119 protein-coding genes and 4 pseudogenes (1 of these 123 cut by a window edge) are annotated in these 114,265 nt (G+C 62.4%); 49 read left to right on the top strand and 74 right to left on the bottom strand.

The window, feature by feature from the left end; all coding sequences use genetic code 11:
* The 14 genes from HMI59_RS24525 to HMI59_RS24460 all read left to right on the top strand — a co-directional run.
* Positions 1–319: the 3' end of an MFS transporter gene (locus tag HMI59_RS24525; protein ID WP_193594497.1), read on the top strand. Its footprint begins 998 nt before the window's first position; the window shows 319 of its 1,317 coding nt (coding positions 999–1,317); its start codon lies off the left edge, out of view; it ends in the stop codon at positions 317–319.
* 25 nt (positions 320–344) lie between these two features.
* Positions 345–1,754: an amidohydrolase family protein gene (locus HMI59_RS24520; RefSeq protein WP_193594496.1), complete on the top strand. Its 1,410-nt coding sequence runs from the start codon at positions 345–347 to the stop codon at positions 1,752–1,754.
* Positions 1,755–1,806: 52 nt separating this feature from the next.
* Positions 1,807–2,739: an NAD(P)-dependent oxidoreductase gene (locus HMI59_RS24515; protein ID WP_193594495.1), complete on the top strand. Its 933-nt coding sequence runs from the start codon at positions 1,807–1,809 to the stop codon at positions 2,737–2,739.
* Positions 2,736–3,500 (top strand): SDR family NAD(P)-dependent oxidoreductase, encoded by a 765-nt coding sequence (locus HMI59_RS24510; protein WP_193594494.1) that lies wholly within the window; start codon positions 2,736–2,738, stop codon positions 3,498–3,500. The genes HMI59_RS24515 and HMI59_RS24510 overlap by 4 nt, the downstream gene beginning before the upstream one ends.
* Positions 3,501–3,594: 94 nt before the next feature.
* Positions 3,595–4,134, top strand: a complete 540-nt coding sequence (locus HMI59_RS24505) for a heme-binding protein (RefSeq protein ID WP_193594493.1) — start codon at positions 3,595–3,597, stop codon at positions 4,132–4,134.
* 703 nt (positions 4,135–4,837) lie between these two features.
* Entirely contained in the window at positions 4,838–5,602 is a 765-nt protein-coding gene (locus HMI59_RS24500) for an IclR family transcriptional regulator (RefSeq protein WP_193594492.1), read from the top strand.
* A 13-nt stretch (positions 5,603–5,615) separates the two neighbouring features.
* Positions 5,616–5,843 carry a hypothetical protein gene (locus tag HMI59_RS24495; RefSeq protein WP_193594491.1) on the top strand — a complete coding sequence of 76 codons (228 nt, stop codon included), beginning with the start codon at positions 5,616–5,618 and terminating at the stop codon, positions 5,841–5,843.
* A gap of 180 nt (positions 5,844–6,023) precedes the next feature.
* On the top strand, positions 6,024–7,589 hold the full coding sequence (locus HMI59_RS24490; protein ID WP_193594490.1) for a Re/Si-specific NAD(P)(+) transhydrogenase subunit alpha: 1,566 nt from the start codon (positions 6,024–6,026) through the stop codon (positions 7,587–7,589).
* Position 7,590: 1 nt separating this feature from the next.
* The gene (pntB, locus tag HMI59_RS24485; RefSeq protein ID WP_193594489.1) at positions 7,591–9,000 is read left to right on the top strand and encodes a Re/Si-specific NAD(P)(+) transhydrogenase subunit beta; all 1,410 of its coding nucleotides are present in this window, start codon (positions 7,591–7,593) and stop codon (positions 8,998–9,000) included.
* Positions 9,001–9,041: 41 nt separating this feature from the next.
* Complete coding sequence (locus HMI59_RS24480) at positions 9,042–9,776, top strand: GntR family transcriptional regulator (protein ID WP_193594488.1); 735 nt, start codon at positions 9,042–9,044, stop codon at positions 9,774–9,776.
* Between the two features lie 544 nt (positions 9,777–10,320).
* A complete protein-coding gene (locus HMI59_RS24475) occupies positions 10,321–11,427 on the top strand; it encodes a site-specific integrase (RefSeq protein WP_193591322.1) in 1,107 nt (368 codons plus the stop codon).
* Positions 11,424–11,759, top strand: coding sequence for a helix-turn-helix transcriptional regulator (locus tag HMI59_RS24470; protein ID WP_193593734.1), 336 nt, complete (start codon positions 11,424–11,426; stop codon positions 11,757–11,759). The genes HMI59_RS24475 and HMI59_RS24470 overlap by 4 nt, the downstream gene beginning before the upstream one ends.
* Positions 11,749–13,311 (top strand): recombinase XerD, encoded by a 1,563-nt coding sequence (locus HMI59_RS24465; RefSeq protein WP_193591321.1) that lies wholly within the window; start codon positions 11,749–11,751, stop codon positions 13,309–13,311. Before HMI59_RS24470 ends, HMI59_RS24465 begins: the two co-directional genes overlap by 11 nt.
* Positions 13,304–13,534 carry a hypothetical protein gene (locus HMI59_RS24460; protein WP_193591320.1) on the top strand — a complete coding sequence of 77 codons (231 nt, stop codon included), beginning with the start codon at positions 13,304–13,306 and terminating at the stop codon, positions 13,532–13,534. The genes HMI59_RS24465 and HMI59_RS24460 overlap by 8 nt, the downstream gene beginning before the upstream one ends.
* A gap of 79 nt (positions 13,535–13,613) precedes the next feature.
* Here HMI59_RS24460 and HMI59_RS25875 read toward each other — a convergent pair whose 3' ends face one another.
* Positions 13,614–13,889, bottom strand: a complete 276-nt coding sequence (locus tag HMI59_RS25875; RefSeq protein WP_227471658.1) for a hypothetical protein — start codon at positions 13,887–13,889, stop codon at positions 13,614–13,616.
* Between the two features lie 90 nt (positions 13,890–13,979).
* Positions 13,980–14,222: pseudogene (locus HMI59_RS26165) on the bottom strand (DUF4304 domain-containing protein); the annotation flags it as partial.
* Here HMI59_RS26165 and HMI59_RS24450 point away from each other — a divergent pair.
* A complete protein-coding gene (locus tag HMI59_RS24450) occupies positions 14,214–14,708 on the top strand; it encodes a hypothetical protein (protein ID WP_193591318.1) in 495 nt (164 codons plus the stop codon). The pseudogene HMI59_RS26165 and the gene HMI59_RS24450 sit on opposite strands and share 9 nt — an antisense overlap.
* A gap of 146 nt (positions 14,709–14,854) precedes the next feature.
* Positions 14,855–15,448, top strand: a complete 594-nt coding sequence (locus tag HMI59_RS24445) for a hypothetical protein (RefSeq protein WP_227471738.1) — start codon at positions 14,855–14,857, stop codon at positions 15,446–15,448.
* A gap of 53 nt (positions 15,449–15,501) precedes the next feature.
* On the opposite strand, the gene HMI59_RS24440 is transcribed toward HMI59_RS24445, so the two are convergent.
* The gene (locus HMI59_RS24440; RefSeq protein ID WP_193594487.1) at positions 15,502–16,383 is read right to left on the bottom strand and encodes an ATP cone domain-containing protein; all 882 of its coding nucleotides are present in this window, start codon (positions 16,381–16,383) and stop codon (positions 15,502–15,504) included.
* Between the two features lie 330 nt (positions 16,384–16,713).
* Between HMI59_RS24440 and HMI59_RS24435 the strand changes: the two genes are divergently transcribed.
* Complete coding sequence (locus HMI59_RS24435) at positions 16,714–17,286, top strand: DUF2690 domain-containing protein (protein ID WP_193594486.1); 573 nt, start codon at positions 16,714–16,716, stop codon at positions 17,284–17,286.
* Between the two features lie 67 nt (positions 17,287–17,353).
* Here the strand turns inward: HMI59_RS24435 and HMI59_RS24430 are convergent, their stop codons facing one another.
* The 9 genes from HMI59_RS24430 to HMI59_RS24390 form a co-directional block, all read right to left on the bottom strand.
* Positions 17,354–17,863: a hypothetical protein gene (locus tag HMI59_RS24430; protein WP_193594485.1), complete on the bottom strand. Its 510-nt coding sequence runs from the start codon at positions 17,861–17,863 to the stop codon at positions 17,354–17,356.
* Positions 17,864–17,883: 20 nt separating this feature from the next.
* Entirely contained in the window at positions 17,884–18,309 is a 426-nt protein-coding gene (locus HMI59_RS24425) for a DUF4913 domain-containing protein (protein WP_193594484.1), read from the bottom strand.
* Positions 18,302–20,074, bottom strand: a complete 1,773-nt coding sequence (locus HMI59_RS24420) for a type IV secretory system conjugative DNA transfer family protein (protein WP_193594483.1) — start codon at positions 20,072–20,074, stop codon at positions 18,302–18,304. Before HMI59_RS24420 ends, HMI59_RS24425 begins: the two co-directional genes overlap by 8 nt.
* Positions 20,074–21,669 carry an ATP/GTP-binding protein gene (locus tag HMI59_RS24415; RefSeq protein WP_193594482.1) on the bottom strand — a complete coding sequence of 532 codons (1,596 nt, stop codon included), beginning with the start codon at positions 21,667–21,669 and terminating at the stop codon, positions 20,074–20,076. The genes HMI59_RS24420 and HMI59_RS24415 overlap by 1 nt, the downstream gene beginning before the upstream one ends.
* On the bottom strand, positions 21,669–23,180 hold the full coding sequence (locus HMI59_RS24410) for an SCO6880 family protein (RefSeq protein ID WP_193594481.1): 1,512 nt from the start codon (positions 23,178–23,180) through the stop codon (positions 21,669–21,671). The genes HMI59_RS24415 and HMI59_RS24410 overlap by 1 nt, the downstream gene beginning before the upstream one ends.
* 1 nt (position 23,181) lies before the next feature.
* Positions 23,182–24,468 (bottom strand): hypothetical protein, encoded by a 1,287-nt coding sequence (locus HMI59_RS24405; protein WP_227471737.1) that lies wholly within the window; start codon positions 24,466–24,468, stop codon positions 23,182–23,184.
* 103 nt (positions 24,469–24,571) lie between these two features.
* On the bottom strand, positions 24,572–25,297 hold the full coding sequence (locus HMI59_RS24400; protein WP_193594480.1) for a hypothetical protein: 726 nt from the start codon (positions 25,295–25,297) through the stop codon (positions 24,572–24,574).
* 11 nt (positions 25,298–25,308) lie between these two features.
* Positions 25,309–25,599, bottom strand: coding sequence for a hypothetical protein (locus HMI59_RS24395; RefSeq protein WP_227471736.1), 291 nt, complete (start codon positions 25,597–25,599; stop codon positions 25,309–25,311).
* A gap of 10 nt (positions 25,600–25,609) precedes the next feature.
* The gene (locus HMI59_RS24390; protein ID WP_193594479.1) at positions 25,610–26,224 is read right to left on the bottom strand and encodes a DUF6668 family protein; all 615 of its coding nucleotides are present in this window, start codon (positions 26,222–26,224) and stop codon (positions 25,610–25,612) included.
* A gap of 142 nt (positions 26,225–26,366) precedes the next feature.
* Here HMI59_RS24390 and HMI59_RS24385 point away from each other — a divergent pair, with 142 nt between their 5' ends.
* The 6 genes from HMI59_RS24385 (at position 26,367) to HMI59_RS24360 (ending at position 31,972) form a co-directional block, all read left to right on the top strand.
* Positions 26,367–26,648, top strand: coding sequence for a helix-turn-helix domain-containing protein (locus HMI59_RS24385; RefSeq protein WP_193594478.1), 282 nt, complete (start codon positions 26,367–26,369; stop codon positions 26,646–26,648).
* Between the two features lie 26 nt (positions 26,649–26,674).
* Positions 26,675–27,742 carry a CHAP domain-containing protein gene (locus HMI59_RS24380; RefSeq protein WP_193594477.1) on the top strand — a complete coding sequence of 356 codons (1,068 nt, stop codon included), beginning with the start codon at positions 26,675–26,677 and terminating at the stop codon, positions 27,740–27,742.
* A 13-nt stretch (positions 27,743–27,755) separates the two neighbouring features.
* A complete protein-coding gene (locus HMI59_RS24375) occupies positions 27,756–28,271 on the top strand; it encodes a hypothetical protein (RefSeq protein ID WP_193594476.1) in 516 nt (171 codons plus the stop codon).
* Between the two features lie 9 nt (positions 28,272–28,280).
* A complete protein-coding gene (locus tag HMI59_RS24370; RefSeq protein ID WP_193594475.1) occupies positions 28,281–29,675 on the top strand; it encodes a chromosome partitioning protein ParA in 1,395 nt (464 codons plus the stop codon).
* Between the two features lie 125 nt (positions 29,676–29,800).
* Entirely contained in the window at positions 29,801–29,959 is a 159-nt protein-coding gene (locus HMI59_RS24365; protein WP_193594474.1) for a hypothetical protein, read from the top strand.
* 327 nt (positions 29,960–30,286) lie between these two features.
* Entirely contained in the window at positions 30,287–31,972 is a 1,686-nt protein-coding gene (locus HMI59_RS24360) for a hypothetical protein (RefSeq protein ID WP_227471735.1), read from the top strand.
* Positions 31,973–32,106: 134 nt separating this feature from the next.
* On the opposite strand, the gene HMI59_RS24355 is transcribed toward HMI59_RS24360, so the two are convergent.
* Positions 32,107–32,544 (bottom strand): AsnC family protein, encoded by a 438-nt coding sequence (locus HMI59_RS24355; protein WP_193594472.1) that lies wholly within the window; start codon positions 32,542–32,544, stop codon positions 32,107–32,109.
* A gap of 591 nt (positions 32,545–33,135) precedes the next feature.
* Between HMI59_RS24355 and HMI59_RS24350 the strand changes: the two genes are divergently transcribed.
* The 4 genes from HMI59_RS24350 (at position 33,136) to HMI59_RS24335 (ending at position 36,898) form a co-directional block, all read left to right on the top strand.
* Positions 33,136–33,777: an AAA family ATPase gene (locus HMI59_RS24350; RefSeq protein ID WP_193594471.1), complete on the top strand. Its 642-nt coding sequence runs from the start codon at positions 33,136–33,138 to the stop codon at positions 33,775–33,777.
* Positions 33,778–34,716: 939 nt separating this feature from the next.
* Positions 34,717–35,106 (top strand): cytidine deaminase, encoded by a 390-nt coding sequence (locus tag HMI59_RS24345; protein ID WP_370583603.1) that lies wholly within the window; start codon positions 34,717–34,719, stop codon positions 35,104–35,106.
* 85 nt (positions 35,107–35,191) lie between these two features.
* Positions 35,192–36,442 (top strand): IS256 family transposase, encoded by a 1,251-nt coding sequence (locus HMI59_RS24340; RefSeq protein WP_193591830.1) that lies wholly within the window; start codon positions 35,192–35,194, stop codon positions 36,440–36,442.
* 126 nt (positions 36,443–36,568) lie between these two features.
* Positions 36,569–36,898, top strand: a complete 330-nt coding sequence (locus tag HMI59_RS24335; protein ID WP_193594470.1) for an ASCH domain-containing protein — start codon at positions 36,569–36,571, stop codon at positions 36,896–36,898.
* A 142-nt stretch (positions 36,899–37,040) separates the two neighbouring features.
* Here the strand turns inward: HMI59_RS24335 and HMI59_RS24330 are convergent, their stop codons facing one another.
* Positions 37,041–37,874, bottom strand: a complete 834-nt coding sequence (locus tag HMI59_RS24330) for a hypothetical protein (RefSeq protein ID WP_193594469.1) — start codon at positions 37,872–37,874, stop codon at positions 37,041–37,043.
* Between the two features lie 460 nt (positions 37,875–38,334).
* On the opposite strand from HMI59_RS24330, the gene HMI59_RS26015 reads away from it, so the two are divergent.
* Positions 38,335–38,688, top strand: coding sequence for a recombinase family protein (locus HMI59_RS26015; protein ID WP_255527693.1), 354 nt, complete (start codon positions 38,335–38,337; stop codon positions 38,686–38,688).
* Entirely contained in the window at positions 38,642–38,809 is a 168-nt protein-coding gene (locus HMI59_RS26160; RefSeq protein WP_370583602.1) for a recombinase family protein, read from the top strand. Before HMI59_RS26015 ends, HMI59_RS26160 begins: the two co-directional genes overlap by 47 nt.
* Before the next feature lie 171 nt (positions 38,810–38,980).
* On the opposite strand, the gene HMI59_RS24320 is transcribed toward HMI59_RS26160, so the two are convergent.
* From HMI59_RS24320 to HMI59_RS24260, 13 genes and pseudogenes are all read right to left on the bottom strand, one after another.
* Entirely contained in the window at positions 38,981–39,607 is a 627-nt protein-coding gene (locus HMI59_RS24320; RefSeq protein WP_193594468.1) for a hypothetical protein, read from the bottom strand.
* A gap of 370 nt (positions 39,608–39,977) precedes the next feature.
* Positions 39,978–40,118 (bottom strand): annotated as a pseudogene (locus HMI59_RS24315) (SMR family transporter); the annotation flags it as partial.
* 507 nt (positions 40,119–40,625) lie between these two features.
* The gene (istB, locus tag HMI59_RS24310; RefSeq protein WP_193594466.1) at positions 40,626–41,384 is read right to left on the bottom strand and encodes an IS21-like element helper ATPase IstB; all 759 of its coding nucleotides are present in this window, start codon (positions 41,382–41,384) and stop codon (positions 40,626–40,628) included.
* Positions 41,381–42,616, bottom strand: a complete 1,236-nt coding sequence (istA, locus tag HMI59_RS24305) for an IS21 family transposase (protein WP_193594465.1) — start codon at positions 42,614–42,616, stop codon at positions 41,381–41,383. The genes istB and istA overlap by 4 nt, the downstream gene beginning before the upstream one ends.
* A gap of 651 nt (positions 42,617–43,267) precedes the next feature.
* Entirely contained in the window at positions 43,268–43,732 is a 465-nt protein-coding gene (locus HMI59_RS24300; RefSeq protein ID WP_193594464.1) for a hypothetical protein, read from the bottom strand.
* Positions 43,729–44,145, bottom strand: coding sequence for a TIR domain-containing protein (locus tag HMI59_RS24295; protein ID WP_193594463.1), 417 nt, complete (start codon positions 44,143–44,145; stop codon positions 43,729–43,731). Before HMI59_RS24295 ends, HMI59_RS24300 begins: the two co-directional genes overlap by 4 nt.
* A 343-nt stretch (positions 44,146–44,488) precedes the next feature.
* Positions 44,489–45,217 (bottom strand): DUF6338 family protein, encoded by a 729-nt coding sequence (locus HMI59_RS24290; RefSeq protein WP_193594462.1) that lies wholly within the window; start codon positions 45,215–45,217, stop codon positions 44,489–44,491.
* Positions 45,217–45,387, bottom strand: a complete 171-nt coding sequence (locus HMI59_RS24285) for a hypothetical protein (protein ID WP_193594461.1) — start codon at positions 45,385–45,387, stop codon at positions 45,217–45,219. Before HMI59_RS24285 ends, HMI59_RS24290 begins: the two co-directional genes overlap by 1 nt.
* A gap of 194 nt (positions 45,388–45,581) precedes the next feature.
* Complete coding sequence (locus tag HMI59_RS24280) at positions 45,582–45,866, bottom strand: hypothetical protein (RefSeq protein ID WP_193594460.1); 285 nt, start codon at positions 45,864–45,866, stop codon at positions 45,582–45,584.
* On the bottom strand, positions 45,866–46,852 hold the full coding sequence (locus HMI59_RS24275) for a caspase family protein (RefSeq protein WP_193594459.1): 987 nt from the start codon (positions 46,850–46,852) through the stop codon (positions 45,866–45,868). Before HMI59_RS24275 ends, HMI59_RS24280 begins: the two co-directional genes overlap by 1 nt.
* A 4-nt stretch (positions 46,853–46,856) precedes the next feature.
* Complete coding sequence (locus tag HMI59_RS24270; RefSeq protein ID WP_193594458.1) at positions 46,857–47,228, bottom strand: TIR domain-containing protein; 372 nt, start codon at positions 47,226–47,228, stop codon at positions 46,857–46,859.
* A 115-nt stretch (positions 47,229–47,343) separates the two neighbouring features.
* Complete coding sequence (locus HMI59_RS26155) at positions 47,344–47,592, bottom strand: site-specific integrase (protein ID WP_227471734.1); 249 nt, start codon at positions 47,590–47,592, stop codon at positions 47,344–47,346.
* A 356-nt stretch (positions 47,593–47,948) separates the two neighbouring features.
* Complete coding sequence (locus HMI59_RS24260) at positions 47,949–48,818, bottom strand: ATP-dependent DNA ligase (RefSeq protein ID WP_255527692.1); 870 nt, start codon at positions 48,816–48,818, stop codon at positions 47,949–47,951.
* Between the two features lie 71 nt (positions 48,819–48,889).
* Here HMI59_RS24260 and HMI59_RS24255 point away from each other — a divergent pair, with 71 nt between their 5' ends.
* Both HMI59_RS24255 and HMI59_RS24250 read left to right on the top strand, forming a co-directional pair.
* Positions 48,890–50,053: a tyrosine-type recombinase/integrase gene (locus HMI59_RS24255; protein ID WP_227471732.1), complete on the top strand. Its 1,164-nt coding sequence runs from the start codon at positions 48,890–48,892 to the stop codon at positions 50,051–50,053.
* Positions 50,050–52,521: a site-specific integrase gene (locus HMI59_RS24250; protein ID WP_193594455.1), complete on the top strand. Its 2,472-nt coding sequence runs from the start codon at positions 50,050–50,052 to the stop codon at positions 52,519–52,521. Before HMI59_RS24255 ends, HMI59_RS24250 begins: the two co-directional genes overlap by 4 nt.
* 138 nt (positions 52,522–52,659) lie before the next feature.
* Here the strand turns inward: HMI59_RS24250 and HMI59_RS24245 are convergent, their stop codons facing one another.
* From HMI59_RS24245 to HMI59_RS24215, 7 genes are all read right to left on the bottom strand, one after another.
* Positions 52,660–53,067, bottom strand: coding sequence for a four-helix bundle copper-binding protein (locus HMI59_RS24245; protein ID WP_193594454.1), 408 nt, complete (start codon positions 53,065–53,067; stop codon positions 52,660–52,662).
* Between the two features lie 147 nt (positions 53,068–53,214).
* Positions 53,215–54,093, bottom strand: a complete 879-nt coding sequence (locus tag HMI59_RS24240) for a F510_1955 family glycosylhydrolase (protein ID WP_193594453.1) — start codon at positions 54,091–54,093, stop codon at positions 53,215–53,217.
* Between the two features lie 89 nt (positions 54,094–54,182).
* A complete protein-coding gene (locus HMI59_RS24235) occupies positions 54,183–54,809 on the bottom strand; it encodes a DUF305 domain-containing protein (RefSeq protein WP_193594452.1) in 627 nt (208 codons plus the stop codon).
* Between the two features lie 160 nt (positions 54,810–54,969).
* A complete protein-coding gene (locus HMI59_RS24230; RefSeq protein WP_193594451.1) occupies positions 54,970–55,428 on the bottom strand; it encodes a DUF6153 family protein in 459 nt (152 codons plus the stop codon).
* An 89-nt stretch (positions 55,429–55,517) separates the two neighbouring features.
* Positions 55,518–57,674 carry a copper-translocating P-type ATPase gene (locus HMI59_RS24225; protein WP_193594450.1) on the bottom strand — a complete coding sequence of 719 codons (2,157 nt, stop codon included), beginning with the start codon at positions 57,672–57,674 and terminating at the stop codon, positions 55,518–55,520.
* A gap of 71 nt (positions 57,675–57,745) precedes the next feature.
* Entirely contained in the window at positions 57,746–58,057 is a 312-nt protein-coding gene (locus HMI59_RS24220) for a heavy-metal-associated domain-containing protein (RefSeq protein WP_193594449.1), read from the bottom strand.
* 173 nt (positions 58,058–58,230) lie between these two features.
* Entirely contained in the window at positions 58,231–59,130 is a 900-nt protein-coding gene (locus HMI59_RS24215; protein WP_370583601.1) for a multicopper oxidase family protein, read from the bottom strand.
* Positions 59,131–59,251: 121 nt separating this feature from the next.
* Between HMI59_RS24215 and HMI59_RS24210 the strand changes: the two are divergent.
* Positions 59,252–59,458 (top strand): annotated as a pseudogene (locus tag HMI59_RS24210) (hypothetical protein); the annotation flags it as partial.
* 156 nt (positions 59,459–59,614) lie between these two features.
* Complete coding sequence (locus HMI59_RS24205) at positions 59,615–60,454, top strand: aldo/keto reductase (protein ID WP_193594448.1); 840 nt, start codon at positions 59,615–59,617, stop codon at positions 60,452–60,454.
* Positions 60,455–60,571: 117 nt separating this feature from the next.
* Here HMI59_RS24205 and HMI59_RS24200 read toward each other — a convergent pair whose 3' ends face one another.
* From HMI59_RS24200 to HMI59_RS24185, 4 genes are all read right to left on the bottom strand, one after another.
* Complete coding sequence (locus HMI59_RS24200) at positions 60,572–62,173, bottom strand: APC family permease (RefSeq protein WP_193594447.1); 1,602 nt, start codon at positions 62,171–62,173, stop codon at positions 60,572–60,574.
* Between the two features lie 112 nt (positions 62,174–62,285).
* Positions 62,286–63,938 (bottom strand): GMC family oxidoreductase, encoded by a 1,653-nt coding sequence (locus tag HMI59_RS24195; RefSeq protein ID WP_193594446.1) that lies wholly within the window; start codon positions 63,936–63,938, stop codon positions 62,286–62,288.
* Positions 63,939–65,426, bottom strand: a complete 1,488-nt coding sequence (locus HMI59_RS24190) for an aldehyde dehydrogenase family protein (RefSeq protein WP_193594445.1) — start codon at positions 65,424–65,426, stop codon at positions 63,939–63,941. It abuts the gene before it with no gap.
* Positions 65,427–65,774: 348 nt separating this feature from the next.
* Positions 65,775–66,389, bottom strand: coding sequence for a TetR/AcrR family transcriptional regulator (locus HMI59_RS24185; protein ID WP_193594444.1), 615 nt, complete (start codon positions 66,387–66,389; stop codon positions 65,775–65,777).
* 255 nt (positions 66,390–66,644) lie between these two features.
* On the opposite strand from HMI59_RS24185, the gene HMI59_RS24180 reads away from it, so the two are divergent.
* From HMI59_RS24180 to HMI59_RS24150, 7 genes are all read left to right on the top strand, one after another.
* Positions 66,645–67,349: a FadR/GntR family transcriptional regulator gene (locus HMI59_RS24180; protein WP_193594443.1), complete on the top strand. Its 705-nt coding sequence runs from the start codon at positions 66,645–66,647 to the stop codon at positions 67,347–67,349.
* A complete protein-coding gene (locus HMI59_RS24175) occupies positions 67,346–68,068 on the top strand; it encodes a hypothetical protein (protein ID WP_193594442.1) in 723 nt (240 codons plus the stop codon). Before HMI59_RS24180 ends, HMI59_RS24175 begins: the two co-directional genes overlap by 4 nt.
* A 305-nt stretch (positions 68,069–68,373) precedes the next feature.
* Positions 68,374–69,876: an aminobutyraldehyde dehydrogenase gene (locus tag HMI59_RS24170; RefSeq protein WP_193594441.1), complete on the top strand. Its 1,503-nt coding sequence runs from the start codon at positions 68,374–68,376 to the stop codon at positions 69,874–69,876.
* A gap of 108 nt (positions 69,877–69,984) precedes the next feature.
* Positions 69,985–71,253 carry a D-arabinono-1,4-lactone oxidase gene (locus tag HMI59_RS24165; protein ID WP_193594440.1) on the top strand — a complete coding sequence of 423 codons (1,269 nt, stop codon included), beginning with the start codon at positions 69,985–69,987 and terminating at the stop codon, positions 71,251–71,253.
* Between the two features lie 19 nt (positions 71,254–71,272).
* Positions 71,273–72,844, top strand: coding sequence for an APC family permease (locus tag HMI59_RS24160; protein WP_227471731.1), 1,572 nt, complete (start codon positions 71,273–71,275; stop codon positions 72,842–72,844).
* 81 nt (positions 72,845–72,925) lie between these two features.
* Positions 72,926–73,807: a bifunctional 5,10-methylenetetrahydrofolate dehydrogenase/5,10-methenyltetrahydrofolate cyclohydrolase gene (locus HMI59_RS24155; protein ID WP_193594438.1), complete on the top strand. Its 882-nt coding sequence runs from the start codon at positions 72,926–72,928 to the stop codon at positions 73,805–73,807.
* A gap of 97 nt (positions 73,808–73,904) precedes the next feature.
* Positions 73,905–74,162, top strand: a complete 258-nt coding sequence (locus tag HMI59_RS24150) for a hypothetical protein (protein WP_193594437.1) — start codon at positions 73,905–73,907, stop codon at positions 74,160–74,162.
* A 20-nt stretch (positions 74,163–74,182) separates the two neighbouring features.
* Here the strand turns inward: HMI59_RS24150 and HMI59_RS24145 are convergent, their stop codons facing one another.
* Positions 74,183–75,919 (bottom strand): L-aspartate oxidase, encoded by a 1,737-nt coding sequence (locus tag HMI59_RS24145; RefSeq protein ID WP_193594436.1) that lies wholly within the window; start codon positions 75,917–75,919, stop codon positions 74,183–74,185.
* A 71-nt stretch (positions 75,920–75,990) separates the two neighbouring features.
* Here HMI59_RS24145 and HMI59_RS24140 point away from each other — a divergent pair, with 71 nt between their 5' ends.
* From HMI59_RS24140 to HMI59_RS24125, 4 genes are all read left to right on the top strand, one after another.
* The gene (locus tag HMI59_RS24140) at positions 75,991–76,950 is read left to right on the top strand and encodes a LysR family transcriptional regulator (RefSeq protein ID WP_193594435.1); all 960 of its coding nucleotides are present in this window, start codon (positions 75,991–75,993) and stop codon (positions 76,948–76,950) included.
* A gap of 36 nt (positions 76,951–76,986) precedes the next feature.
* Positions 76,987–77,352: a bleomycin resistance protein gene (locus HMI59_RS24135; RefSeq protein WP_370583605.1), complete on the top strand. Its 366-nt coding sequence runs from the start codon at positions 76,987–76,989 to the stop codon at positions 77,350–77,352.
* Between the two features lie 80 nt (positions 77,353–77,432).
* Positions 77,433–79,097, top strand: coding sequence for an alkaline phosphatase (locus HMI59_RS24130; protein ID WP_193594433.1), 1,665 nt, complete (start codon positions 77,433–77,435; stop codon positions 79,095–79,097).
* A gap of 131 nt (positions 79,098–79,228) precedes the next feature.
* Entirely contained in the window at positions 79,229–80,182 is a 954-nt protein-coding gene (locus HMI59_RS24125) for an Lrp/AsnC family transcriptional regulator (protein WP_193594432.1), read from the top strand.
* Here the strand turns inward: HMI59_RS24125 and HMI59_RS24120 are convergent.
* Complete coding sequence (locus HMI59_RS24120) at positions 80,163–81,611, bottom strand: amidase (protein WP_193594431.1); 1,449 nt, start codon at positions 81,609–81,611, stop codon at positions 80,163–80,165. The two genes, HMI59_RS24125 and HMI59_RS24120, sit on opposite strands and share 20 nt — an antisense overlap.
* 194 nt (positions 81,612–81,805) lie before the next feature.
* On the opposite strand from HMI59_RS24120, the gene HMI59_RS24115 reads away from it, so the two are divergent.
* The 3 genes and pseudogenes from HMI59_RS24115 to HMI59_RS24105 all read left to right on the top strand — a co-directional run bounded on the left by HMI59_RS24115 (position 81,806) and on the right by HMI59_RS24105 (position 85,916).
* Complete coding sequence (locus HMI59_RS24115) at positions 81,806–83,032, top strand: amidohydrolase (RefSeq protein WP_193594430.1); 1,227 nt, start codon at positions 81,806–81,808, stop codon at positions 83,030–83,032.
* A gap of 34 nt (positions 83,033–83,066) precedes the next feature.
* Positions 83,067–84,294 (top strand): annotated as a pseudogene (locus HMI59_RS24110) (CaiB/BaiF CoA transferase family protein).
* A complete protein-coding gene (locus tag HMI59_RS24105) occupies positions 84,291–85,916 on the top strand; it encodes a carboxyl transferase domain-containing protein (protein WP_193594429.1) in 1,626 nt (541 codons plus the stop codon). Before HMI59_RS24110 ends, HMI59_RS24105 begins: the two are co-directional and overlap by 4 nt.
* A 55-nt stretch (positions 85,917–85,971) precedes the next feature.
* Here HMI59_RS24105 and ppk2 read toward each other — a convergent pair whose 3' ends face one another.
* The 3 genes from ppk2 to HMI59_RS24090 form a co-directional block, all read right to left on the bottom strand.
* On the bottom strand, positions 85,972–86,865 hold the full coding sequence (gene ppk2 / locus HMI59_RS24100; RefSeq protein ID WP_193594428.1) for a polyphosphate kinase 2: 894 nt from the start codon (positions 86,863–86,865) through the stop codon (positions 85,972–85,974).
* A gap of 99 nt (positions 86,866–86,964) precedes the next feature.
* Positions 86,965–88,005 (bottom strand): hemolysin family protein, encoded by a 1,041-nt coding sequence (locus HMI59_RS24095; RefSeq protein ID WP_193594427.1) that lies wholly within the window; start codon positions 88,003–88,005, stop codon positions 86,965–86,967.
* Entirely contained in the window at positions 87,998–89,356 is a 1,359-nt protein-coding gene (locus HMI59_RS24090; protein WP_193594426.1) for a hemolysin family protein, read from the bottom strand. The genes HMI59_RS24095 and HMI59_RS24090 overlap by 8 nt, the downstream gene beginning before the upstream one ends.
* 526 nt (positions 89,357–89,882) lie before the next feature.
* Here HMI59_RS24090 and HMI59_RS24085 point away from each other — a divergent pair.
* Both HMI59_RS24085 and HMI59_RS24080 read left to right on the top strand, forming a co-directional pair.
* A complete protein-coding gene (locus HMI59_RS24085; RefSeq protein ID WP_193594425.1) occupies positions 89,883–90,731 on the top strand; it encodes a tyrosine-type recombinase/integrase in 849 nt (282 codons plus the stop codon).
* A gap of 22 nt (positions 90,732–90,753) precedes the next feature.
* The gene (locus HMI59_RS24080) at positions 90,754–91,338 is read left to right on the top strand and encodes a hypothetical protein (RefSeq protein WP_193594424.1); all 585 of its coding nucleotides are present in this window, start codon (positions 90,754–90,756) and stop codon (positions 91,336–91,338) included.
* Positions 91,339–91,410: 72 nt separating this feature from the next.
* Here HMI59_RS24080 and HMI59_RS24075 read toward each other — a convergent pair whose 3' ends face one another.
* The 31 genes from HMI59_RS24075 to HMI59_RS23925 all read right to left on the bottom strand — a co-directional run bounded on the left by HMI59_RS24075 (position 91,411) and on the right by HMI59_RS23925 (position 113,974).
* Positions 91,411–91,782, bottom strand: a complete 372-nt coding sequence (locus HMI59_RS24075; RefSeq protein WP_193594423.1) for a type II toxin-antitoxin system HicB family antitoxin — start codon at positions 91,780–91,782, stop codon at positions 91,411–91,413.
* A complete protein-coding gene (locus HMI59_RS24070) occupies positions 91,779–91,973 on the bottom strand; it encodes a toxin HicA (protein ID WP_193594422.1) in 195 nt (64 codons plus the stop codon). The genes HMI59_RS24075 and HMI59_RS24070 overlap by 4 nt, the downstream gene beginning before the upstream one ends.
* A 54-nt stretch (positions 91,974–92,027) precedes the next feature.
* Complete coding sequence (locus HMI59_RS24065) at positions 92,028–92,369, bottom strand: hypothetical protein (protein ID WP_193594421.1); 342 nt, start codon at positions 92,367–92,369, stop codon at positions 92,028–92,030.
* 2 nt (positions 92,370–92,371) lie between these two features.
* Complete coding sequence (locus tag HMI59_RS24060; RefSeq protein WP_193594420.1) at positions 92,372–92,563, bottom strand: hypothetical protein; 192 nt, start codon at positions 92,561–92,563, stop codon at positions 92,372–92,374.
* On the bottom strand, positions 92,560–93,984 hold the full coding sequence (locus HMI59_RS24055) for a GH25 family lysozyme (protein ID WP_193594419.1): 1,425 nt from the start codon (positions 93,982–93,984) through the stop codon (positions 92,560–92,562). Before HMI59_RS24055 ends, HMI59_RS24060 begins: the two co-directional genes overlap by 4 nt.
* The gene (locus HMI59_RS24050; protein ID WP_193594418.1) at positions 93,981–94,289 is read right to left on the bottom strand and encodes a hypothetical protein; all 309 of its coding nucleotides are present in this window, start codon (positions 94,287–94,289) and stop codon (positions 93,981–93,983) included. Before HMI59_RS24050 ends, HMI59_RS24055 begins: the two co-directional genes overlap by 4 nt.
* The gene (locus HMI59_RS24045) at positions 94,286–94,465 is read right to left on the bottom strand and encodes a hypothetical protein (protein ID WP_193594417.1); all 180 of its coding nucleotides are present in this window, start codon (positions 94,463–94,465) and stop codon (positions 94,286–94,288) included. Before HMI59_RS24045 ends, HMI59_RS24050 begins: the two co-directional genes overlap by 4 nt.
* Positions 94,462–94,887 (bottom strand): hypothetical protein, encoded by a 426-nt coding sequence (locus tag HMI59_RS24040; RefSeq protein WP_193594416.1) that lies wholly within the window; start codon positions 94,885–94,887, stop codon positions 94,462–94,464. Before HMI59_RS24040 ends, HMI59_RS24045 begins: the two co-directional genes overlap by 4 nt.
* 12 nt (positions 94,888–94,899) lie before the next feature.
* Positions 94,900–95,616 (bottom strand): phage tail protein, encoded by a 717-nt coding sequence (locus HMI59_RS24035; protein WP_227471730.1) that lies wholly within the window; start codon positions 95,614–95,616, stop codon positions 94,900–94,902.
* Positions 95,613–97,532 (bottom strand): hypothetical protein, encoded by a 1,920-nt coding sequence (locus HMI59_RS24030; RefSeq protein WP_193594415.1) that lies wholly within the window; start codon positions 97,530–97,532, stop codon positions 95,613–95,615. Before HMI59_RS24030 ends, HMI59_RS24035 begins: the two co-directional genes overlap by 4 nt.
* Before the next feature lie 11 nt (positions 97,533–97,543).
* Complete coding sequence (locus tag HMI59_RS24025; RefSeq protein WP_193594414.1) at positions 97,544–97,795, bottom strand: hypothetical protein; 252 nt, start codon at positions 97,793–97,795, stop codon at positions 97,544–97,546.
* Positions 97,796–97,803: 8 nt separating this feature from the next.
* On the bottom strand, positions 97,804–98,088 hold the full coding sequence (locus tag HMI59_RS24020; protein WP_193594413.1) for a hypothetical protein: 285 nt from the start codon (positions 98,086–98,088) through the stop codon (positions 97,804–97,806).
* A gap of 3 nt (positions 98,089–98,091) precedes the next feature.
* Positions 98,092–99,918, bottom strand: coding sequence for a hypothetical protein (locus HMI59_RS24015; RefSeq protein WP_193594412.1), 1,827 nt, complete (start codon positions 99,916–99,918; stop codon positions 98,092–98,094).
* 1 nt (position 99,919) lies between these two features.
* On the bottom strand, positions 99,920–103,600 hold the full coding sequence (locus HMI59_RS24010) for a peptidoglycan DD-metalloendopeptidase family protein (protein WP_193594411.1): 3,681 nt from the start codon (positions 103,598–103,600) through the stop codon (positions 99,920–99,922).
* 10 nt (positions 103,601–103,610) lie between these two features.
* The gene (locus HMI59_RS24005) at positions 103,611–103,922 is read right to left on the bottom strand and encodes a hypothetical protein (protein WP_193594410.1); all 312 of its coding nucleotides are present in this window, start codon (positions 103,920–103,922) and stop codon (positions 103,611–103,613) included.
* A gap of 71 nt (positions 103,923–103,993) precedes the next feature.
* The gene (locus HMI59_RS24000) at positions 103,994–104,332 is read right to left on the bottom strand and encodes a hypothetical protein (protein WP_193594409.1); all 339 of its coding nucleotides are present in this window, start codon (positions 104,330–104,332) and stop codon (positions 103,994–103,996) included.
* Between the two features lie 97 nt (positions 104,333–104,429).
* Positions 104,430–104,990 carry a hypothetical protein gene (locus HMI59_RS23995; RefSeq protein ID WP_193594408.1) on the bottom strand — a complete coding sequence of 187 codons (561 nt, stop codon included), beginning with the start codon at positions 104,988–104,990 and terminating at the stop codon, positions 104,430–104,432.
* A 5-nt stretch (positions 104,991–104,995) separates the two neighbouring features.
* Positions 104,996–105,262 (bottom strand): hypothetical protein, encoded by a 267-nt coding sequence (locus HMI59_RS23990; protein ID WP_193594407.1) that lies wholly within the window; start codon positions 105,260–105,262, stop codon positions 104,996–104,998.
* A 4-nt stretch (positions 105,263–105,266) separates the two neighbouring features.
* Positions 105,267–105,644, bottom strand: coding sequence for a hypothetical protein (locus tag HMI59_RS23985; RefSeq protein WP_193594406.1), 378 nt, complete (start codon positions 105,642–105,644; stop codon positions 105,267–105,269).
* Entirely contained in the window at positions 105,637–106,020 is a 384-nt protein-coding gene (locus HMI59_RS23980; RefSeq protein ID WP_193594405.1) for a hypothetical protein, read from the bottom strand. The genes HMI59_RS23985 and HMI59_RS23980 overlap by 8 nt, the downstream gene beginning before the upstream one ends.
* Positions 106,017–106,346, bottom strand: a complete 330-nt coding sequence (locus tag HMI59_RS23975; protein ID WP_193594404.1) for a hypothetical protein — start codon at positions 106,344–106,346, stop codon at positions 106,017–106,019. The genes HMI59_RS23980 and HMI59_RS23975 overlap by 4 nt, the downstream gene beginning before the upstream one ends.
* Before the next feature lie 25 nt (positions 106,347–106,371).
* Positions 106,372–106,806: a Gp19/Gp15/Gp42 family protein gene (locus tag HMI59_RS23970; protein ID WP_193594403.1), complete on the bottom strand. Its 435-nt coding sequence runs from the start codon at positions 106,804–106,806 to the stop codon at positions 106,372–106,374.
* A 15-nt stretch (positions 106,807–106,821) separates the two neighbouring features.
* Positions 106,822–107,034, bottom strand: a complete 213-nt coding sequence (locus tag HMI59_RS23965) for a hypothetical protein (protein ID WP_193594402.1) — start codon at positions 107,032–107,034, stop codon at positions 106,822–106,824.
* 2 nt (positions 107,035–107,036) lie between these two features.
* Entirely contained in the window at positions 107,037–108,071 is a 1,035-nt protein-coding gene (locus tag HMI59_RS23960; protein ID WP_193594401.1) for a major capsid protein, read from the bottom strand.
* A gap of 17 nt (positions 108,072–108,088) precedes the next feature.
* Positions 108,089–108,475 carry a potassium transporter gene (locus HMI59_RS23955; RefSeq protein ID WP_193594400.1) on the bottom strand — a complete coding sequence of 129 codons (387 nt, stop codon included), beginning with the start codon at positions 108,473–108,475 and terminating at the stop codon, positions 108,089–108,091.
* A gap of 12 nt (positions 108,476–108,487) precedes the next feature.
* On the bottom strand, positions 108,488–109,030 hold the full coding sequence (locus HMI59_RS23950; RefSeq protein WP_193594399.1) for a hypothetical protein: 543 nt from the start codon (positions 109,028–109,030) through the stop codon (positions 108,488–108,490).
* A gap of 221 nt (positions 109,031–109,251) precedes the next feature.
* Positions 109,252–110,115: an NlpC/P60 family protein gene (locus HMI59_RS23945; RefSeq protein ID WP_193594398.1), complete on the bottom strand. Its 864-nt coding sequence runs from the start codon at positions 110,113–110,115 to the stop codon at positions 109,252–109,254.
* Positions 110,116–110,143: 28 nt separating this feature from the next.
* The gene (locus tag HMI59_RS23940; RefSeq protein WP_193594397.1) at positions 110,144–110,884 is read right to left on the bottom strand and encodes a hypothetical protein; all 741 of its coding nucleotides are present in this window, start codon (positions 110,882–110,884) and stop codon (positions 110,144–110,146) included.
* 3 nt (positions 110,885–110,887) lie between these two features.
* A complete protein-coding gene (locus HMI59_RS23935) occupies positions 110,888–112,285 on the bottom strand; it encodes a phage portal protein (protein ID WP_193594396.1) in 1,398 nt (465 codons plus the stop codon).
* A gap of 110 nt (positions 112,286–112,395) precedes the next feature.
* The gene (locus HMI59_RS23930; protein WP_193594395.1) at positions 112,396–112,734 is read right to left on the bottom strand and encodes a multicopper oxidase domain-containing protein; all 339 of its coding nucleotides are present in this window, start codon (positions 112,732–112,734) and stop codon (positions 112,396–112,398) included.
* A 904-nt stretch (positions 112,735–113,638) separates the two neighbouring features.
* Entirely contained in the window at positions 113,639–113,974 is a 336-nt protein-coding gene (locus tag HMI59_RS23925) for a hypothetical protein (RefSeq protein ID WP_193594394.1), read from the bottom strand.
* Positions 113,975–114,265: the final 291 nt, after the last annotated feature.

Genomic DNA, 114,265 nt, shown 5'->3' with positions numbered 1-114,265 from the left:
CGTCTTCGTTATATACTCCCTGTTCCTGTTCTTCCAGCTCGGCCCGTATGCCGCCCTCCTGTTCTACATGGGCGAGTCCTTCCCGGAAGAAGCCAGGGGCAGCGGAGCAAACCTCGCCCACGCACTTGCCCCGATCGGCAGCATTTTCGGCTCGGGCATCCTGGCCGTTCTGCTCGGCATGGGCGTCTCAATGTCCTGGTCAGCGATCTTCGCTGGATCGATATTCCTTGCGATATCGGCTTTCTGCATGCGATTCGGTGTCGACGATCGCAAACTGCGGGACCGCTCAACAACACAGCCCGTTGCCGCGAAACACTAGTTGAGTCCATCAAAAGGAACCGAAAATGTCACATGAATCCGAACACATCGTGGACCTCATCGTTACAGGCGGAACAGTCGTCAACGCCTCCCACCGTCAAGAGGCGACCATCGTCGTAAACAAGGGCAAGGTCGAAGCCTTGCTGGCGCCGGGCGCATCCGTTCCAACGGCACGGCGCACCCTTGATGTCGACGGACGGCTGCTTCTTCCCGGCGGGGTTGACCCACACTGCCACATCGGTGAAATCGTGGGAGAACACGCTGGCCAGGACGATTACGAAAGTGCCACGATTGCGGCGTTGCATGGAGGGACAACCACAGTCGTCAACTTCGCAATCCCTGAAGCCGAAAATGAGTCCCCGCTCGACTGCGCCCAGCGTCGCCTGGGCGAGGGTGCCACAGCAAGAATCGACCACGCGTTGCACGGCGGTCTTGTGAAATGGGAACCGGGGTTGTCGGACCAGATTGCCGGGCTCGCAGAGCTTGGAATCCGCACCATCAAGATGTTCACTACGTACCGCGGTGAGCGTATGGTCGAACCTGAGACCATACTCGAAGTCCTGAGGAGCCTTCACCGTCAAGGGGGCATGGGGTACGTACATGCTGAGGCCGATCATGTCATCGAGGATGCACTGGCCCTCAGCGCGGAGGCCGGCCGGATCGACGCATCGCATTTACCAGAAACAAGGCCTGCCTTGGCAGAAAACGCTGCCGTCGCACAGGTTCTGGCGACTGCCCGTCATCTCTCAGCGCCGGTGTATTTCGTTCACCAGTCCACCCCCGAGGCGGTGTCGCAGGTGCGGGCAGCGCGACGGGAAGGCCTGCGTGCCTACACCGAAACGTGCCCTCACTACCTCCTCCTTGATGATTCTGTTTACGAAAAACCCGGTGCAGAAGGATTCGTGTGCTGTCCACCGCTGCGTAGCGATGAAACACGCAAGGATTTGGTCACCGCCGCACTTGTAGGTGATGTGGACACCATCGGCTCAGACCACTGCTGCTTTACCCTGGAACAGAAATCGACCTCTCGACATGACGTCAGGCACATGCCGAACGGCCTTCCGGGAGTCGAAACCAGGATTCCCGCCGCCTTCACAGCCTTGGTCGTTAATGCCGGAGTCTCCCTTGAGCGGTTCGTGGCGCTCACTTCAACGAATGCCGCGCGGCTTAACGGTTTGAACGGCAAGGGGTGGATAGGCCCCGGCGCTGATGCCGACTTCTATTCCATCGATCCTGAGGCATGCCGCACCACCGACGCCGCTGAACTGCACATGGCTACTGACTACACCCCATACCAAGGACTGACTCTCTTCGGCTGGCCGGTTGAGGTCGTCTCCGGCGGCCGGGTTGTCATCGATCAAAACGGTTTTCATGATCCCGGTCCGGTTGGGCGCTTCCTTGCAACGCATCCCCTCGACGATGCGTTGCTCACCTGAGCGGTCCTACCCAAGTCCTTCCGCCCAATTTTCGATTTAAGGATCTCCAACATTGAATGCGAACACAGACCCACGCACGGACGCCGTTCTGGTAACCGGAGCATCCGGCCTCCTTGGAAGCGTCGTCGCTGCACGCTTGCGCGAACGGGGAACCAAGGTCATTGCCACCGACGTCACGCCCAAAACTAACGATGTGATTGCCTGCGACGCATCGGATGCAACGGCTGTTGAGACAATAGTTGCCCAGGAAAATGTCACCGATATTATTCATTGCGGCGCGATTTCCGGGCCAATGGTTTCTCGGGACGCACCACGTACCATCGTCGACATCAACATCGGCGGAATCACGAACATCCTGGAAGCAGCCCGGGTTCATCGGCTGCGACGTGTTGTATTTTGCTCATCTTTGACGGTATACGGCAATACGGCTGAAGGCCCGGTGCCCGAAACAACGCAAACTTCGCCTACGAGTGTCTATGCTGCTTCGAAAGTTGCCGGCGAAGCCCTGATAAGCTCCTACGCCGCCCAACATGGCGTCGACGGTATCGCTCTGCGGATTGGTACCGTCTACGGGCCAGGCCGCCGTACGGCTTGCTTCGTCCGGACAATGATCCAGAACGCAGCAGCAGGTCAGCCCACTGTACTGCCGTTCGGTAGGGACTTCCCCAGGCAGTACCTCTACGTCGACGACGCTGCCGAAGCCATCATCTGCGCCTTGGATGCTAAGTCCCCGCAACACCGCGTCTTCAACGTCACGGGCAATTCGTACCTGACGATGGCCGAGGTCGCAGAGGTGGCGGCTACAGTCATTCCCGGTATCGACGTCCATCTGGAAGACGGACCTGACCCGGACGACTCAGACCGACAAGGGCCGCTTAGCCCAGAGCGGGCCAAAGATGAACTTGGGTATGAGGCTAGGTGGTCCTTGGCTGACGGCCTGAAGGCCTACGCCACCAAACTTGCCGAGGACACGGTGTCGGTATGACCAGTCAGCCATTCGATCTGACCGGGAGAACTGCTCTCGTGACGGGAGGAAGTCGAGGGATCGGCGCAGCAATCGTCGAGATCCTTGCCCGGCATGGGGCAACAGTAGCCTTCTGCCACCACGACGACGATCATGCCGCAGCCGCGTTGACGGATTCACTGAGCTTGGAGGGTTACTCCGTCGCCTCGCGGACCTGCGACGTTTCGATCGAGAAGGAGGTTGATGATCTGGCCGAATGGACCAGTCAGACCGTGGGTCACGTAGACATCGTAGTGAATTCGGCCGGGGTGGGCGGAGGCGACCGGCCTTTCTCCGCTGTCGATCCCGTCGAATGGGACCGTGTAATCGGAGTCAACCTACGCGGCAGCTATCTCGTGACGCGGGCCTTCTACGAACCCATGGTGGAGAAGGGTTGGGGCAGAGTTATCAACATTGCCTCACAACTCGCTTACAAGGGTGCTACCGGCCTCGCACACTACTGTGCCTCCAAAGCAGGTGTCGTTGGTTTCACCAAGGCGCTTGCTCTGGAAGGGGCACCGCATGGAGTTTTGGTCAACACGATTGCCCCTGGTCCGGTGGACACCGCTCTTCTGCGTGGACATAGTGAACTCTGGCTGGAAAACAAACGGTCTTCCCTTCCTCTCGGCCGAGTCGGAGAGGTTGATGAAATTGCGCCCACGGCCTTGCTGCTCGCATCCGATGCAGGAAGTTTTTACGTCGGCCAGACTTTGTCCCCCAACGGGGGAGACGTCCTTCTCTGAATTGTCCCCCCTTTAAAACATGACCAAGCTTCGACCCATGCCCGTACTGGAGGGCGGGATGAAGTCATGCCGGCCTTATGAATGGAGTCCCCTGATGAAAACGCATCGCACCGTGCCTGTGGTGACATATGAAACTGCTGCCGAAGCTGTCGCTGTGGGCATCAGGGAAGCCGAACGCCGCGGGGTGAAGGCTGTGGTTACCGTCGTGGATCCAGGCCTTTTGCCACTCGCCTTGGGTAGAGCTGACGGTTCACCGCCACACAGTCTTGAGACCAGCCGACGCAAGGCCATGATCGCAGCGTCCATGCGCAGGCCCACTGCCACGATTCCCCCGGAGCTGATTATTCCGCTCGAACACGGCTCCGGGGGACTCATAACCAGCATTCAGGGTGGCGTGCCGCTTACGTTCGATGGGTCGTGTGTAGCTGGACTTGGCGTTGCAGGAGGAACGCCAGAGCAAGACGCCGGAATCGCACGAGCAATCCTAATCGCCATCGGCGCGGACGACGTCTCCGAATCAACGAACTACGAAGGGGGCACTGTCTCTAAACGGCACATAGCCGACGTGCTGGCCGATCCCACCCATGAGGAGGATGAGGCGGGTGTCTTCGGTTCGACTCGATATAACCGCTGATCTAACGGCGCTTCAAAAGCAGGCTCTGGCCCGGGACATGGGAGAAGTGGTGTCCCGCGTTGCCGGTATCGACGTTTGCAAGGTTACTGTCTCCGTCTTGGTGCACCCCTTAGGATCGTTGTGGCAATGCCAAGCCTGGGAACCCGTGCCGGCAACCCTTCTAACGTGTGCCATCGCAGGCGCAAGAGATCACGCGGTACGAAAAGAATTGGCCGATAGTCTTACCGCGATCATTGCGACCCGAACCCAGCTGCCCAGGGAAGCAATCGCAGTTGAGTTCGGGCAGGCTGACTTGCCCACCCGACGCCCACGACAGTGGACAAAACATTCGCCCAGTGTGAGGAGGGTTGGATCGGGCCCTTCACGCGGATCCGCTTGGGAGGCCTTCGTCGCCAACACTATCGGCAGGCTGTCTACGGCCCTGAGGCTTTCCCGGAGTTCATCCGCGCCCGTTACGACGGACGCAACGGCTTCGGTGGAGTCTCACCCAATGACGCCAGGGCACACCATCACCACAGGGCCGTGGGAAGGCCTGCATCTCAAGAGGAAGCAGTGGGAGCTCTACAGCCCAGAGATCGAGATTAACCCGTCGTAATCCGGCGAACGGGAATCTCGGTCCACCACAGAAGACCACAAAAGCCACCTGTACAGCCTCTGGCAGAGCGGCCCCAACAACTGGAAAGAATTGATCGAGAGGACCGGAATGGGACACGTACAATCCGTCGAACGGGCTTTCCGCATGTTGGAAAGCATCGTCGAGTCAGGCGGAACCGCGACCCTGACCCAAATGGCCGCAGGCCTTGGTATCAGCATGGCGGGAACTCATCGGCTGATACGAACTCTCGTGAAACTCGGCTATGCGCGGCAATTAACGAACCGAAGCTACGGTCTGGGACCCGGTCTCATCAGGCTCGGCGAATCTGCAGTTGAGCAGCAACTCTTAGCCATGCAGCCTGCTTTGGCAGCAGCCGTACATCAGCTCGAGGAGACAGCGACCCTGGCAATCCTTGACGGGGAGTCGGTGGTTCATACCCTTCAAGTTCAATCAAGCCGTGGGCTCCGTTCGACGGTGCAACTTAGCAGTCCCGAGCCGGCTCATTCGTCAGCAGCGGGAAAAGTACTTCTGTCTCAGCTCACTGACGACGAAATCACAAGAGCACTAACGGCAGCCGGAACGGAACCTCAGTCAGAGCACGTCAAGAATGAAACACTCGCCGATATCAGAAACATTCAGCTACTCGGCTACATCGTCGATGACGGGCAAGAACAGGGACTACGGCACTGCGCCGTACCGGTGCCCGGCACAGGAAGGCCACTGGCCATCTCTGTCGCTGGCCCCACTGACCGTCTCGGTGGTGGTTCACGGAGCCATGTCACTGCCGTGCTCAAGCGTGCAGCGCAAGAGATGGCTACGTTGTTCCAGCCAGTTCCCGTCCCGGCTCGATCTACCAAAGCACTCACTGCCTGACGGAGACACGAACATGAAAACCTCAAGCAACTTACGCCTGAGTTCGAATTGGAACGAACTGATAGGGCAAAACGTCGAAGTTTGGCTCGCCGGGCAACAAATCGCTGACGGTATCGTCGACACCGCAGCGCCCGATAGCTCAGTGCTTTGGCTCGCGAGCCGCGCCAACACCAACAGAAAGCTTTATGACAGGGCAACGGGCTACGAAGTCTGGGTGGACTCTGGCGAATCCATGTCGTAGCGGTTGGGCATGTTACATGACCTAGGTAGCTACTTTCAGAACCGCTCGCGGGCGGCTGAATACGGCCGACAACTGTTGGTAAAAGCCGTGATCTGGTATCGGCACGCTCAACCAAGCACACCGGGCTTGGAACGCCAGAACGATAAGCCAATAAGACAAATCTATGGAGAAAGCGCACACATGCATGTAGGAATTCCCGCTGAAACCGCAGCGGGCGAAACAAGGGTTGCGGCGACCCCCACCACTGTAAGGCAACTGATCAGCCTCGGATATGAGGTTCGTATCGAGGCCGGAGCAGGGCGGCTCGCCGATTTCATGGACGACGCGTACACCGACGCCGGCGCGTATGTCGCCGACCCGGGAACGGTGTGGCAATCCGACGTTGTCTTGAAGGTCAACAAACCCAACGCAGACGAGATCGCAAAATTGGAGAAGGGCTCGACCCTGATTGCTCCCCTCTCCCCGGCCTTGGACCCAGAGCTCATCAAGTCCCTGGCGACCGCGCCCCAAGGACCGATCACAGCACTTGCGTTGGATGCCGTCCCCCGGATATCCAGGGCTCAATCCATGGACGTCTTATCGAGCATGGCAAATATCGCCGGCTACCGCGCGGTTATCGAGGCAGCACACGAATTCGGTAGGTTCTTTACCGGACAAGTGACTGCAGCCGGCAAAATCCCACCGGCCAAGGTGCTCGTGGCCGGTGCAGGGGTCGCCGGCCTCGCCGCCATTGGAGCAGCAGGCTCGCTGGGAGCAGTCGTCCGGGCCACCGACCCCCGCCCGGAAGTAGCAGACCAGGTCAAGTCGTTGGGCGGCGAATACCTTCCGGTCGTGGTGCCGACGGAGAAGCGCGAAGTGTCCTCAGACGGGTACGCAAAGGCGACATCGGAAGAATACGACAAGGCAGCGTCCCGCCTTTACGCGGATCAGGCAGCAGAATCCGACATCATCATTACAACAGCACTCATCCCAGGCCGCCCCGCGCCTCGACTACTCACAGCAGATGACGTAGCGTCCATGAAACCGGGTTCGGTCATAGTCGACATGGCCGCTTCGCAGGGCGGAAACGTGGCGGGATCTGTCGCCGGAGAAAAGGTCGTTACGGCCAATGGCGTCACCATCATCGGCTATACCGACCTTCCCGCCCGTCTTCCGGCGCAATCGTCACAGCTGCTGGCCACCAATCTGGTCAACCTGCTTAAACTGCTCACTCCAGCCAAAGATGGGCAGCTGACCCTTGACCTAGAGGACGTCGTCGTACGTTCGATCGCGGTTGTCAACGCTGGCAAAATTATGTGGCCTCCGCCTCCCGTACACGTCTCGGCAGCCGCTGTGAGTCAAACTGCAACGAAGGCAACGAGTGATCACGAACGGGACGCAGCATCGCTGAAGAGCCCTCATCCCATGTCCAAATGGGCGCCCCCAGTGTTAGGGGCCGTAGCCTTACTTGTCCTGACCGCCCTCGCCCCCGCGCCGCTCCCTCAACACCTCACTGTGCTGGCCCTATCGGTCGTAGTCGGGTTCTACATCATCGGAAAAGTCGCCCACGCCCTTCACACTCCGCTCATGTCCGTAACCAATGCCATCTCGGGGATCGTCATCCTGGGGGCCGTGTTGCAGGGCAGCAGCGACAACTTCATCGTGAGGGTTCTCGCGTACGCCGCTGTGCTTCTCGCGTCGATCAATATTTTCGGCGGATTCGCCGTGACGCGCAGGATGCTGCGCATGTTCCGGAAGGGCGCATAAGATGACCACCGCCAACATTGCCACAGGCGCGTACCTTGTCGCGGCGCTCCTTTTCATCCTCAGCCTCGCCGGTCTATCGAAACACGAAAGCGCCCGCAGGGGAGTGGTTTTCGGCATTTTCGGTATGACTATCGCCGTCGCGGCAACACTCTCCTTGACTACACGTTCAGCCACTGATCTTGCTGTGGTCTTCATCATCATCCCGATCGTCATCGGCGCGGGAATCGGCCTTTGGCGCGCCAAGGTTGTTGAGATGACCGGGATGCCCGAACTTATCGCACTTTTGCACTCCTTCGTTGGTCTCGCCGCCGTGCTAGTGGGCTGGAACGGATTCATACAGACCAACGCTCGGCCCGTAGCGCACACAAGCGAAGCCACCACGCTTTTGCAGATTCATCATGCGGAAGTTTTTATCGGTGTCTTCATCGGTGCCGTAACCTTTACCGGCTCGATCGTGGCCTACCTCAAACTCTCCGGCAAGATGAATTCCAAACCCTTGATGCTCCCGGGCAAGAACATTCTGAATTTAAGCGCGTTAGTAGTCTTCGCCGGGCTCACGGCTTGGTTCGTAATCGAACCTCAGATGTGGCTGCTGGTGAGCGTCACCGTCGTTGCCCTGGCCCTGGGGTGGCACTTGGTCGCTTCCATCGGCGGCGGTGACATGCCTGTAGTCGTCTCCATGCTCAACTCGTATTCAGGATGGGCTGCCGCGGCATCAGGCTTCCTTCTCTCCAACGACCTTCTGATTATCACAGGTGCATTGGTTGGTTCCTCTGGCGCATACCTCTCCTACATCATGTGCAAGGCGATGAATCGCTCCTTCATCTCTGTTATTGCCGGGGGATTCGGCGTCACGACAAAGGCCAACACGGACGAGGATCTCGGCGACCATCGCGAGGTTGCTGTACACGATGTAGCCGAACGGCTTACCAACGCTTCGTCGGTAGTCATTACCCCGGGCTACGGCATGGCAGTAGCCCAGGCGCAATACCCGGTAGCTGAGCTTGTTCGGAAACTGCGTGAAAGAAACATCAACGTACGCTTTGGCATCCATCCGGTCGCCGGACGGCTTCCTGGCCACATGAATGTACTGCTGGCAGAGGCCAAAGTACCCTATGACGTTGTTCTGGAAATGGATGAAATCAACGACGACCTGGCTGAGACGGACGTTGTTCTGGTCATTGGGGCCAACGACACGGTCAATCCTGCTGCAGCAGAAGACCCGGCCAGCCCGATTGCTGGCATGCCCGTTCTGCGGGTTTGGGAAGCGAATGAGGTCATTGTCTTCAAACGGTCCATGGCCACAGGATATGCCGGAGTCCAAAACCCGCTGTTCTTCAGGGAAAACTCGAGAATGCTCTTCGGCGACGCCAAAGACAACGTCGTAGAAATCGTGAACTCCCTGAGTTGAGAGACAAGACGACGAGGACGGCGGAGGGTACAGAAGGCAGCGTGCCCTCCGCCTTGCTCGGATCTCTGGGCGGCCAACAACTGCCCGATGACGAGCTGCTAGAACTGTGGAAGCCCCTCAGAGCGGATGAAACGATGGCCAACAGGCAACGTCAGGACACCAGCAAACCAGTGGCGGATCAGATCTACACGACTCTCAGGGACATGATCATCGGCGGTCTACTGGAGCCGGGAATGCGCATCAGACAACGGGAACTGGCAACGAAACTGAATGTTTCACGCATACCCCTACGGGAAGCGCTGCCGCGTCTTGAGGCCGAAGGCCTGATAACAACAACCCCACGTCGGGGCGCGGTCGTGGCCCAGCTGACCGAGCAGGACGCCCGTGAGCTGTTTGAAGTCCGGGCCGCCCTCGACGCGATGGCCGCCCGGCTAGCCGCGGCCAAGTGTGCCACCGAGCAGACCGCACAGAATCTCGAAGATGCCCTGGAAAAAACAGAGGAAGCAACTGACGCCGGTGACGTAGACCGCATAGCCGCCGCCCACATGAACCTTCACGAACAAATCTTGGCCTTGGCGGACAGCACATTGCTGGCAAAGCTGACGGCCCAGATAGCTGGACGCGTGAAGTTGGTATCCCTCGACACTGGGATCGCCGATCCAAAACAACTGCACTACGAGCACATATCCATATGCAATGCAATCCGCCGGGGTCAGGTTGAACTGGCCGGCGCTCTCTTATCTGCCCACGACCCACGCTGCCGGACAAATTCCTAGCGAGTGGAATCGCGCCTCAATAACTCAATCGGCAAGGTTGAGTGTCACGTTCAGTGCGAAGTCGCCATCAAGAATGGTTCGACCGCGGCACTTGGGCTTGGTATCAGGCCCTCTCCTCAAGACATGACGGGAACAGTACAGCCAGCAGACTGGGTTCAGGGACCCTGACAACTTGGATGCGAGAACTGACATGTGGAATGAGAACGCACATTTAGTGCGCGTTTCTCTCGTCTAATGACAGCATCGACCGAACGCCGATAATTGTGATTATGTAAACCAATAGTCTGCGTATCTCATCAGATGAATCAATACGTCCGATCCCCTGTCCCTGCCTGGGCCTGCCGCATCGGCCCGTAGTTCCGCGGAATCTGGGCGCTCAGTTGGCCTTGAACGGAGATTCTTCTGGTGGCCTGGCGTGATGCTTTGCGCGTGGATGACGACACAAGAAGCGCCTCTGACCTGCTGTTTTGCCTTGATGATGCATTTGATGAATCATTGATTCAAGTTTTGAGCATGTTTTCTCGGGCGATTTTGGAGGCGAATAATGGCGGTCGATGGTTCCGGGCGTGTGCTGCAGCTGAGTGCTGTTCGCCTGTTGCATCCAGAGGAGCAGACGCTCGAGGACATGTTCACCGGGTGGCGCAACCAGCAGCTCTCCAGGAACCTGCAGTTCGACACGATCGATAAGGGCATCGCCTGCGTCAAGAGGTTCGTGAACCATGTGAACGAGTTTCCGTGGAACTGGGGGCCGGAGCATGTCGAGGAGTATTTCGGTGACCTGCGCTCGATCTACCAGTTGAAGCAGTCCACTATCCGCGGTTACCAGTCCTCCCTTCGCCGGTTCTGCTCCTACGTCTCCAATCCCGACTACGGCTGGGACCGAGTCTGCGAGGAACGTTTCGGCACCCACCCGTCCCAGGTTTTCTTCGACTGGAACACCGCATCCCACACCCAGGAGTACGAAGGCCGGCCCTCGAAGAGGCCGTTCACCAGGGCTGAGCTGCAACGGCTGTTTGACCACGCGGATGACCAGGTTGAACTCATCGCGGCCTCCGGCAAGAAGGGCTGGCAAGCAGCCTACAGAGACTCCGTGATGCTGAAAGTCACGTACTCCTACGGACTCCGGTTCAACGAGCTCCGCCACCTGCAAACGGTCGATTTCGCGACCAACCCGCAAGCACGAAGGTTCGGGAAAACAGGAATCTGCAAAGTCCGTTTCGGCAAGTCCCTCAAAGGCTCCCCCTACAAATCCCGCAGCGTCCTGACCGTGTTCGACTGGACCTCCGGCATCATCGACGACTGGCTCGCCAACGGCCGCGGAACCCTCGACACCCTCGACCTGTTTCCCAGTGAGCGGGGCGGGGTGATCTGCGAATCGACCCTGCTGCGCCGCCTGCGGCGCTACCTGAAAGAACTGGGCATGCCCATGGACGGCCTGGACCTTCACTCGCTCAGACGCTCCTATGCGACGCACCTGCTCGAGGATGGGTGGGATTCTAGATTCGTGCAATATCAAATGGGCCACGAACACGCCTCCACCACCGGGATCTACCAATTCGTCAGCGACGACTTCCGCAACACCGCCCTCCGGGCAGCCCTGGACGGCACCATGAACGACGTCCTCGGCACGCAGATGCGAGGCCAATGGTGAAACGCGAAGTCGAATACAGATGGCGGCTCGCCGAGCTCATGGCAGCACGGGGACTGCACAACACCACCGACCTCATCCCCCTGCTCGCCGAACGCGGCATCACCTTGTCACGACCCCAGGTCTATCGACTGGTCAACCAGAAACCCGAACGCGTCGCCTTACAAGTCATCGCAGCGATCTGCGACATCTTCTCCTGCGGACCCGAGGACCTCATCACCGTCACAGCCGCGGACATCCGCGCCCGCAAAACAGGCACCAACTCCCCCAACGTCGTCGACCTGAACCGCACCGTCCGCCCACGCCGGGCCCGCATCATCAACGATGACAACTGACCAACCCACGGGCCTGACTGCCCGCAACACCACCCGCGGCAGGCCACGCACCACCGGCACCGCCACCTGCGCCCGCTGCAGCCGCAGCGCCGGACGAACACGCGCCACCTGGCCCGAAGGAAAAATCTGCGGCCCCTGCTTCACCACTGCAACACGCACCCACGGGACCTGCCCCGACTGCGGCCAACACCGGCTCCTGCCCGGCCCACCCGAACCCAACGGCGGCCCACGATGCGCACCCTGCGCCGGAATCACCCACGACTTCCACTGCACCCGCTGCAACCACGAAGGCGAGTTCTACCGAACGGGCATCTGCGCCCGCTGCGCCCTCCGCGACGACCTCACCCAACTACTCCCCACAAACCCCACTGAACCTTCAACAGCAACCCGGCTCATCGAGGTCCTCTGCCAAGCCCAGCGCCCCGAAAGCATCATCACCTGGAAACGCTCCGCCACAGTCCAAGCCCTCCTGAGATCACTCGCCAACGGGACAACACCCCTGACCCACGAAGGCCTCGATACCTACGCCAAAACCGCCGAACGAGCAACAAACCACCTACGCGCCCTGCTCGTCCACCACGAACTGCTCCCCTACCAAGACCCCTACGTGGCCCGGTTCGAAACCTGGATCAAAGCCAAACTCGACCCCCTGCCCGAGGAGGTCGCCAAACCAGTCGAGCACTTCGCGACCTGGCACCACCTCCGACGCATCCGGACCACCACAACACCGGAAAAGAACGCCCGCGGCCCGGTGCACTCGGCCAAACAAGAGATCACCGAAACCACCAAATTCCTCCTCTGGCTCTGGGAAACGCACCAACGAACAGCAGCGACCTGCACCCAGCAAGACATCGACGCCTGGCTCGCCGCCGGACCCACGACCAGAAAACAGATCCGCACGTTCATCATCTTCATCAAGAACACCGGCACCAACCACCGCGTCAACATGGGCTACTACACCGCGAAAACACGACCCACAATCACCCAGGACCAGCGCCTCGCCTGGCTGCGGGAACTCCTCACCGGCACCAGCGAATCCCTGCCCTACCGCGTCGCCGGCGCCCTCTTGCTTCTCTACGCCCAACCGCTCGTGAAAGTCGCCCAACTCCGGACCGACGCCATAGAGACCAACTACACCACCGGCAACATGAGAATCAGCTTGGGCCTGCACCCAGTGCCCGTCCCAACACCCGTAGCAGACCTCATCCAACAGCACCTGGCAGACCGGCCCAACCTCAGAACCGGATCAAACACCCAAAGCCCCTGGCTCTTCCCAGGCACCCGCGCAGGTCAACACCTTCACCCCAATACCATCATGGACAGGCTACGCAGCCTCGGCATCGACCTGCGCGGGGCACGAAACACCGCCCTCGATGAACTCCTCACCATCACACCACCACCGCTGGTCGCCGACGCACTCGGCTACAGCCACCAAGTAGCCTTCATTCACGCCGACAACGCCGGCGACGCATGGACCCGCTACGTCAACCGGCGGACAAACCACACTCCAGAAAAGCTGAAAGACACCAAACGAAAGGACCAGAATGGGTAAGCGTAAACCGGCCGCGTGGGGCATCGTCGTGCGCCTGGACACGGGCGAGACGTTCTATTACTACCTGCATCCCGACCGGCCCGGCGACGAATGGACCCCCAGAGAAAACCAGGCACTACGGTTCAACTCCGAAGAAGAAGCCCAATCCCGATGCCGCACCTTCGTGACAAACAGGAAAGCAAAGGAATACTACGTCGTGCCGCTGCCCCTGCTGAGGGTCTAGGCCTCTGGCACCACGGCTCTCGCCGATAATCGGATTGTGGACGACCACGATTTCTGGTTGCCATGAATCCCGCCGTGTCCTAGCGCTGGGGCAGCTCATATCCTCGGCGGCTAAGTTCTTCCCGCACGGGAACGAAAGCGAACTGGGGCTTGGCAGAAAGCAGCGGAACCAGATCGACCACAGACGGGGTACTGTCCATAAAGTCTGCGACCGGGTTGATGACAACCTCAGTGAGCTGTTTGAGGAACGAATCCTCGGGGATCCGGCTACCCATTTCAGCGTCGAGCAGGATGGTTCCCGGAAGGTCCCGTGCAACCAAGCCATCAGGTCGAGCAAAATCGATCGTCGGAATCACGTCTGTTTCTTCGGCTCGAAGGCTCAGAAGGCAGAAATTTTCTGAACGGAACTCCCCACTAGGGACCGATGAGTCCCAACCCAGGTTCAGATAGAAGTCTCCGCTCCCCCACCGGGACTTTTGAAGATTAACCACCTGATACTCACCGGCCGACGTCGTCCGGAACCAGTTCCGACCCCGCTTACGGAAACCACGCAACTTGAAAGCGCCAGCGAAGGCCGACTCGACCAATTTCGTTCTATCCACACGGGATATTCTCCAGCATGGAGACGTCCGCACTGACGAATGTATCGACGCAGTCGTGCCCTCTGCGAAACTCGTCCTATGACGCATAGAAACGATCTCCGCGTGCTTGCCATCCGGGAAGCCCTTTACGAGGAAATTGTGGGCGCCGACGTGTTGATTGCAACAGCTCTAAACGCTCTGTTGGATGGCGTAGATTCTCCATCGCTGCCGCTCCTAGCTGGCCTTACGCGACGGGAGGAAGGCGACGCGCATGATCTATTCAACGCAGTCGTAAACGAGTTGAACATTGCGCCGCCGACGCCCGCGAAGACGACGCCCGAACGCTGGAACTTGGTCAGATGGCTGTGCCAGGCGCTGGTAGACGGGGAACTAAAGCCCGAGTATGCGGGTCGCCTCATCTGGTGGGAAGGATGGGACGAACTCGGATATCCCGAATCACTCAGACCACTCGTCGGCCAAGTGAGCGAGTGGGACGATTGGACACCATCTTGGACCATTGACCGACACCAAATAGGTCAGCTGATTGTCGACGAAGCAAAGAAGCTCCTCGACGGGCCCTGGCCACCGAAGTAGCCGAACGGTTCACCTCACAACGAGGAATACGTCCACATCCAATCCGCAGGGACGCCACTAAAGTTGTCATTACGATCCATCTTGTAAACTTTGGTTGCGCACTGACATACTGTTCACAGTATCAATGGAAGCCGGCGAAAGGAAGCATGATGGGCTGGTTCACTGAGGGCAGCGACCACGAAGGCTACGTTGTGTGTGTCTTCGCCGACGGCATGTACGGGGCCGGCGGGAAACACATGCAAATCAGCCTCATGACGCCAGGCGGAAAAAGCATCTGGGAAGACGACGCCGACCCGGACAGCGTGGCATGGCGGCCACCGTCGCAGGTCGTCGGCTGGAAGGTCGCCTGCAGCTGCGAACCGCACGGGAAACACGTCATCCTGGACCAACTATGGACCCGGGTCTGGGATCCAGCCGACGAAGACCTCGCCCAGCACCGCCTCTACGCCGGGGACCCCTCCAGCGACGACGCTGCCTACGTCAGCGACCGCGAAGACCTGGAACCCCTGTTCATCGAGCAATGGCACTTGCACATCGCCCCCGACCTGTACCTTCACACCATCAGCGCCTTGGGCGACCAACTCAAGAAGCTCGAAAGCCAGCTCGACGAAGCCGTGGCCGCGGCCCGTGCCGAGGGCCTCTCCTGGGACAAGATCGGCAGGGCGTTTGGGATCACTCGCCAGGGAGCGCGAAAGCGCTGGGACACACGTACGACCGTCGAAGAGAACACCCACTCCTAAAGGGCGCCAAGCCGCATTAAGCCCGGTGGCCCTCGTACCGCTTGATGCCGCCGTCATTTTGCGCGGGCCCAGTGCCGCCAGTCTTTCGTAACGTGCAAGCGTGGGGAGGGTGCGTTGATCAGGTCAGTGGCTTCGTTGGCGAACTCCCGAATTCCCCGGATGTTTTTGACGATCGTTGCCCACCGCAGATAACCGATATCGTCGACTCGGCGCAGGTTTAGGAGAACCGAGTGTGAGATTTGCGTGGACTGGACGATGCGTTGGCCTCGGAGGTCACTGAGCACTAGATGGGCAATCATGAGTGCTTTAGCGTCGGCGTCCGCCCTTCCCCACAGTGCGGCGTGGATTCCTTTGCGGAGCTGCTTGATGGCAAAGGCAGGTCGTCGGCCATCTCGCTTGAGGACAGTTTCGGGTCGCCAGTCCAGTCTTCTCGGCGCGGCGAGCCTCGGCCAGGGTTGATGTGTGAAATGTCCGCGTTGATTCTCCGCGTGGATGTCGGAGTACCGTTCATGCACCCAGGCCATAACGGCGGCAGCGTCAGGCCATCCGGGCCGGTTGTCGTTTCGGCCATGGATTGCCATGGCATAGAGAAGCTCGGCCATGCGGAAGCTGCCACCGCCGCGCTCTGCCAGTTCTGCTTCAACCGCATCGGAGATCACGGTATCCGGAAGGGCGCCGACGATGAGTTTATGCTTGCGGTACTCCTCCTCCGTGAGGTGAGTCCGGGCTTCGGGAAGGTTTCGTTCGATGCGCCGGATCGCAGTGTCTACCACGGCGTCGATCTGGCTGTCGTCAAGGGGGCCCTTTCGCTTGAACAGTATGCCGACGATGTCTTTTCGGAGCGTCGTCCGGCTGAATGGTTCTGGGGCGAGCCTATTGTCACTCGACCGTCGAACGGCAAAGTTGTCCAGGTCAGGTTGTGTGGGCACTTCCACGGTCCGGAACGTGTGGCCGTTGCTGCATATACGCACTCTCCGGACGATCGACGCAGTCAGGTCCGGGCGCGTCTGCGGGATCTCACTCGGAGCACCGCAAACTACACACGGCATCCCTCGTGAATTCCGCGACCGCTGACTACTGGTAGTCGTCATAGGGCCTAATCATCCCTCGTTTCATGCACTAGGGCTACATATAGCAAGGTGGCGCATTTTTGGGCATCCAGGTGCTCTAAGGATGTACTTCGAATCGGAGGCTCGACAGAGTGAATTCAGGAGCATACCAAGGACGGGCTCCTCAATATCGGATCGTCACAGACAGGAGTCATCATGGACACCTTCCGCAAGACAATCTCGGTCGGCGCGATGGCATTAATGCTGGCGCTATCGGTGGTGTTCGCCGCGCCTGGCCATGCCAGCGCGACGAAGGTTCAGGTCAGCGCGTCAACACCTGTGGCAGCGGCGGCGACAGCGCTGAGTACAGAATCCAGCCCAGCCTGCTACGGAGACTACTGCAGCGGGATGGATCCGGTTGCCTCCGGATGCTCGGAGGGGGCTGTCACTCTCGACTCGCATGTGCAGGGTCTTGGCGGAGGCATTGTCGAGCTCCGGTATTCCGCCAAGTGCGGGACAAACTGGGCCCGATGGACCGCGTACCCGACGGGTTGGTGCATGAACTGTGGAATTGTGGGCCTCCGAGCAGTTCAGGACACCGGCTACACCCAGTCAATCGACCTGACCAACACCGAAATTGGGGACGGCGAAAGCGTCTGGTCTCCGATGATTTACAGTCCCGTGAAGAAGGTCAAGGCGGAAATCATCAACATCTGCGGCTCGGCCGGGATGGTGGCATCCGCCTTCGACTGCGCAACGAATGGAGTGGAATCAACACGATCCCTGTAGCCAAACCAGCACGCATGCATCAGCCCCAGCGGCATCCGCTGGGGCTGATGCATGCAATAAGGCAAGCTCACTTTCTTGGGCCGGGGCCGCGGGTCTTTTGCACCTGATGGCGCCATGATTTCGGCCGCTGCGGGGCGCCGCCGAGTTCTTTTTCAACATCTTCAAATGCAGCCACCCAGGTCTTCGCGTGGGCCGCTGATCTGCTGGCTCCGTAGATGTCACCGATGCCTGCCAAGATGAGCACCAGAGCGATGCCGTATACAGCGATGGTCTGTGCATCAACGGGTAATCCCATTGAATCTGCCTGTTTGAACAGCACGGGAACCATCAAGGCAATACCCAGGGCGAGGGCGGGGAAAGTGGCCACTGCGTAGTAGCTCGTCGAGAACCTGGCCGCTTGCAACAGAATGAAGCGTTTTTCACGCGGCAGTGCCCGGTACTCTTCGGCATCCTTTTCAGTGGCCAGACGGCGAGTGAGGTGAGTGTGATCCCATCGACTGGCGGCCTTCTTCCTCTTGGCGAGAAAGTCCGCCAGTTCGCTCAGGGAACGACGGTCGGCTCGTATCCAGCTGCGCATCCAAAGAATGAGGGACCGCATCAGAACAACCCCGCCGGTGGTTCCTCACAGGGCAGAGGGGCGAGTTTGGTGCGGTGGCCGTCGTCGGGGTTGCAGCCTTTGAAGGGGCCGTCGGCTGAGAGGAGCACGGACATGTGGTGGTCTGCGTGGTCTCGCCACCAGACGCTCATGCCGGTGGTGCCGTCGAGGCGGAGGAATTCCCAGGCGCGCCAGAGCGCTTCGAGGCGGCTGATTGCTTCGGCGTGTTTCCACCATTGCGGGCACCAGGTGGTTCCGCCTTGGACGTTGATTTGGCGTCGGTAGGTTGTGGCGACTTTTTCGGTGACGAAGGCGGCGACGTTGGGGTAGAAGAGTTCAGGTTCGGCCACGTCAACTTCTGCTGGCTCCGCGGCGTCAGTGCCGGTGTCGTCTTCTTCGTCGTCCCACTCTCCCATGCCGTTAGTCATCGGGGCCGCCCGCGGTGACCCATCGGTTGGCGCTGTCCGAATCCTGCCGCTGGTTGGCTGGGTCGTGTGCGGTGATGGAAGCCTTTACTGCTTCTGCATGGGGTCCACTCATCCATGGGACTGTTTCCAGGAGTGCTGCCGGGGCGCCGGAGGCGAACATGATGGCGCGGCCGCGTGGAAAGGCGGCGAGCTCGGCGACATCGAGGGTGCGTTCCTTACGGTCCTCGTCGTGGCTGTAGGAGGTGCCTTGTTTGGAGCGGCTTCGGGTGGTGTTGGCATAGCGGTACTCCCCCACGAGCTGGGCAAGCTCATTGAGGAATTCGGCTTCGGCGACACCGCCGCCGTAAACCTTGATGTTGGACGCGGACCAGAGTTTGCGCATACCGTCACGTCCCCAGACTTCCACGCCTTGGGACCAGGATTGGAGGATGGTCATCAGTACGATGCCGCGGGAGCCGTAGTGGCTGTAGAGGTTGGGTAGTTCCCGCCAGCGGCAGACGTTGGCTGCTTCATCCAGGACCCCGATCATGGGGGTGGCCAGCCGGCCGCCGGGTGAGTGGACGGCGAGTTCTTCGGCAGCTTCGACGGTGGCAACGGTCAGTGCAGTGACCAAGGGCCCGGCGGTGCCTTTGCCTTCCTTGGACAGGCTGTACAGGGTGCCCTTGGACCGGATGAACCCGGCGGGGTCGAACTGGGGCCGGGTGTCGTTTTCCCCGTTGGGGGTGACCCAGCGGGCCACTTGCCGGTTGGTCAGGCAGGAGGCCATCTGCAGGGCCGTGCCGTACACGCCGCCGCGCTGTTTTTCGGGGGCGTTGATGACGCCACCGACGGCGTTCGCTGTTTGGGTGAACCCGCCGGCTTTGAGAATATCGACGGGTTCGTCGTCGGCGGGGCGGGTCAGCCAGGTGTGCACCTGGGTGATGGGCCGGTCGTCGAGGGCGGCTGCGAGCAGCAGCCCGGCGAGGAGGTCCTGCCCCGCGGGGTCGAAGTAGGCATCGGTTTTGGCGTCGGGGCCGCGGGAGCCGGCAGCGAAGTGGTCGGCGAGGCGGGCGGCGCGGACTTCGTCGGTGACGTAGGACAGCGGGTTCCACCACCAGGTGGGTTCCTCCAGGGCCACCCCTTGCGGGTCGAACACCCAGACCGGGCCTTCGGCGGCGCGGACCTCGCGGGTGCCGTCGACGATGTCGCGTTTGTTGGAAGTCACCAACGCCGCTCCTGGGGCTGCGAGGATCGCCGGGATGGCCCGGGAGGTGGTCTTGCCGGTGCGGGGTCCCCAGATGTCGATGTGCATGTCTTCCCAGGAACCGTAGACCATCTGCCCGCCCAGCACAGTTTTCCCTACGGGGACACCGGGGGATCCTTTGACGCCGAGGCGTTCGGCGGTGGCGGTGGCACCGCGCAGGCTCAGCGCCCGGAGGTCGCGGCCTTTGGCCATGTACTGCGCCGCGGCGTCCACGCGGGAGCGCTTGGACTTCCGGCGGGCCACGGCCCGGATCACCAGGACCGCGACGGCGAGGATTACCGCGGCGAAGCCGATGAGGACCCAGGTGGCGGCCGGAGGCCAGATGATTTTGTGGGAAATCAGGCTGAAGACGAGCTCGAACGGGTTGGCCGGCAGTTCCTGCCCGTCGCCGGCGATAAGGGATCCGAGATGGACGGCTCCGGTGACTGAGCCGACACCGGCCACCACGAGGGTGATGAAGGTCCAGAGCAGGGTGGTTTCGGCGTCGATTCGGTTCCGTCGGCCGCTGGTGGGTGCGCCCATCAGTTCTCCCCTTCCCCGGTGGTGATTCTCCAGCGCTTGTTTGTATCGTGCAGGTTTTCCTCGACGCTGGTCAGCTTCAGCGCGACGGGGATCCCGGGCCGGCCGCCGACTTTGAAGAGGAACTTCCCCAAACCGGGGCGGACCCGTTTGCGGGATCCTCCGATGTCGGTCCATGACCCGGGGTCGGCCCAGGAGATCAGCCGGGATTGCTCGGCCCGGGAGAGGGTGACGGCTTTGTTCAGCTTCTCCATCTCAGCTCCCGGGAGGGCGCCGCAGACGACCATGCCGGAGCGTTCGACGAAGCCGCGGGCTTTCATCCGTTCGGATTCGGTGGGCAGGGCTTCGAGGTCGCTCATGGTGTGGGTGATCATGGCCTGCCCGACACCTTCGGTACGGTTCAGGCGGGTCAGGGAATCGACGCGGTCGACCATGCCTTCACCCGAACGCAGCGCCCGCCAGAGCTCGTCCATGACGACGAAGTAGTTCCGTCGCGGTTCCAGCCCGGCGTCGGCCAGGGTGTGGGCGACCTGAACGGTCGCGAACCCGGTGGACCAGCACGCCAGCAGGCAGGCGGCCTGGATATCGCGCTGGGTGTCGGATATTCCCGACAGATCGAAGACCACGGGTTTAGTCAGGTCCATGGGCTGGTCGGTGGGTTGGGAGAACATGTCCGCGAACCTGCCGGACCCGTTCAACGAGTACAGGGATTGGCGCAGTTGGTCGGTCGCGTCGAGGTAGCGGGACATGTCGCCACGGTCCAGGGCGATCGCACGCAGCTCATCCGGTGCGTCCTTGATGACCTCGATCAGATCCCCGATCAGCGGGACCCGGTCCAACCGGTCGTCCAGGATGTGCAGGGCACGGTCGATGAGGGATTCCTCGTGGGCGCTGGGTTTGGCGTTGCGCACGATCGTGATCAGCGCCGTGACCATGTTCAGGCGCCGGTTGTGCGAGTCGGCCATCAACTGTTCGGCCAGTTTCTCGGCCTTCACCCCCGCAGCCAGCAACGACGCCGCTGTTGCTTCGTCCGTGGACCGGTCGGCGTTCGCGCGGTGTTCTTCGGCGGAGGCGCGCAGCCGGGCGGACGCGCCTGTCGCTTCGCCGGGGTCCAGGACGTTCAGGTGCCCGCGGCCGGGACCGAGGCTGATGACCTGCCCGCCGAGGGCTTCGATCAGGTCTACATAGTCCGGTTTCAAGTCCCCCAGGATCAGCGGGTTGATTCCCCGGCCGGCCAGGCCGAGGACGATATGGCGGACCAGAGTGGATTTGCCGTAGTGCGGCAGGCCGAGGACGAACATGGAGGGGTTGTTGATCATGCCGTGCATGAACCAGCTGATCGGGTCGGCCCCGAACGGTGCCCCGGTGTCGGTGTGAACACCGATCGGCACGCCCAGGACCGGGGTGCCGGACCCGCCCACGAACGGCCACAGCCCGCAGACCTGCACGGAGGTGCCGCGCCATTCATCCGCGGCGGTGACGTACACGGCTTCGCCCTGCCCGCGGCCGCGCCAACCCCGCAGCCCGGGGCGGCGGGCAACGGCGGCAGCGAGCCCCGTTGAGGGTTTGCGCTGGAGCTTGGTGCGGCGTTGAAACATCACATGGCCTCGCGGATCTCTTCGGGGACCTTCAAGTGCTTCGGCAGCACCAAACCCAGGGGCAGGGACGCGGCAAACGCGGAATCCTGGGAGCCGTAGGCGCGGCGCAGCAGCAACCGGGCGGACGGGCCGAGGTTGCCCTCGACCACGGCCACGGCATCTTCAAGATCACTGGCGGACAACACCGTGGCGGTCACGACCATGCCGAAATTCACCAACCCGGCACCCTTGGCTTCCTCGGCCGCGGCGGCCTGCGCGGCGCGGGCGTCCACGACGGCGCGGGCGGTGGGCCGGTTGGTCGAGGAAGCCCGGGTGAGCGCGCTGGTCTGGTTCGATTCGACGATCGCGGCGGCGCGGCCGGCTTCGATCGGCCGGTACAGCAGCGTGACGCGTTTACGGTCGATTTCTCCGTGCGGGGCCACGAGCCGGGCAAGGGCCGAGGCCAGGATGTGCCCGCGAGGGGCGTCGGTCATGGTCCAGGACACCGAGTGCCCGGAGTCGTGCCGGTAGCCTTCCCATCCCGCTTGGTGGGCCGACGGCCCGACGTCGGACCAGTCCAAGCTGATGGGGGTTCCTTGGTAGTGTGCTTCGTCGATGAGCTTCGACGCTGCAGGGTCGTACGCGACCCTCACGACCTCGCACAGTTCCTGGGCGGTCAACGGTGCGCAGGCCCCGGCACCTGTGGATTCCAGACGCTCGGTCAATCCGGGCAACCTTGAAGCGAGGTCCCGGGCGATCTCCTCGGCGGTGCGGCGCTTGCCTCCTGCCCGGGCAGCGGCACTGAAGGTCAGCGCGACCCAGGCCCGGATCGTGGCCGATCCCTGCGGGTAGGTCTGCAACGCCTCCCGCAGCATGGCCTTGGCAATGTCCGGAGCATCGTCGTGAATATTGGACTCCACTTCACGGCGCAACCTGGCCCCGGAATCCGGTGCGGTCTCGACCGTGACCGATGCTGCCACGACGGCCGGTTCGTTCGACAAGGACGCCAGCCAGCCGCCCCAATTGGCCACCCACGCATCAACCTGCTCGGGGTCCACCAGGGAGGCACCGTCGGGCTGGGTACCGAAAACGACCGCGTAATGGGCCGTCGATGGCAAGTGGATCAGGGCAAACAGCCGGCCGTAGGAGTCCGAGAACTCGTACAGCTTCGATCCTGCGGCGATGCCCGGCAACTGGTACTCACCCCACGGGGTGAGCCCCAACGGGCCGGAGCGGTAGATGTTGGCCTTCCTGCGCCGCGCCGAGCCGAACGCCAGACGGGCGAAGGCCCGCTCCCCCACCGATTTGTTGTGCTTGTCCGTCACCGAGACGACCGACAGTGCAAGCCCCAAAACAAGCAGCGCGATCAGGCCAGCGAGCCAGCCGCCCACGAAGAAGCAGATGACCGTGATGATCAGGCCAATGAACAGGCCGGCGGTTGCCAGGCCTCCGAGGGTGCCGATGCCAGCTTTGCGCGGACGCCACCAATTGCCGTAGGTCGGTTCCCTGTAGGAGTTCTCAATAGCTGCCATCTCAGGCGCCCCCCGTTGATTCTTCGCCTAAGTCTCTGACCGCCCCTGAAGCGGCCTTGCCGGCTTCGAGGCCCTTCTGTGCTGCGAGCACGCCAACCCCGACCGGGCCAGCAGCTGCCGCTCCCCCGGCCACAGCACCACCCCCGGCCGCCGCACCACGTCCGGCGGCCGCGCCGCTGGACGCGGAGCCGCTGCTGCCCGCGGGCGAGCTACCGGCCCCTGCCGACGCCGATGCGCCCGCACCTGGTGTGGCTCCCGTGGCTCCAACGGCCTGGGACCCGGTCTTTCCTGAGGTGCCGCGGCTTCCCGCTGTGCCCGGGTTTCCGGTGCCTGTGGGGCCTTGGGATCCCGGGTTCTGGCCGGAGAGGCTGCTATGTGTTGCCGTGCTGGTGGAGGAACCGCTCCCCCGGCCGGCGCTGCCCATGCTGATGGCCCCCGACGCCAGAGCACCGACTGCTCCTGCCGCCAGAGCGCCGCTGCCACCAGCGACCGCTCCCACCATGGGAGTCACGAAGCGCATGAGGGCCGGCATGGCGAACAACGCGATGACCATCAGCGCCAAGCCGGTGACCGTGGTCAGAAGAGCGGACCCGAAGTCTTTGCCGTCACCGACATTGCCGAAAATCCTGCTGCCACTGAGCTGGAACGCCGTGGCGTAGACGATGGCCGCGGCAGGTTTGTACAGGATGAATGCGATCAACCAGGCCACGCATTTCTGGAACCAGCCTTTACCGGCCTCTGTGTTGGTGAAAGCTGCGGCCGTGGGGAAGATTCCGGTGAGGACAACGAGCAAACCACCTCGGATTATCATGAGTACGATCTGCATCACCGAGGCCAGAATCGCAATCAGCCCCAGCAGAATGATCATGATGGACCCGATTGGGCTGCTGGCCGAGAGCTGCAGCATGGCCGTGATGTTCTCGTTGAACGAGGTGCCACCGGTGGAGTTGGTGATGATCCAGGCCGAGAACTGATCGGCCGCGACCGTCAGCAGACCCACCGCCGCGACGCCTGCCCCGGAAACGACGATCAACGTCGCCAGCGAACGCACCAGATCCCGCAAGGGCGCTCCCCTGCGTTCGATCATCATCTTCGCCGCCCCCACCAGCACAGACAAAACCGCAAGGGCCGCGGTCCAGAAGTAGAGACTGTTCTGCAAGAACAACACCGGATCACTCGCGGTAGAGCCTCCCGGCGCTGCCGTCAGGTTCGGCGTCCCCACATTCACCCAAAACGTCCCCAGCGTCTTTACAACGTTTCCGACGGCGTCTGCGATGGCTTGCGCCATGTTCTTCACTGCATCGTTGGCGCGGTCACTTGCCCAGTCCGAGACGACGCAGCCTACTTCCCAGGGTTGGCATGGCTGTCCATTTTGATCGGCAGGACGCAAGCTAGACCCCCGCCCAGTCAATGAAGCCGCTCAAATCGGTGAGTTGGCGCGTTTCCGGCTGCCCGGTGGCTGGGAGCACCCACTTCCAGTCCCCGTCCTGCCATTGCATGGCGACAGGCACCGAACCTACGCTTCCGTTGGCCGTCTTTATTCCGTACTCAACGACTGCACGATCACCTGTGTAGTCCAAGATCTTGTAACCAACCAGCTGAAATGGAGCAGTGGTCGGAGCACTGGTTTCAGGCGCCGCAAGCATTTTGTCTCGTTGGGGTCCGTCCACCACCAGATGCTGAGCCAGAATGTTTGGTCGCCCAGAGCTTCCAAGGATGATCAGGTTCGCCCCAGCGTAGAGCGCTCCGGTGGGTGAGTGGGCAAAGCATGATCGGAGCCCGTCTGCTGCCGTCTTGCCGGGGCCGTATTGCTTGGGTGCGGTGGGCGCAGCGATTTTTCCGATCAATTCCCACTTGGTGTCCGTCGGTGTGGTAGCCGGTTTGGCCTGGTTCCCGGCGGGAAGGCCACAAATACTGGCAGCCGAAGTGTCGCTTGGTTGGGCACTGGGGGTGTTTGCCGCAGTGGTGCTGGGGTCGGCTGTGGGGCTTCCGCTTCCTTTGGGGATCAGGGCCAGGATGACTCCGAGCGCGATAATGATCGCCACGACAACGGCCGCGATGATGAACTTAGGTTTGGTTAGCGGATTCTGGTCTTCGTTCACGGTCGGTTCAGTCACGGCGGGGCTCCTTAGACGAGGGCGCCTACAACGCCGGCTGCAGAGGCGCCCAGGATGCAACCTCCCATGACCCATGCGAGACGGCCGGCATGCTCGCCGCCTTCACCGCGCCGGTTGTTGATCATCATGGTTGCGGCGCAGATCAGGACGCCGGCGATGGCGATGCCGAAGACGATCCATGCGATCCACTTCAGGATGGTCAGCAGACCATCGGATCCGGGGGGTGCCTCGCCCAAGCCGGGGTTGGGTATCTCGGTGATGGCGAAGTTTGACCATTCCAGGGCCTTGGAGAACAGCATCATTTTCTTCTTTCTACTTGGCCGGAGAGCCGGCGGCAGTTACTGCGATGCGCACCTGATCAAGAACGGTGCGTGCTTCTTTGGGAAGATCCTCAGTGGAGATGTCGTGCCCGTACCGCCAAGGGTCGACCCAGGGGAAGTGCCAGAGGTGGGGCACTCCCCCACCGACGATGCGGGAGTAGTCGCGGATCTCTTTGGGCAGCCGCCCGGGGGCGTCTGCCATCACCACGAGGCCGGAGACGTGGATCCCGGGGACCGAGCCGGAGGCCCATTCTGTGGCCGCGCGCTGGGCAGCACGCAGACCCGGGATGTTGGAACGGGCGACCAGGATGACCGTGGACCCTGCTTCGGTGATTGGCCAGTGGTGTTCGGCCGCCTTGGTGGTCTTGTCCAGTCGTGCCAGCGAGGTCTCGCCCGCGCCGCCGTGCACGCCGAGCCACCAAAAGCCGGGCTCCCGTCCGGTGGTGTTCCACCGGGGCAGCCTGTCGGCTTGGTCCGGCGGCGGAACGCTCGACTGCGGCCGCGATGGCCCTGTGGCGACAAATGCGGGCTGTTCTTCGATGATGGGAGCGGGCTCTTCGGCGGTTTCTGTGCCGGAGGTCACCCAGCGGTTCTTTGAGATCGGCATTTCACATCCCCTGTAATGTCCGCAAAGATCGTATCTGTACCATCTGACTCGAAAGGCCCCCAGTGACTCCCCAACACACCGCTAGTACCTTTCAATCACTCTTAGTACATCACAGTACCAATTTATGGTCTACGATGGCTCTATGCGGTGGGACGGACTGAGCGTGGACCCGAAGTACCTGGAAGCTCTCTTCGCCAAGTACCCGGAGCGTTTGACGCCCCAGGACCTCGAGGAGATCTTCGGGTTGTCCCGCAACACGGTCTACCGCTGGCTTCAGACTGGAGTGATTCCTGCCTACCAAGTCGAGAAGACATGGTTGATCGCCAGAGATCAAGTCAAAGACTGGGTCTGGGAGAACCGGAACACGCTCCGGCAGGGCAAAACGCCCGGAGCGACCGAGGACGAAGCCGACCAAGCCCAGTAAGCGCCGAGCAGATGTGAGGGGGACACATGCAGTCACAAAGGACCGGACCAGTGCTGGTCACCGGTGCTGTGCTCGCCCCGATCGGCCTCGTACTCTCCATCATCCTGTTCGGCGGCGGTTCCCGGGCCGCGGCCGACGTCTGCTCCCCGGCCGGGTCGAGCGTCAGTGTTGACGAAACCCAACTGCCCAAAGTCGCCGTCGCAGGCTACCAGGGTGAGCAGCTGAAAAACGCGGCCCTGGTCATCAACGCCGGCAAGGCCCTTGGCCTCTCCGCCCGCGGGCAAACCATCGGCGTAATGACCGCCATGGGCGAATCCGGGCTGCGCGTCCTGGATTACGGCGACGGTCCCGGCCCTGACTCCCGTGGCCTGTTCCAGCAGCGCGACAACGGCGCGTGGGGCTCCTACCAGGACCGGATGAACCCCACGACCTCGGCCACCAGCTTCTTCTCCGCCCTGGAAAAGGTCGACGGCTGGGAATCCCTCGAACCGACGATGGTCGCGCACCGGGTCCAACGCAACGCCGACCCGTTCCACTACCGCACTTATTGGGCGGCCGCCGTCGACGTCGTCGCCGCACTGTCCGACGTGAGCGCCACCGGCCCCGGCGGTGAAAACACCTGCGGGATCCCCGGCTCCTCCGGCAAGGACGATGACCTGCCCTGGCGCACGGCCAAGATCTATGAGCCATCCCCGCTGGGAATGTTCAACCGCGAATGCGTCGACTTCGCCCTCTGGCGGGTCAACCAGCAGCTCGGCAGCACCACCGCACCCTACAAGGTCCTCAACGGCACCTTCCGGCCTGACGGTGCCGTCCTCGGGTCGGCACTGACCTGGAAAGACGGGTGGGACGCCAAAGGCTGGCCCACCGGCCCAACGCCCCGTGTCGGGGCCGTGGTCTGGTACTCCCCGGGCGCCGGCGGCGCCGATGGCACTTACGGTCACGTCGCCGTCGTCAAAGCCGTCAACGGCGACGGCAGTTTCCTGGAAGAGGGCTACAACGGCAACCCCGCACCGAACGATCACGCCTACTACACCCGCACCGTACAGAACAGCACCCCCAGTGCCTTCCTGTACCTGCCCGGAAGCAACTAACAGGAGGAAAACCATGAAACGCGCCCTGACAGCCCTGGCAGCCGTACTCATGTGCACGGCCTGCTCACCGGCCTCCACCACCACACCCGCCCAGCCGCCGCCCAACGCCACGGCCACAACAACGGCCACCCTCAGCGCAGGCGGCAAATCCCAGGCACCCGGAGGGACCGCCCCGGCAACCATCGGCATCGCCTGGGACGATGCCAGCAAAACCGCAGCCCTCGAGACCGCGACCAAGGCCATGACCCTCTACGCCCGCCCCACCGTCACCGACAAAGTCTGGATACAGGAACTGGGACAACTCCTGACACCCCAAGCAGCCTCCGACTACCAATACGTCGACCCCGCCAACATCCCGGCCACCAGGATCACCGGAACCGGGCAGCTCAAAATCGACGAGAACAACGGCTTCGGCTGCCACGTCGTCTTCGGCACCAACGCGGGAAACTACGACATCCAACTGCTGCGCACCGCCGCCGACAAACCCTGGCAGGTCAACCGCTTCACACCACCGAACGGCACCAAGTAAGGACAGAAGATGGAAACCCAAGCACTCGACTTCCCCAAAATCGACGCTGTCCTGCGCACCAACGGAACCGGCGAGGTCACCATCAACGGAACCTCCCACGCCATCGAAGCCGCCGATGAAGCCGCCGTCCTGAAACAAGCACTGACCCTCATCACCGAGACGGCAGCCCAACTCGGCCGGCCCGTGAAAGTCAGCACCACCGACCCTGACGGGCAAGGCACCATCATCGTCTCCCCCGAAGGAACAGTCAGCGACACCGCACCGGTCAAAACCATCCCCCTCCGGCAGAAAGCCGAACACACCACAGAACTCACCCCCGCTGTCCCGGCCGACACGGACAAGACGCCGGTGCCAACTCCAGCAGAGCCTGCCACGCCCGCACCGGCCACAACACCCAAGACCGAACCATCACGAGCCACCCCGGAACCACCCGCCGCCGCACCGTCTGAGCGTAAAAGCCTCAAAGACACCTCGTTCCTGGTCAGCGCACCGGTGCTGGAACCTGCGACACGCGGCTGGCGCGGCGTCCTCAGCCGCCTGGGGTTCCGGATGGACCCCTCAGCCGAAGAACTCGCCGAACGCGACGACATCCGTACAGTCAGCCAACACTGGCCCGGCCCCCGCACCGTCGCCGTCGTCAACCGCAAAGGCGGAGCGAACAAAACCCCAACCGTCGTCATGCTCAGCGCCATCCTCGCCCGCTACAGCGGAGCCGCGACCGTCGCCTGGGACAACAACGAATCCCAAGGAACACTCGGCTGGCGCACAGAAAAAGGCGCCCACGACAGAAGCGTCCTGGATCTAATCGACTCATCCCAAGCACTGCTCTCCCCCAGCGCACAAGCCGCAGAGATCGCCCGCTACGTCCACCACCAAACCGCGGACAAGTTCGACGTCCTGCGCTCCGACGAAAACGACGAAGGCGACCACGAAGTCACCGCCGAAGAAGTCGACCTCGCCCACCAAGTCCTCACCCGGTACTACAGGCTCATCGTCATGGACTCCGGAAACACCTCCAGGGCAGCCAACTGGCGGCGCATGATCGACTACACCAACCAGCTCGTCGTACCCGTCACCGCCATCGAAGACCGCGCCGAAGCTGCGCGCCTGACACTGCAAACCCTCGAATCCCGCGGCGGCCACCACGCAGAACTCGCGCGCAACGCCGTCGTCATCGTCTCCGAATCCACCGACGCCAAACGCAGCATGAGCGGAGACGCCCTCAAACGCGCCAAAGACGAAGCCCGCCGTATCGCCGAAGGATTCACCCCACACGTCCGAGCCGTCGTCCGCATCCCCTACGACCCAGCCCTCGTCAACGGCCCCATCCGCTACGACGCCCTCCAACCCGCCACCCAACGAGCCTGGCTCGCGGCAGCAGCCGCCGTAGCCAGAGGTTTCTAGGCGACACACCGCGCATGCTCCCCACTCTAAGAAACTGTTACCGCTTGAATAGGGCTATGGCAGGTAGAGGAAATAACGGAGGCGGACGCCGCAGCAAGGGCGAACGCCGACTTGTAGGTACCCGCATGCCCGTCCCCGACGCCGACAAGCTTGCAGCGGTTGCGGAAGCTAAGGGCATGTCCGTAAGTGACTATGTTGCAAAGCTCGTGACGCAGCATCTTAATCAAATTCAACTTGAAACGCTCAGCAATCAGGAGGCATTGCCCATTCCAAGAGCTTCCTAACAAAAGAAGGCCCGCACTACGCGGGCCTTCTCGGAAGTATTAAGTCCAGATCCAGTTCTTGGCGGGACACGATCTGAACTTTTGACAACACCCACGTTGTGGGTGCCATTTGTGTTACCTCGAAAGGAACTACTGCACACCATGGTACCGGAACCGGTATTGGCGTCAACGCATGCCCATGTGAGTGTCGCTGCGTATTCAAGCCCAGAAGAAGCGTGGAGCCTTGCTCCGTTGATCGCTGGTGCGCCGTCGTACCGTTTGGGGCGTTGGATTGGCCAGAAGTTTCAATATCCGCGGCCTAAGAGTGGGCTGAAGATCACACGAGCATTGCCAACACGCCCTGCTGCGGTTGCCGTGCATGGTGCGGATGGCAGTGTTGCCACGCTTTGCCTGGACTTTGACACATCCAAGGCCCTGAAGGGTGTTGTCGATACGGATGCGGCTCGGGTGGGTCGCTTGCTGTCGGCATGCGGGGTGCTCTTTGTTGAGGACTTCTCCCCCAGTGGTGGCCGGCATATCTACGTCCCGCTGCAGGAGCGTTTGGACGCGGCCGAGGCCAGGGACCTGGTCGAGGCCTTGGCGTTGACCGCTTCGAGCCTGGACCCGAGTCCTCATCAGAACGTCACCGACGGTTGCATCCGGGTGCCAGGTTCGGTGCATAAGTCCGGTGGCCACCAAACCCTGATCACGCCCCTGTCCGGGGCGTACGACATCCTGCGCCGCCGCAACCCCTCCGCCGCGGTGGTGGAGTTGCGGACTGCGCTGGCGCCGGAGTTGGCCCGCAAACGCGCTCTGAAGGCTAGGACGGCCAAGACCGTTGCCGCGCAGCGCACCGGCGCCCTGCCGGCCCTTCCTCTGGCTTCGGGCAGCGAAGCGCCGCTGCGCCGGGTGGCCCGGACCGGGTTGTATGACACGGCCCGGTACAAGAGCCCGTCAGAGGCCCGGATGGCCGTGCTGAATCACTTCAGCGCCTGCGGCTGGTCCCTGACCCAGGTCGAGGGTGAACTTGGTGGCCAGTTCCCCGGCCTGGCAGCCCTCTATGGGTCTCCGGAACGTCAGGGACGGTTGTTGCCGTTCGAGTGGGCCAAAGCCGCGGCCTTCACCGCTAGCAACCCGGCTTCGCAGAAACCACTCCCCCGGAAACACGGGGAAAAGAGTGCACTTATTAACAACACAAGCCGAACTTTAATCACAGGGGGGCGGGAAGAACCCAGCAGTGCTGCTGTGCACCAGCTTGTGAACGATCTGGAAAATATCCTCTATGCGGTTCTGGACCACCGGCTGCAGTCCAGGGGGCGGCAAGGTCTGAGTCTTCGCCTGCTGATCCGTGGACTGCTGGGGTATATGAGGGCCAAGGAAACGGACATTCTCGACGTGGGCTGCCGTACCTTGGCCGTTGCCATGGGCAAACACCATGTCACCATTGCCCGGCTCCTGCCGATCCTCGCCAGCGCCTCGGACGGGATCCTAACCAAGATCGCCGACGCTCATTACAAAGCTGCCGACGTGTACCTGATTCAGCTCCCGGAGCAGTACAAGCAACTGGCCCGGGAACTGACTTGGCGCAAAGGAAAAATCCACGCCATCAGGCCGGTATTCCGGGCCTTGGGCGACGCCACAGCACTGGTGTACGAGGCGATCGAACGCGGCCGCCACTCCCCCACCACCGCGGATCTCGTCCGGACCACCGGTGTCAGCCGCAACGCCTGCTCAAACGCCCTGGCCGAAATGGAAACCCTGGGCATGATCCAACGCCACGGAAGGGCATGGAAGACCACCACCGCCAACCTGCGCATGCTCGCAGCCCGACTCGGCGTCCTGGACGACTACCTCGAACACATCGCCCGAAACCGCCGTGAACGCGCCAAATGGCACGCCCACCTCGACCGCTTCCGCGACACCCATATCAATGAAACCGACCTTTACGACGCCGAACGCGACGAATACTGGATTCCACCGGATGATGACCCCGCTGGGTGGCCCTTCCAGAAGGTCCTCTATCGAGCCGCCTAGTTCCGCTGCAGGAAGTACTTTCGTACCTGCGCAATCATTGGTTATAGCGTTGGTCAGCTGGTGGCGGGGCAGGAAACTCAGTCACCTGTGCTTACATCTCCGAAGCCGCACCCAGGGAGATTGCCAGCAGGTGTCTATGTTGAATTTTTCCAGCGTTCATGGGCAGACTGCCGGCTTATCCCTAAAACGTCACCGATGCGACCCCAGGAGACGCCAGCTCTTCGTGCCGCGCCTACTCCGTTTTCAAGTCGGCGCAGGGCTCGTTTCCAGTCCCTTGCAGCGGTGTCAAGTTCTGCGATAGCCGCTGCAGGTGCGGCGTGCTGGTGCCATTCCTGACGTATCCGTTGTTCGACGGTCACCGACGGCAAGGCTCGGCCGAGGAACGGAACGAAGGTTCTGCGTTGGGGCAGGTTTTCCTCGCGCGAGAGATTTGCGCGGGTCCACATCGGACCAATCCAGCCGCAGGCACAGACTGCTCGCCAACCGATGACTTCATCATCAGGAACAATCTCAAACGCACTGGCGTCGGGATGCCGCACATAGTTGCCAGAGACGCCCTCAACCAGAACCACTCCCCGACTAAGGTCAATTGAGATTCGTCCGTCAGGTACAACAGCGCAGAGATTTCCTTCGTGCGCTGCGTCTATGCACCAGGCCATCAAAGTCCTATCACGTGGATTGATTGGGTGTCAGGTAATCCTGACACCCCTCCCCCACCTTACGGTCATTCTGTGAATGTGGTGGCTCACTGCAACTAGGTTGGGTGCGCTACTGTTGCGCAACGAAACTAGTTGCATTTCAGTTCGATTGTGGCTAGTGGGCTCCAGCACTTGCGCTTCCGGGGAGCTATGGAGGGGATGACCCCGGGAGGTGCAGCAGAGTTCGCTCTACAACCAAAGCGCAACCTAACGAGTGCCGTTGCGTACGTGAACTCGTTGCGTTTGTAGTTAGAATGCAACTTGTTTGGTTGCACAAACAAAGTGCAACTAAATAGGTTGCGTTGCTGTTCGCGTTCGACTAGATTTGTATCTAGTTTGCAACCAGATAGGTTTCGCAACGCCACCGGTTCGAAACAAGAATTGAACCTGATTCGGTGCAGACGTGAACTAGTATGCACCAACGGCGTCAGGCGAAAGCTGTCACCCTTGAAAGGTACCGAATCCATGATTCTCACAATCGGATCGCTTAAAGGCGGGTGCTCAAAATCGACACTCACCGTAAACATCGCTGCAGAACTAGCGCGGCAGGGCATGAAGGTCACAGTGGTGGACGCTGACCCCATTGCTAGTACGACGAACTGGATTGCCGACAGGGAAGAGCGAAGCCCAGGTCTCCCCTCAGTTATTGGCGTGCAGAAGAAGGGGAACCTGCGCGCAACGCTCCTGGATCTCGACGCAGGCGCTGACTACGTGATCGTGGACACTGGTGGTTACGATTCCCAGGAACTCCGGACCGCCGCCACGGCTTCTGATGTTCTGGTTGTTCCCATGAAGGCTTCTCCTCTAGATCTGGATACCTTGCCGAAATTCGTCAAAGTCGTAGAAGGCATCATGGACTTCAATGCGGAACTGGCGGTCCGTGGACTATTCGCCCAAGCCTCCACTCACCCGATGGACAAGCGACTGGATGAATCCCGCGACATCTTGGTCGATTACCCAGAGATCCCGCTGCTAGAAACGACGATCTATCAGCGTAGCTCTTACATGGACGTCATGCCCGTAGGTAGGGGAGTAGTTGAGTGGAGTGACAGCAAGGCCAAAGCGGAAGTACAAGTACTCGTGCAGGAGTTGATTAACATTGGCTAATCCCCGCCCTACCCCGAATCGCCGACGTCGCGAAATTAGTCCGGACGAGGAGGCCCGTATCGCGGCCTTTGCAAAGCAGGCCGAGACGCTTCTGCCTGAGAATGCGTCGACCCAACCACCTGCGCCAGAACCGGTCAGTCCAAAGCCTCAACCCGCGGTCCCTGCTGCAAAGGCGGTCAAGACTAAGTCCTATACATTTCGAATGACCGAAGAAACTTTGAACGAGCTCCGGGACACAGCAGCGGAAGAAGATCGGAGCATTCAATGGGTCTTCGACAAGATTCTTCTTCCTGCACTGCGGAACCGAACTGCAACCGACTAAGTTGCGAGCTGCAACCAAAAGGTCGTGACCTGGGCCATCCGAGATTGTTGGTGGTGTCTTGTAAAGGTAATGCTTTCTGAGGCAGTGCTGCAGTTGCGGGCGGCAGGCCAAATACTCAGGATTTCCGCGCGCAAGGGGGTCTCGTATAGTCGTCTTACCGTGAAGCGTCTCAGTGTCGGCGGGGGAGGGAGTTTCCGAGCGAGGGAACGTAAGGGGATCCCCAAACGGACGACTTTGAGTATTGTCCGTTTCCGCGAGGCGCTAAGCATGGTCTGATGAACGGATGAAGAACTGGGTTTGGGGCGTAACAGGAGTAGCTACGTTATGTATGGCTTTAGCGCTGATTGCAGTGGGTTTCCTTCAGCCTGGAGTCACATGCGCTGAAGACGATAGTTCCGCCGGCTGCCCGTCGACGCCTGTTCATGCAGTAATGCTGGGATCGGGAACTGTTCTACTTCCAACGGGTATCTGGTTTTTGATTCGATCAGGGAAGCAAGAACGCCTGGCACCGGATTTGGTAGCTCCGTTCAAGTAGCGGACTGTTCAAGGTCGCCACGAGTGGTACGTAAGGGGATCCATAAATAGGACAACGACAGCGCCTGTTAGCGTGGTCAGTTGTGGAACCACTTATATCGGAGCGCCGTGTCATTGATGCTGCGGAAACCCTGGCGCGAAGCCTCGGCGACAACGACAATCACACCGTTGCAGCAGCGGCGATGGACGTTGATGGACGCATTCACCAAGCAGCGAATGTCTACCACTTCACCGGTGGTCCGTGCGCCGAACTCGTTGCCTTAGGAGTTGCGGCCGCTGCGGGAGCAAAGCAGCTTTTGACTATTGCCGCTGCTGGTGACCGAGGGCGGGGTTTGATTCCTCCATGTGGTCGATGCCGACAAGTTCTCCTCGATCATCATCCGGATATTCTTGTCGCGGTCCCTGCGGAGAAGGGCCCTGTCGTTCGGCCCGTCCGGAAGCTCCTGCCAGTAGTGCCCCGTAGAGTGGTGTAACGATCCCGGCCAGTAAACGTCAGCGTGGCCACCGGGATCTTCCTTCGAGGAAACTCTCACATCCCACTCGAAAGGCGTCACACCGATGACCACTCCCTCTATTGTCGACCCTGCCACCGTCCTCACCAACGCGCTGGGCGACGCATCACCGGATCTGATGCGCACCCTGCTGCAAACCATGATCAACACCCTCCTCTCAGCCGAAGCAGATGCGATCTGCGGCGCCGAGTACGGGAAGCCCTCTGCTGACCGAGTGAATTCCCGCAACGGATACCGCACCCGTGAACTCGATACGCGTGTCGGAACCATAGACGTCGCGATCCCGAAGCTCCGCTCCGGCACGTACTTCCCCGAGTGGCTCCTCGAACGTCGCAAACGCTCAGAAGCGGCGATGATCACCGTCGTCGCTGACGCCTACCTCGCTGGCGTCTCAACGAGGCGGATGGACAAACTCGTGAAGACCCTTGGCATCCATTCCCTGTCGAAGTCGCAGGTCTCCCGAATGGCCGCCGATATGGACGAGCATGTGCGTGAGTTTCGCACGAGGCCGTTAGGTGAGGCCGGCCCGTTCACGTTCGTCGCGTGCGACGCACTCACGATGAAAGTGCGTGAGGGCGGGCGGGTGATCAACACCATGGTGCTCGTCGCGACCGGGGTGAACGCTGACGGGCATCGGGAAGTCCTGGGCATGCAAGTGGCGACCGCGGAGACCACGATGGCGTGGAACGGGTTCTTCGCAGACCTTGTCGCGCGCGGCCTCACCGGGGTGAAACTCATCACCTCTGACGCGCACGCTGGCCTCGTTGAAGCGATGCGCGCGAACTTCCCTGGGACGTCGTGGCAACGGTGTCGCACGCACTACGCTGCGAACCTGATGTCAGTGACCCCGAAGAGCATGTGGCCGGCGGTGAAAGCGATGCTGCATTCCGTGTACGACCAACCCGACCAGAAAAGTGTTGAGGCCCAATTCGACCGGCTCCTGGACTACGTCGAGGACAAACTCCCCGAAGTGCACGACCACCTCGATGCTGCCCGGGCTGACATTCTCGCGTTCACCACGTTCCCGAAAGATGTGTGGCAGCAGATCTGGTCGAATAACCCGAACGAGCGCCTGAACCGTGAGATCCGCCGCAGGACCGATGTGGTGGGGATCTTCCCGAACCGGGCCGCGATCACCCGCCTCGTCGGGGCCGTTCTTGCGGAGCAGTCTGACGAATGGGCCGAGGGTCGTCGTTACCTCGGTCTTGACGTTCTCGCGAGGTGCCGCCTCACGCTCGTGGGTACCGACACTATCGGCCAGCACCATGAGCTCCCCGAGCTCGGGGCCGCAGCATGAGCGCCCCCACTCCTGGGCTGTACTCCGACACCGTGAGTGAGCTCGTCGCGAGCATCTGCAATCACAACGAAAACTAGCCCCCACATCCTTGAAGGATCACGAAACGGTTACACCACTCCACGGGACTTGACCCTCCTGCCCGATACTTACTTCTACCCAGATGCTCAGGGGCGCCGTATCCTCCGCTTCAACAAGCGGTATCACGACGCCGTCATGTCAGGGGAGAAGACCACGACCATTCGCTGGGATGAACCAGTAGAGGCAGGACAGGCGACGTTCGTTTTCGAGGACCATCCCGAATTTGCGCACGTGGAGGGAGAGATCATCTCTGTCGGGCAGACAAGATTGCAGGATCTCGACGATGAGCACGCACGCGGATTGAAAGCTCACTACCCGTTGATGCCCGAAGATGCCGTGCTGTCTCACGTCTCATTTCGCGTCCATGCTGCCCGGTAAAGGATCCTTCACCGCACGTAGGGAGGACGAGCCGGCTGAGTCCCCCCGTTCTCGGCATGAACTGGGTGATGCCATGAAAGCTTCTCCTGAAGTGAAGCCTTGAGATTGAGCCGCTTGACCCGAGGGGTCAATCACCTCAGCCTTATGGTTGCTTTCTTCGGCTTGAGCCCGTGAAGGATTTTTGTGGCTCGCGGGGCGATTTACCGACTCTGTGGTGCAAGGGTCTGGGATGTATCCAGACATTTCTTATTGCGACGTACATCTTGAGGAAAGCCAAGAGCCCAGCCATCACCGTAAACGCACCGCCAAGCAAGACGATACCCATCCACGCCGGCCAGGGGAGGGGGGCGTTTACGTCATGCATGCCTTGTGCTGCTCCGAACAGAACAGCCCAGCCGGACACTCCGATACTGAAGGCGAAGACTTGAAGGTAACCTAGCCCGCCCAAAATCGCTGTGGCCGGCCAGTTACCACCAGCTACACTGAACTCCTCTAACTTGAGGTCCTTGCCCCCGAGATAGGCCTTGTGTAGACGGCTGCGCTCGGCGAACACATTGAGCCACCCACAGATCCCCGCATATGCAAGAAACGGAACCAGGACCAAGAACATAGGTTCGGATCCCTGCTCGAACACGGCCTCCTGAAACTTATCCCAAGAAAAATTGGGAGCCGGGATTCGTCCCGCAGCGTATCCTGCCTGCCATGCCGTAATGAGTGCGATCAAGAAAGCAAACGTGGGAAACAGGAGCCTCCAGGCGGGTACAGCCTGGTACGAAACGATTTTTGCAGTCGCTGCCCTTTCCAGGCTCTCTATCGTTGCCGCGTCCGAACGACGAGGTTTGCTTGTCCGAAGACCGCTCCAAAACAAGATCTGACGGCGGAGCCGAGCAACGGCCGTGATCTGGTCGAGTGCGACCAAAATGCCCACAGTTGACGCCGCAGCAGTTAACAGGGGGACTAGGAAGTCGAAATTCACTTCATCATTATGTCTGCTCTCCGCATTTTGCCTGCTGCAGAAGGTCCAGTAGAGGCTCAAAGCTCGACAGGAGGTGCAAGATGGCACCCGGCACCTATACCCTGACCCGAAACCGATCCTCCAGTGGGCGATTTCTACGGACGCGAGCACGTCCGTTAGCCGGTCCCCCGTCGTGCTTGGATGAGGGTTGTCTGGGACTCCGGCGAATTTCGGCCTCAGCATGTACGCAAGACCCGCACGATGAAATGCACGATGACTTGGGGATAACAGCAACCCTGTCACCCCCTTCACGGTCATCTCATCAATGGATCCTTTGACGGGAACCGCGATCCTCGATCTGGCCGATGATTCTGAGGCGCAAATTTCCGGAGCGTGGCTTGTCCCAACAATGTGTCTCACTAGGGCATTCTCAACATCACCTGTATTTTCCTTTAATAAGACGGAGAAGTGATGGCACGCCTTGGATACACCCGCGTCAGCCTGGCGGACCATAACACCGATTTGCAGATCCGCGAACTGGAAGCAGCCGGGTGCAGCGGATCTACAAGGATCAGGGGATCAGCGGGACCAGGGGAGTCGTCCGGAGCTGGACCGGATGCTGGACCGTCTCGGCCCAGGGGATGAAGTAGTGGTGTGGAAGCTGGACCGGTTGGGACGAAACACTCGCCACCTGATCGAGCTCTTGGATGACTTCAAGGTCCGAGGCATCAAGTTCCGTTCCTTAAGGGAGGGCATCGCCACCGACCCGGCCAGCGAGGTGGGGAGCGATGGCCCAAGCGATGGTCACCATCATTTCCACTTTCGCCCAGCTTGAACGAGACCAACTCTCCGAACGCACGAAGGCCGGTATGGCGGCTGCGGCGGCCAACGGAAGGAGGGCTGGGCGTAGGGAGGCTACTACTGAGCACGCGGGGGTCAAAGGGCACATGAGCTGAAAATTCGAGGGCTTAAGCCGGCGGATATTGGAAGGATCATTGGAGCAAGCCGAGCGACTGTGTGCAGATACCTTGCCATGGACGCCTAAAGCGGCAAGAAAACAGCCACCAACAAGGCTTTCATCTGACATAACGCATGGTCTCTTACTGGACGGCGCAGCCTAAGCAGGCCTACTCTCCTTGGCTGCGTCGAAAATCTTCCTCCTCCGCCCAGCTCATACCTTGGGCGATCCGTTCCACCCTGTCAGCCCATTGCTTATCTCTTTTCTGGAGCAGGGCCGGGCCGTCTGCCCCCTTTTTGAACCATGTGAGGGCGATGTTCAAGGCGGTGCGGGAGGTCTCATCGGCATATTCGCGAACGCTGTTAAGCGTGGTCTCACTGAGAGGTAAGCCGTGGTTGACCGCGTTGCGAACGCGCCGATGCCGGTCACGGAGCAGCTTCGTTTCGTCCTGCATTTCTTCGAGGAGCTCCCGTTCATGGACGGGATCAGTGCAGATCTTCAGGGCATCCTCAAGGTCTGCGCGTTGAAGGTCAGACATGGGAAGTGCGCGGAGCTCGTCGTGATGGGCAGCGGCCTTTGAAACGGAAATCAGGACGCCTCCGCCGCGGCCGTAGTCAGAGATTTCTTGCTCGAGTTCTTTCCTGCCCGGATGGTGTTCCCGGGCGCACGCTCCGTCGAACGGTGCCCTCAGCTGCTTGGCGGTTCGACGGCCAGCTTGGGCGAGGGCCTCCTGAAGCTGGATGGTCTCAGCTAACTTATCGGAGCGAACCCGTAAAACCGATGAGAAGAGCTCCATCGCGTGGTCCTCAAGCGCCGAATGAACCAGAGCCCGCGATCCCGGCTGGAATTCTTGAGCGAATCTTGAGGCTTCCCTCATCCAACCTTGAGCCTGGGTCCTCACCTTGGAAGTGTCTCGCGTAACGACGGGCATGCTGGGTGGGCCGTCATGAAGCCGGCGGACCACCCAGGTAACGCGCACAGGTTGCAGCCGGAAGCCATGCATGGGATTAAGCCAGTGGGCATGTTCCGGGCGGTATCTTCCATGGAAAAGAGGACCGACGGGCTCCGCCCGCTGCGTCAGGGGCTGGTATCCACGGATTCTCCATCAAAAGCGGGCATACGAAACTGGCCAAGGTGAGCGCCGATTTATTATCTGTCTGACCGCGTCAGTGGAGCAGTTTCAGGCCCACGACTCCGCCGACAATCATCGCAAGGAAAAGCACTTTCAACACCGAGACTGTCTCGTCGCCGGTAGCCATCGCGTACACAACCGTCAGCACAGCGCCGATGCCCACCCACACCGCGTAGGTGAAGGATCCTTTACGGGGCACTCAAAGCCCGGTGCACACCTACCGATATGATCTATCTGCCCCCATCAGCTGGTGGAGGCAGGTGCACAGATGGAGTTACTGGATAAATGAGTGTGTTGGACTGGGGGGACGTCCCCACCTGGGTGGGAAGCATCCTAACTTCAGTTTCGCTTCTCTTAGCTTTCATTCTTTTGGCATCCGATCGACGGACCAAAGCCCGGGAACTCGCAGACCAATTTATGACCTGGCCCGAGATCATTCACGACCTGACAAATGAGCGATGGTTGGTCAGGGTGAACTGGACCAACGCTGGCGTTATGCCAGTACTGCGACCATATGTGATGGAAAGACTAGAGGGACGGCTCGTAGTGAGGGGAGATCTGGGAGTTCGGGAGGGAGTTACCACGGTGGTGGCCCCAGGCGTCTCGGACGGAAGGGCCTGTTAACGCCAACCGAAATTAGGGCCAGTTTTGCCAACTGAAAACGGGGCCACGGGTTGCTGTTCTATTGTGCCTGAAGCTGGGTTTTTGTCTTGTTCCGGAGTCGGTAGCTGCTGCCGGTGAGGTTCAGGACTTCTGCGTGGTGAACGATTCGGTCGATCATTGCCGAGGCCACTGTCGCGTCGCTGAAGACTTCGCCCCACCTGCTGAAGGCGAGGTTGCTGGTCAGCACCAGGGAGGCGTGTTCATAGCGGGATGAGACCAGCTGGAAGAACAGGTTGGCCGAGTCTTGGTCGAAGGGGATGTAGCCGACTTCGTCAACGATGAGCAGCTTGTATCGGCGGAGCTTGGCCAGTTCCTGGGGCAGGCGACCGCGGTCGTGGGCTTCGGCCAGCCTCGATACCCACCCGGTCGCGGTGTCGAACAGGACGCGGTGCCCGGCGCGTGCGGCCCGGATCCCGATCCCGACGGCCAGATGGGTCTTGCCGGTGCCGGGCGGGCCGAGCAGGACCACGTTCTTGGCTTCGTCCAGGAACACCCCGGTGCCTAGATGCGCGACGAGGTTCCGGTCCGCGGCAGGCTGGTGGTCGAAGTTGAACTCTTCCAGCAGCTTGTGTCCGGGGAACCTCGCGGCCTTGATCCGCAGGGCTGCCCCGGAGGCCTCTCGTTCGGCGACCTCGCGGGAGAGGACAGCGGCGAGGTATTCCTCGTGTGACCAGCCTGCTTCGCGTGCCCGGTCCCCGAGGGATCGGTAGCCGTCGGCGATCCGCGGCGCGCGAAGCGCACGGGCGTAGTACTCGATGTCCTTCGCTGCCCCGTTCACCGTCCTGCCCCGGACAGCTCGCGGGCATCGTCGGGGATGGCGACCCCAAACAGTTCGTCATAGATCGACAGGTCCCGTTCCTCCACCACCGTGGACCGTCCGGCCTTGACGCTCCGGTGGATCCGTCGGAGGGAGGCGGCTTTGTCCACGTGCGCGGGGTCGGTGAAGATCTGGTGCCTGGCCCACCGCCGCTCGTGCCTGGCCAGCAGCCGGCCGTCTGCGCTCACGGTCACCTTTTCCAGGTCTGCTTCGACGTCCACGATCCGCCCGATCGCGCCCGGGTCCACGGAATAGTCGTTGGAGAAGACCCGCACATAGTAGTCCCGTGGCAGCCGGACGCTGCTGCGGAAGGCAAACGCGGGCGCCACCGGAGTCAACGGCCGCATCGCGTCCCGGTCCCGGACGAAGAGCTCGGCCGGGCGGCCGTGCCGGGTCCGGGAGTAGCGGGCGTTCGCCCGCGGCAGCCAGTCCGCGAGCTGGTCGTTGAAATCCAGCGGGGACGCGAACGTCCGGCCCGGCATGAAGCCCTGGCGGAAGTAACGGTTCATCCGCTCCACCATGCCCTTGGATTCCGGATCCCGTGGCGGCAACTGCCGGATCTCGCAGCCCAGCACGCCCGCGAACGCCGCCGCCGGCTCGGTCAGCCTGCCCTGGCCGATCCCTGATTCGTTGTCCCAGACCAGCTGCTTGGGCACTGCACCGGCCTCCTGCAGCAGCGACCACATCCCGCCCAGCAAATCAAAGGTCGTGCGGGTCGGCAGCATCCTGGCCTGGATGTATCCGGAGAACGCGCACGTCATCACCAACACCGGAGGCTTGCCCTCCTGCCCGTGACCCAGAGGCAGCGGCTCATGGGGAAACCACAAATCGCACTGCATCGCCTGGCCCGGTTCATGAACCAGCCGGTCCACCGGATCCGCCGGCATATACTCGGGCCGGAGTCCACGGACCTTGTCCCGGAACAAGGACGCAGAGCCCGTCCAGCCGACGCGTTCGGCCAGTACCGAGGCCGGCATCGTCGGCGTCTGAACCAACAAGGCCCGCACCCGTGGCGCGTATGCATCAAAGCTCGAACCGGCCGGCTTCCGCTCATACTTCGGCGGCCGCTCCGCCTCCAACGCCCGGTCCACCGTCCCCCGGGAAACCCCGAGCTGCTTAGCCAGCTCCCTCTTGGAAATTTTCTCCGTCGCGTATCGATGGCGTATCTGCGCCCAAACATCCAATGTGATCACCTTCCATAATGGTCAGTGGCCTCATTTTCAGTCGGCGTTTTTGGCCCTATTTTCGGTTGGCGTCAACAGGGCCATGCGATCGTCTAAGCATCAGCCCATGGATCTGTACGTGGAATTTTCGGACGGTCGCGGTCATCTCTGGCGGCGAGACCTGAGCACTGGCCAGTATTTGTCCCCGCGGAAGATGCGGCGATGGATAAGGCGGTCAGAGCGACTAAAACAGCCGGGGGGAGACCGCAACGCCTACAAGACCCTGAAGACACCTGCGGAGTAGGACTTCATCAGCGCGCTCACTTTCAGTACATGACTCGCGCGAAACAGGGCATTCCCGTCGATCAATGACCATTGCGGTGTTTTCGGAGCGCTAAATCACCCCTCGGCTAGCTATGCGAAGAATTGCTTCTAAGTACGGTCTGTCTTGTTCTTGCTGGTCTTCGGAGAGACTTGCAAACGGAATGAGGGCTGCGTGATCAGGCTGCCGTGGAGCCATCCAAGTCGACCAAGCATCATGAACGTCCTATAGCGACGTACGGTCCCCCTTTACCAGGACTAGCAGCGCGTAAAGGCGATAGAGTGCGGCACCATCATCGTCTGGGCGCAATGAAGGTGCAAGTTCATCCCGGACACGGTCGGCAACATCATCTAAGTAGTTCACCACCACACGGTAACTGAGATTACCGCGTTGATTCCGAAAAACAGGATCGGCACGATACGTTCCACTGCTCCGAGCTCGGCATATCGCCCTCTCAGCTTCGGGACAGGGTCCGTTCTTAGAGAATTCCACTCGTCCGTAAATGGAGTCACACTGAAATGTTCTTGTTCGATCTTGTTGATCACCTCGAACTTCGCCCGGTTGAGGTCTCGGTAGCTTCGAAGCTGCAGCCACCAAGTAATGCTTGTCAGTCCGCCCACAATCGCGAGGAGTGTTGCCCTGAGGGGGGCAAGTTCCTCCCCTCCAACTAGCCCAACGAGAGCTGGTACCCCTAGCAGCGTGCTTTCTAGGGTCAGGTAAAACTGATTGGCTTGACCTCGCCGCGCGGAGATTCTGTCCGCCATTTCCACCGACATCTTGTAAAGATCGAGTACCTCCGGTGAGGCGCTGCCAGTACCTGTCATGCTACGTTCCTGCCTTCGCCCATCATCTGAGTGATTGCCGCACCTACTCCGCTCCATGTCCAGGCGATGACTCGATTTCGGGCTAGGCCTGCAGGAAGAGTGCTGTAGGTCGAAGCACCGTCAACATAAATGCCGAAGGTGGGAACGTTAAGCGCTTTCGCCATTGAAATTTCCTTCGCTACGCCCGTAGCAGATCCCATGGACCTTCCAACGAGAACGATGAGCATATGCGTCCGGTTGATCTTGTTTCGAATCTGCTGCTCCCATACGGCCTGCGGCAAGGCAGTTTTACTGGACCAATCTTCAATTGAAAATGGAGTTGGCGATTCCTTGTGAGCTTGCCCTGCGAAGAGGATCTTGGACTGCTGGTTGTGGTCGAAATCGAAACTTAGAAAAGCCCGCGGGTCGGACATCAGTGCTCCATTCGTAGACATATAGGTTGCTCACTTCTTATCACTAACCGCTGACAGTACGAAGCTCGTTAGTCGGTCGTTCACCGGCCGCGCCGGCACGGCACTTTGGCTGCCGAACTTTCGCGCGTTTCCGCCATTCCCGGATTCCCGTATACCCCGCCCGAATTACTGCCCGGTGAGGGGGCCCTATACGCTACAGTCCGCAGTATGCTTATCGGATACGCTCGCTGCTCGACGAACACCCAGGACCTCACCGCCCAGCATCACGAGGTGGAGAGCTGCCGGCAAGGATCCGAGGCATCACGAATTATGAAGTCCGTGGATCAACTATCGGCAAGATCCATCAGTGGTTCCGGTTGGTATTTCCCATAGGGGTAGTAGCCTTGGGAAGGTTTTCGTCCTGGGCGTAAGCCTCGACGGCGATCATTTCAATCTCTGGACCCTTCAGGACCACAGCACGGAGCGTGGTTGCTGAAAAGATTCCCGGACTTTTTGCGTCGCCTTGGAGAATCGGCGTGTGAAGGACTAGTTCGCGGTCTGCGAGTTCATGCTCGGTGCTGAACCCCAGTACAGGCCCAACCCAGATTTCGCCAGATTTCATGCGCACACGGGCTATGGATATATGGTTCTTTGGTGCTCGCGATTGGAGTACTTCAGTCCACAGTGAATGTGACGACGTTACCCCTCCTGAAACCCATTTGAACTTCGCCTTGAGCATGTCAAACAGGCCTTGAAGCCTCATCCAGAGATGTACTACAAGGAAGCTGGCCACGAGGTACACAGCTAGGCTTACGGCCAGCTGTCGCGTATGTGAGCCCAAATACTGAGGGTCCCGCTTGAGGAGCGCGGTAACGTCAGGAGGATCGTCGGGGCTTAGGACAGTGACCCAAAACCAGAATGCCAAGAGCCCAGCAACGATGCCTATGGCGACAGAGGCTACGACGGCTCGGCTTGCCTCATAGAAGGCAGATTCCTTGGTCCGCGTGTAGCGTCGGCCTCGGACAAGCTCAAAGTAGAATCCTGGTGCAACCGCCAGGATGAATATAAGGACGCCAAAGGCGGACGTGGGCACTAGTCTTTGTCAGCGCCCGAGGAGGTGCCGGCATCCGTGTTGCTGGTCAGAGATGCGATGACATCGGCAACAGACTGATTGGTGGGCACCTCTGTATGCGCGGAAATAGTGGAGAAGCCCTTTTCGATGAGGTCGAATGTGGGGGCAGGTCGAGTCTGTTCGTCGGCCACTTGCTTACCTTTCTTGGCGTTGTGGGCTGAATCCGCCCACTGAAATTCTAGTTCTGGAGGCAGCCCAGTTTGGAGACTTGCACCGGCATGTCAGGCCAATCGGGCCCTGCCCCGACCTGGGAAGCAGACGCCGTGGAGACCTAAACCATCCGTCCAGTGCCAGTTCCAGTGCCAGTGCCCCCTGAGTGAGGCTGCTAGGCGCCGGATTCCCGATGGGCTTGAATGAGGGCTGCGAGATACTCCTGTGCCTGGTCTCGATCACTGTTCTTCTCTTGATCAGAAAGATCAGCGTAAGGTGTCGCGATCTGCTGTTCCCATCGCCTCACCAGATGGGACGGAATGACCAAGCTGCCGTCTTCGAGGGCGCTGCATTGCTCGTGCAGATACTTCTGCCAGTGTGCCCATCGGGCGTGCTCGACTGCAGCTGTAATCTCCAAGGCCTCTGATGTGTTCAAAAAGTGCTCTAGCTCTTCGGACATCAGATGCGGCTCTGCTTGACTAGCTTCCAGTAATGCTCCCCGAGAACGGTCAATTCGCACGCTTTGCTCTCCATGGCAGCAAAGTACATGTGCGCTGCACCGACAGGGCGCACAAGATTGACTTTGACGTATCTCTGGAGCACTTCAAACGTAGCATTCTTGACCGGGTCTGGGTCCGGGATGTCCGGATTCTCAAGCTGCTCACGGGAACGATCCGGCTCGTAGGAAGGATCCAAGGGGAGCTGGTAGTCCGCCGATGGAAAGATTTCCGTGAGCTGCTGTAGCTCGCTCAGGGCAATTGGAGGCGCCGTTCGGCGTAGTGAGACGAATGATTTCACGTTCGTCTTGAATACGGGGCGTTGCTGCCAGGGGCCAAGTGACTGGTCTACATGAGCATAGACGCTTCCGGGCGTAATGTCTCCGACCAGGTTGGCGGCAGCGCCGTTGAGCGCATCGACCAGAAGGTTGGTGAACACCCCTGACCCCCCTGAAGCAAGGGCATACTGCTCCGCAGTTGAAGCTGACAGTATGGTTACCCCATCTCTGATGTCGGCCTGCTGGCCACCTACCGCAGTGTTTGCCGCGGCTCCGCTGTGGCAACTGTCAAGGATGATGACCTTATTCGTTGCGGGGGACTGGTTGGCCAGGGTCATAACTTCATTCAGAGATAACCCGTCGTCACCGCTTTGCGCGTCGCTGGCGCATAGGTAACCGCCGGTGTCTTCCAGATATCCGTGCCCGGAGAAGTAGAAAAGTGCAATTTCAGCATCTCCTGTAAAGAGCTCGCGCACGGCGGTCTTCAAAGCAACTCGGTCCACTAGGGAGTCCGGCCCGGTGCCGGTCAGCAGCTTAGGGTTCGCGAAATTCAGGGTGCCGTCTGCATGACGCTCCAAAACGGAATTGACCGCGTAAGCATCATTGACGCAGCCGTGAAGTGGCGTGACATTTTCGTAGTAGTCGATCCCAACGACCAAAGCTTTGCGCACGCTACTAAAGTGAATCGATGAAGTTGCTGATGTTGGCGTCGCTCCAGATGACAGTGCTGACTCCCGGGATCGACGTCCGATCGTCGCTGTAGGCCCAGATTCCCTGGACTGGTTTCCCCTCCTCACGAGCGCAGGCGATCTCCCACTTCTGGCCCGTGGACGTGGAGGAGTTCTTGCTTACGAGCACAATCACTCCATCTGATCGCTTGATGCGAGTGCGAACCTTGTTCTGCCAGTCTGACTCGTAGGCTTCTTTCACCGACATATCAATGAACTCATACGGTGCCCGGGGCGACAGCGACTGTCCTTTGAGGAAGTCGCGCTGCCTTTCATCCTCGATTGCGAACGCGACGAAAACTACTTTATTTCCTGCCAACTTTGCATCTCCTAATAATGATTAGTGCGTTTGAACAATCATAACTAGCTGGTCTGACAGAGTTTCCGGTTGATCGTCACCGGGGCGCAGTGTTCCAGCGCCGCGGGCAATCGGGTCACGCTCCCGACCCGCTCGAGGGGGATTTACGCAACCACCCAACGAAACGTCCCAGGTCTTCAAGGCGCACGGAACGCCACGACACACCCGCCTGATCCAAAAAGGCGAAGTAGTCCCGCAAGTCAAAGGCATACGATCTCACCGTCTCTGGTGAACGATCGATAACACTTAAAATGAGCCAGGAACCGGTCGACGGGAGCGACGACCTCGAAGCGCGGATCAACAACGGTCCACGAACCCGACCCATCCGGTAACACCACCTGCTGAACAGTCCACGGCATACGGTCTCCCTCGCCGATCCGTCACGGATAGGTCAATACCAGCACGCGAAGGAAACAGGCTCATGAACACGTGGACAACACCACAGGTAATCAAATTTGGAAGGCCAGGAGCGGTGCACCACACTCCGGCGGCTACATCGAAGACAGCCCAAAAAGGGCTACAGGAAAACCATGTTCGACTAACCATACTCCCGCGGCCCGACAATATAAGTCGCCCGGGGCGGCGTGGACGGCTTGCGCACAATGGGGACAGCTTTGAGCTGTGCGGAGGGCTCCACCTGCCGGCCAGTGTGCACAACCCGTCCACCGCGGCTGGTAGGAGCTACCTTTCCAGGTGCGGCGGGAGTTCGACGTCGGAGGCGTCCAGCTCGGGCCTTGGCCGAACGTAACTGACACCGTGTCTGAAGGATTTTCCGGTCCAGGCGACGTCGGCCGATATCTCGACCACGATGGGCTCCACCAGTGTCAGGTGAACCGGGCCTTTGTCTTTGGTGAATCTGTTCAGCGAGGTTTCGCTGATCTCTTCCGGCCAGGGATGGCCGGGCAGGGCCGGGCGGAGCTGGCGGCCCAGCTCATGCCCTACCCGGGTGGAAAGGACCGTGGAACGGCCGACGATCCGCAGCTGCCCATCGACGGGCAAGCCGGCGATGATGGCCTGAGGTTGCGTTATCGGGCCGATGACGGCCGCGCAGACCGCATCGAAAGTGCTTTTTGTCTTCAGCTTCAACCAGGAGCGCGAGCCATCATATGGCTGCGCCCCTCCCTTGAAGACCAGCCCTTCCACGCCTGTGGCGGGCAGGTCCTTCCACCAGGTCTTCGCCAGGTCCATGTCCGTGGTGGTGGGGGAGAGGTTCAAAGGAGCGGCCCAGTCCCGGGCCAGTTCCTCGAGCAGCTGCCGGCGGCCTGTGAACGGAACACCCCGGATGTCCTGCCCGGCAACGGCCAGCACGTCGAAGGCCACGAAAGACGCCGGAAGGTGGTGGACCAGTGCCGGCAGATCCGCCCTGGAGCTGATCATGCGGCGCTGCAACGCCTCGAAGTCCAGCCGGTTCCCGTTCCAGATGACCGCCTCACCATCGAGGACCACGCCGGGCGGCACCCGGGCCTGCACAGCTGCGCGGAGCTCAGGAAAGATCCTCGAAAGTTCTTTGCCCTGCCGGCTCCAAAGCGTAACCCCGTCAGAATTGCTCAAAATGATCGTGCGGCATGTTAACTGCACTTTGTGTTGGTTTTTTGGCAATCACCGACAGGGAAACTAGGTGGATGATGGAGAGCTTGGGCAGAGTCGTTTCCTCGAAGGTTGGTCTTCCATACCGGCTGATCTTCCCGGACACCGAGCAGGAGACAGTCTCCTCCTTCCTGCGCGACCTTGCAGCGTCCGACTGTTCTCCATCGACATTGCGCAGTTACGCCTACGATCTGCTCCGATGGTTCCGCTTCCTCTACGGACGTTTCGTTCCGTGGGAACGAGCCGACCGGTTGGACGTCAGGGCTCTGGTGGAGCACATGCGAGCTACCCCGACGGCCAACGCCATCAGACGGCGGAACGAAGGTCCTGCCATCACCAACGTCGTGACCCAGAAACGCGGGCCCGGGGCGACATTCTCAGCGAATTCGATCAATCACCAGCTGACAGTCTTGTCGAGTTTCTATGACTTCGCACTGGAGATGAATCTTGGGCCGTTGATGAACCCTGTGCCACGACAGCGCGGATTCGGTCCGAGGGCATACGCGCACCACAATCCCATGGAACAGTTCCGTCCGCCTCGCCGTGGAACCTACCGGCAACGCGTCCCAAAGCCAGCATGGCGGGGGATCCCGGACAGGGCCGTGGCGTCAATCTTTGACAGCTTGAACAATCATCGCGACCGGGCCTTGATGTCATTTTGGCTCAGCAGCGGTGCACGGGCTGAGGAACTGCTCGGTTTGCGGCACGGCGACTACGACTTTGGCGAACACACGCTCGTAGTGACAAGCAAAGGAACCCGCAACCGCGACATGGTGCCTGCCAGCTCTGACGCTTTCGTGTGGCTGGCGTTGTATATGCGTGAAGGCCAGCCTTCTTCCCCTGGCGATCCGGTTTGGTGGACGCTGCACGCGAAGAACCGCCGCCCGCTTGGCTATTCAGCGGCACGGCAAATGTTCTCCCGCGCCCAGAAACAGCTGGGATCGAATTGGACCCTCCACGACCTGCGCCACACCGCCGCCGAGCGGATGATCGCCGATCCTTCCTTCACGCTCGTGGATGTCCAGACCGTTCTCCGGCACGCGAACGTCACGACCACCACGATCTACACCCAACCGAGAATGGAGGACGTCCTGGAGAAGGTCCTTGAGCACTACGCCCGGCCCAAGCCGGCACCACTAGGCATCGAACCGGAATACGACGACGTGGCCTTACGTGAATTGCTTGGACTCGGCGAATGAACGGTATCAACACGGTTACGGATCCCAGATCCCCTGACCAGGTCGCAGCTGCCCAAACCTACGCGCGGACAAGGGAAATGAAGGTGGCGCCCGACAGCATGGTGGACGCCATCCACAGGGCGCGAGGTCGTCAAGCCTTCGACGCAGGAACCCTGGGACCGCAGGACCCGGAGTGGGAGTTCCGGAATCTTCAGACGCTGGGGCTGGAGGAAGCAACCGCCTGGGTGCAAGGGGTCAATGAGACCTTCACGAGCGGTCCGAAATACCTGGCGATGACCAAGCAGGCCACTCGGGTTGTCCTCGGATGGCTGGCCAAGTTGCCGGGGGACACCTGGGATGAGAGGTGGTTTGCCTCTGGCCTGGACGAGGCACCCCGCGATGGCATGACCCAGCTGAGCGAACGTTTGGGCCGACCAACGAAGATCGTCAGCCTGGGCGTGACGACCCTTGTCCGTTCGCGACTGATCCGTCCCTCCTACGAGTGGATGTTTTCCGCCAGCCAATGGAACTCCCGCGGACGAGCAGTGTCGTTTCTCGAAGTCGCAGAACCCGAGGCACTTGTCCGGTTGAGAGCCCTTCCCCAGTACCGCGCCGCCCACGATCTCATCCGCAACAATGCGGAGAACGCCATTGCCCGGGTCATGGTGCGCACCGGCAAGCGTTTGAGCCAACTAACCGGCGAGGACGTGCTCGCCTATTCGCATCTGGCTAGGATGAACCGGCGTCACGCCAAGGAACACCTGGCGTGGGAGCTGCTTGTCGCACTGGGACCTCTTGCGGGGGAACCGCCGACCCTGCGCGCGGCGTGGCACGCCAACGTGGTGAACCGGCGGCACACGGTCGAAACACTGGTCAGACGGTACGGGATCCCTGCCTCTGAGGTGACGAACATGCTGATTGACTACTTGGAAGAGCTCAAACCGAACATGGACTATAGCTCTCTTGAGGGGCTGGCCTACCGGCTCATCCGTTTGTTTTGGGCAGAAATCCTCGACATTAACCCGGATCAGCAAGATCTCCGCCTGGCGCCCCATGTCGCGGCGCAGTGGCGCGAACGTATCAAAGTCACCCTTTCGGGGTTGCCCCGACGCGAAACAGCTTCGACATACTTCGCTGTCCGTGCCCTCTACCGCGACATAGCCGAGTGGTCACACGAACAACCAGAACGATGGGCGATCTGGGTGGCGCCCATTCCATTGCCACGGGCTGAGTCAAGGGTCCAGTCCAAACAGCGCCGCCAAGTGAAAGCGCGAATGCAGCAACGCACCCGTTCACTCACGCCCCTGTTGCCAGCGTTCATGCGCTCAGCAGAGGAACTGCGTAGCCACGGAAACGCGTTGCTGGAAAGGACCTTGGCCGCCGCCGACGGGGAGACTTACACCGTCGAAGGAGTTACTTACCGGCGGGACCACCCGCCCATGAGGGCTAAGACCAACGCGAGGGTCAGGGTGTGGGCTGAGGTCATGTCCGCGTCAGAGGGGGCCAGGCCGCCGGTCCCTGTGGGGAAGAAGGCTGATGTCACTGCGGTGGAAGCTGAAGGGTTCTGGGGTTGGGCTGTGGCCTCAACCCTCAAAGAGACGGGGGTTCGGATAGAGGAGCTCCTGGAACTGACGCAGTTGTCCCTGCGCCACTACATCGCCCCAACTACGAACACGATCGTGCCCTTGCTGCACATCGTGCCATCGAAGAATGATCAGGAAAGACTGATCCCGATGTCCCCGGAGCTCGTGAAAATTCTGGTGGAAGTCCAACGCCGTGCCCGTGGATCGGGCGATCACGTGCCGCTGTCCATGCGCTACGACACCAACGACAAGACCTTCAGTGAAGCCTTACCCCACCTGTTCGCCAGGCTAGTAGGTCCTACCCAGAACGTCTTGTCGGGCCACTACGTCCGAAAAATGCTCATCAACATCGCCGCCCACGCCGGTCTGAGCGATGGCGGCCTGCCAGTGACGTTCACGCCCCACGACTTCCGCCGGTTGTTCGCTACCGACCTTGTGGGCTCGGGGCTTCCCCTGCATATCGTGTCGACACTTCTGGGCCATCTGAACCTGGAAACCACCCGCGGCTACACCGCGGTGTTCCCGGAGCAGGTCATCCAAGCCCACCACACGTTCATTGAACGACGCAGACAAACCCGCCCGGACTACGAACAGCGGCCGGCCACAGACGCGGAATGGACAGAATTCGAGCAACACTTCCTGCTGCGTCGTGTCGCTCTCGGAACCTGCCACCGCCCCTATGCAACCCCGTGCGTGCACGAACACGCCTGCATCAAATGCCGATTCCTTCAAGTCGACCCAGCCCAAGCCGGCCGCATCGAAGAGATGACCGTCAACGCCGAAGAAAGGCTGGAAGAAGCCCGCACCCACCAATGGCTCGGCGAAGTCCGGGCCCTGGAGGAAAACCTTATCCACCTCCGCAAACGACGGGAGGAAGCGGCGCGGACCAGCAACACCATCCAGTAGACCCGTTCGCTTAGAGACGGAAGATCGCCTACAAAATTCTCGTGTGCTCAGGCAACGATGAGCGTTTGATTGCGGTTGAGATTCCGGGACGCTCTCGTGGCCTGCGACGGCTCCGCTGGCTGTGAGCTGATTGGTGTTCTAGCCCAGGGTGGCCAGGAGTTGGTTGCAGGCTTGTTCGCAGCGGCGGCAGGCTTCGGCGCAGACGGCGCAGTGTTCGTGCATGTCGGCGTGCTGTCCGCACTCGTCGGCGCAGCTCGCGCAGGCGGCCGCGCAGGCCTGCAGGATGGCCTTGGTGATGTTGGCGTCGTAGCCGGTGCGGCGGGAGAGGACGTTGCCGGTGGCGGCGCAAATGTCGGAGCAGTCCAGATTGGTCCTGATGCATTTGGTCAGATCCGCGACCATGTCTTCACCGAGACAGGCGTCAGCGCAGGCTGTGCATGTTTGAGTGCACTCGAAACATGCAGCGATGCATTCGGCGAGTTTTTCTGTGTCGATACCGCCAAGGTCCTTCGGGTAGGTGTCAAGCATGGAGCTGATGTGCGTCATGATGTTCTCGCTTCCATTGAACCGCTTGGTTTTGATGGGGCCCGTAGGGCCCTACTTTGGCATGTACCCGGTCCGGAGGAGCGGCAAACGGGGCCAGCCTGTTATTGGCTGGCTGGCCCCGCTTGGGGCCGTCTCAAGGAAGGGTTGTTACCGTTCGTCGGCGGGACGGAACGCGCCGCCGGCGTCGGTGGAGACCACGATCCCGTCCGTTGTAGCGGCCCAAAACCACGGGCTGCCGGTGGATCCGTTGACTGCAGCGATTGCCTGCACTTTGCCGTCGATGCGTCCCTTCCGGGTCCAGGTAAGCCCCGCGTCGGGGGAATAGTAGGTGTTCCCGTCAGGGGCGGCACCGACGACTTCGTCCGGGTCAGCGAACGCGGTGAACTGGATCACTGGTCCATTGGGTACCAAGTCCCAGGTTTTACCGCCATCGGTTGAACGCTGGATCCCGGCCTCAGTGGTTGCCAGGACGGTGTCAGTGTCAGGATGCCCGGCAAGGACTGCCGGGGCGAAACCGGCAGCCACAGTGTCCCAAGCTTTCCCATCTCTGGTGAAGCGGAGCTGCCCGTCGAAGGCGATGATCCCGGATTTGGTCGCTGCCATGGCGTGGAAGTCCGATTCTCCCTGGCGGGAGAGCTGTTCCCAGGTCTTGCCGCCGTCGGTGGATTTCAGGAGCCCGAGCGGGTTGGGCAACGAAGACCCGGGGCCGGGGTGGCCTGAGGCGTAGAAGACACCATCGGCGCCGGCGGTGAAACCCATCAAGTCATTGGTGTCGCCGATCTTCGTGGAGGGGTTCTTGGTCATGTCGAACAGGCCGTCATGGGTGGCCAGCAGGACCTGACTGGGTTCACCGCTGACGGTGAGTCCGTGCACGTGGCTGCTGGGCAGTGCCTTGTCAGTGCTGTGGTTTGGGGAGGCCGTGGACGCGGCCTGGGTGGTTTGCGAACAGGCAGCCAGGGCAGGAACGAAAGCCAGGGCGGCGGCCAGTGCTGCTGCCCGAAGGAAGCGCGGTTGGGGTGAAGGCATGGAAAAGCTCCAGAAAATGGGCGTAACAAGGGGAGGATGGGATGCGGCAGGTGGCCGGCCCGTTGCCGGGCCAGCCACCTGGCGACTGCTCACAGGGTGGTCAGCAGTTGCTGCATCTCTTTGATCTCAGCTTCCTGGGTGGCCACGATGTCCTTGGCCAGCTGGACGGCGTCGGTGTTCTTGCCGCCGGTGGTCTCGGTCTTGGCCATTGTCAAGGCACCTTGATGGTGGGCGACCATCTGGGTAAGGAAGAGCTTCGCGGCTTCGGTTCCTTGGGCTGCTTCCAGCTTGGCCATGTCATCGGCGCCCATCATGCCTTCCATGCTGTGCCCGCCTGCCATCGCGGTGGGTTCGTTCCACCCGTTGAGCCAGCCGGTCATCTTTTCGATCTCCGGACCTTGGGCGTCCTTGATCCTGGTTGCCAGGGCGGTTACCTCGGCGTGGATGCCCTGCTTCTTGAGGATCATCTCGCTCATCTCCACGGCCTGGGCGTGGTGGGGAATCATCATTTGGGCGAACATTGCATCGGCGGAGTTGTGGTCACCGCCCTGTGCAGCACTGGATGCGGCTGGGCTGGAGCTCATGCCCATGCTGCCGTGGTCCATGCCGGGCATGGATGTCCCGGATGATCCCGGAGTCCCGGTGCCGCACCCGGCCAGGGCCAGGGCTCCGGCGAGGGCTACGGCGGAGAGAGGGAGAAGCTTTTTCGTGTTCATCAACATTTTGTCCTTCACAGAAGCGTCATGGGGTGCGAAGCGCCCATGACTGGATGCAGGGTGCCGCACACCGGAAAGTGCCCGGGCGGGCAAGAAGGCGCTGCCGCGATGGCAGCCATCAAGACATGGCGGTCCCGGGATGACGGGCCGCTGACGAGGTCTATGTTCGGCTGATGGACAGCTCGCCTGGTGAAGGACTTCCGGGGCGATAGGACCACCGAGTGCAGGCTTGCGCCTGCAGGGCGGTAACCGTTGAGGCTGGCGCGGCGGTGGCGTCCGGCAGGGGAGCGGTGAGGCTGCCGGTGGCCAGTGACGGGATGCACGAGCCGGCCATGACGTGCTCGCTGGGGCAGTTCCCCGAGCAGGAACACTGCGCCTGCCCCACGGTGCCGGTCCCGGCCGCAGCTGAGGATATCGGTGCGTGGCTGCCCTGCCCCCCGGGTGTGCCGTGGGCAGCGGATTCCGATAGGGAGGCCCTGGTGATGGACGTTGCGGCCTGCGAGGTGTGACCACCGGTCATGACGATGTGCATGCCCAGGACCCCGGCGATCAGCGCCAGCACGGCGGCCAGGAGACCCGCGTGCAGGAAGGGCCTGGTCAGGGCCGGTTGTGCTCGCATGGTCCTTTCTCCTTCTGCTGCTCCGGGTGGTGATTCCACACTACCGGCCCGGTATGACCGGGCCGGTCGTCGTCCAGTCGTCCATGGGGTCAACGAACCTGGGAGGGGTTCAGTTTCACCCGGCGCAGCAGCTGGGCGTTCAAGGCGACAACGATCGTTGATACTGACATCAGCACCGCTCCGGCCGCAGGCGACAGGATGACCCCTGCGAAAGCCAGGACACCTGCGGCCAGGGGCACGGCGATGATGTTGTAGCCGGTGGCCCAGACGAGGTTCTGCCACATCTTGGTGTAGCTGGCCCTGGACAGGTCAACCATGGACAGCACGGCGCGGGGATCGTTCCCGGCCAGGATCACCCCTGCCGATTCCATGGCCACATCCGTGCCGGCACCAATCGCGATGCCTACTTCCGCCCGGGCCAGGGCCGGGGAATCGTTCACGCCATCACCGACCATCGCGACCTTCAACCCCCGTGCCTGCAGCTCGGCGACTTGCTTGTCCTTATCGGCCGGGAGGACTTCGGCGAAGACCTCGTCTATGCCCAGTTCCGTGCCCACGGCCGTGGCGACCTGCTGCGCGTCACCGGTGACCATTGCGACTTTCACGCCCCTGGCCTGCAGTGCCTTCACCGCATGGCGGGACTCCGGCCGGACCGCGTCTTCGAGACTGACTGCCCCGAGGATCCTGCCTTGGTCAATGACGTGCAACACCGCAGCGCCGCGGCCCTTCCAGGCTTTGGTTGCAATGTGCAGGGCCTCCGGTTCGGTGAGTCCCAGCTCGCGCAGCAGGGCAGGTCCTCCGACTTGGACTGCGCGGCCGTCCACCGTGGCCCGCACGCCGCGGCCGGTCATTGAGGAAAACTTGGACGCTGCCGGCAGATCCAGTGCCTTGGCCTCGGCGGCCCGCACGATCGCCCGCGCGACGGGGTGTTCGCTGTCCGACTCCACAGCCGCGGCAAGGGCCAGCAACTCATCGGGGGTGGTCCCCTCGACGGCGGAGGCGTCCTTCAGTTCGGGCTCGCCCTTGGTCAGGGTGCCGGTCTTGTCGAACAAGACCACATCGATGGTCCGCATCCTCTCCAAAGCCATCCGGTTCTTGATCAGCACCCCGGCCCGGGCTGCCTGTTCGGTGGAGATCGCGATGACCAGCGGGATCGCCAGACCCAAGGCGTGGGGGCAGGCGATCACCAGTACGGTGACGGTGCGGGTTACGGCTTCGGGCAAGCTGCCCAGCAGGATCCAGACGATGAAGGTGATGACACCGGCGATGGCGGCGAAGTAGAACAGGAACGCCGCCGCCCGGTCAGCCAACGCCTGGGCTTTGGAAGAGGACGCCTGCGCTTCGGCGACCAGGCGCTGGATCCCAGCCAAAGCCGTGTCCTCGCCCACTGCCGTGACCTTGACCCGGACGGTGTTATCCGTTGCGACGGTCCCGGCGACGACCTGGTCCCCGACACCGCGGGGCACGGTCTTTGATTCACCGGTGATCATGGACTCGTCGAACTCCGCGACTCCGGCGACGATGGTCCCATCGGCAGGCATCCGGGCACCCGAACGGACCAGCACAATGTCTCCGGAGGCCAGCTCAGCGACGGGCACCGTTTCAACGCCTGTGTCGGTCACGCGCTCAGCTTCGTCAGGCAACAGCGCGGCGAGGGCATCCAAAGCCCCCTGGGCCGAGCCCAGGGCGCGCATCTCGATCCAGTGCCCGAGCAGCATGATGGCGACCAGCAGCGCCAGTTCCCACCAGAAATCCAGGTCGAAGTTCCCGATCCGCAGGCTGGTCGCCCAGGAAGCGAGGAACGCGACGCTGATCGCCATCGCGATCAGCAGCATCATGCCCGGCTTGCGGGACTTCAGCTCGTTGAATCCACCCTTGAGGAAGGGCATGCCCCCGTAGAAGAAGATGACGCTGCCCAGGACCGGGGGGATCCACGCCGAGCCGGGGAACTCCGGAGGCATGTACCCAAGAAGGTGGGCGAACATCGGACTGAAAAACACCACAGGGACCGACAGGGCCAGGGTCAGCCAGAACCTGTCCTTGAACATCGCCGTGCTGTGCCCGGCGTGCTGCCCGTGGCTGTGCACGGCGTGATCATCATCCCGTCCGTGACCATGATGGCCGCCGTGATCCTGCTGCTGCTCGTGACCCTCGTGGCCGGCGGACGCGTGGTGGGGATGTGTTGTATGGTCCGGTTCCGCTTCCTCGACCGGCGAGGGGATGTGGTGGTGGTTGTGCTCTGTCATGACGTGCTCCTCCAGGAACGGCCCGCGCACACCGGCCCATGCGGGGGGCGGGGCTGGCCGTGTTGTGTGCACTAGCGGTTGATGATGCCGTATCCGGCGGCCGTGACGGCCGCGGCGATGATGTCCGATCCGGCGGTGCCGGTGACCAGAAGGCGGGAGACCCCGCCTGGGATGAGCTCGATCGTGGCGGAGTCAACGCCGTCGACGTTTGCCACGGCGCGCTCGACCTTGGTGACGCAGCCGCCGCAGGTCAGGCCTTCAACGCCGTACTCAACATCAGCAACGGGGGAGGGGACCGTGAGGGTTTGGGAAGTGGAGCAGCACGCGCAGCCGGAGGAGGACGCGGACGTCAGCGGCAGTTCGGTGCGGGGAGGGGTTTGCATGTCAGTTATCCATTCCTGGCAAATGTGCGATGGAGTGCTGTGGTTGAACGGTTGTGAAGAGGGCTAAGCCTCCGAGACATACCTGGTTCACTGACAACAGTTACAAGATACCCCCGGGGGGTATCGTTGGCAAGTGCTTTTTGTTACTCTCCGAATGGTCCTGGAAGCGACGTTCAACGGGCTTCGATGGCGCCCATCATGCCGAGGTCTTCGTGATCCAGGATGTGGCAGTGATAGACAGAGCGTCCGCTGAAGTCCTTGAATGCGATTCTGACCGTCATCTGTCCGTTTGCGGGGACGTTCACCACGTCCTGCCAGATGACCTGGTCGTTGTCGTGGCCGTTCTCGTTGATAATTTGCATTGGCCAGATATGGAGGTGGAACGGGTGATCCATGGGGCTGGCGTTGGTCAATGTCCACTCCTCCACGTCCCCGGCCAATACCGTCGTGTCTGTTCGGGTTTGGTCGAATTTCTTGCCGTTAATTGTGAAGCTCATGCTGCCCCCGCTCATAGACATGCCGGTGGCCAGGGCAATCCGCCGGCGAGTAGCTAGGGGCGCTGCCCGTAAGTCTCCGGGCACTTTTTGGAGGGGTACTGACGGGAGGGACGCGACCGGTTCGCCGGTCACGTGAAGAGTGGCCAGCGCGGTACCGTTCGATTGGTCTGCTGGGCTCCGTGGTCCGCGCCCCGGTCTCATCATTGCCTCCATGGTTCCCCGGTCCTGGTACAACGCGCGCAGGACGGAGTCGCCGGTTGCTGTGGTCACGAGAAGGTCTGCCCGGTTTCCGGGCGTGAGAATAAGTTCTGCCAGTGGCTTCGGTGTCGGGAAGCGGCCGGAGTCAACGCCTATGAGCTGCAACTGCTGATCGTCAAGACGTAGCCGGAGGTAGCGGGCTACGCATGCGTTGATGATTCGCCACCTTTCACGCTGTCCAGGGCGGGCACTGAGTTGCGGATTGCTTTGACCGTTGACCAGGATCAGGTCACCCTCCCGGCCCATCGTTCGCTCCATGTCCGGGATCGCAGCGATATTGCCAAGGCTGTCGAGAGTGGTGTCCGAAATGACCAGCACCCGCTCCACACTTGCCTCGATCGGCGCGGGGTCCTCGACGATGATCGCTCCAAAGAGGGCCTGCGAAGATCTGATCGGCGACCGTGCCGTGATGGTGGGGGTGATACCAGTACACGCCCGGAGCGATGGCCTCGACGTGCCAGGTTCCCTTGCCGGCGTGCACCGTGCACTGTCCAAGGCCGGCAATTCGCTGGCCACGACGGCAGAGGCTGCGGCCATGCTGCGGCTGGCCGTTGGTCCGGTCCCGGTGGGCGCGCTGTCCGTACGGCGCCGGGCCGAATCTGTTTTTGAACAGGTCGCCGACGCCGAACGCCTCCTTTCGTACTGACTGAAGGCCAATGGACTGAAGACCGCCCGGATAAGTGTGCAGCGCGTGCAACTACCGGCGTGCGCGCTTATTCCACTGAAGCAATAAGTTAAGCGGATAGCTGATCTGCGTAATATTTGGTGCTTTGAGCAACTTCATGCTGGCAGGATTGCAGACATGACTTCCTCACCAACGCTTACGTTCAACGACGGCAACACCATTCCCCAGCTCGGCTACGGGGTATGGCAGGTTGAAGACGATGTAGCCGAAAAGGTGGTCCGCCAGGCATTCGAGGCCGGCTTCCGCCACATCGATACCGCCAAGATCTACGGCAACGAATCCGGCGTTGGCCGTGCCATTGCCTCCTCCGGCCTCTCCGCCGAGGAAATCTTCATCACCACCAAGCTGTGGAACGCCGACCAGGGCTACGAGGCAACGCTGGAGGCCTTCGAGAAGTCCTTGGACCGCCTCGGCATCGAAACGCTGGACCTGTACCTGATCCACTGGCAGCAGCCCAAGCAGGACAAGTACGTGGACACCTGGAAGGCCCTGATCGAGCTGAAGAAGCGTGGTCGAGTCAAGTCCATTGGTGTCTCCAACTTCACCACCGAGGGCCTGCAGCGCATCATCGATGAGACCGGCGTTGTCCCGGCCATCAACCAGATTGAACTGCACCCCTTCTTCAACCAGTCCGAGCTGCGTGCCTTCAACGCTTCCAAGGGCATCCTCACCCAGGCCTGGTCCCCGCTGGGCCAGGGCGGCGAACTGCTGGAGAACCCCACAGTCGCTGGGATCGCGGCCAAGCACCAGGCCACGCCCGCCCAGGTGGTTATCGCCTGGCACCTGGCCATCGGCAACGTCGTCATCCCCAAGTCCGTCACGGAATCCCGCATCCAGGAGAACTTCGCGGCCCTGTCCGTGAAGCTGGACGATGCCGACGTCGAGGCCATCAACGGTCTGGACCGCGGCACCGAAGGCCGCATCGGCCCGGACCCGGCGGTTTCCGACTTCGCCTAGTCCCGGCACGCGAATGCCCCGCACCCGGTTGGGTGCCGGGGCATTCGTCGTTAAGGCAGCGCTCGTCGTTGAGGTACCGCTCGCGAAGGTACGACGGCGGGTGGCCGGGTGCCGCGGTCAGGCAGCGGTTGCGCCCTCGCCACCTGCGCCGGAGGCAGCCGGCTGTGGTTCCGCGCCCGAGGATGGATGAGCTGCCACGTTCGCGGCGTGCTCAGCCAGGATGCCTGTCTGGTGCCGGATCTTCAGTCGGTAGAGGAGGGCCCCACCCACGGTGACAGCGGCCACGAAGATCACTCCACCCCACTGCAGGTACCACTCGAAAGGCGGCACGGAGTTGTAGATCTCCTGCCGTGGCCAGATGAGGTTGATGGTCATGGCAGCGCCCCACAGCACGGCCAGGAGGTTCACCGGCAGGCCCCACTTCCCCAGGGAGAAACCGGACTCGGAGCCGGGTGCGTCCGCGATCGGCCACTTCTTCAGGAACCGCTTGCGCAGCAGTGGAACCGTGACCAGGAGGTACGACAGGTAGATCAGCACAATGCTGATGCTGGACAGGATGGTGAAGATGGCCGGCTGCATCACGTTGATGAGCAGCGGAATCACGGCCAGCACGCCGATCACGATGGCTGCCACGGTGGGCGTCCGGCGGACCGGGTCCACCTTGCTGAGCTGGCGGCTGAACGGGAGGTTGTTGTCCCGGGCCATGGCGAACATCATGCGGATCGCGGCGGCGTGGACGGCCAGCGTACAGACCACCACGGCGACTACGATGCACACCAGGAACGCCTTGCCGAAAGGCCCGCCGAGGACACCGAGCACAATGTGCTGGAGCCCGCCGTCGGCTGCGCCCACCTTGGGGTCGGTGAGGTCCGGTGCTGCCAGGATGCCGAACAACAGGATCAATCCGCCCAGGAGGAAGGACGCCGTGACCGCCCGGATGATCGCTTTCGGTGCCGTCTTCTTGGGGTCCTTGGTCTCCTCGCCCAAGGAACTGGCGGTGTCGAACCCGTACATGACGTAACCGGAGGCCATGGCACCGATCAGGAAGACGCCGAAGAAGCCGAGGTCGTGGCCTTCACCGAAGCCGGCCGTGTCGAAGAAGACTTCCGGACCTCGGACCACATGCCAGCCGAGCGCCAGGATCAGCAGCACCGCGGCAATCAGCTCCACGAAAACGCCGATGCTGTTGATTCGCGTCATGAGCTTGACGCCGAACGCGTTGATCAGCGTGGAAATGGTGATCATGATCGTCGCCAGAACCACACCGTTCATGGCGAAATCAAAGGGTCCGGTGCCGTCGCCCACAAACTGGAAGCCGGACCAAAGTTGGGGCAGGGTGATCTGCAGCGCCAGTGCTACAGATCCCAAGGCCATGATGGAGGACAACATCAGCAGCCAACCTGCCAGCCAGGACGGGGTCCCGGAAGAAAGCCGTTTGGCCCAGTTGTAGACCGACCCGGCCACCGGATAGCGGCCGGCAAGCTCGGCGAAGCAGAGGGCAACCATGAGTTGGCCTACGAAGACGATGGGCCAGGACCAGGCGTAAGCCGGTCCGGCCATGGAAAAGCCGAAATAGAACAGCTGGAAAACACCGGTAAGGATGGAGATATAGCTGACACCGGCCGCGAAACTGGCGAATTTGCCGATGCTGCGGTCCAGGGTCTGCGTGTAGCCAAATTCGTCCATGCCGCTTGAATCATTACTCTTGATGGGTTCCATGGTGGACTCCTAATCAGGAAAGCAAGATGGGATCGGCCGCCCTGGGGCGCGGCGAATCGAAGATTGCTGTGGTGGTTGTGCCCGGCAGGAACAGCCCCGCCGGGCTTGGCGCTTAGGCATACGAAGGCGAGAAATCCTCCTTTTCCCGTTCGAGGGCTGCGCCGTTGGCGTGAAGACGGCCGGACCGGATCAGATCAGCACACCGTTCGCCGATCATCATGACGGTGATGTTGGGGTTGACAGTGACGTGTTCGGGCATGACGGACGCATCGGCGACCCGGAGGCCGGTGACCCCCTTGACCCGCAACTCGGGATCCAAAGGTGACATGTCGTCGTCGTACGCTCCCATACGGACCGTGCCCACCGGGTGGTACACCGTGTTGTGGGTCTTGCGGATGTAATCCCGCAATTCCTCGTCCGTCTGCGCGTCTATGCCGGGCGAGAGCTCCCTGCCAGTCCATTCAGCCATCGCGGGCTGCGCGGCGATCTCCCGGGCCTTGCGGATGCCCGCAACCATGACGCGCATGTCGTGGCCTTCGGGGTCCGTGAAGTAGCGCGGGTCCACCATCGGCTTGTCGCGGAAGTCCCTGCTGCGCAGGCGAACCGTGCCGCGGGAACGGGCGTGGGTGACGTTCGGGGTGAGGCAGAAGCCGTTCTCCGTGGTGGGGTAGCCGTGGCGCACGGTGTGCATGTCGAACGGGACCGAGCCATAGTGCATCATCAGGTCGGGACGGTCCAGGCCGTCTTCGGTGGGGGTGAAGATGCCGATCTCCCACCACTGGGTGGAGGACTGCACCATGGGCTGCTTTGCCTCGAACTGCACCACGCCCTCGGGGTGGTCCTGCAGGTTTTCGCCCACTCCCGGAGAGTCGACCAAGGCCTCGATTCCGTGCTCCGCGAGATGTGCGGCCGGGCCAATGCCGGAAAGCATAAGCAGCTTGGGGGAGTCGATGGCACCCGTGGAGAGGATCACTTCCTGGCGTGCGGCGAGCCGGTGGGTGCGGCCGAACGCCGAGTCAACAACGTCGACGCCGGTGCAGCGCTTGTCCGCGTCGAACACCAGTGGGCGGGCCCGCAGGCCGGTCAGCAACGTGAAGTTGGGTCGCTCGATGATCGGGTGGATGTAGGACACCGAACTGGAGGACCGGGTGCCGTCCGAGCGGCGGTTGATCTGGAAGAAGTTGGCTCCGTTGACCACCGTGGTGCCCGTGTTGAACTTCGCCCGGGGAATGCCTGCCTGCTCGCAGGCATCCAGCAGTGCGACTCCGGAAGGATCTGCCGGCGGCACGTTCATCAGGTGCACAGGGCCCGAGTCTCCGTGGTGCGGGGAATCAGGACCGGCGTCCTCGTTCGTTTCCAAGCGCTTGTACAGTGGCCACGCGGCGTCGCCATTCCACCCCGTGGCGCCGTACTTCGTTTCCCACTCGTCCAGGTCCTCGCGGGGAGCCCAGAACGCGATACAGGAATTGTGGCTGGAGCAACCGCCCATGACTTTGGCACGGGCGTGCCGCATGAACGAGTTGCCGTTCTCCTGTGGCTCGATGGGGTAGTCCCAGTCGTAGCCGGATTCCAGCAGCTCCATCCAGCGGTCCAGCTGGAGGATTTCGGGCAGGTTCCGGTCGTCCGGGCCAGCCTCGACGAGGGCCACTGACACGTCCGGATCCTCGCTCAGCCTTGCAGCTATGGCGGCGCCCGCTGACCCGCCGCCGATCACGACGTAGTCGAACGCGCGCTCGCCGAGGTTCTCGATGTTGTCGAAGTGCATCTAGTTCTCCTTGCCGTGGTCAGCGAACCAGCCGGTTACCTGGGGGCTGGTGTTCTGGTAGATGTGCTTGGCTTCCTGGTACTCGGCCAGTCCCGTGGGGCCGAGTTCCCGGCCGACTCCGGACTGCCCGAAACCGCCCCATTCGGCCTGGGGGAGGTAGGGGTGGTAGTCGTTGATCCAAACCGTGCCGTGCCGAAGCCGCTTTGCCACGCGTTGTGCCTTGCCTGCATCCTGCGTCCACACGGCACCGGCCAGTCCGTAGATCGTGTCGTTGGCTGTGGCCACGGCCTCGTCCTCCGTCCGGAACGTCTCCACCGTCACTACTGGCCCGAAGGCCTCGTCGGTGACCACGGACATTCCCCGGGTGACGCGGTCCAGGACGGTGGGCTGGTAGTAGAACCCGGCGTCGTACGTCCCGCCTGCAACCGGCGCACCGCCGGTCCTCAACCGCGCGCCCTCTTGGAGGCCCCGCTGGACGTAGGCGTGGACCTTGTTCCGGTGGGCCGCGGAGATCAGCGGTCCGGTCTCGGCTTCATCGTCGAACGGGCCGCCCAGGCGGATGCTTCCGGCGCGGCGGACCAGCTCATTGACGAAGCGCTCGGCGATTGATTCCTCCACCACCAGCCGGGCACCCGCCGAGCAGACCTGCCCGGAGTGGACGAAGGCGCCGTTGAGGGCATTGTCGACGGCGGCGTCGAAGTCCGCGTCAGCGAAGACCACGTTGGGGTTCTTGCCACCCAGTTCCAGTGCTACTTTCTTGACCGTCGCGGCCGCCGCCGCGGCGATCCGCTTGCCGGTTTCCAGGCCGCCGGTGAAGGAGACAAGGTCGACGGCGGGATGTTCCGAAAGCGGTGCACCCGCCTGGGCGCCGGGTCCCGTCACGAGGTTCGCGACGCCGTCGGGCAGTCCCAGGTCCTGGAGGAGCTGCATGGCGAGGATGCTGGTGGAGGGTGTGAGCTCCGACGGCTTGAGCACGAAGGTGCATCCGGCTGCCAGTGCCGGGGCGATCTTCCACGCGGCCTGCAGGAGGGGGTAGTTCCACGGGGTGATGAGGCCGCAGACACCCACCGGCTCGTATTCGATCCGGCTGACGACGTCCGCGTTGCCGGCATCCACCAGTCTGCCCGCCTGTTGACCGGCGATCCTGCCGAAGTACTCGAAGCAGGCGGCGATGTCATCAATGTCGATCCGGCTCTCGATGATCCGCTTGCCGGTGTCCAGCGATTCGGCACGGGCGAACTTTTCCCGATGTTCCCTCAGCCCGGCCGCGACCTTCAGGAGGAAGGCGCCGCGCTCCGGTGCGGGTGTGCCCGGCCAGATCCCGGAATCGAAGGCCGCACGTGCGGCCTCGATGGCGCGTTCGGTGTCCTCCCTGCCGGCCTCGGATACGGTGACGACCAGTTCGCCGTCGGCGGGGTTGCGGATTTCGCGGACGGCGCCGGAGGCAGCTGCCTCCCATGAGCCGTTGATGAAAAGCGTTTTTGGCATGGATCTCCCTAGGAATTGGGCCCGGTGTTCAAATGTGGGCGGGTGTTTCAGGGGTCGGTGTCGAGGTTCCGGCGCGGCGTTTTTGGGTACAGCGCAGCTGCGCCTTGTAAGGCGCGGGGCTGGCGGGTGGCGCGGTGCTGTCCGGTGTGTTGAGTTATGCGGATTGGTTCAGCGTTGACGACTTTGCAAAGGATTGAAACTGGACGGGTGGTTTGCCGGCCCGGAATAGGTGTGTCCTAAGTCATAAAAGAACACTAAACCACTTTGAACGATCGTTCAAGCGTTTTGAGGCGAGATATATCAATACGCGTGTTTGTGACTCTGCCTCGTGAGGAGACTTGTGGCGAGCTACTTGGCGTCGCGCGCCGGGGCGAAGGCGATTTCCTCCGTGCGGGCGATGCTGCGCTGGATAGCGCCCTTGTCTATGCCCAGCAAGGAGGTCAGCCACATGCCGTTTTGGATGACGACGACGTCAGCGGCGCGGTCCCGGCATTCCTCCCGGGAAAGCTCGGGTGTGGCGTTGTTGATCAAGGTCGCGACGCCGTCGAGGTAGCGGTCGAAGGCGGCAGCGTTGATTTCCGCGTAGCCCTCGTCGGCCTGGGCCAGGGCCCAGAGGTGGAGGCGCAGGGAAAGGTAAGGGGTGGTCAGCAGGTCTGGGCCGGCGACGCGGCGCAGGGCCTGGCGGAGTTGATCGGTGGGATCTGCGTCCGGGTTTGTTGCGACGAGGAGGAGGTCGTCCTCATCCACGCGGCGCAGGGCCGCGCGGATGAGGCTCGTTTTGTCGTCGTAGTAGTAGTTCACCAGGCCCAGGGCCACTCCGGCTTCGCGGGACACTGCCCGCATGCTCACTCCGGCGATGCCGTGGCGCGAGAGCAGCTCCATGGCTGCGTCGAGGATGCGGGACTGCTTGTCCAGCTGTTCGCCGTTATTCTGCGCACCGTTGTTCAAGGCATTCTTCCCCATGAGGCCACACTATTGCCTAGGCTGCCGGGCGCGCACTTTGGGTCGGCGTCGAATAAGGCGGGTGGGTGGGAGAGCATCGTCGATGAGGCGTCCGAGTCCCACTTGTAAAACCTGGTAACAACGGCAATAAACTAAACTCTAAATTTTTGGTCCAGTAGGCTGGTGGGTGTGAAGTCCGGACCTAGCGAAGACCTTACGGTATCGCCTTCAGCGATCAGGCTGTTGCTGCTCCTTCGAGGCAGTGAGCCAGATGGCATGGGCCGGACTGAGCAGGTCACTTACATGCTGGAGACCGCCATCGCCATGGGAATCCTTGGTGAGGGCGAGAGATTGCCCCGCGAGTCGGTTTTTTCAGCAGAGCTGGGAATCTCATCTATTACTCTGCGGCAGGCGCTGAACACGCTCCGGATGAAGGGTGTGATCACCACTAGCCGTGGGCGCTCCGGCGGCAGTGTTGTCCAAAAGCCCAAGGAACCGTCGGCGGAGGACATCCGTGAAAAACTCCTCAAGACCAGTACTGAGGACCTGCGGGACATGTGGGATCATTGCGGCGCAGTGGCCGCGGCTTCGGCCAAGCTGGCTGCCCAGCGGGCTGATGACCAGGACATTGAATATTTGGCCGGGCTTGCTGCCCGGTTCGATCGAAGCACTACTGCCCAGGAGCGGCGCCGGGCTGACACGCGCTTCCATGTGACCCTTGGAGTCGCGGCACAATCAAGCCGCCTGACCGCGGCGATGCTGCAGATCCAGGCTGAGTTGTCCAGCTTCTTGTGGATCGAGCAGGACGCTGATTCGGCGGTGGCAGAGGCAACACGTGAACACGCGGACATTCTCCGTTGCATTGCCGAGCATGACCCGGTGGCGGCAGCTGCGGCCGCGGAGCTGCACAGTAACAGCGAGATGGAACGCATCATCAAACAGCACCTTCAGATGCTCATGGTGTCCGAGGAGGATGCATGACGGCCGACTCTTTGAACGAGATCCTGCAGCGCACGGCGCTGGCCGTTGCCACCAGTATCGACAGGGTCTTCGGCGAACTTCAGGTTCTCGAAGCGGAACTGGTCGCCGCAGCCGCGCACATGCCGGACGCTCCTGAAAGTACCCAGTTCTCTTTCCTTCAGCCACTCTTCGAAGAGCTACTGGTCAAGAACAGCCCTCTCATTGAGGGAGGCGGGATCGCGTATGCTCCTGGTTCCTTGGGGGACGCCGAGTATTGGCTGGAATGGTGGCGTATGCAGCCCAACGGCCAGCCGAAATTCATCGGCCACGACCTGAACCCCGGATCCATCCGCTACTACGACTACGCCACCAGGGACTGGTTCAAAGTCCCGGCCGCAGCAGGGCATCCAATCGCCGTTGGCCCGTATATCGACATGGGAGGAATCGACGTCAATACCGTCACCCTCACTGTGCCGGCCCTGACCAGCCATGGAACCCACGTGCTGGGGTGCGACCTTTCGCTGTCGACCCTGGAAGGAATCTTTTTGCGTGCCGTCCGGACCCCGGAGCCTCCCTTGGCCCTGGTGGGCCGAAACGGACGCATCATCGCCTCGAACTCACCACGCCTGGTGATCGGCACCCGCGCCGCCGTCGATGAAGCAACGGAAACTGTGCTCGTAGCGCCAGAGAAGTACGACGTTCTTCCGTGGACCCTGCTGGTCATGGACCAGCAACAGTAGCTTCCCTACCCCCCAACTTTTCCTGACCAAATCAGGGCTCGCCAGGGCGCTCCCGTGTCTCTCAGTGGACCTTGGCATGCCCGCTTGACGGCGTGCCCACCTCGCAACCTCCACGGGCGCGCCGCCGTCGGGCGCTCGACATCTTAGCGTTTCCGCAGGTCAGCGGACTTGTCCAAAAGTTTTTCAAAAAAGTTTCCGTCCAGCTATTGAATTTAAGATGTACTTTATTATCTTTTAAGTGTGACAGTCCCCACAGGGGGTCGTGATCCAAACCATTAGCTGTTCTGCAACGGAGTCTGAAAACTATGAACGCCACGCTTACCACCACAGCCGTACGCCGCGGCAGTGACGCCGAACTCGTCGCGAAGGATGAGTTTCCGCCGCTGCAGCATTTCATCGACGGAGCTTTTGTCGATGGGGAATCCGGTGGCCGGACACCGGTGGTCAACCCAGCCAATGGGCGTCTGATCTGCGACGTGCCCGAGGGAACCGCCGGGGACGTTGACGTGGCCGTGACCGCCGCACGGCGTGCGCAGGGCCCATGGGGTGAGCTGACGCCGGCCGAACGCTCCGCAGTCCTGCTGAGCGTCGCCGAGAGGATCGAAGAGCACGGTGACGTGCTGGCACGGCTGGAGTCCCTGAACACGGGCAAGCCACTGGCAACGTCCCTGGACGATGTCGCCGGTTCCGTGGACACGTTCCGGTTCATGGCCGGCGCTGGACGCGCACTGACCTCGCTGGCCGCGGGCGATTACGCCGCGGACCACACCTCCGTGATTCTCCGCGAGCCCGCGGGTGTCGTGGGCGTCATCACCCCGTGGAACTACCCGCTGCTGATGGCAGCCTGGAAGATCGCCCCGGTCCTGGCCGCCGGCAACAGCCTGGTCCTTAAGCCCTCCGAGCAGACACCACTGACCACCCTGAAGCTCGCCGAGATCATCGCCGACGTCCTGCCTGCCGGTGTCTTCAACATCGTCACCGGCCTGGGCCCGGGCGTGGGGGAGCGGTTGGCAACCCACCCTGACATTGATCTTGTTGCCCTGACCGGAAGCGTCAACAGCGGCAAGGCCGTCGCCGCCGCAGCCGGTGACACCGTCAAGCGGGTGCACCTGGAACTCGGTGGCAAGGCACCCGTTGTGGTCTTCGCCGACGCCGACCTGGCCGCCGTCGCCGAGTCCCTGCGCACGGCAGCGTTCTACAACTCCGGCCAGGAATGCGGTGCCGCGTGCCGGGTCCTGGTCCACGAATCCGTCGCCGAAGAATTCACCGGCCTGCTGGTCGAGCAAGTCCGCTCCTTCGTCGTTGGCGACCCGACCGCCGGAGACGACGTCGAGATTGGCCCGCTGGTCTCCGAAGCCCACTTCAACCGCGTCGCAGGCTTCTTGGAACGGGCGAAGAAGGACGGCCTCACCGCAGCCATCGGCGGTGCCCCGCTCGACGGCCCGGGCTTCTTCATTGCCCCCACCGTCCTGACCAACGTCCCCGCCGGGGCCGAGGCAAGCCAGAACGAAATCTTCGGCCCCGTGGTCACCATCGAAACCTTCTCCGACGAGGACGAAGCCATCAAACGGTCCAACGAAACCCCGTACGGCCTGGCCGCCTCGGTCTGGACCCGCGACGCTGCCCGCAGCATCGACGTTCCCCGCAAGCTGCACTTTGGCACAGTCTGGGTCAACTCCCACCTGGTCCTTGCCAACGAAGTGCCCTGGGGCGGATTCAAAGGCTCCGGCTACGGCCGTGACCTGTCCATCTACGCCCTGGAGGACTTCTCCCGTACCAAGCACGTGATGATCAACCACGCCCGCTAAGGACACCCCAACCATCAGGGGGCACCACCAAAGCTCCCAGATGACACCGCAACAAAAATTCCGGGGCGGCAAAGCCGCCGCCCCGGACCAACTGAAGGAAGCATTCACATGCCTCAGCAGCTCTATCCCCTTCCCCCCATCACCCATGACACGGAAACCCCATGGACCAACTGGGGCGGCAACCAGTCCTGCACCCCTGCCTTCACCGTCCGCCCGAAGACAGAACAGGAAGTCCTGGAGACCGTCCGCTTCGCGATCAAGGAAGGACTGCCCGTCCGCGCCGTCGGCGCCGGTCACTCCTTCACCCCGCTCGTTCAGACCGGCGGGATCCTCATGGACCTCCGGCTCCTTTCCGGCCTGACCGGAGCGGACACCAACACCAACCGCGTCCGCATGTACGGCGGAACCCGCATCAGCGACGTCGGAGCCCCGATGTGGGAAAAGGGCCTGTCCTTGACCAACCAAGGCGACATCGACAAGCAGGCCATCGCCGGCGCGATCGCTACCGGAACGCACGGCTCCGGCATCGAGCTTGGAAGCTTCTCCTCGGCCCTGCGCTGGGCCAAGATCGTCAACGGCCACGGCGAAATCATCGAGGTCGGCGAAGACCAGCTCCGTGAGCTCAAGGCAGCGCAGGTCGCCCTGGGAACTTTGGGCATCATGGTCGAGGTCGAACTCCAGGCCTCCCCGGCCTATCACATCGAAGAAGAGATCACCTACCCGATGTGGGATGAAGTGGAGCGTGACTGGGAAGAGAACATCCGCAACAACCGCCACTACTCCTTCATCTGGTGTCAGGACAACGGCTCGGCAGAAATGTACGAACTGCCCACCCCTGCCGGTGAATCCATGATCAACCGCACCTACACCAAGAAGTACCGGGCCGCGAACCTCAACGAACCGGCCGAACTCTCCACCACCGAAGGTGCACGGAAGGACCGCGCGTACAACATTTACGCCGGCGGCTACATGATCCCATTCCACGAACTGGAGTACTACGTCCCGGCCGAGCAGGGCCTCGAAGCGGTCAAGGCCGTCCAGAACCTGCTGCACACCACCCACAAGGACCAGAAATACCCGCTGGAAGTCCGCTGGGTGAAGGGCGACGAAGGCTACATCTCCCCGTTCTACAAGCGCGACACCACCGTCCTGTCCGTCTCCGGCGCACCGGGCACCAACTACTGGCCGTACCTGCGCGACCTCGATGCCCTGCTGGAAGACTTTGATGCCCGCCCGCACTGGGGCAAGATCCACTTCATGACGCGCGAACGCATGCAGCGGGTCTTCCCCGAATACGACACCTTCGTCCAGGTCCGCAAGGAATTCGACCCCAACGGTGTCTTCCTCAATGACCACACCCGCGCCCTCGTCGGCTAACCGGTCAAGGAAAACTCACATGTCCAAACACCAAGACACGAGTGGACTCGACGAATTCGGGTACACCCAAACGCTTGACCGCAGCATCGGCAAGTTCGCCAGCTTCGCCGCAGGCGTCAGCTACATCTCCATCCTCACGGGTGTCTTCCAGCTCTTCTACTTCGGCTTCGGCACCGCCGGCCCGGCCTACGCCTGGTCCTGGCCGATGGTCTTCGTCGGACAGCTCATGGTCGCCCTGTGCTTCGCCGAGTTGGCCGGCCGATACCCGGTCGCCGGATCCGTCTACAACTGGGCCAAGCGCCTGTCCTCGGCGACATCGTCGTGGATGGCTGGTTGGTTGCTACTGATCTCCTCCATCGTCACCGTTGGCGCAGTTGCCCTGGCACTGCAGATCACCCTCCCGCAGATCTGGTCCGGCTTCCAGATCATCGGCGACGGCACCGGACCGTTCGACTTCGCCGTCAACGGCGTGCTGCTGGCCTCACTGCTGATCACCTTCACCACCCTGGTGAACGCCTTCGGCGTCAAGCTGACCGCACGCATCAACAGCACCGGAGTTTTCGTCGAACTCATCGCAGCCGTGCTCCTCGTCGCAGCCCTGGCTTTCCACAGCATCAACGGACCCGAGGTCCTCTTCGATGTCCAAAGCTTCGGCGAAGGCCAGCCTCTCGGCTTCTTCGGGGCGTTCCTGATCGCCTCAATGGCCTCCGGCTACGTCATGTACGGCTTCGACACCGCAAGCTCCCTCGGTGAAGAAACCAAGGACCCCAAGCGCACCGCACCCAAAGCCATCATCAGGGCCGTCACCGCGTCCTTCGTCCTCGGCGGGGCCCTGCTCTTCCTCGGCATCCTCGCCGCACCGGACCTCTCAGATCCGAAGCTCGGTGAGGCAGACGGCGGCCTGCAGTACATCATCCTTTCCGTGCTCGGCGGACCCTTCGGCAAGGCCTTCCTGATCTGCATCGTCGTGGCGATCATCGTGTGCACCCTGGCCATCCAGGCAGCCGCCATCCGCATGATGTTCGCCATGGCCCGGGACAACAACCTGCCCTTCAGCAAGCAGCTCTCCAGGGTCCACCCGGTCCGGAAAACCCCGACGGTCGCGTCCATCACCACCGGTGTGCTCGCCATCATTCCGCTGATCGTCAACATCTCCCAGCCGGCGATCTTCACGATCCTCTCCAGCATCGGCATCGTACTGATCTACATGGCCTACCTGCTGGTCACCATGCCCATGCTCCGCAACCGGTTCCTGAAGAAATGGCCGATCCAAGACGGCGCCGAAACAGGTTTCAAACTCGGCAAGTGGGGCTTTATCGTCAACCTCATCGCGGTTCTCTGGGGAGCAGCAATGACGGTCAACCTCATCTGGCCACGACAGGAAATCTACAACTCCGTACCGCCGTTCGAGTGGTACTTGCAATGGGGTGGTGTCATCTTCGTCGGATTCGTCATCGTCGCTGGGCTCCTGCTCTACCGGCTGCGCCTCCGCCACCGCACCGGAGTCCTGGCCGAGCACTCCGCAGCCCTCCATGGTTTCGCCGACGCCGGGAAAGATGACCAGTCCCAATCCGTCAAAGCCGCGCACTGACAAACCGAACCCAGATGTGCGGTGCCGCACACAGCGGCACCGCACTTTCCAACGCCGGCACCTAGGCGAAAGGATCCTCGCATGAACACCACCACTCTCTCCGGCAAGCGCCTGGCCTCCCTCATCCAGCAGCGCGCCCAGGACCAGGCCCGGTTGGCCCAACACGAAGGCATCCACCCCACCCTTGCCGTGGTGGTGGCCACCGATGACGAGTCCACCCACTGGTACGTGCGTTCAATCGAACGGGCGGCAGACAGGGCAGGCATCGATTGCCGGATCGTGGACCTTGGACCCGATGCGACGGAACAGGTCCTCACGAGCGTCTTGAAGGACCTCAGCTCCGAGCCCTCGGTGCACGGCATCATCCTGCAGACGCCCCTGCCAACCGGGGTTGCGGCTGACAGTCTGGTGGGGCTGATCGCTCCCGAAAAGGACATCGACGGCGCCAATCCCCTGAGCCTGGGCCGCTTGGCTGTGGGACGGCCGGCTTTCGCTCCGGCCACGGCCCGCGCGGTGGTGGAGCTTCTTGAGCACTTTGAGGTGCCGGTAGCGGGCCGCAACGTGACCGTCGTCGGGCGTTCCGCCGTGGTGGGCAAGCCGTTGGCGCTGCTGCTGCTGGAACGGGACGCAACCGTTACTGTCTGCCATTCCAAGTCAGGCGCCATGGAGACGTACACCCGGCCGGCCGACGTCGTGGTTGTCGCCGCGGGCCGCACCGGCCTCCTGACGGGCGCGCACGTCACCGAAAAGACCGTAGTGATCGACGTCGGCACCAACGTCCTGCCCGACGGCACCCTGGTGGGGGACGTCGACGAAGCGAGCGTCACCGGAGTAGCGGCGGCCTTGACGCCTGTACCCGGCGGCGTCGGATCCGTCACCACGGCATTGCTGCTGCTACACACCGTCGAGGCGGCACGGGCACAATTCTTGCCGCGAGCGTCAAAGCTGACGGTTATGGCCTGATCAGGCAACGAGCTCCGGGCCCGGACGGGAACCGCCCCTTCTCAACCGCAACCCTGGACCCATTCCGACCTAGCGGAGAACCGAAAGGACGCCAGCAATGGTAGTCACCACGCAAAGCACCGGCCGGCTCATCAATGACTGGACCTTTCTGGACGGATCCGACGCCGAAATAGTCCGCGAAGGAAAGACCGTTGTCCGTGGAATCATTGACGGGGTCACGGAAGACGGCTCCATCATCTGGGTCCGCGACAACATCGGCTACCGCAGGCTTTACGAACGATGCGAGCACTATGAGGTATGGGTATCTCGTGGACACGCCGCGCTAAATTTCCAAGTCGCGAAAACCGGTGCCTGACCGCTGATGGTTCGTCCGGCTTACTCCACCAGCTTGCCCACCGTCGAAACTTCCTTCATCAAGGCGGCGATCTCGTCAGGGATGGCCGGTATCTCTTCGCGAACCACGCCCGAGGTGGGTGACCATACGAGGTTGACCTGCAGTTGGGCGTCCATCCCAGGGTAGTCGCTGCGGTTGTGGCAGCCTCGGGTTTCTCGGCGTTCGACGGCGGATTCCAGGGTTGCGCGTGCGGCCAACGCCGAGGCTTTGAGGTCGAAGGCGTGGGCCAGGTCCTGGAAACCGGCGAGGTCCGGGTGGACGCCGATGTGTTGCATGCGTTCTTCGATGGCGTCGAGTTTCGCGAGGCCGGTCATCAGTCCTTCTTCGTCCCGGACGACGCCGGCGTGTTCGGTCATCATGTTGCGGATGGCGCGCTGCAGTGCCCGTACGTTCTCGGTGCCATCGGCGGCGAGCAGATCGTCGATCTCCGCCCGGGCTTGGGCCAGGGCTTCGGCCGAGCGGGGCTGGGACGTGAGGGATGCAGAGTAGCCGGCGGCTGCTTGGGCAACGATCCGGCCGAAAACGAGCAGTTCGATGAGCGAATTCCCGCCGAGCCGGTTCGCGCCGTGGAGCCCACTGGATGCTTCACCGATGGCGTACAGGCCGGCCACGTCCGTGCTGTGATCCTCGGGGCGTACCCAAACGCCACCCATTGAGTAGTGGGCTGTTGGCGCAATTTCGATCGGGGTGGTTGTGATGTCGAGCATCTGGACTTCCAGCATGGTCTGGTAGACCCGCGGCAGGCGGTCCATGATGGTTTCGCGGGGGAGATGGGAGACGTCGAGCCATACTCCGCCGTTGGGAGTGCCGCGGCCTTCCTTGATTTCGGTGTAGGCGGCCAGGGCAACCCGGTCGCGGGTGGACAGTTCCATGCGTTCCGGGTCGTAGCGCTCCATGAACCGTTCGCCCAGATTGTTGCGCAGGATCCCGCCTTCACCGCGTGCGGCTTCGGAGATCAGGGTGCCTGCGGCGTTTTCGGGTTCGATGATCCCCGAGGGGTGGAACTGTACGAGTTCGGCGTCGCGGAGCCTTGCCCCTGCGTCGACGGCGAGGCGGAACGAGTCGCCGGTGTTTTCGTCACGGCGCGAGGATGTGCGGCGCCAGATGCGGTTGTGACCTCCGGCGGCCAGGACCACCGCGTCGGCGTGGATGAGGTAGCGGGTGCCGTTGTTGAGGTCGAAGCCGTAGGCGCCGAAGACCTGGTTATCCTTCACGAGCAGGCGGGTGATGTACACCTCGTCCAGGATGGGGATCTCCAACTGCTGGGCCCGGGCTACCAGGCTGCGTTGGATCTCCAGCCCGGTGTAGTCGCCGGCGAAGGCCGTGCGTCGGAAGGTGTGGGCGCCGAAGAAGCGTTGGGAAATGCGTCCGTCGTCCTCGCGGGCGAAGGCCATTCCGTAGCGTTCCAGGTCCTGGATGCCTTGTGCGGCTCCGCGGGCAACGATCTCTACCGTGTGGGGGTTGGCGAGGTAGTAGCTTTCCTTGATGGTGTCTGCTGCGTGTTGCTGCCAGCTGTCGTCTTCATCCATGGTGCCGAGCGCTGCGTTGATGCCGCCGGCGGCAAGGGAGGTGTGCGCGTCGGTGCGCTGGCGCTTGCCGACGGCGAGCACGTCGACGCCCATTTCGGCCAGTTCTATGGAAGCGCGGAGTCCTGATCCGCCCGTTCCAATAACCAGGACGGTGGTGGAGATCTGCTTTTCAGTGGGGGAAGTGTTCATAAATTCATGCTAAAAACCGAGGTGTTGATCAGTCCAATGAATTGTTTGGCTCAACTTGATGCACATAGGCTATGAGCGTGAATCTTGAACAGCTCCGCAGCTTCGTGACGGTCCACCAGATGGGTCACTTCACCCGGGCCGCCGCGTATCTGCATCTGGCCCAGCCATCATTGAGCCGGCAAATCTCCACTCTTGAGTCCGACCTCGGAGCGGCCCTTTTCCATCGCATCAGGGGCAACGTCACCCTGACCGCTGCGGGGGAAGCGCTCCTGCCTCTGGCGACCAGGATGCTGGCAGATGCCGACACTGTTCGATTCGAAATGCAGGAGTTGGCCGGGCTTAGGCGGGGGAGGGTGCGCCTCGGCGCTACCCCGACGTTGTGCATCAGCCTCGTTGCCGAGGTCCTGACCTCGTTCCATTCCGCCTATCCGGGCATCGAGTTGCACCTGTCTGAGGGCGGTTCGCTGGGACTGCTGGAGGAGTTGGCCAATGGTTCCCTGGATCTTGCCCTCGTCACCACATCGGAGGACGCGCCAACTCCTGCACCCAGCCTGGGAATGCTTCCAATCCTGAGCGAGGAACTGGTGGTCATTTCCTCGGCCAGGAGCGATCTTCTGGAGGGCGTCGAAACACTCACGCTCACCGAATTGGCCGAACTGCCGCAGATCACTTTCCAGGAAAACTATGAACTGCGGGCAACCACCACACAGGCCTTCCGTGCGGCCGGCCTGACTCCCCGGATTGTCCTTGAGGGTGCCGAGATGGATGCGGTACTGCGCTGCGTGGAACGCGGACTGGGCGTGGCCGTGGTCCCGGCCATGGTCATGGTGGACAGGCCGGGCCTGCACTCGGTGCGGCTCACCGCACCGCGCTTCACGCGCTCCATCAGCCTGGCGCACCGAAGCGACGTACCGCTCACGCGTGCCGCCCAGGCCATGCAGGATCTGGTCATCGAAACAGCCAACAACCTGTCCACCACCAGCGCAGCGACAGCAGGACTGCTCTCAGCGACACCGGCTCGCAAGCGGTGACCCTCGTGCCAAGATAGGTCCATGGTCCCGACACCCTTGCCTGACCGTGCCGTACCGAACCTCCCCTCCGCGGACTTCGACGTGACCGAAGCCTTCTACGGAGGCTTCGGCTTCGAACGGCTTTTCCGCGATGAGGGCTGGCTGATCCTGACGCGGGGCGGCCTGCAGCTGGAGTTCTTTCCCGCCCCGGACCTTGACCCGTTCACCAGCAACTTCATGTGCTCCGTCCGGGTTGCTGACGTCGATGAGCTCTACGAAGCCATACAGCGTTCAGGTGTGCCGGTGATGAGCACCGGCATGCCCAGGCTGCACCCTGTCAGGATGCAGCCGTGGGGCCTTCGCGCAGGCTACCTGGTGGATCCTGACGGCACCCAGCTGGCGCTGATCGAGCAGTCGCTTTGAGCTCGTTCAGCCTGCGTGGAGCAACAAACCTTCACCCCACCCTCACCCGCTGTTCACAACGGCTCGAAAGGGTGGACGGCATGACTGACCTTTCACGCCGCACCCTCGTCAAGTCCTCGCTCGCTGGCCTCACCCTCGCCGGACTCGTCACTGCCGGAACCCCAGCGAACGCCGCCCCGAATGCTATCCCCTTGGTCCGCAAGCGACTTGTCCTCCCCACGGGGATCGCCACCGGCGATGTCACCACCGATTCCGCCGTCCTGTGGTCCCGCGCCTCTGGGCCGGGTCGCCTCACCGCCACGCTCCGGGCCATCGACGACGCAGGAGAAATCCTCCGCGGCCGCTACGGCTTCAGCCGAACCATCCGGGGACCTTTGGCAAGCGAAGCCAGCGACTTCACCGCGAAGATCCACGCCAAGGGACTTCCCGCCGGAACCATCTTCAAGCTGGAGCTGAACTTCGAGGACGAGAGCGGCCCGGGGGAGGCGCTTCAAGGCACCTTCCGCACGGCGCCGGGGACAAACAAAGCCAACGACGGCGGTACGCAAGACGCGCGCGGTGGCGGCAGGCCGGCGTCGTACTCGCAATCCTTCGTCTGGACCGGCGATACCGCCTGGCAGGGCTGGGGCATCAACCCGGACATCGGCGGCATGCGCGGCTACCGGGCCATGCACCAGACCCGCCCGGACTTCTTCATCCACTCGGGCGACACCATCTACGCCGATGGCCCGATCGCCGAAACTGTCACTGAAAAGGACGGCCAGGTGTGGCGGAACGTCGTCACGGAGGAAGTTGCCAAAGTGGCCGAGACCCTGAAGGAATACCGGGGCCGCCACCGCTACAACTCCCTGGACGCCAACATGCGCGCCCTGTTCGCCGAAGTGCCCGTGATCGCCCAGTGGGACGACCACGAAACCACCAACAACTGGTACCCCGGCGAAATCCTGGACGACGCCCGCTACACCGAACGCAGTGTGAACGTCCTCGCTGCGCGCGGCCGGCAGGCGTGGCAGGAGAACATGCCGATCGCGGACTCCGCTGCACTCTGGCGCCCTGGAACGTACGACGCCGGCCAGTACCAGCCCGCGCGCATCTACCGGAAGATTTCGCGCGGCCCGCAGTTGGACATCTTCTGCCTGGACATGCGGACGTTCAAGTCGCCGAACACGGACGGCAAGGAGCCATACGCCACCAACATCCTGGGCCAGGAGCAGGTGGACTGGCTGATCAAGGAAGTCCGGCAGTCGAAGGCGACCTGGAAGGTGATCGCCGCCGACCTTCCCCTCGGAATCGTTGTCCCGGATGGTGCCGTGAACCAGGAGAGCCTGTCCAACCGGGACAACGGTGCGCCGCTTGGCCGCGAGCTGGAGATCGCCGGGGTGTTGAGCGCGTTCAAGAAGTACGGCATCAAAAACACGGTGTGGCTGACGGCGGACGTGCACTATTGCGCAGCACACCACTACTCTCCGGAACGCGCGTCCTTCACGGACTTCGATCCGTTCTGGGAGTTCGTGGCCGGTCCGATCAACGCGGGTTCCTTCGGGCCGAACGACATGGATGGGACGTTCGGGCCGGAAGTAGTGTTCTCCAAGGCCGGGCGTTTCCCGGGCGAGTCACCCCGCGACGGCGAGAACCAATACTTCGGGCACGTGGAGCTCGGCAGTGACAACACCTTTAACGTGAGCCTGCGGAACGCCAACGGTTCGGTCATTTTCTCGAAGACTCTAAAAGCTGACATTCCTTAGCCCACTCGCGGGCCAAAGCAGTGCCGGCGCTCGTCGACCCAATCCGGCCCCGGCTCAGTGTCGCCCTTATATTCTGTCTGTGGGCCCGTGACAGAAACCGAGGCTCCAACGAACCGAACGGAGCGCCCACGGTGTTGTTTGACGCATTGGAGCGGCAGATCGTGGCCGCCCTCCAGATTGATCCGCGCTGCCCGTGGCGCAAGATGGCTGCTGTGTTGGGGGAAGCTGAGCGAACGGTTGCACGCCGGGGCTCCCAGCTCCTGGAATCGGGAGCGGTCGCGGTGGTGGGCGTCCGGCCCAAACCGGCGGCGGTGCTCTTCGAGATGCGTTGCATCCCCGGAACGGTGCGGACGGCAGCGAAAGCGCTGGCCCAGCGAAAAGACATCACGTTCGTCTACACCACAACGGGCACCGGTGACTGCGTGGCCGAGATCATGACGGACCCCAAGCACATGGCTGACGTGCTCTCGGACGAACTTCCGTCCACCATCGGCCTCAGGGATTCAACCAGCTATCCGGTCCTGCGATACTTCCGCACTATCCGGGGGTGGCGGCCGGAAATCCTCAGCGCGGACCGGGCCGAGGCACTGCGGTCACACCTCACCGTGGACTCGGGCATCCTGGAAGCCCAGAAGGAACTGAGCCGCCAGGACAACGAGATCGTGGAAGCCTTGTGCGCCGACGGCCGGATGAGCTTCGAGGCGCTGGGCCGTCGGGTGGGCGTCTCGGAAGCCACCGCCCGCCGCCGCAGCGAATGGCTTCTGGCCAACAACCAGGTCCATTTGCGGGTGGTGATCGAACCGGCAGCTTTCGGCCTCGCCGTTGAAGCCTTGCTCTGGATCCGGGCCGCGCCACAGCACGTTGAACAATTGGGAAAGAGCCTCGCCGAACTCCCCATGGTCCGCTACGCCGCGGCCATAGCAGGCGACTACCAGGTGATCGCCGACGTCACTGTGGGGGATATGTCCGCTCTTTACCGTTTCATCACAGCTTCGGAGTGGGCACAGTACGCATCCGGCGTGGACGTCTCCATCCTGCTCGACGCCCAGAAACGCGGTGGCCGCTTTATGCGGGCACCGTCGTAAGGGCCGGTACCCCAGTTGCGATAACAGGCGCGACGGCGGCGTACCCCGTCTGCTGCTCGAAAGCCCGCCCCCATCGGAGCAACTGCATGTCCGTGTAATGGTTGCTGGCCAGCTGGAGGCCGATCGGCAACCCTGCCCGGCTGAATCCCGCGGGCACGCTCAGCACCGGCAGTCCCGTGGCCGAAAGCACGCAGGCCGAACGCATCCAGTCCAGATACGTTTCCGACGGTACGCCGGCAACAGAGCCCGGGTACCGCAGGGACGCATTGAACGGAAGGACCTGGGCGCAGGGACTCGCGAAGAGGTCATAGCGGCTGAAGAATGACTGAACTCCTGCTTCAAGCCGTGTGCGCGCAGCTGCGGTTTCGATCAGGTCCCGCGCAGTCAGGGCGAGTCCCTTGTTCACGTTCCAGTGCACTTCGGGCTTGATGACATCGCCCGCACGCTCCACGAGGGGTCCCAGCCCCGCAGCGAAATCCATGGCCCTCGTGTTGCCGAACACCAGGTCCGCCTCGCTGAAGTCCGGGGTTGCTTCCTCCACCATGGCGCCGAGCTCCTCGAACACCGCAAGCTGCCGTTCCAGGTGTTCCACGATCTCGGCCTCAACAGGGATGCCGATGCCGAAGTCCCGCGACCAGCCGATCCGTACGCCGCGCATGTCCGTTTCCAGCGACGCGCGGAAAACTTCCGGATCCAGCCCTGCCGGATGGGGGACACGCCGGTCGGGTCCGGCCGTGACGGACATGAACAGGGCGATGTCCTCCACGGTCCGTGCCATCGGCCCCGTCCGTCCCAGCCATGCGTAGGCGTTGACCTCGGACGGCATGGGGATCACCGCCGTCGACGGCCTGAAACCCACCACGTTGCAAAAAGACGCCGGGATGCGGAGCGAACCGCCCATGTCACTGCCGTCACCGATGCTTTGGACGCGGGAAGCGACGACGGCGGCAACCCCGCCGCTGCTTCCGCCGGCGCTCAGTGTGGGCGCGTAGGGATTGGTAGTGGTCCCGAAGAGGTCGTTGAAGGTGTGCGAGCCCGCGCCGAATTCCGGGACATTGGACTTACCAGTGCTGACCACGCCGGCCGCCTTGAGCCGCGCAATGATGAGGTCGTCGGCGTCGGGCACAAAGTCGCGCAAGGCGAGGGAGCCCTGGGTGGTGCGCATCCCGGCGGTGTTGTTGGTGTCTTTGTGCGTCATGGGCAGGCCGTGCAGCGGCGGCAGTTCGGCTCCGGATGCGGTCCGCTGGTCGGCTTGATGCGCCAAGGCCTGCGCTCCATCGGGATCCTGCGTCACCACGGCGTTGATGGCCGGGTTCACCTCCGCGATGCGCTGGAGGTGATTGTCCAGGGCCTCCCGGGCCGAGATTTCCTTCGTACGGATCGCCGCGGTGAGTTCGACGGCGGACAGCTCGCCAATGGTGTGGGACATGATGCTCCTTTGCTGGATGGTCGCTGCCTGAAAGTGTGCCGAGTCACACCGAGCCATTGGAAGTCCCGCATGATGCCAAGGCCGTGTATGACTGTTTCGGCCAACTAGATGGCTGATTCCGTCAGCTATTGTTTGTGATCCGGCTCATAGCGTAAGGTGTTCCTAACCCACAACGCACCAGAAAGAAGACCACCATGCCGCAAACCGCCACCGCCCTGGAACTCGACAGCGAACAGACCACCAAGCTCCACGCCCTGTACCGGCGCCTGCACGCCCACCCCGAGCTGTCCATGCAGGAGCACGCCACGGCAGCCCTCATCGAGGAACAACTCGACCGTTTGGGCGTGGAGCATTTCCGCTGCGGCGGCACCGGAGTGGTGGGTGTCCTGCGGAACGGCCGCGGTCCAGTAGTTGCCTTCCGGGCGGACACTGACGGCCTGCCCATCGAGGAAGCCACCGGCCTGGAGTACGCCAGCACGGACAAAGGCATGCTGGACGGCGCCGAGGTTCCCGTGATGCACGGTTGCGGCCATGACACCCACGTGGCGAGCCTGCTGGGCGCCGCCGAAATCCTCGCCAGCAACCGGGACGCGTGGGCCGGGACCTTGGTGCTGATCTTCCAGCCCGGTGAAGAGACCGCGGCAGGTGCCCTGGCCATGCTCGACGACGGGCTGTGGGACAAGGCTCCACGGCCGGAGGTCGTGTTCGGGCAGCACGTCATGCCGCGGCCGGTGGGTACCGTGTCCATCTCCAGCGGACCGGTGGCGGCCATGGCGGATTCGCTCAGGGTCACGGTCCACGGCCAGCAATCCCACGGTTCGCAGCCGCAGGACTCAATCGATCCCATCGTCATGGCGGCGCACATGGTCACGCGGCTGCAGACCATCGTGTCCCGTGAGCTGGACCCACGGAAGTCCGCCGTCGTGACCGTTGGGACTTTCCACGCCGGGCTCAAGGAGAACATCATCCCGGCCTCGGCCGAGTTCACGCTCAACATCCGTACCTTCGACGAGGAGGTGCGTAGCCAGGTCCTCGCCGCCGTCCGCCGCATCATCGAGGCCGAGGCCGCCGCGTCCGGCGCGCCCACGCCGCAGATCGAGGAGCTGTACCGCTTCCCGCAGTGCTTCAATGACCCCGACGCCGTTCCTTCAGTTCTCGCGGCACTGCGCGGTGCGCTCGGGGCGGAGTCAGTCGAAGTGACCCCGCCGATGATGGGGAGCGAGGACTTCGGGCACCTGGGTACGGCCATCGGCGTGCCGTCCGTGTTCTGGATGTTCGGTGGCACGCCTGCGTCCGCCTTTGAAGGCCCCGGGCCGGTACCCGTGAACCATTCGCCCTTCTTCGCCCCCGAGCTGGAAGGTTCGCTCGCCGGCGGAGTCTCCGCCGCCGTCGCCGTGCTCCTGTCCCGCCTGGGCAACTGAGCTTGCTTCGGCAACTGATCTTCGAGGAATGTCCATGACTTCAGTACTCACCGAAACAGCCCCTGTCCTCCGGGATACCGTCGGTCCGCTCTCCGGCCGCCTCGTGGTGGACCTGAGCCGAGCGCTCGCCGGCCCGCACGCCGCCATGATGATGGGCGACCTCGGTGCCAGGGTCATCAAGATCGAGAACCCGGGCACTGGGGACGACACCCGTGGCTGGGGCCCGCCCTTCGTCGGTCCCGAAGACGATCCGCAGGCCACCTATTTCCTGTCCTGCAACCGCAACAAGGAATCGCTTGCCTTGGACCTCAAGAGCGACGACGGCCGCGCCGTACTGCGGCAATTGCTGGAACGTGCCGACGTAGTGGTGGAGAACTTCCGTCCCGGTGTCCTGGAACGGCTCGGCTTCAGCACTGATGCGATGCACGCCATCAACCCCCGTTTGGTGATCCTGTCCATCACAGGCTTCGGCCACGATGGCCCCGAATCCCACCGCAGCGGCTACGACCAGATCCTGCAGGGCGAGGCCGGGCTCATGTCGCTCACCGGTTCCGGACCCGACGATCCCCAACGGGTGGGCGTACCCATCGCTGACCTCCTGTCCGGCATGTACGGGGCCTACGGGGTGGTCGCGGCGCTGCTGGAACGCGAGCGGACCGGCCAGGGGCAAGTGGTGCGGACGTCCCTGCTGGCTTCGCTTGTTGGCGTCCACGCGTTCCAAGGGACCAAGGTCACCGTGGCGGGGGAATCGCCCGAAGCACAGGGCAACCACCATCCGTCCATCGCGCCGTATGGCCTCTTCCGCTGCCGCAATGGGAGCGTGCAGATCAGTGTGGGGAGCGAAAAGCTCTGGGCCGCTTTCACCTCCGCGTTCGGGCTTGACCCTGCCGCGGACGGCTTGGCCAGCAACGCGGACCGGGTTCGCAACCGCGCCCGCGTCATCGATGTTGTGGAAGCCGCGTTCGCGGGGTACGACGCTGAGCCGCTCCTCGCGAAGCTCTCCGACGCCGGTATTCCCGCGGGCAAAGTCCGGGCCCTAAAAGAAGTGTACGAATGGCCCCAGCTCGCTTCCCAGGGGTTGCTGGTGGACGTGGAACACCCGCTCCTGGGCCCGGTCACCTTGCCCGGGCCGCCGCTGCGCTTCTTCGACAACGCCTCCGGAGCCGAGTCCACCCGACGGTCCCACACCGCACCCCCCGCTGCTCAACGAGCACAGCGACGGTATCCGTGAGTGGCTCGCCGCGGGGGAGGTCTCCAGATGACAGCTACCGCGACGCGCCGACGCCTCGGTGCCCGGGAACTGCTTGAGGAAACGCTCGACGCCGGTACTTTCGTTTCGTGGGACGCCCCGGTTCGTGGGGTGGTTGGCTCTGACTCCGCTGGCGCCGCGTACGCCGCAGACCTGGCCGCCGCACGACACAAGTCCGGCAGCGACGAGTCGGTGCTCACCGGCGAGGGCCGGATCCGGAACCACCGCGTCGCCGTCGTCGTCTCCGATTTCGCTTTCCTGGCCGGCTCCATCGGGCGGGACGCGGCACAAAGGCTGGTTGCCGCCGTCGAACGTGCAACCCACCTGGGCCTGCCGCTCGTGGCCATGCCCGCTTCCGGGGGGACCCGCATGCAGGAAGGGACCGCAGCGTTCCTGGCCATGGTGGAAATCGTTGCCGCCGTTCAGGCGCACCGCGACGCCGGGTTGCCGTATCTGGTCTATCTGCGGCACCCCACTACTGGGGGCGTCATGGCATCCTGGGGTTCCTTGGGGCACGTGACCGCGGCGGAACCGGGAGCCCTGCTGGGGTTCCTTGGGCCGCGCGTGTACGAGGCATTGAATGGCGAAGCCTTCCCGTCCGGTGTTCAGACCGCCGAGAACCTGTTCGATCACGGGCTCGTGGATGCCGTGGTACCTCCTGAAGGGCTCGGTGCCTACTTCGGCCGCGTGCTGGATCTGTTGGTGGCGTCCAGTGATGGGGAAGAGGTTGCTGGGACGTCCGCTGCCGGCGTCGGCGCGGCCGCCGCGCAGCACCCCGAGGACCCCGCCGGGCAGCTTCACCCCGCGGAGCTCTCCGCTGCGCGGTTCTCGGCTGGGCCGCTGGCCGCAGCGCCGCTTCTCCCCGCGGCACCGCCAGCAGCGTGGGACTCCGTGCAACGATCGCGAAACCCACACCGGCCTTCCATCGGGGCCCTCCTTGGTGAGGCGGGAGGCGTCGTGCTCCTGCGGGGCGCCGGCGACGGTGCCAAGGAGAACGGGATGCTCGTGGCCTTGGCCCGCTTTGGCAGCACGTCGTGTGTGGTGGTGGGGCACCGGAGAGACGCGGCGATGGGCCCGGCGTCATTGCGGGACGCGCGGCGCGGAATGCGACTGGCCAACGAACTGCGGCTTCCTCTGGTGACCGTCATCGACACCCCCGGCGCAGCTTTGTCCAAGGAAGCCGAGGAAGGCGGGCTCGCCGCCGAGATCGCCCGGTCCCTGTACGACCTCCTTGGATTGGAGACACCCACCCTGTCTGTCTTGCTGGGCCAAGGGACCGGTGGGGGAGCCTTGGCCCTCCTGCCCGCCGACCGGACCATCGCCGCGCAACACGCGTGGCTGGCGCCGCTTCCACCGGAGGGAGCCTCGGCGATCGTCCACCGGACCACGTCCCACGCCCCCGCGCTCGCAGAAAGCCAAGGCATCACGGCCGCGGCGCTCGCGGGAAGGGGAGTGGTGGACGTCGTGGTGGCGGAACAGCCTGATGCCGCTACGGAGCCCGTGGAGTTCTGGCGCCGCCTCGGTGACGTTATCGCCGTCGAACTCCAAGCCCTGGCCGTATCGGGAGCGCTGTCCGGTCCGGGATTCGCGCGGCTGCAGGCCCGCCGTGCTAGGTATCGTGCCCTGGTCTCGTAGCCCCCACACAGCGGGAGGTGAGTACCGTCGTCGTTCGCTTATTGGCGCTGTTGCGTCAGTGGCTGCCCGGGGTTTCGCCGTCTTCGAAGATCCTCGAGGCAGGGCCTACGATCAGGGCGTCGGGTGTGCCCACCAGTTCCACGTCCTTGCCGGTGTAGTCGAAGCGGTTGAGGACGTGGCGCATTGCTTCGAGGCGTGCGCGCTTCTTGTCATTGCTCTTCACCACCGTCCACGGCGCCCAGTCCGTGTCCGTTTCGAGGAACATGGCTTCTTTCGCGGCAGTGTACGAACCCCACTTGTCCAGCGACGCCAAGTCCATGGGGGAGAGCTTCCACTGGCGGACCGGATCCACCTGCCGGATGGTGAACCGCGTCAGTTGCTCGGTGCGGGATACAGAGAACCAAAACTTGACCACGTCAATGCCGTCGTCCACCAACAGCTTCTCGAAAATGGGTGCTTGGTGGAGGAAGTTCTCGTATTGCTCCTCGGTACAGAAGGACATCACGCGCTCCACGCCGGCCCGGTTGTACCAGGACCGGTCGAACATGACCATCTCGCCGGCCGCAGGCAGGTGCGAGACATAGCGCTGGAAGTACCACTGGGACTGTTCGCGCTCGCTGGGCTTCTCCAAGGCGACAATCCGGGCGCCACGGGGATTCAGGTGCTCGGTGAAACGCTTGATGGTGCCGCCCTTGCCCGCCGCGTCCCGGCCCTCGAAAACCATCACAACCCTGCGGCCCGTGGACTTGACCCACTTCTGCAGCTTGAGGAGTTCGATCTGGAGCAGCCGCTTCTCCGACTCATACGTTTCCCGGTCCAAGCGGGCCGCGTAGGGGTAACCCTCGCGCCAGGTGTCCACCAGCACGCCGTCGGGGCCGAGCAGCACAGGATCATCGTCGTCATCGTCCAGGACCGAGAAGCCGTGGAGGTTGGAGCCAAGAGCAGTCATGGCCAGAACGTAGCGCCGGTAAGTTAACGCATCGTGAATACAGGAAGTCACCGCGGCCGGACGCCCCCAAAGCGTCCGGCCACGGTGACCCGTGCGTCGTTAGGCGCTCGTCACGTCCTGGACCTCGCCCACGAGTTCTTCGATGATGTCCTCAAGGAACAGCATGCCAGTGGTGGCTCCTTCGGCATTGAAGACGCGGGCAACGTGGGAGCCGCTCCGGCGCATGGACGCCAGAGCATCTTCGAGTTCGCTGCCTACATAAACGGACGCCAGGCGACGGATGCGTTTCTCCGGCACCGGACTGCTGAACTTCTCCGGCGTGGTCAGGTCCATGACGTCCTTGAGGTGGAGATAGCCGGAAGGCTGTCCGTCCGTGTCCGTCAGGATGTACCGGGAGTAGCCATGCTCCGCAACAGTCCGCTGGATGTCCGATGGCGATGACGTGGCAGGCAGGAGCACCATTTCGGCGATCGGAACCTCCACGTCGGCCACGGTCTTTGCCGTGAACTCGAAGGCGGCAGTCAGTGTTCCGCTGGTGTCGTTGAGGGTTCCTACCCGCGTGGATTGCTCCACGATGGTTGCCACCTCGTCCAAGGTGTAGGCGCTGGTGGCCTCGTCCTTGGGTTCCACGCGGAAAAGCCGAAGGATGGAATTTGCGATTCCGTTCAAGGTCCAGATCACGGGCTTGAACACCTTGGCCACCAGGACCAGGGGAGGCGCCAGGATCAGGGCCGCCCTTGTGGGAACAGAGAACGAAATGTTCTTGGGGACCATTTCGCCCACCACAACGTGCAGGAAGGTCACCAACAGGAGCGCGACGGCAAAGGCGATGATGCTGATTGCCTCGGCCGGCAGGGACGTGAGCCCCAACGGAATTTCCAGCAGGTGGTGGATGGCCGGCTCAGACACGTTGAGGATCACCAGCGAACATACCGTGATGCCCAGCTGGCTCGTCGCCAGCATCAGGGTGGCGTGTTCCATGGCCCACAGCGTGGTCTTGGCGGCCTTGCTGCCTGCCTCGGCCTTGGGTTCGATCTGGGAACGCCGTGCGGAGATCACGGCGAACTCGGCGCCAACGAAGAACCCATTCACCACCAGCAGGATCACCAGCCAGATGATTCCGGGAAGATACTCACTCATGGCCAAGCTCCTCGGAAATCTTGTCGATGATCTGGTCGTGGGTGCTGGTTGTGTCCGCCTCGGGGTCCGGTGTGAAGCGGATACGTCCCAGCTGCGGGCCGGCTACCCGTTCCACACGCAGCACGCCATCGGCGATGGCCACTTCGTCACCGAGCTCCGGAACGCGGTCCAGCTGGTCGGACATGAAGCCGGCCACAGTGTCGTACTCCTCGCCTTCGGGCACCACGATGCCGGTCCGGTCCAGCAACTCGTCCGGTCTCAGGGAGGCGTCGAAGGTAACTGAGCGGCCGCTGCGGACCACCCCGGCCCTGGCACGGTCGTGTTCGTCCTCGAGTTCGCCCACGATTTCCTCTACGAGGTCCTCCAGCGTGACGATCCCTGCTGTTCCGCCGTGCTCGTCGGAGACAATGGCCACTTGCAGGCCTTGCTTGCGCAGGAGGACCAGGAGTGCATCCACGTCCTTGGACTCCGGGACGTACAACGGCTCGGTCATGAGGGAAGTAGCGGCAACGGATCCACGTTCTTCCAGCGGCACCGCGAAGGCCTGCTTGACGTGGAGGACTCCCTGAACGTCGTCACGGTCGCGGCCGATCACCGGGAACCGCGAGAACCCGGTGGCGGATGCAAGCTCCACGATTTCGGCGGCCGTGTGATCCGAATCCACGGCCACCATGCGGATACGAGGCGTCATCACGTCTCCGGCCGTGTGCTCCGAAAAGCGCAGGGTCCGGTTCAGCAACTCGGCATGGTCGCGGTCCAGGACGCCTTCCAACGCCGAGCGCCGCACCAACGAGGTCAGTTCCTCCGCGGACCGGGCACCCGAAAGTTCCTCCTTGGGCTCAATGCCGAAGGAACGGATGATGCGGTTGGCTGTGTTGTTGAAGAGCAGGATCGCCGGTTTGAACACCGTGGTGAACAGGGCTTGGAAGGGGACTACTACCTTGGCCGTAGCCAGTGGCAGGGCCAAGGCGAAGTTCTTGGGAACCAGTTCTCCGATCACCATGGAGAAGATGGTGGCCAGGAAGATACCTGCCACCGCACCGACGCCGGGAATGAAGGCTTCGGGCAAGCCGGTCGATTGCAGCGGGCCGCGGAGCATGCTGCTGATGGCCGGCTCAAAGGTGTAGCCGGTGAGCAGGGTGGTGAGGGTGATGCCGAGCTGGGCACCGGAGAGGTGCGTCGACGTGATTTTCAGGGCGTTGATGGTCGGCCCCAGCCGCTTTTCACCGCGGGCTTGGCGGGCTTCGAGTTCAGTGCGGTCCAGATTGACCAGCGCAAACTCGGAAGCGACGAAGAATCCTGTGCCGACAGTGAGGACAAGGCCTATGCCGAGCATGATCCATTCATACATTCGGGCGCCCCTCTCCCGTGTGGACCGGCAATCCGGTCAGGGGGCAGAGGGGCCTGGGCATATGTGAAGGAGGGTCATCCATAGTGGGCCAAGTCTACGGGGTGGCCGGCCAAGTCCGGATATTTGTGCGCCGCAGGCTGAAACGGGAACCCGCCGGGGGCTTCGGACGTTGACGAGCGGATGCCCCTAACGCGGAAACAGAGAACCCCCGGAAATCCGAAGATTTCCAGGGGTTCCCAACCGAGCTTCCTATCAGAATCGAACTGATGACCTTTTCATTACAAGGGGAACGCTCCCAGAGAAGGACAGGTTATCCGCCTTCCCTTTCGACCGCAAACGGCACGGACTGATTGCCCAGTGGGACAGGTTGCGAAGGTCTTACCGTTCCCCGCGTAATCGCTAGCCGGTCAAGATACACGAAACCCGCGCGAGAGCGGGTTATTATTTCGCCTAATTTCGCTAACGATTCGATAAAGCCCATATCCGAAAGGTGGGAAAAATGCCGAAACAAAGGTTACTGTCCAACATGGACACCGTAACCGCGGAGTCTGTACTGACGATCTGGGGCGTCTGGCAGGCAGCGGCGAACCTCTCACAAAGAACCATCAACGAGAGGACCGCCGTAATCCGGCACTTACTCACCTTTTCGCAGTGCGGACCATACGAACTCACACCCGAGCACATCGTGCTCTACACCACCCGACCGGGGCTGAAGGACTCCACCCGCGCCACCTACCACTCAACCATCACCGCCTACGGCGACTGGCTCGTCAAAACCGGACGATGTAAACGCAACCCAGCCCACCAGGCACCCTCACCCAAACGCAGACGCGGCCTACCAAGACCCGTGAAGGACGACGACCTACCGCACATACTCGAAGCAGCCAACCGGCGACGCACAAGAATGATGATCCTACTCGGCGTCCTGGCAGGGCTCAGAGTCCACGAAATAGCCAAATTCGCGGGCGAAGACATCGACTGGGACAACCTGTCAATGGTCGTCACCGGGAAAGGCGGGAAAACCGCTTACCTCCCGCTGCACCCCATCCTCGCGGAAGAAGCGGTTCACTTTCCCCGCGAAGGGGCATGGTTCCCCGCCTACGGTCGTACTGGGACGATCGGGGCGCGGGCCGTGTCAAAAGCAATCAAATCCGCCATGAACCGGGCCGGCGTGAAGGGAAAGCCGCACATGCTCCGGCACCATTTCGGAACCACCCTCCTACGGAACGGCGCGAACCTCAGGGTTGTGCAGGAACTCATGAGGCACGAATCAATCGCCACCACACAGATTTACACGCAGGTCACAACCAACGAAATGCGCGAGGCAGTGAACAGCCTCACCCCAACATCACCAACCCACACCCTCGCTGCATAGACGCAGCACAAAAGGACCCCCAATGAAAGCTCTCGCTATCCTCGCTCTCGCCGTTCTTCTACTCACCGGCTGCGCGTCAACGCCGACGACCGCCGCGAGCAGCCCACCCAACGACTACACGGCCCCGCCCACAGGCGACGGCACCACACCCACCCCAGAACCCTCCGGACCTGGCACGTACATGGTCGGCATCAAAGGCGCCACCGTCCTAATGGAAGTCCCCGACAGCGCCGGGCCGGACGCTGAAACCATCGCCGTGCTGCAGTCCGCCGGCGTAACCCCCGGCTCGTGGATCAAAGCCGACCTCGACAACCGCAAGGGCCAGGACGCCGCCGTCCTCAACGTCGTTGGCCTGTCCACCCCGGACGGTAAACGGGTCGAATACAAGTCCCTGCCGGTGGTGACGAATACCGTCCAAACGTCCGGCATGACCTCCGACGTGCAGCGCCGGTACGTGACATGGTCGAACGCGCAGAAAGCGTCCGCGCAGGCGGGGGAGCGGGTTACCGTGTGGTTGATGTCCACCACCCCCACACCGTCCGGTTTTGTGCGGGTGGACGCGGCGTCAGGGACCGCTGGGCCGTTCACGAAGGCCGCGAAGCAGTAACCGGCCACTAGACGCGGAAATAGCCCCCTCCGGGCCGCTGGGGGGCCGGAGGGGGCTATTTCTGTTTACGATCTACGCCAACAGTTGCGCGGCGCGCTGGTGGGAAACGTGCAACACTTCCCCGATATCGCGGAGCGGCAACCCCGCATCAGCGAGCGTCGCCGCAGCGGACCTTGTCGCAGCAGACGCGGCCGCCTGCGCTTCCTTGGCTTCCTGCGCCTTGGCTAGTGCCCGGTTGATGATCAAGCACGTCTCGCCCTCGAACTCCGGGACCACAACCACTTCGAAGTCCGACTGTGGCCGGTCCGTGAGCAGTTCGGCGGCGTCCAGCACCATTTCTTCGACCTGGTCCAGGCGGCGGGCCTGCGTGACGAGCCCCTGAATTTCGGGGACCGTCACCACCCAAAAGCGTTCGCCCCTGCGGGCGGTTGCCGTGAGCTTCACCGCTTCTCTCCGATCTGCTTCATGATTTCCTTGGCAAGTTCATTATCAATCTCGCGGTGCCGTGGGACTACCGTCCGGGCGGTGCCGATTTGGACTTTGGTGTGGTTCCCGCCCTCTTTGAGGGTGAGTTCCTCGCCGCGTTCCTTGGCGACTCGTGCGAGTTTCTTCATGAGTTCCTGCCGCTTGATCATGACTTTAGTCTAGTGTTCTAGACTGTGCAAGTCAAGAGGTCTTGCCTATTTTGGTTAGGTGCCCGCCGTCGAATCAAGGTTGTTCGTCAGATACCGCATGGCCGCGTTCACCTGACGGGTCAACGCCTTGATCTGCGCCAAGGACTGCGCCTGCGTCGGGGCCGCGAGGTTCAAGAACTCCACGTTCCCCGCCAGCGCCGTCTGCATCTTCGACAGCAAGTCAGCCTGTGTGGTTGCCTTCGCTGTCGCGTCCGTCAGGCGCGCGTCCGCGTCCGTGTTCTCGGCCTCCGTGTACGGTCTCGCTTCGCTTATTTCACCGTCGTCCCCCCACGCCGTATACGTGCGGGACGTGTCGTCCCACTGTTCGCGGAGCTTCCCGTCAGTGAACGTCTCCACCCTCACTCTGCTTCGTGCTTCCCCGGCTTATCGACGTTCGCCAGGGCAAGGCCGTTGCCGAGAACAGCGGCCACGAGAGCCAGCCACACCGTGACCTGCTCATTGGTCACCAGACCGTAGACAACCGCAACAGCGGCGCCCGCGGCGAAGATGCCATAGATCCATGCCCGGATTGCGGGGTCTTTGATGATCATTTCGGTTCTTCCTTTTTCTCTACGTTCAGGTTCACGGTGAACCCGCTTGCAAGCTGATCAGCGACGGCCTTCGCCATGTCCTCCGGGGTAACCCCGGCCTTGTCCGCGACGACGCCGAGCTGCGCGGAGAGCTGCGCAAGCCCCGAGTACACTACGCCCGCGTTCCGCTTCCCCGACTCGCCGGGGTCGATCGACAGGTGCAAGTCCTTCAGCACCTGCGAAATGGACGGCCCGTCGTCATAGGCGGGGGAGTTCAACAGTTTCTTGATATCGGCATCCGTGAGTGCCATGTCAGTTCCTTGCTTGTAGACGATGTTCAGGTCAAGGTCACCGGAGTAACCCGGAAGACGGCCCACGCTGCTGTACTGCCAAGCAGCGATCGACCAGCCAGGCACAAGCGGAAGGGTCCGGGATGTCCCGAACCCCTTGTCAGTGTTCGGCCCGTAATCGGCCAGCCACAGCGGATACCCCTTCTGCACCGCGGACCAGTCGTAAGCCTTCGCCGTGGCCGTGTTCATGTAGATCCACGTGTCCACGCCCAGCCGGGAACCGACCGCGTCAAGCCACTTCTTCGCCCAGCCGGTGTTCTGCGGGTTCTCCGCTTCCCAGTCGAGGACCGCCCCGTCACCCGGTTTCAGCCGGGCTTGGACGGTCTTCACGAACGAGTCAGCCTCAACCAGCGGATCGTTCTCCGGGACCGGACGGGCGAAGTGGTAGTGGTAGACGGGGATCCCGGCGGCGCGGGCAGCGGCCACGTTCGACGCGTAAGCCGGGTCCGCCCAGCCGATGCCCTCCGTAGCCTTGACAGCAACCCAACGCGCACCGGTAGCCGCAATGTTGATGCCCTTCTGGTACATGGAAACGTCGATCCCGAACACCGGGCCGGTGGCCGGAGCGGAAGGCTTCACGTCACCTTGCGGGGCGATCGTGCCCGTCCAATACTCCTTGCAGTACCGGTTCGGGTTCACCCGCCCGTAGGTGGGGCCGTTCAGGATGTAACCGGGCGGGAGAGCTTCGAAGTGCAGGTGCGCGCCCACGCCACCCGCGAGGGTGGTGGTGTTGCCGGTGTAGGCGATGATGTCGCCCTTCTTCACCCGCTGTCCCTTGTCCACGACCGTGCGGGAAAGGTGCCCCATGATGAACGTCGGTTCCGTGTCGCCGCAGTCCAGCACGCAGACGATGCCGCCCTTACCGTCCAACCACCACGGGTTCTGGTAGTAGGCGCCCTGGATCCAGCCCTCGAACGCGATCACCCCGTCACCGGGCGCCCGGACGGGGGTTCCAATGTTCGCGGCGTAGTCGTTGCCCGTGTGGCCGCCTGCAGGGTTGATGCCGTCGTTCGGGGAAGACCCGAAGTCCCGCACAATGCCGTAGACGATACTGATCGGGACGGATGCATCTAAAGGCCAGCAGTAGCTCATGGCTCGTCTTCCTCGGGGTTGGCTTGGCGTTGGGTGTGGATGATCGTGAAGAAGTTCCCCCAGAGAGTCACGGCCAGCATCAGGGCGAGGAAGATCCACGCCGTCCTGGTGACGTCACCGTTCAGTGCCCGGTTGATCACCAGCAACCACAACAGGGCAGCCAGGACAACCAGCAGCGCAAGGTACATGCGCCCGATCCACGACTCCCACCACGGGGCCAACTTGATATAGGCAACAGCCGCGGCCGTCGCCCCACCAGCAGCCGCCACGGTAAGAACCAGGATGATCAGTTGCTCGATGTTCATCGTGTCGTCCCCAAACGTCGGTTCAGCGCCGCGGCGATACCGTTCACGCGCTTGATACGGTCAATGTCCTTGGCGAGGCTCTTAGCCCGGACAAGGTGAAGCTGTGAGGTTTCCAGCGCCTTACGCGCGCGTTCCGCCTGTTCGAGGTCTTCCCGGTTTGGTTTCTCGGTCGTCATGGTGACGCCTTCACCTTCTGCAGCGGACCCGTGGGGTCTTTTGGTTTGGCTGCGTTGGCTTGGAGGGTCTGCATCACGGTTTTCACGATGTCCGTGGTTTTGTTCTGCTCTTCCTGAGTTTCCGCGATCGTTTCGACCGCTTCGGTGAGGGTTTTCACAACCCCGCGCAGGTAGGTGATCGTCTCTTTCTGTTCCGCGACCGTCGCGTCTTTCGCCGCCAGGGCGGCCGCGTGGGCTTCGTCCTTCGCTTTCAGGAGCTTGTCGTTGGCTTCTTTCGCCTCGGCGATGCGCTTATCAGCGTCCGCCTCGACGCGGTCCGTGTGCGGACGGGTCAGGGTGCCCCGCGCAAGCATGATGACCAAGCTGACAACCAACGCCCAGGGGGACAGGTTCACGGCCCAATCGGGGATCGGGAAGTCCATTGCGGTTCTCCTTCAGGCCGCAATTGCCCCGGCGTAGATGATGAAATTCACGGTGAAGTACGGGTTTTGGACGTTCACTGACGAGCCGGACCCGGCGCTGTTCGTGTTCGTTGGTGACTCGGGGCCGGTGTTCGTGCCGCCCGCCGTCGGGTACATGATCGACGGCGTCGAAGCGGACGTGCCTTCCCGGATCGTGCCGATAGCCATGCCCGTTGCGTGGTTGTGCGGGTGCGCGTGCACATGCGAGGGCATCTGCGAAGTCGTAAGAGTGATCGAAGCGGCGCCGCCCGTCGTCGTGACGGACTTCGTCCCGGAAGCGCCGACCGGCGACCGGTCCCGGAAATCCGGGAGCGTATTACCACCAAGTACGGCGTTCAGGTCCGGGTAATCAGTAGCGGAGAACGTGCCGCCGTTACAGATCAGCCACCCAGCCGGGGGCGTCGCCGTCGGCCACTGCCCGAGGAACCCGACCGGCACCCCTCCGGACGGTCCGTCAATGACCTGCACCACCGACGCCGTGCCCTCCTGCACGGCAACCTGCACCGTCGTGCCCGTGGGGAGACCAGCCGTCGTACCCGAATAGGCGTTCAGGGTCTCCCCACCAATATCGACAGTGACCACGTTCCCGTCACGCGCGACGATCGTCCCGTTCACCATGCGGCCGGTGTTGGTGCTGGTGTCGTTCAACTCCTGCGCCAACAGCTCCGCTTCGCTAAGGTCGTCGCTCAATCCAAGCTCCTTGTCATCATGGTCACGGTCATAGACTCCGGCCCCTTATCCGCCGGCCCGAGCCGCAAAGACCAGCCGGAGACCATGAACACGCCGCCCACGCCGGAGCGTTGCCGGGCCAAAGCGATCTGGTCCCGGTATTCAAGGTCGGGGCGTTGCGGCACGGTCACATCCACCGACTCAGTCGGGCGCAGGAAACGCCCGAGCTGCATGGACGCCATTTGCTGCGCCGCTTCGGTGGTCTTCACCGCGTCAGACTCGATCACCTTCGTGAACGGACCCCACCGGCCGACCCACGTCGGGGAACCGGGATCGTCGTCTTCAGCGACAGCCCACACCCCCACGGCGTCCTGCGCCGTGGACCGGACAAGCACCCGGTTGAACATTTGCGACGACGTGATGCCGCGGCTCATGGAAATGACCGGGCAGTTCGCGCCCTCCTGCCAGTCCGCGACGATCCACGCCCGCGCTTCCTGCGGCCCCACCAGGACCGTGCCCATACGGTCCGTGCGGACCACCCAGCCAGCCAGGTCAGCGAGTTTCGTCCAGTCCTTGCCGGGGTCGGCGTTGTCCAGGCCAAGCTGGTAAGCGTCCGGGAGGACAATGGTCGTCGGCGGCACTTTCACGGTCACCCACGGGGCGACGGCGGCGAACAGCTTCTTGATCGCCACATCCACTGTGAGCCCACCGACAGGGATGTTCTCCTGCCCGTACCCGGTCCGGCGAACCACGGACAGGATGTCCCTCGCGGTTACCGTGATCCCGAACGAATCCATATCGTCGCTGATCTTCGGGTCGTCCAGGATCATCGTGCCCACCGGCACTTCGAACCACTGCCCTTCGGACAGGATCCGCCACCAAAACCTGACACGGTAACCGGCTCGGGGGTCGAGCTTGTCCGACGGGGCGCGCGGAACCATATCCGGATCCTTGAACGACACCGAGCCGCCCCAAGCTTCCGCTGTCTCGCCCCGGTACTCGATGTTGGCTGTGTCGAACACAAGATCTTGGACGAAGTTCCCGTTGCCGTCCACCAGTTCAGCGCGGGACGTGACGGTCCGGGACTTCGCCGACACCATGCCCAACCATTCGGGGGTGTTGACGATTTCCCGCCACGTCCCCAACCATGCGATGCTCCACGAAACCGCGCGGGTTACTTGGACCCTGCCGAGAACGTCCCACGCGACCGCGCGCGTGGCCGTGACCTGCTGAATGGCGACGTCGTACGTGACCGCCCTTGTCGCGGTGACGAGTTGTTGCACGTCCCAGGACACGTTCCGGGTGGTTGAGACCTCCTGAATTTCTTCCAGTTCGAGGAGGACAGCCGCCCACTTCTGCCCGGACGGGGACGACAAGCCGAACGTGCCCGTCCCCGCGTTCTGCGCGTCGTACTTGCCCACGTAGAACCGGTTGTTCGACGTGACGTCGGTGACGGCGTCGCCGTTGCCCAGATAGTTTTCTGTTCCGGACGCCGGGTTGAAGTCCGTGGCCCCGAACACGACGTGGGAGTTCTGCGACACGGCCAGGTTCATGGCCGGGGATCCGGACGAGCTGTTCCCGACAGTGGACGAACCTATTTGGTCCACGCCCCGGTACAGCAGGACCGTGAAACCGTAGTTCGTGTTCGTGCCGCCCGAGTTACGGGAAGCGGAAACGGTCACGGATCCGGAGGCGTTCGCGGACGCCGTCCACAAGTAAATGGTTCCGTAGGACGTGCCCACGGAGTAGGAACGCTGCAGCGTCCACGAGGACAGGGAAGCCCCCGTGGACGTTGGAGTGTTCAGGGTGGTGCCGTCCGAACCGCCACCGACGACGACGAGCACGTCCCCGGTCTGCACGGTGACAGCCGAAGCGGACCGCGGCGACGAAGTGCCGGAGTAGGACGACGCGGACGACGTGACAAACGAAACGGCCACGCGGCCCCTCCTTATGCGATGGTGGAGCCCGTGACCGCCAGCGTCACCGTCTCGTTTACGGCGGTGGAGTTCTGCGCGGCGCGTTTCACCCACACGGCCCGGACCTGGCCGGGGCCGATGTTGCCCAGCGACAGGCCAGCACCGGACGACGTGGGCGCCGAATAGGACAGCCCCGTCACTGAACCACCGGGGGCGGTTTCCGACGCCGCTGTGAGGGCCTGAGCGGACGAGGAACCCACAGCGGATATGGCTGTGGAGTCCACGGCCAAGGTCACCACGGCCCCCCGGCAGGGTCACCGCCGGACAACCACACAACCGCGGACGTGAGTGTCAGGGTTGCGTGCGCGTTGTACACGAAGAAACACCGGTACGTCACCACGGACCCGGCGTTGTCCACGCCGCTGATCGTGCTGAACCATTGGTTGTTCCCGGTCGGGACGTCCGTTGTGGAAATGTACTTCCCCAACGACGCCGGACCGGACGACGTGGACGTGTTCCCCGCCGACCCCGTCGTGACCGACAAACGGATCTTGATGTCAGTTGCCGTAATGGGCATGGTTTACCTTTCGACCCAGTCGAACGACACGTGACGGTCTTCGATCAGTGCTTGAACAGGACGGGCAGCGGTGACTGGTTTCGCGGGTGACATGCGCATCAGCCCCGCGTCGCGGTCCGTGGCGTTGTCCCCGGTTTCGGGGTGCGGGCGGTGGGTCCACACTTCAGCGGTGGTGATCCAGTTCACGAGCGCGGCGGCGTCCTCTTTCGTGCCCGTGTCGAGCACCAAAGAACCCCTCGCGCCTTGTACGGGGCCGCGGTCTACCTGCGCCCCGTCAGCGCCCATCCCGTAGGACACCTGCACGCCCTGGACGTATTCGACCGCTCCGGCGTCAACGACCGTGACCGCCAGCCATGTGCCGTCGTCGCCGACGAAATACGAGCCGTCGTCAGTGGACGTCGTCGAGGAACCGGAAACCGTCCACGAGGACGGGATCCCGACTCCGGAAACGATATCCAGGGACCTGGCACGGAACGTCACCGGCACACCGAACGGTGCCAGCGGGTGCTGGAAGACCGCCGTCGTACCCGGTGCCACCTGATACCCGAGAGCCGTCCACGTCGATCCGCCGTCAACGGACCACTGAGCTTCCACGTCCCTGCCAGCGGGGACGCCCGTAACGGACGCCTGCATGGGCCGGGAGTCGGTCCCAGCAACCCCTGACGGTGCCGTAGGCGGTGTCCACGAAACCGTAAACGTCCCCGAAGTCCACGGGGACCACAGCCCGCCGGACTGCTGCACCTTGACCCACGCCTTGTACGAAGACCCGTTCGTCCAGCCAAGGACCGGGATCGACGTCGTCGTAGACGAGCCCGCCGTGATCGGCGTCAAATACATGGGGGAGTCCGGTGCGGTCTGCGAGGACGGGGTTATCGCCAGTTGCCACGCCGACGCTGTCCCGGCCGTGACCGTGACAGCCCACGACACCGTGCCGGCCAGTTGCCCGGCCGTCACCGACGGCGTGACCGAAGTGACCGACGGGAGGTTCTGCGGGGAGAACTGACGGGTTGACGAATACGAGGAGAACGAACCGTTCTCCTGCGTTGCAACCTGCCACTCGTAAGCCTGCCCGGCCGTGAGCGTTGAAGCGTTGATCGTCGCGGACTGCGCCGAACCGGCGATGGTCTGCAACGTCCCCGACAACGTGCCCGTGGACGTCAGGTAAGACCAAGATCCTGCACCTACCGCGCGCACGGACACGCGGTAGGCTTCCTGCGTGCCCTGCCCCTGATGGGACCAGACAAGCGTGATCGGTGCCGTGCGTTCCACTTCCTGCCCAGCGGCAGGCGCGGACAGCAAAGGCGCCGGCGGTGCGGCCGTCGCGATAATCTCCACGGAAATGCTGTGCGGTGGGGAAGCCGTGGACTGCACATAACCCGCCGGTTGCCCGGTGCGGACAGCCATGGACGACCATGCGTTCCGGAAGTCCTTCACGATCGAACCGATTTGCCCGGTCGGGGAACCCATTTCGGAGACGTTGTCGTACGAGTCCGACCAGGCGAGGAACATTGCTGCGCCGCCCGTGTCGATTCGGACGCCGTTCTGGTAGGTCACGCGCCCGGTTTTAGCGGCGTTCGCGAACACCACCAGCCCGTAAAGGGTGGACTTCACCTGAAATGAGCCCGCGGTGAGGTCCGCGGCGGTGACGACTTTCGCGTAGACGTTCTTCGCGACCGTCAACCAGCCAGTGCCGGGAGGGGAGGGGCGTGCGTTGTCGATTTCAGCGACAGCAAGATCCCCGGCCACCGTCCCGGCGGGCCAGTTGATAGTCACGGTCCCGCCCGAGTTGTTCGCCACGAACCCAGCCGAAGCGCGCACAGAGACAGCCAACTTACAACCTCCTAGAGCGTTCGAACCTGATTCGTGCTGCGACGGCGTTCGTCAGAGTGTTCACCCCAACGAGTTCGAGCTGCGCGCCTTCGAGAACTTCCCGCAGGGCGTCCGCAGTAGGCGCGCCGCCGCCGCCCTGGACGGCTTGGCTGGTGCTGTACACCGCATCCCACTGCCGGTCCGTGAGGACAGCGTCAGGGGACTGCTTGCGATGCTGCACCAACTGCGGCTCGGCCATGGACGGCAACCAGCCGCCCCCGTCGTACAAGGTGTACGGCGCGGCAGCGGTCCGGCCCTTCGGTCCCTGCGGGTCCGTCCGTCCGGTGAACAGTTCCGTGACATACTTCATGGCGTCGTCGAAGACCATCTTCACGGCCCCAACAGCGACTTCGAGCATCGGCCCAGCGTCCGGGAACGCGCCCTTCACCGAGTTCAGGAACCCGTCCAGCAAACCAGCCAAGGGGTTGATGAACCCGCCGCCCTGGCCCGTTCCCGGAGCCCCGCCACCCGTAAGGTACGGGGTTGGGTCGAGGACGTTCGGCCAGCCACCATCCAACACCATGTAGTGCAGGTGCGGGCCGGTAGCGAGGCCGGTAGCTCCGACGTAGCCGATGGTCTGCCCCTGAGCCACGGATCCGCCCGAAACGGCGAACCCGGACTGGTGCGCGTACCACGTCTGCAGCCCGTTCGGGTGGTCGATGTGGGTTTCGTTGCCGCCGCCGTAACCGGACCAGCCAGCGAACGAAATCACACCCGGACCAGCAGCATGGATAGGCGCGCCCGTAGGGGCCGCCATGTCAATGCCGTTGTGTCCGTTGATGCCCGAGAAGCCCTGCGAGATGACGAACTGCGCCAGCGGCGACACAAGGCCGCCGCCTGCGTAGCCCTTCGCGTTACGCAGAGCCTCGACCACGGAGACGCCGCCCCAACGGGCGATGTCCTCTTGGGACCACACAACTTCGCCCGCGTGGACGATACCGGCAGGCTGGTACTTGCCGCCCTCACCGGTGTAGCCGCCAACCGCGTAGGAACCCCAGCCAGCGGGCAGTGCCACTTTGCCGAGCGGTTCGAGTTGGAACCATCCGCGCACGGTGTTGATAGCACCAATGATGCCGTCGTTGATGATCGTGTTCACAACGAACTCGATCGGCTTCTTCACAATGCCAGCGATCAGATCCCAAGCCCGACCGATTGCGTCCTTACCGGCCTCGAACGCCGTCGGGATGGTCTTCTGAACAAAGTCCGTGATCGGCGTAAACACGTTGTCACGGATCCAGTTCCAGACCCCACCAATTGCGTCCTGGATGCCCTGCCATACCGGCTCGACCACGTCGTGCCAGAAGATGCTGAAGCCCCGCCCGAGCAGGTCCACCCCAACACCGATAGGCTTGAAAACGTTCGTGTCGATCCAGTTCCACGCCGCCCCAATAGCCGACATGATGCCGTTCCACACCGGAACGATGACCTGGTTCCAGTACCAGTTCCACGCCTGACCCATGACGTCGATCGCGATACCGATCGGGATAAACACGTTCGTGTTGATCCAGTCCCACGCGGCGCCGATGATCGCCATGATCCCGTTCCAAGCGGGAACGATGACCTGCTCCCACAACCAAACGAACATGGGGCCGATCCACTGCTGGATGACGGCCACGATGATTTCGCCGATTGCTTGGAAGAAAGCGATGAACCCGCCGATGATCGTCGTCCACGCCTGAAAGGCCGGGACGATGATGGTCTGCCAAAGCCATGTGATGATCGTGCCGATAGCGTCAACCGGGGGTTTGATCCCGTTTTCCCACAGCCAAGTGAAGAACGACCCGACGGCCTGCACCCCCACGTTCAGGGCCGGCACGAAAGTGTTCGTCCACCAGTCCACGAACCCGGCCACGAGTGTCTGGATGAACCCCCACACGTTGGCCCAGATTTCGCGGCCCAGTTCCGTTTGGGTGAAGAACCAGATAAGCCCGGCGACGAGCGCGGCAATCGCGATGATGATCAGGCTGATCGGGTTCGCGGACAGCGCCGCGTTCCACAGCCACTGAGCCGCCGCCGCGGTCTGCGTCGCGATCGTGGTCCCGATCTGCGCGACTTTCATCGCCACGAAACCGACGGTTCCCTTAGCGGTCGCCGCTGCCTGCGCCTGCGTCAACGCCGTGGAAATCCCCAACGCCGCGTTATGGCCCACCTGCACGGCCGTCAACAGAGCCACACCGGCCCGGTAAGCTGCCGTAACCGACGCGACAACAGCCAACGTGGCGTGGTAAAGCTTGATGCCGACCACGATCCCGCCAATGGCCGCCGCGAGCAGCAGCGTCACGTCCTTGTTCTCAGCCAGGTAACCCGTCAGCCCGGAAACAGCCGGGACGATCACGTCGCGGGTGAAGTTGCCGAACTCCCGCGCGACCGGGAGAACCACAGCCAAACCACCGGAAACCAGATTCGCGAATCCCTCAGCGAGGGTCACAACGATCGGGGCCAGGTTCGGGAGAACCCCCAACAACGCCTGCATGACGATGTGGAAAGGAGAAAACGCCTGCACCACGGCCACTACCTGCGGGGCGAGTGGCTGGAAAATGGGGAGCAGTTCACGGCCAGCCGAAACGAAAGCGTCCCAGATCGGCCGCAACGGAGTGAGAACACCCGCCAGCCCGTCGAAAGCCTGATGCGACCAGTAACCGAGCTGCTCAAAGAACCCAGGCATCCCCGAAGAAGTGATGTCGCCGTCGTTCGTCCGCCAAGCAGCCCCGAAGGACATCACGGAGCCGATGGTTTCCTGCAACCCGTGCTGGATCCCCGGCATGAGCGTGTCGGACATCCACGTGATAGCCCCGCCCAGGCCGTCCTTCAGCAGGGGAATCAGCGGGGCGATAGCCCCAGCCATGCCGATCTGGAAGGTGTCCTTCGCGGTGGAAGCCAAACCAGTCAGGGACTGGGACTGCGCTTCCATGAGCCCGTTGAACCGCTCCAGACCAACCCCCGATTCGAGGGTTGCCATGAGCTGGTCAAGTTCTTTCTTGCCGAGCTTCCCGGCCTGCGCGAGCGCAGAAACTTCCTTCGTGGACTTGCCCGTGGCCTTAGCCAGCAGCTCGTACACGGGCACGCCCGCGTCGCGGAGCTGGTTCAGATCCTCAGCGCCGATCTTCTGCGCCGCGTTCATCTGCTGGATAGCGACGACAGCCCTTTGGATGCCCTCGGACCCGGTGCCCATACCGGACGTGATATTGCCGAGCGTGGTCATGATCGGGATGACCTTCTCAGTGGCGATACCCGTCGCCACGAGCTGAGAAGCGGACTTCTGCAGCCCCGGCAGTTCGAACGGGGTCTTCGCCGCGAAGTCCGTCAAGTCCTTCAGAAACGCCTGCGCCTTTTCCCCGGACCCGAGCATGGTCGTGAAACCAATGTTCGCCGTCTCGAGCTGCGCAGCGGTCTTGATACCGACCGCACCAGCGGCGCCGATACCGGCCAGCGCCGCCCCAGTCCCGACCTTCAAAGCCGTCGCGAGAGCCGAACCGATACCACCAATGGCCTTACCAAAAGCCCCCGAGAACGCGCTGCCGGAGCTGCTACCAGCCCCGGCAGCGTCGCTATCAACCCCGCGCAGTTCCTTCAGAACCGACGTCCGGAACCCCGACATGTTCGGGGTGATCGACACGAACATGGACGCAAGTTCAGACGCCACGAGGCACCCCTTATTCTGTTTTGTGTTTCTCCCGGAACCGGCGCGCGCGTTCTTGGATCCGGTCCTGCTTGGCCTTCATCGCGGCCGTGCCTTCCGGGTATGGCATCGGTTGCGGCTGGTTGCCCTTGGACCCGCCCGCCTGCCATAGCTGCAGGTTCAGCGCGTGCACGACGGCGCGGAGCGCGTCCGTTTCCTGCGTGATCGCCAGAGCCCCACCAACTGCCTGCCCAACCGCCCCGCCGCGCGGGATGTGCGCGGCGTAATCCGCGACCGTCCGGATGGAAACCCGGCCCCTATCACGGGCCGGGTCCATGTCGTCCAAACTGATCCCGTAGAACCGCCCCAAATCAGCGTTCAGTTCAGACCGGTAATGGGTCAGGTAGTGGGCGAGGATCAGGAGTTTTTTGCTTTGGCTTCTTCCATGAGGGTCCGAAGGAAGTTTCCGACGTCTTCGGTGTCCACGTAGTCGTTGTCGTCCGGGTCGGACAGCAGGTCAATGACCTTTTCGTGCTGCTCCTGGCCCAGGATCCGTTCCATGACCTCGGGAAGGTATGCGCCGTTCTGCTCCATCTTGTTCAGCAGCAGCAGCAGACGGTAGTCCTTCAGTGCCTTGCCCTTCACCGTGAACGACTCGCCGCGCAGTTCAACGGTGACGTCCTGGATCGCCTGCTTGTGGTCCTCGGGCTGCTTGACCTCGGAAAGTTCCTTACGGGCCGTGCGTTGTGCAGTCATGAGTGCTAACTCCTTTTTTGACATGGGTGTGCTAACTCGTGAATGGTTTGGTGGCTGCGTGGCGGGGGAGTTAGCAGACCCCGCCACGCAGCAGTCATTACGAGATGAACGCCGGGTCGTTCGTCAGGATGTAAACATCCCCGACCAACTCAGCCGTGAACTCGTAAATCTTTTCCTTGTCCGCCTTGTACGACAGGGTGCCGCGGTCCGTGATTTCGAGGTTCGTGCAGCACAGGAACTCCGTGATCGCACCGTCCACGTTCTTGAACACGGCGGCCTTCTGGATCGTCGGCAGACGCTCGGGAAGGATCTGGGTTTTCGCGACCTGGTTCGGGGTAGTGCCGCTGATCGTGTCAGCGACAGTGATGCCGTAGTACATGTCACGGACGCCCTTGGTGTCCTCAGAGCACTGGAACTTGATCGTGCGTTCGGTGCCGGTGACCTTCGTTCGGAGCGTCACACCACCGATGCCTTTGGCCTTGTAAATGTCGACGTTGATGTCAACCTCGATACCGTCCTCCGTGAGCCAGCCCATCCCCACGAACGGGGTCGTCGGGTCGGTCGTTACTGCGGTCGGCAGGGTGGAACCCTTCGGCGCCAGGAACACTTCAGTTCCAAGGTCACCAAAGATGCGGACGTTCGACTTGTTGGTAGTCATTACGGTCAGCCCTCCTTGGACTGGGCGGCGGACTCAGCCGACGCGGATTCGTCTGGGTTCGCCGTGTCCTCGGGGGACGCTTTCGCGCGGCTCCGGGTCTTCGGCTTGGATTCGGTGACGGGTTCCGGTTCCGGCGCTTCGCCGGCGTCCGTTGCCCTGCCGATGTGGATCAGTTCGCGGGCATCAGCGGCGTTTACCTCGTGCGTGCTGCCCTGCTTGTACGAGCGACCACCCGGTGTCGTGTGGTCAACCGCGAAAGTAACGCGGGTCATGGGTTTACTCCGTTCTGCGGAAAGTGAGAGAGACGAGCTGCCGGTAACGGGCAGCGTCGGATTCAGGGACCGGGGATTCGTAAGGCAGCCCGAAACGGCGGGCACCCTTGCAATAGACGCCGTCGATAGTGACGCCATGGGCTGCACCCACGAGCCCGTCCACTTTCCGCGCGAGCGCTTCAGCGTTCAGGATCGTGTCAGCCCACGACTCGACGAGCAGTTGCGGCGCAGCCGTAACGGACGTGCGATCGTCGCCGCCAGCGGTTGTGACCATGACAAAAACCGTTGGACGGTTGCGCGGCACTTCGCCGCGCACTTCCTCCGTCAGGTTGTTGTCCAGGTACTCGATCAGCCAGAGAAGCGCGGAGGGAAGACTAGCCACCAGACCGCCGCCTGTAATTGGCGGCCTGCTTAGCCGTGATGCGGGTCGTCTTACCGGCCTTGTTGGTGTAATCGACGTACTCGACTTCGTTGGTGCCGCCACGGCTCACGCCGCCGCGGCCCGCGTCAATTGCTCGCGTCAGCGCCAGATGCTTAGCTTCAGCAACCCGCGCTTCCCAGTTGGTCGTGATCACCGAAGAACGCACACGAGTGCTGCCCGTCCGCACAGAAGGTGCGAACCCCTCACCGCCACGCGAGTCATTCGCATTGGCGGCCTCGGCAATCCTCTTGGCCCGCGCGAACAAGTCCGTTCGGGTAGCGTCGCCCTTCAACAACTCCGTGAAAGCCTTGTTGTTGAACTTGATCTTGGCCGTCATCCCGCCACCCTCTTCAAACGGATTTCCGTGCCGACAACCCCGCCCGCGAACGGGCGCGGCCACGACACCGGGCGACCATCCACCGCGTACACGTCGGGATCGTTAGGTAGTCGTGCTTCGTCGAACTCCGTCAACGGTTCGTCCATCGGCGGCCCGTAAACCACGGCGCTGTGCAGCACCTCGTCACGCGTCGCGGACTGTTGCTCCGACTCGGCAACCCCGTACTTCACGGCGCAACCCTCAACGTCGAACCACGGCCCAAACGAAACCGTCTCGAAACCTTTCACCACAGCACCCGCCGTGCGGCGTCGGAACGAGACCGTCACCCCGCCAGGGTGACGGCCCCACTCGTCAGCCACCGGGCCACCCGCCAAACGGCTGCACGGGCGGCTCAGTCCGGGAAACCGGGTACACGCTAAACAACCGGCGGTTACTCGTGCCCCTCGGGGCGAGTTCCTTCCGGTCGCTCTCCGACAACGTCATCTCGCCAAGATCGTCCCCGGCGTACGTCACCGAATCCGTGTACGGACCCGAAACCGTGTTCGTCTGCCGCCGGCCCTCCGGGTTACGCAACTGCCGGATCACCATGCGGGCCACGACCTTACGGACCGTATCCACACGCAGCGACCCGGCAGTTATGCGCGCATCCACGTCAGGGAACTCGCCAAGGATGGTGTCCTCAGCGTCAGCGATCAACGTCACGAGCTGTGAATCCGTGACCGGGAACTTGCCCGGCCCGAGCCAGCGGTCAATTACCTGATCAGGGGTGGTCCACGGCTGAGCCATGGCGCCCCACCCCCTTTACTTGGTAGGGGCCTTACGAGGGCGGCGCGTACGGGTCGGCTTGGGCTCAGCGGCCGGGCTTTCGTCCGGCTCGCTGTCCCCCAAAACCTCCGGGTTGTCGATCATCTCGACAGCCCAATCCGTCAACTCTTCGCCGACCTCGAAAACCCGCACCGCGCCCGTTTCAGGGTCCGTGAGGACCACATTCGCCTTAGCGCGCGGGTTCCCCATGATCAGAGAACCTTGGCAGCGAGAGACAGGTTCGGGTTCGCCAGAACCGGCCACGCGATCGCATCCGAGACGACCTCAGCGATCATCGGGGGCTTCTCGTTCCGGTGGACACCAACCACCAGACCCGGCAGATCCGTGTCAGCCAGCCCATACTCTTCAGACATGGACGTCAGAGTCTGACCCCAGAACGTCGCACCGAGCTGCGAACCCTCGCCGTCGTTCGGGTCCACCGGTTCCGGCAGAAGAAGGATCCGGTCATCCGGGATGACCTTCGTCTTCGTCGAACCCTCCAAGTAGGAACGGTCGTACAGGACGATGTCCGGGTTACCGGCTGCGGAAACCACACCCAGAACTTCATCGCGGGTTGCGTTACGAGCGCCACCGTTCAGAAGCTGCGTCTGGAACTGGTCACCGGACGCCAGCGCACGGAAAACACGGGTGGACATGAGCATCACGCCCGCGTCCTCGCCGTTCGCGTCCCGGTAAACGTCGTTGATGGTCTGCAGGTACGCGAGACGGTCAACGGAGCCCGTGGACCACAGAGAACCGGCGGTCAGCGTGTGACCAGCGGCCCGACCGTAATCGTCCTCAACGGAGAACGCGCCCGTGCTCACGGTCGCCTTGCCGGTGACCAAGACGGTGCCGCGGACAGCCTCGACGCGGTTCACGACCGCGCGGACAACGATATCCACGGTCCGCTCAATTGCGGCGATCATCGCAGCGTCGGAGCTGTTCCGGTTACGGAGCTGCTGGTACTCCGAAATCGGGATGTTCCGGCCCACAGCGGGCAGGTCGATCGTGTAGCGCTTCACGGAATCGCCCTTACCAAGGGTCGGTTCCGCGTCGTAAGCGCGGTAATCAGCGGCAGCGATAAGGCCACCAGCCGCGCCCGCAACGAAGCGGGCCACGATGTCCTGCACGAAACGGTTCGGGAGCCAACGGGCAAGAGTGCCGTTGCGGGCCTCGAAATCCTCCAGAGACGCACGGGCGTAACCCGTGAGTTCGGCGGGGGTGATCAGATCAGTCCAAAGTGCCATTTTCAGTCACCCCTTCCTTATACGTAGACGATGTTGTGGGCGGCGTTCTTAGCAGCCGCAGCGGGCTTCACGAACGAGATGGGCAGCTTCGCGACAACCACACGGCCGTGATCAAACAGCGGGGCAGGGAAATCGCCCGTGCCAATCACCGGCTGATCCGTGAGAATGTGACCCGCGAGGATACCCGCGCCGGTCGTGGTGCCTTCAGTGGCGTCGTAAGGGACGGCCACGCCGCCCACAACAGCCACGGGGAGACCGGACGGGATGTAACCGTTCGGGTAGTGCGTGCCAGCGGTGAACGTCGAAATGTCGATCGTCACGGTGCGAGAGTTCGCGATGCCGTGATCCGAACCGAGCCAGGACATGTCACCAGTGCTGAACGTTTCGCTGCGGAAACGAGGCATGGCCTTTCCTTCCTAAGAGTTGGGTTTCTTGTGCCGTTCCGCGAACCGTTCGCGGCCAGCCGCCACCGATGAAGTGGCTTTTTCTTTGTCGTCGCCGTTGGTGCCGGACTTGTTCACGACGCCCTGAGGGCCACGGAATGCGAGGATCTCGTCAGCGTGAGCTTCGAGTTGCTCTTTCGTGTCGCCCCGGAGCAGATGCACAGGAACCCGCTTATCGCGTGCGACCTCTTCGGCCAGCGTGCGGCGGTTCTCCTGCCCTTCGAGTTCCTGCACCCGACGTTCGGCCTTTTCGGCGCGGTCGTTGGCTTTTTGCAGGTCCGTTTTGTTCTGTTCCTCGGCGTCGTCGTACTTCTGGGCTTTTGCCTTCAAATCGGCGTAGTCGGCGTACTTGGACTTTTCCCTTGCGAGCCGCTGAGCAAGCACACGGTCCAAAGCCTCCTGAGACGTAATGGCCTCAAAAGTTGTGGACTGCTGCTGCTCCTGTTGCTGCTGCGCGTTGGTATTGGTGTTGCTGTTGTCTCCCGCGTTAGCGGTAGTCGTGCTATCAGCAGACATGCCGAAGGCACCCCTTTCCGTTTAGCCCCGTCGGGCATTTCATGACCGCGCTTACGGGCGCGTACCGCTTCGCGGGAGAACCGCGGAAGTTTGAAAACCACGCCCTTGTCCCCCACGCAGGACAGAGGGGCGTGGTGTACTGTCACCGGGTAGAAAACCCGGAAAATGCATTAGAATGGCCGCATGAACACCGCCCCCGCTGATTTCAAGGGGCGGTTTTCTTATGCGACGCGGATAACCGCCGTCGGCGGCACAGCCGGGGCGTACCCGACATTCCACGACCAGACGACAGTTTGGGATCCGTTAAAACCCCCATGTACCGCTTTGCCGTCGCCGATGTAGATCGCTACGTGCGCCATACCCGCCACGGACGTTCCAGCCCCGTTGACGTAATAAAGCACATCGCCCCTCTGTGCTTGGGACAGCGGAACCTGCGTGCCGAGACGCAGCGCACCAATGGGCCAGTCGTACCACTTGACCCCGACCGTCGCGAGAGCGTCGGAAACCATCTTCACGCAGTCCTGAGTCTCGCCCAGTTGCGCCAACGCCGCTTCCGCGATAGCCGCTCCCTTACCTGACGCCGGGGCCGTCACAGGGGCAGGCTGAGGGCCAACCAAGGGTACAGCGACGGGTTTCGCGGCTTCCATCTTCACCACCGGGGCCGGTGCGGGCTTAGGGTCCGGCGGCGGTGCCGCGACAGTGGACACCTTCGGACCCTCAAACACCAGCGAAGCATCACCAGCCAACACCATGCCCTGTGCCGAAGCAGCCACCACAGGCACCTGCGACGTCCGCAAATCCACGGCCGGGATACTCACGCTCTGCAACCCCAGCACACCACCCACACCGGTCACGACGGCGAAACTCCCCGTCGCCAACGCCGCGGACTTCCGCTGCTGCTTCTTCCGCGCATCCGCGGCGCGCTCCTGATCCCGGCGCTCACGCCTGGACGCAGGCGCCAACGGGATCTGCTGTGTCGGGTGAATAATCTCGTCAAACGACAAGTTCGACGGATCATCCGGGGGTGGCGCGGCGCGGTGCCGTCCCTTCGGCCTCGGATTGGGCGGGACTGGCTGGTTGCTCATGACGGAGCGGCTTTCTCTTATCTGGTGGTTAGCGCAGCCCGTACATTTCCCGCATGACCTGCAGGATGGACTGCTCGTCCGGGTCGGACGAGTCCCCTTTCAGGGTCGTGCGTCCCGCCGCGGCTCTTGCGTCGCGGTATTTCGCTTCGAAACCGTCAGGGTCGTAACCCGTTTGTCGTTTCAGCCGCGAAAGATCCTTTTCCCCCCAGATAGGAACTGCGGTACAGCCGCAGCCTGTGTGATAGTGCTTCTGCGCCGCCCTTTCCGAGAACACGGCGCCCCGACCCGCTGCGACAACGCAGAAAGCACACGGGTCTTTCTTTCCCGGTACGCGCGCCCACAGGGCACGGACCGGGTCGTTAGTTGCGGACTCCGCGATGGTGTCCCGTGCGACTTGCTGCACGTCACGATCCATGGCAGCCGTAAGAAGCCGCACAGCAAGCGCAACGTCCGGTGTTTCCCCGAACAGCGGCCCTATCCCGTACCGAACATTCGACGCCAACTGCTCCACGGCCGGGTTCGGGGCGACCTGCGCGGAGTAGAACCCCCGCACAGCCGCTTCCGCCCGCGCCTCGTCATAAAAGTCCGCCGCGAGCAGCCCCGCGCCCGGCCCGTAGGTCGAAACAAGATCCGGGAACGCTTCCAGCAACACCGCCTTGACCGTGTAACCGTCCGCGAGGTCCAAATCCCCCAGGATCAGTTCCAAATCGGCCGTGGCATGCTCACCGACAGCGACAATTCCCGCCCGGACAGAAACCAGGTCCGCCATGCGTTACTGCCCGTTAGGTATCTGCGTCAGTTCCCGCTGCGGCTGGCCGCCAACGACCTGCTGCGGCTGTTGACGTTGCTGCGCGGCGGCCACGAGCTGCTGCGCGAGCTGAGCGCCACGCGCCGCCCGCTGATCGGCCTTGATCCGCTGAATCTCCGTCTCCGTATAACCCAGACGCTCCAAAGCCACCTCAGACTCCGGAGGGAGTATCCCCGCCGTGACCTGCTGCGTGACCTCCAACGCCGCGGACTGACGTTCCGACTCCGTTTTCAGCCAGCGAGCCTGCAAACCACGCCAAGCCTTCGCCGCAGCGTCCGGACCCTCCAAAGCGATCAGGACATTGCGGGCCAGGTTCTCCCGAGCCACACCAAAACCGATCCGCTCATGCCGGGCCACGGACATAAGATCCGCGTCCATGACCACAATCGAGTCAGCCGACGGCGGGTTATCCAGAATCAAGCCCAACTGGTTCACCGGGATTGAAGACTCACCCGCGAACATCATCGCGACCGTGCGCATGTGATCCGAATGGGGTTGCATGGACATTTGCGGGAACTGGCCGACCTCGACCCGGTTCAGTTCGGGCTTGTCCTGGTTGTAATCCGGGTCGTCTTCTTTCCGGTCCGGCACAACAGCCATGGCCCCGAAGAACGCTTCCCACGCGGGGATCGGTTTCCCGTTCTCGTCCTTGAACATGTCCGCGTCCGCGCCCAGCAGATACCGCTGAGGGGCGCTGAAGAACTCAGCAGACACTTCCTGCCGCAACAGGATACGCACGGCAATGTCCGTCAGCTTCATCACCGGGCGGGTGATCCGCGACTTACCAAACGGGCGATCCATACGCCACCCGTGAACGTACGGGGTGCACAGAACCGAACCGTCCGCGGTGCTGATGACCTCGTCCACCATCCACGCCCGAGCCGAACGGCGAATAGTCATCGCCTCACCCGGCAGGTACAATAGCATCTCGTCGCGTGAAACAACCTCCAGCGCCGCCGTCGTCCGCCCAGTGCGCGGATCCAATTCCGCCGTAGCCTCCAACGCCGACCGGACCGTGATCAACGGATCAGGCTCCCCAACATCACCCCTGGACACAAACGCGAACGCCGGCCCGTGCTTCACAGCCGAATGGATAAGCCACTGTTCAAGCAGCTTCACCCGGTTCTCGTCAAACACCGCGCTGATCAGGTCCATGGCCGCCCCAGACGAGCCCGTGAACCCGTTCGGGACCAATTGGCGGGCCAGCACATCACAAGTCTTCTGCGGCCAGCCCAGCACCGCCGCGAAACCCTCCATGGACGGCGGAATCGCGATGCCCATCAGAGAAGCGCGCTGCTCACCGTCCGCGTACCGGGTCCGAAGGATGTTCCGGTCACGCCGCTTCCGGATTTCGCCCAGCATGCGCATGAACACCTTCTTTTCAGCATCAGTGAGTTCACGCACGGGCGGTTCATCTCCTTCTTACGACCGTCATCGCCCGTTCAGGCGGCGGGGTGTCCCTCTCGGGGCGTTTAGTCTTCGCTGCGCCGTACCACGCACAGGTTGTTGACCAGCCTGATCCTCAGGACATCACCTGGTTGTATTCGAAGCGTTGGGCCGGGGATGCGGCCGTTATAGCCAAGGGCTGCGGCCTGCTGGCCGGCAAGCATGATTTGTCCGGGTGCGGCTTCGAGCTGCACCTGCAGCCGGCCATTTGAACTCCTTTCCTCCGGGGGCTGGGCCAGGTCACCTCCCGTGACGGGCTTCTCCCGCGGGGTCAGGGTCAAGAGCAGCCCGGCACCACCGGCAGCTGTTGCTGCCACTCCGAATCCTCCCAGCAACAGCGCATGGCGACGGCTGATGGCTCGCACTATGGGTCCTCACCGAGCACATTGAGGTTTTCGCGGTATTGGTCTGCTGTGAGCTCCCCTTTCGCGAAGCGCTCCTCGAGTATTTGGCGAGCCTTGCTACCTTTCACCTGAGACCGGTCGTCTGGCCCTTGTGGACCTGTAGGGACATAACCGCCACTGCCGCCGCCGAAAACCCTTATTGCCAGAAGTACAAGCAACGCGATGCCGACAAGTAGCACAGTAGCCCAGAGCCACATCCACACCATGCCTTGTCCATGGCTCCACATCATGATCGGCATCCTTTGACTCCCGGGATTTACTCCAAGTCTCAGCCCTAATTCGAGCCACAAATAGAGTCCGAGGTCCCGGTCCGGCACTGGACTGGAACACGCTACTCGAGAACGGCACAGGGACACCGCTTGACAAAGTGCAGTGAAGGAATCCATCCCACTTGGGCTCTGAATATAGGACGCCCGGCAACGCTCCCGGGCCGGGGAAAGCCCTGATCAGTTTGGCCAGGGCAACAGCAACCGGTGGTTGCAGTGCCCGCGGTATGGACTCGTCCATGCGCCCAGCCTAAAGGACCAAGACCAGGACGGACCTTCGCTGCGCTTCGGCCTGTTAAAGCCTGCTTTTGCCTTACATGTGGCTGGGTTGTTCTCCGTACAAGGCCACTGATCGTAGCCGTCCGGGGGCCCGACCCGTCAACCCACGACCGGCTGGGACGTGGGGGCCTCGCACGGCGGGGCAGGAAGGAGGTGGCTACATGAGCATCGACCCTCATGGAACCGCTGACCATCGTGAACTTCGTTCTCTCGTTCACAGCATTTGGAGCGTCGATCCTGGTGTAACGCGCCAACTCCAAGACCCGGAACGACGAAGGTAGTTAGACCGAATGGAGACGGGCTGCCACCTGGCGGCCCGTCTACCAGGCCGGCGGCCCGGCATCTTCCGTGGACAGTTGCTCCTCCAATTGTTCCTTCAGGTGTGCTTCCCGGAGGACCGCGGTGATGGTCCGTATGGTTTCAGGATTGTCCTGCCACCGGCTCCCGTCGCGGGGACAGGCGCTAAGGCTCTCCACTCCCATCTCGGCGGCGAGCTGCAGCAACTCAGCACGCGCCGCATCAAGGTCCGCCAGCTGCTCCGTGCTCAGCTGCTCGGCCGTTAGCGGATCCCGCACTACGGGCGCTTCCGGAACCACCGCCAACGGCGGTTCCTCGGCCTGCAGGCTGCGCCTGTTCAGGAAGTTCCGTAATCCCATTGCGTACCTCTCCTTGCAATAACAATCGTCCCGTCTGGGATTGGGGGTAACCGGGCGGGACATCCTCCACCGTACCGGCTGCGCCCGGAAGCTTGAGCACCGCTACGTCCTCGCAGGGCTCGCACCCCTTTTGGGCGTCCACTCCGCTTCGCTCCGTGGCCGGCAGTTGGGCCCGGTCCCGACGTCGCAGAGCTCCGCCGTGCCCGGTCCTGTTGTGTCTACGACGATGCTCCTATAGCCGTCAAATCAGGCAGAGAGTGCTCCGAGGAGCGCCGCTGCTGGTCCGGCGGG

The sequence above is a fragment of the Paenarthrobacter sp. YJN-5 genome (assembly GCF_015040095.1).
Taxonomy (GTDB): domain Bacteria; phylum Actinomycetota; class Actinomycetes; order Actinomycetales; family Micrococcaceae; genus Arthrobacter; species Arthrobacter ureafaciens.
This window is presented reverse-complemented; position numbering and strand designations above follow the sequence as displayed.

Coding starts and splice junctions, on each gene's coding strand:
- HMI59_RS24520 (WP_193594496.1), top strand. CDS start 345: ATGTCACATGAATCCGAACACATCGTGGACCTCATCGTTACAGGCGGA.
- HMI59_RS24510 (WP_193594494.1), top strand. CDS start 2,736: ATGACCAGTCAGCCATTCGATCTGACCGGGAGAACTGCTCTCGTGACG.
- HMI59_RS24505 (WP_193594493.1), top strand. CDS start 3,595: ATGAAAACGCATCGCACCGTGCCTGTGGTGACATATGAAACTGCTGCC.
- HMI59_RS24500 (WP_193594492.1), top strand. CDS start 4,838: ATGGGACACGTACAATCCGTCGAACGGGCTTTCCGCATGTTGGAAAGC.
- HMI59_RS24495 (WP_193594491.1), top strand. CDS start 5,616: ATGAAAACCTCAAGCAACTTACGCCTGAGTTCGAATTGGAACGAACTG.
- HMI59_RS24490 (WP_193594490.1), top strand. CDS start 6,024: ATGCATGTAGGAATTCCCGCTGAAACCGCAGCGGGCGAAACAAGGGTT.
- pntB (WP_193594489.1), top strand. CDS start 7,591: ATGACCACCGCCAACATTGCCACAGGCGCGTACCTTGTCGCGGCGCTC.
- HMI59_RS24475 (WP_193591322.1), top strand. CDS start 10,321: ATGGCGGTCGATGGTTCCGGGCGTGTGCTGCAGCTGAGTGCTGTTCGC.
- HMI59_RS24465 (WP_193591321.1), top strand. CDS start 11,749: ATGACAACTGACCAACCCACGGGCCTGACTGCCCGCAACACCACCCGC.
- HMI59_RS24460 (WP_193591320.1), top strand. CDS start 13,304: ATGGGTAAGCGTAAACCGGCCGCGTGGGGCATCGTCGTGCGCCTGGAC.
- HMI59_RS24450 (WP_193591318.1), top strand. CDS start 14,214: ATGACGCATAGAAACGATCTCCGCGTGCTTGCCATCCGGGAAGCCCTT.
- HMI59_RS24445 (WP_227471738.1), top strand. CDS start 14,855: ATGATGGGCTGGTTCACTGAGGGCAGCGACCACGAAGGCTACGTTGTG.
- HMI59_RS24435 (WP_193594486.1), top strand. CDS start 16,714: ATGGACACCTTCCGCAAGACAATCTCGGTCGGCGCGATGGCATTAATG.
- HMI59_RS24430 (WP_193594485.1), bottom strand. CDS start 17,863: ATGCGCAGCTGGATACGAGCCGACCGTCGTTCCCTGAGCGAACTGGCG.
- HMI59_RS24425 (WP_193594484.1), bottom strand. CDS start 18,309: ATGACTAACGGCATGGGAGAGTGGGACGACGAAGAAGACGACACCGGC.
- HMI59_RS24420 (WP_193594483.1), bottom strand. CDS start 20,074: ATGGGCGCACCCACCAGCGGCCGACGGAACCGAATCGACGCCGAAACC.
- HMI59_RS24415 (WP_193594482.1), bottom strand. CDS start 21,669: ATGTTTCAACGCCGCACCAAGCTCCAGCGCAAACCCTCAACGGGGCTC.
- HMI59_RS24410 (WP_193594481.1), bottom strand. CDS start 23,180: ATGGCAGCTATTGAGAACTCCTACAGGGAACCGACCTACGGCAATTGG.
- HMI59_RS24405 (WP_227471737.1), bottom strand. CDS start 24,468: ATGGCGCAAGCCATCGCAGACGCCGTCGGAAACGTTGTAAAGACGCTG.
- HMI59_RS24395 (WP_227471736.1), bottom strand. CDS start 25,599: ATGATGCTGTTCTCCAAGGCCCTGGAATGGTCAAACTTCGCCATCACC.
- HMI59_RS24390 (WP_193594479.1), bottom strand. CDS start 26,224: ATGCCGATCTCAAAGAACCGCTGGGTGACCTCCGGCACAGAAACCGCC.
- HMI59_RS24385 (WP_193594478.1), top strand. CDS start 26,367: ATGCGGTGGGACGGACTGAGCGTGGACCCGAAGTACCTGGAAGCTCTC.
- HMI59_RS24380 (WP_193594477.1), top strand. CDS start 26,675: ATGCAGTCACAAAGGACCGGACCAGTGCTGGTCACCGGTGCTGTGCTC.
- HMI59_RS24375 (WP_193594476.1), top strand. CDS start 27,756: ATGAAACGCGCCCTGACAGCCCTGGCAGCCGTACTCATGTGCACGGCC.
- HMI59_RS24370 (WP_193594475.1), top strand. CDS start 28,281: ATGGAAACCCAAGCACTCGACTTCCCCAAAATCGACGCTGTCCTGCGC.
- HMI59_RS24365 (WP_193594474.1), top strand. CDS start 29,801: ATGCCCGTCCCCGACGCCGACAAGCTTGCAGCGGTTGCGGAAGCTAAG.
- HMI59_RS24350 (WP_193594471.1), top strand. CDS start 33,136: ATGATTCTCACAATCGGATCGCTTAAAGGCGGGTGCTCAAAATCGACA.
- HMI59_RS24340 (WP_193591830.1), top strand. CDS start 35,192: ATGACCACTCCCTCTATTGTCGACCCTGCCACCGTCCTCACCAACGCG.
- HMI59_RS26160 (WP_370583602.1), top strand. CDS start 38,642: ATGGCCCAAGCGATGGTCACCATCATTTCCACTTTCGCCCAGCTTGAA.
- HMI59_RS24320 (WP_193594468.1), bottom strand. CDS start 39,607: ATGGAGCTCTTCTCATCGGTTTTACGGGTTCGCTCCGATAAGTTAGCT.
- HMI59_RS24300 (WP_193594464.1), bottom strand. CDS start 43,732: ATGACAGGTACTGGCAGCGCCTCACCGGAGGTACTCGATCTTTACAAG.
- HMI59_RS24295 (WP_193594463.1), bottom strand. CDS start 44,145: ATGTCCGACCCGCGGGCTTTTCTAAGTTTCGATTTCGACCACAACCAG.
- HMI59_RS24280 (WP_193594460.1), bottom strand. CDS start 45,866: ATGTCCGAAGAGCTAGAGCACTTTTTGAACACATCAGAGGCCTTGGAG.
- HMI59_RS26155 (WP_227471734.1), bottom strand. CDS start 47,592: ATGGGTCGGGTTCGTGGACCGTTGTTGATCCGCGCTTCGAGGTCGTCG.
- HMI59_RS24255 (WP_227471732.1), top strand. CDS start 48,890: ATGATGGAGAGCTTGGGCAGAGTCGTTTCCTCGAAGGTTGGTCTTCCA.
- HMI59_RS24250 (WP_193594455.1), top strand. CDS start 50,050: ATGAACGGTATCAACACGGTTACGGATCCCAGATCCCCTGACCAGGTC.
- HMI59_RS24245 (WP_193594454.1), bottom strand. CDS start 53,067: ATGACGCACATCAGCTCCATGCTTGACACCTACCCGAAGGACCTTGGC.
- HMI59_RS24240 (WP_193594453.1), bottom strand. CDS start 54,093: ATGCCTTCACCCCAACCGCGCTTCCTTCGGGCAGCAGCACTGGCCGCC.
- HMI59_RS24235 (WP_193594452.1), bottom strand. CDS start 54,809: ATGAACACGAAAAAGCTTCTCCCTCTCTCCGCCGTAGCCCTCGCCGGA.
- HMI59_RS24230 (WP_193594451.1), bottom strand. CDS start 55,428: ATGCGAGCACAACCGGCCCTGACCAGGCCCTTCCTGCACGCGGGTCTC.
- HMI59_RS24225 (WP_193594450.1), bottom strand. CDS start 57,674: ATGACAGAGCACAACCACCACCACATCCCCTCGCCGGTCGAGGAAGCG.
- HMI59_RS24220 (WP_193594449.1), bottom strand. CDS start 58,057: ATGCAAACCCCTCCCCGCACCGAACTGCCGCTGACGTCCGCGTCCTCC.
- HMI59_RS24205 (WP_193594448.1), top strand. CDS start 59,615: ATGACTTCCTCACCAACGCTTACGTTCAACGACGGCAACACCATTCCC.
- HMI59_RS24200 (WP_193594447.1), bottom strand. CDS start 62,173: ATGGAACCCATCAAGAGTAATGATTCAAGCGGCATGGACGAATTTGGC.
- HMI59_RS24195 (WP_193594446.1), bottom strand. CDS start 63,938: ATGCACTTCGACAACATCGAGAACCTCGGCGAGCGCGCGTTCGACTAC.
- HMI59_RS24190 (WP_193594445.1), bottom strand. CDS start 65,426: ATGCCAAAAACGCTTTTCATCAACGGCTCATGGGAGGCAGCTGCCTCC.
- HMI59_RS24185 (WP_193594444.1), bottom strand. CDS start 66,389: ATGGGGAAGAATGCCTTGAACAACGGTGCGCAGAATAACGGCGAACAG.
- HMI59_RS24180 (WP_193594443.1), top strand. CDS start 66,645: ATGGGCCGGACTGAGCAGGTCACTTACATGCTGGAGACCGCCATCGCC.
- HMI59_RS24175 (WP_193594442.1), top strand. CDS start 67,346: ATGACGGCCGACTCTTTGAACGAGATCCTGCAGCGCACGGCGCTGGCC.
- HMI59_RS24170 (WP_193594441.1), top strand. CDS start 68,374: ATGAACGCCACGCTTACCACCACAGCCGTACGCCGCGGCAGTGACGCC.
- HMI59_RS24165 (WP_193594440.1), top strand. CDS start 69,985: ATGCCTCAGCAGCTCTATCCCCTTCCCCCCATCACCCATGACACGGAA.
- HMI59_RS24160 (WP_227471731.1), top strand. CDS start 71,273: ATGTCCAAACACCAAGACACGAGTGGACTCGACGAATTCGGGTACACC.
- HMI59_RS24155 (WP_193594438.1), top strand. CDS start 72,926: ATGAACACCACCACTCTCTCCGGCAAGCGCCTGGCCTCCCTCATCCAG.
- HMI59_RS24150 (WP_193594437.1), top strand. CDS start 73,905: ATGGTAGTCACCACGCAAAGCACCGGCCGGCTCATCAATGACTGGACC.
- HMI59_RS24145 (WP_193594436.1), bottom strand. CDS start 75,919: ATGAACACTTCCCCCACTGAAAAGCAGATCTCCACCACCGTCCTGGTT.
- HMI59_RS24140 (WP_193594435.1), top strand. CDS start 75,991: ATGAGCGTGAATCTTGAACAGCTCCGCAGCTTCGTGACGGTCCACCAG.
- HMI59_RS24130 (WP_193594433.1), top strand. CDS start 77,433: ATGACTGACCTTTCACGCCGCACCCTCGTCAAGTCCTCGCTCGCTGGC.
- HMI59_RS24120 (WP_193594431.1), bottom strand. CDS start 81,611: ATGTCCCACACCATTGGCGAGCTGTCCGCCGTCGAACTCACCGCGGCG.
- HMI59_RS24115 (WP_193594430.1), top strand. CDS start 81,806: ATGCCGCAAACCGCCACCGCCCTGGAACTCGACAGCGAACAGACCACC.
- HMI59_RS24105 (WP_193594429.1), top strand. CDS start 84,291: ATGACAGCTACCGCGACGCGCCGACGCCTCGGTGCCCGGGAACTGCTT.
- ppk2 (WP_193594428.1), bottom strand. CDS start 86,865: ATGACTGCTCTTGGCTCCAACCTCCACGGCTTCTCGGTCCTGGACGAT.
- HMI59_RS24095 (WP_193594427.1), bottom strand. CDS start 88,005: ATGAGTGAGTATCTTCCCGGAATCATCTGGCTGGTGATCCTGCTGGTG.
- HMI59_RS24090 (WP_193594426.1), bottom strand. CDS start 89,356: ATGTATGAATGGATCATGCTCGGCATAGGCCTTGTCCTCACTGTCGGC.
- HMI59_RS24085 (WP_193594425.1), top strand. CDS start 89,883: ATGGACACCGTAACCGCGGAGTCTGTACTGACGATCTGGGGCGTCTGG.
- HMI59_RS24080 (WP_193594424.1), top strand. CDS start 90,754: ATGAAAGCTCTCGCTATCCTCGCTCTCGCCGTTCTTCTACTCACCGGC.
- HMI59_RS24070 (WP_193594422.1), bottom strand. CDS start 91,973: ATGATCAAGCGGCAGGAACTCATGAAGAAACTCGCACGAGTCGCCAAG.
- HMI59_RS24060 (WP_193594420.1), bottom strand. CDS start 92,563: ATGATCATCAAAGACCCCGCAATCCGGGCATGGATCTATGGCATCTTC.
- HMI59_RS24055 (WP_193594419.1), bottom strand. CDS start 93,984: ATGAGCTACTGCTGGCCTTTAGATGCATCCGTCCCGATCAGTATCGTC.
- HMI59_RS24050 (WP_193594418.1), bottom strand. CDS start 94,289: ATGAACATCGAGCAACTGATCATCCTGGTTCTTACCGTGGCGGCTGCT.
- HMI59_RS24045 (WP_193594417.1), bottom strand. CDS start 94,465: ATGACGACCGAGAAACCAAACCGGGAAGACCTCGAACAGGCGGAACGC.
- HMI59_RS24040 (WP_193594416.1), bottom strand. CDS start 94,887: ATGGACTTCCCGATCCCCGATTGGGCCGTGAACCTGTCCCCCTGGGCG.
- HMI59_RS24020 (WP_193594413.1), bottom strand. CDS start 98,088: ATGCCCATTACGGCAACTGACATCAAGATCCGTTTGTCGGTCACGACG.
- HMI59_RS24000 (WP_193594409.1), bottom strand. CDS start 104,332: ATGACTGCACAACGCACGGCCCGTAAGGAACTTTCCGAGGTCAAGCAG.
- HMI59_RS23995 (WP_193594408.1), bottom strand. CDS start 104,990: ATGACTACCAACAAGTCGAACGTCCGCATCTTTGGTGACCTTGGAACT.
- HMI59_RS23990 (WP_193594407.1), bottom strand. CDS start 105,262: ATGACCCGCGTTACTTTCGCGGTTGACCACACGACACCGGGTGGTCGC.
- HMI59_RS23980 (WP_193594405.1), bottom strand. CDS start 106,020: ATGACGGCCAAGATCAAGTTCAACAACAAGGCTTTCACGGAGTTGTTG.
- HMI59_RS23970 (WP_193594403.1), bottom strand. CDS start 106,806: ATGGCTCAGCCGTGGACCACCCCTGATCAGGTAATTGACCGCTGGCTC.
- HMI59_RS23965 (WP_193594402.1), bottom strand. CDS start 107,034: ATGGGGAACCCGCGCGCTAAGGCGAATGTGGTCCTCACGGACCCTGAA.
- HMI59_RS23960 (WP_193594401.1), bottom strand. CDS start 108,071: ATGGCACTTTGGACTGATCTGATCACCCCCGCCGAACTCACGGGTTAC.
- HMI59_RS23955 (WP_193594400.1), bottom strand. CDS start 108,475: ATGCCTCGTTTCCGCAGCGAAACGTTCAGCACTGGTGACATGTCCTGG.
- HMI59_RS23950 (WP_193594399.1), bottom strand. CDS start 109,030: ATGTCTGCTGATAGCACGACTACCGCTAACGCGGGAGACAACAGCAAC.
- HMI59_RS23945 (WP_193594398.1), bottom strand. CDS start 110,115: ATGAGCAACCAGCCAGTCCCGCCCAATCCGAGGCCGAAGGGACGGCAC.
- HMI59_RS23940 (WP_193594397.1), bottom strand. CDS start 110,884: ATGGCGGACCTGGTTTCTGTCCGGGCGGGAATTGTCGCTGTCGGTGAG.
- HMI59_RS23935 (WP_193594396.1), bottom strand. CDS start 112,285: ATGCTGGGCGAAATCCGGAAGCGGCGTGACCGGAACATCCTTCGGACC.
- HMI59_RS23925 (WP_193594394.1), bottom strand. CDS start 113,974: ATGGGATTACGGAACTTCCTGAACAGGCGCAGCCTGCAGGCCGAGGAA.